Below are 112,635 nucleotides of genomic sequence, written 5' to 3' on the forward strand. Positions count from 1 at the left end.
CGCGGCGGGCTCGCACGGCGCGTGCGGGCGGCTGCGACCGTGTCCGCACGGCGCTTGCACGGCTGCGCGGCGCCCGCGTGGCGCTCGCACGCGGCTCCCGCGCGGCGGGCTCGCACGGCGCGTGCGGGCGGCTGCGACCGTGTCCGCACGGCGCTTGCACGGCTGCGCGGCGCCCGCGTGGCGCTCGCACGCGGCGTCCGCACGGCGCGGCCGCGCAGCTGCGCGGCGCCGGCGTGGCGCTCCCGCGCGGCGGGCTCGCACGGCGTTCGGGCGGCTGTGACCGTGTCCGCACGGCGCTTGCACGGCTGCGCGGCGTCCGCGTGACGCTCGCACGCGGCTCCGCGCGGCGGGCTCGCACGGCGTGCGGGCGGCTGCGACCGTGTCCGCACGGCGCTCGCATACGGCGCCCATACGCCGCTCGCACGCGGCGTCCGCACGGCGCGGCCGCACGGCTGCGCGGCGTCCGCGCGGCGCTCGCACGCGGCTCCCGCACGGCGGGCTCGCACGGCGTGCGGGCGGCTGCGACCGTGTCCGCACGGCGCTTGCACGGCTGCGCGGCGTCCGCATGGCGCTCGCGCGGCGGCCGCACGACTTGAGCGGGCCGGCGACCTCGCGCCCGCACGGCTACGCGCGCCCGCATGCGGCGGCCGCGCGACTTGAGCGTGGGCTGGCGACCGCGGGATACGTTCGGGCGCGTGGACGTCGGGGCGGGGCCTTGCGTGCTTGTCGCCTCGCGGGTCTGTGTCTGCGTTTTGCTTTGGGGATATCGGCTGGCCAGCCATTGAGCGGCGACGGGCGTCCACCGTTGCGGGGATTTCAATGTGGTCGATCCACATAGTGCAATGCGTTGGTGGTTGCTATGAGGCTTGGAATGGGCGTTGTGAATTGGTGGTGTGTCGTTAGGGCAGGTTGTTCGGGTGTCAACGGTGTTGATTTTGTCAGATGTGACGTAACGCCAGGGACAGGAGGCGGGTGGCTTCGGGTTTGTTGAGCGGGTTGTTGCCGTTGCCGCATTTTGGGGACTGGACGCAGGACGGGCAGCCGTGTTCGCAGCGGCAGGATCTGATGGCGTCCCTTGTCGCCTTCAGCCATGTTGGAGCTGTGTTGTATGCGCGTTCGGCGAAGCCGGCTCCGCCCGGGTGGCCGTCGTACACGAAGATTGTCGGCAGGCCAGTGTCGGCGTGCGCCGCGGTTGACAGGCCGCCGATGTCCCAGCGGTCGCAGGTGGCTATCAGCGGGAGCAGGCCGATTGCGGCATGTTCGGCGGCGTGCAGGGCGCCTGGCCATTCCACGTCGGGGATGGCCTCGTCGTCCAGGGCGTCCGGGTCGATCGTCCACCAGACCGCCACCGTGCGCAGGATTCGCTCCGGCAGGTCCAGCTGGACGGTGTCGATGACCTCGCCGGACATCAGTTTGCGGCGCTGGTAGCTCACGACCTGGTTGGTGACCTCGACCTCGCCCAGCGCCAGCGTGATCGGGCCGGCCGTTCTCGACTCGCGGACCTTCAGGATCACCATCGACGTCACGTCGCGGGGGTGGGTGCTCCAGTCCGGGTCCTCGGCGTGCACCAGGGCGCTGTTGTCCGCCAGGTCCAACTTGTCGACCACGTACGTAGTGCCCCGATGGAGGTACACCGCGCCGTCGTGGACCTGCTGGTGCGCCGAGCCGGTGTCGACGGTGCCCAGGAGGCGGCCGGTTGAGGACTCGACCACGGCGATCGGGCCGCCGCCGGCGCCGCGGAGGTCCACGTCGGGGCGGTTGCGCTCGGTCCAGTACCAGCCGGATGGGCGTTTCCTCAGCATGCCGGCCGCCACGAGCGCGTCCAGGACGTCTCGGGTGGTCGGGCCGAACAGGTCCAGGTCAGCTTCCGTCAGTGGGAGGTCGGCGGCCGCGCAGCACAGTTGGGGCGCCAGGACGTGCGGGTTGGTCGGGTCGAAGACCGTTGCCTCCACGGGGCGGCCGAACAGCGCCTCCGGGTGATGCACCAGGTAGGTGTCCAGGGGGTCGTCGCGGGCGATGAGAGTACAACTGGCGGATCTTCCGGCTCTTCCGGCTCGGCCGGCTTGCTGCCACAACGACGCCAGCGTGCCCGGGTAGCCGCACATGAGGACCGCGTCGAGGCCCGTCAGGTCGACACCCAGCTCCAGGGCGTTGGTCGAGGCCAGGCCGGTCAGCCGGCCCGCCATGAGGTCGCGTTCGAGGGCCCGGCGGTCCTCGCGCAGGTAGCCCGAGCGGTAGGCCGCGACCTGGGCGCCGAGGCCCGGCACGGCCAGGTCGAGGTTGTGCCTGGCCATCGTCGCGACCAGTTCGGCGCCCTTGCGGGAGCGGACGAACGCGAGCGTCGGCACGCCCTGGGCGACCTTGTCGGCCAGCAGGGCGGCGGTCTCGCTCAGGGAGGATCGGCGGGGGCCGTCCTCGGTCAGGAGCGGGGGCTCCCAGAGGCGGAAGGTGATCTCGCCGCGCGGTGAGGCGTCCTCGGCGAAGACTTGGCAGTCCAAGCCGGTCAGGCGCCGGGCCGACACGCCGGGGTCGCCCGCGGTGGCCGAGGTCAGGATGAATGACGGGGTGGTCCGGTAACGCGCCGACACGCGGCGGAGGCGGCGCAGGACGTGGGCGACGTGGGAGCCGAAGATGCCGCGGTAGGCGTGGCACTCGTCGACGACGACGTAGGCCAGGCCGCGCAGGAAGCGGGACCAGGCGCCGTGGGCCGGGAGGACGCCGTGGTGCAGCATGTCGGGGTTGGTGAGGACCACCCGTGCGTGCTGGCGGACCCAGTCGCGCTCCTCGCGGGACGTGTCGCCGTCGTAGGTGGCCGGGTAGATGCCGGGGAGGCCGAGCTCGGTCAGGGAACGGAGCTGGTCGGCGGCGAGGGCCTTGGTCGGCGCGATGTACAGCACCGTGGCCTTCGGGTCCGTCAGGAGACGGGCGAGGGCGGGCAGCTGGTAGGCGAGGGACTTGCCGGAGCCGGTGCCGGTCGCGACGACGGTGTGCGCGCCTTCGAAGGCCGCGGTGGCCGCGTCGGCCTGGTGCCGCCACGGCTGGAAACCGAAGGCGGTGCGCAGTTGCTCGGGCACCCACTCGGGCCAGGGGACGACGGTCCCGGCGCGGCGGGGGAGCGTTTCGGTGTGGAGCAGCACGTCAAAACTCTAAAACACCTGTTCGAAACATATTTCACGGTACACGCCGGGCGGATATGGGAAAGGGGGTCAAGCGTCGCCTGACGGGGGTGTCGATGGTTAGATGCCCGTGGAGGGCACGCACAATTTGGCCGCCAGAGGAGGAGGTTCGCATGGAGCTGTCGTTGTCGACGTACGACTCCGGCGACCACAAGGTGCTCGAAGTCGGCGGCGAGGTGGACGTCTACACCGCCCCGCGCCTGCGCGAGAAGCTCGTGGAGCTCGTGGAGCAGGGCGCCCGGCACGTCGTGGTCGACCTGAGCCGGGTGGAGTTTCTCGACTCGACCGGGCTGGGTGTGCTGGTGGGTGCGCTGAAGCGGCTGCGCGCGGTGAACGGGACGTTCGGTCTGGTGTGCGCGCATGAGCGGCTGTTGAAGATCTTCCGGATCACCGCTCTGGACCGCGTCTTCCAGCTGTACGACACCGTTGCCGACGCGATCGCCGCGACCGGCGCGGGCAACGACTCCCCGGCGTAGGGTCCATGCCGACAGTTCGTCTCTCATTCTCTCCCGCGCCGGCGCATGTCCGGACGGCCCGCCTGGTCGGTGTGGCCGTCGCGCGGCGCGCCGGCGTGGCCGAGGAGCTGCTCGAGGAGGTCCGGCTCGCGATCGGTGAGGCCTGCTCGCGGGCGGTCGCGCTGCACCGCTCGCACGGCCTCGACGACCTGGTCGACGTGGCGATGGCCGACGGCGACCGGTTCACCGTGCGGGTCGTGGACCGGGCCGCCAACGGCGCGATGGTCCACAAGGCGCCGCAGGATGACGCGGTCGTGCTGCTGTCCGACCCGGCCCTGCCGCTGACCACCCCGCCTGACCTGCTGGCCGAGGAGGCGGTGGCCGCCCGAATGGGATTGGCCCTGCTGGCGGGCCTCGTCGACGACCTCAACGTGTCCGAATTGGCCGAGGGTGTCGGCACCGAGGTGCGTATGTCCTGGCCACTGGAGCGGTCCAGCGACCGTCCGGCGTGAGTGGTCCGGAGCCGGCGGAGGGGTCCAGCGTGAGCAAATCGACAAAGTGCGATTTGTGAAAACGCGCAAGTCGGTGTGACCACGACCACGTCATCCGGCTAGAGTACGGCTCTTGTGTATGACGGCCCTGGTCACTGGGTACCTGGGCCCGTCAGCACGGCTCTCTTTGGAGAGAATCGCCGCCGGCCTGACCGCTCGCGGCGCTGTCATGTGTCGGTACAGGAGGACAACGAATGTCCGGATCACTCTCCGCTGCCGGAGAGATTTCCCTTTCCGGGAGCAATCTGACCTACATCGTCGTCGCGCTGGTCATCGCCCTCGTAGCGCTCGGCTTCGCCGCGGCGCTGGTCAAGGCGGTGCTCGCGACCGGGCGGGGTACCCCCAAGATGCAGGAGATCGCCGGGGCGGTGCAGGAGGGCGCGAGCGCGTACCTCGTGCGCCAGTTCAAGACCCTCGGCATCTTCGTCGTCGTCGCGGTCGTACTGCTGTTCCTGCTCCCGGTCAACGACGCCGGTGACAACGAGACCCTGATCAAGATCGGCCGGTCGGCGTTCTTCGTCGTCGGTGCGGTCTTCTCGGCCTTCATCGGTGGCGCCGGCATGGCGCTGGCCACCCGCGCCAACCTGCGCGTCGCGGCGGCGGCCGGGGAGGACGGCGGCCGGGAGAAGGCGATGCAGATCGCGTTCCGCACCGGTGGTGTCGTCGGCTTCCTCACCGTCGGCCTGGGCCTGTTCGGTGCGGCCCTGGTGGTGCTCATCTTCAAGGACCGGGCCCCGACGGTGCTCGAGGGCTTCGGCTTCGGTGCGGCGCTGCTCGCGATGTTCATGCGGGTCGGCGGCGGCATCTTCACCAAGGCCGCGGACGTCGGCGCCGACCTGGTCGGCAAGGTCGAGCAGGGCATCCCCGAGGATGACCCGCGCAACGCGGCGACCATCGCCGACAACGTGGGCGACAACGTGGGTGACTGTGCGGGCATGGCCGCGGACCTCTTCGAGTCCTACGCCGTCACGCTGGTCGCGGCGCTGATCCTGGGCCGGGCCGCCTTCGGCGAGCAGGGCCTGGTGTTCCCGCTGATCGTCTCCACCATCGGCGTGATCATCGCGATCGTCGGTGTGGCGCTGACCCGCCTGCGCAAGTCCGACCGCAACGGGCTCGTCGCGATCAACCGGGCGTTCTACATCTCCGCCGTCGTCTCGGCGATCCTGGTCAGCGCGGCCGCGCTGTTCTACCTGCCGAGCAAGTGGAGCGGCCTGACCGGCAGCACCGCCGCCCTCGACGCGCTCAAGGGCGCGACCGGCGACGACGCGCCGCCGTTCGGCCCGCACATCACGGCCATCATCGCCGTCGTCATCGGCATCGTGCTGGCCGCGATCATCCAGGCCCTCACCGGGTACTTCACCGAGACCGAGCGCCGCCCGGTCCGGGACATCGGCAAGAGCGCGCTCACCGGCCCCGCCACGGTCGTGCTCGCCGGTGTGAGCGTCGGCTTCGAGTCGGCCGTCTACTCGGCCATCGTCATCGGTGCGGGCGTCTTCGGCGCCTTCCTGCTCGGCGGCGGCTCGATCACCCTCTCGCTGTTCGCGGTCGCCATGGCCGGCACGGGTCTGCTCACCACGGTGGGCGTCATCGTGGCCATGGACACCTTCGGCCCGATCAGCGACAACGCGCAGGGCATCGCCGAGATGTCCGGCGACATCGACGAGGTCGGGGCCCGCACCCTGACCGAGCTCGACGCCGTCGGCAACACCACCAAGGCGATCACCAAGGGCATCGCGATCGCCACGGCCGTGCTGGCCGCGACCGCGCTGTTCGGCTCCTACACCGACACGATGAAGACGGCCCTGGCCGACGCCGGTGAGAAGGCCGACGACGCGGCGACCGCGATCCTGCTCAACGTGGCCAACCCGGGCAACCTGGTCGGCCTGCTGATCGGCGCGGCGGTCGTGTTCCTGTTCTCCGGCCTCGCGATCAACGCCGTGGCCCGCTCCGCGGGTTCGGTGGTGTTCGAGGTGCGGCGGCAGTTCCGCGAGTTCCCGGGCATCATGGACTACACGCAGCGGCCGGAGTACGGCAAGGTCGTCGACATCTGCACCCGGGACGCCCAGCGCGAGCTGGTCACCCCGGGTCTGCTCGCGGTGCTGGCGCCCATCGCCGTCGGTTTCGGCCTCGGTGTCGGCCCGCTGGCGGCCTATCTGGCCGGCGCGATCGGCACGGGCACGCTGATGGCGGTCTTCCTGTCCAACTCCGGTGGCGCGTGGGACAACGCGAAGAAGCTGGTCGAGGACGGCGTGCACGGCGGCAAGGGCTCGCCCGCGCACGAGGCGACGATCATCGGTGACACGGTCGGTGACCCGTTCAAGGACACCGCCGGTCCGGCCATCAACCCGCTGATCAAGGTGATGAACCTGGTCGCCCTGCTGATCGCCCCGGGTGTGGTCACCCTGACGGTCGGCGACGGCAACCAGGCCCTGCGCTACGGCATCGCGATCGCCGCGGTGCTGGTCATCGTCGTGGCGATCGTGATCAACAAGCGCAAGCCGGTCGCGGTCGACGCCGGTGACGGCAACGGTGCCGCCTCCACGGAGGCCGCGCCCGAGAAGGTCACCGCCTGACCTGTACGAATTCACCACCGCAACGCTCCGGCCGGACTTCGGCCGGAGCGTTGTGTTTTCTCGAACAGACGATCGGATCTACGCTGCATCTATGCGCGCCGCCCGGTTTCTCGCCGCCACCGTCCTGGCCTTCGGCGTGGCGGCGTGCGGCGGCCCGGACGGCGTGGAGCCGAAGCAGTGGGCCAAGCAGGTCTGCACCGCACTGACCCCCTGGCGGGCCGAGATCTCGGACCTGACCAGCAAGGCCCAGCAGCAGCTGGGCGCGGCCACGACACCGGCGCAGTCCAAGACCAACATCGTGGACCTGCTGGCCGGGGCCGAGGCCTCCAGCGAGCGGGCCCGGGCCGGGGTGAGCGGCGCCGGGGTGCCGGCGGTGGAGGACGGCCCGAAGGTGGCCGAGCAGTTCGCCGCCTCGCTGACGAAGGCCCGCGACGCCTACGGCAACGCCAAGCGGACCGTCTCCGGCCTGCCGACCGACAAGAGCTTCTACCCCGAAGTCAAGAAGGCCTTCACGACGCTCAACGACGAGTATGGCCGCAGCGCCATCGACCCGGCCCACGTCGGCCCCGAGGACCTGCAGAAGGCCTTCGACGAGGTGCCCGAGTGCCGGTGACCCCGACGACCCGCGTCCGGCAGCTGTCGCTGTTCGGGGTCGAGGCGCGCCCGCCGGCGCCGCTCGACCTGGAAGGGCTGCTGGCCGCGGCTGGGCAAGTGGGCCGGATGGGCGGCACGGGCCGGGTCTCGATCGTGGTCGACGAGGCCTGGCGGTGCGCGGTGCTGCGGGCCGAGCTGGAGCTGCGCGGCCTGGCCGTGACGTGCGAGCCGACGGGTGAGGAGGACCGGTGGCAGCTGCGGACGGCATACTCCGCGCAGCTGGCCCCCCTCGCGGCCACCTGGCTCGACGACAGCGGGGCGAAGGTGTCCCCGCGCACGCTGGCCCTGGACGGCCGCCGGCTGCGGCTGTGGGTGGCCGCCGCGGGCACCTACGAGGGTCCCCGCTCCTATCTTCTGCGCCTCGCCCCGCGCCCGGTGACCCCGCCCGAGATCCTGGAGATCGACGAGATCGTCTTCGAGCCCCTGGAGATCGACGAAACCCCCGCAAGTGCGCCCAAGCCGCGGCGGACGCGCGACGACCAGCCGAACGTCCGGAAGCGCAAGAGCGAGAGCAAAATCACAGCCTTCGATCCCGGCCCGGACGAGTACGCGGACGTCGAGGAGGTCTTCGACGCCGGCGAGTGGGTGGACGATCTACCAACGGTGGAGCTGGACCGGGTGGAGCCGGACCCGGTGGCGCCCGAGGCCCCGGCCGATCCGGAGCCGATCGACCGGCAGGTCGCCGACAACTGGATCGCCGTCGGGGACGCGCTCGTGGCGGTCGGGCTGCCGGCGGTGCTCGTCGGGGCCGACTCCGGCGACCCGGCATACCGGATCGTGGGACAACGGCGGATCAGCCGGCTCGCCGAGTTGGTCGGGGAGGCGCCGGCCGCGGCGCCGGCGGGCGTCTGGCCGACGTAGGCCCAGGTCACCCGCAGTGGACGGATCGAGCCGCTCCGTAGATGTGATTTCGGGCCGACGGGCCCGACAAAACCCCACAAACACGGCACCGGACGCGACACGTTGACAAGATCGGGCTGGTAGCGGTTGTGCATGGGTGTACCGTGGCGCCGATCGGCGTGTCGTAAGCCGACCGCCGGGACGCCCCATTGCGCAACTCGGCGCGAAGGCGAGCGTTACGTTTGACGTCTGTCCGTCCGCACCGGGGAGAACTGTGGCGAACTCCGCCAACACAAAGCGGCTGGTGATCGTGGAGTCGCCGGCCAAGGCCAAGACGATTTCGGGCTATCTCGGCCCGAATTACCTCGTCGAGGCCAGTTTCGGCCATGTCCGGGATCTGCCCGTCGGCAAGAAGGACATGCCCGACGCGCTCAAGAGCAAGCCCTGGGCATACCTCGGCGTGGACATCGACAACGATTTCACCCCGGTCTATATCATCTCGGCCGACCGGCGAAAGCAGATCTCGCGCCTCAAGGACCTGCTCAAGCAGGCCAGCGAAGTCTTCCTGGCGACAGATGAGGACCGCGAGGGCGAGGCCATCGCCTGGCACCTGCTGGAGACGCTCAAGCCCAAGGTGCCGGTCAAGCGGATGGTCTTCCACGAGATCACCCGGCCCGCCATCCAGGCCGCCGTCGCCAACCCGCGCGAGATCAACCGCTCGCTGGTCGACGCCCAGGAGGCCCGCCGCATCCTGGACCGCCTCTACGGCTACGACGTGTCCACCGTGCTGTGGAAGAAGGTCCAGCGGGGCCTCTCCGCCGGCCGCGTGCAGTCGGTGGCGACCCGGATCGTGGTCGAGCGGGAGCGGCAGCGGATGAAGTTCCGCTCGGCCGACTACTGGGACATCATCGCCCGGCTGCTGCCGGAGAACGACACCCGCACGTTCAACGCGACCCTGATCGCGATCGACGGCGACCGCGTGGCCACCGGCCGCGACTTCGACCCGGAGACGGGCAAGGTCCGGCCCGGTGCCGGCGTCATCCACCTCGACGAGACCGGGGCCCGCGGGCTCGCGGCCCGCCTGGAGGGTCGGCCCTTCACCGTCACCCGGGTCGAGGAGAAGCCGTACCGCCGCAAGCCCTATCCGCCGTTCATCACCTCGACGCTGCAGCAGGAGGCGGCCCGCAAGCTGCGGACGTCCTCGGCGCAGACGATGCGCCTCGCGCAGCGGCTGTATGAGAACGGCTACATCACTTACATGCGTACGGACTCGGTGAACCTGTCCGAGGCGGCGATCGCGGCGGCGCGCCAGCAGATTTCCGATCTTTACGGGCCCGCGGCGGTACCGTCGCAGCCCCGCCGATACACCGGCAAGGTCAAGAATGCCCAGGAAGCGCACGAGGCGATCCGTCCCGCCGGCGACAGTTTCCGGACCCCGGGCGACGTCGCGAAGGAGCTCAGCGCCGACGAGCTGCGCCTCTACGAGCTGATCTGGCAGCGCACGATCGCCTCGCAGATGAACGACGCGGTCGGCAACTCGACCTCGGTGCGGATCAACGCCGTCACCCCGGCCCAGGAGTCCGTGGACTTCGCCGCGACCGGCAAGACGATCACCGACCCCGGCTTCCTGCGGGCCTACGTCGAGTCCTCCGACGACGAGAACGCCGAGGCCGACGACGCCGAGCGGCGCCTGCCGGTGCTGGTCAAGGGCCAGCCGCTGACCGAGAAGGGGCTGACCGCGACCGGGCACACCACCCAGCCGCCGTCCCGCTACACCGAGGCCTCGCTGGTCAAGGCCATGGAGGAGCTCGGCATCGGCCGCCCGTCGACCTACGCGTCGATCATGGAGACGATCAACAACCGCGGTTACGTCTTCAAGCGCGGCCAGGCCCTGATCCCCTCGTTCCTCGCGTTCGCCGTGATCGGCCTGCTCGAGCAGCACTTCCCGCGGCTGGTCGACTACGACTTCACCGCCTCGATGGAGAACGTGCTCGACGAGATCGCCAACGGCGACGAGACCGCGGTCAACTTCCTCAACCCGTTCTACTTCGGCAGCGACACCGGCGACGAGGGCTCGGTGGCCCGCCAGGGCGGCCTGCAGCGGATGGTGACCGAGCGGCTCGGCGAGATCGACGCGCGCGGGATCAACTCCATCCCGCTGTTCCGCGACGAGGCCGGCCGCGACATCGTCGTGCGGGTCGGCCGCTACGGGCCCTACCTGCAGCGCACGCTGCCCAACCCGCCCGAGGGCGAGGAGGGCGACCGCGCGCCGGTCCCCGACGGCATCGCCCCCGACGAGCTCACCCCGGAGAAGGTCGCCGAGCTCTTCGTCGGCGGCCAGGGCAACGAGCGCAAGCTCGGCGAGCACCCCGACACCGGCGACCTGATCGTGGTCAAGGCCGGCCGCTACGGGCCCTACGTGATCAGCGGCGAGAAGACCTCCTCGCTGCTGTCCACGCAGAGCCCGGAGGAGCTGACCCTGGAGCAGGCGCTGCAGCTGCTCAAGCTGCCCCGGGTCGTCGGCAAGGACCCCGAGGGCAACGAGATCCTGGCCTCGCCCGGGCGCTACGGGCCCTACATCAAGCGCGGCACCGACACCCGGTCGCTGGAGAACGAGGACCAGCTCTTCACGCTCACCCTCGACGAGGCGCTGGCGCTGCTGGCGGCGCCGAAGGCGCGGGGGCGGGCGGCCGCCAAGCCGCCGCTGCGCGAGATGGGCGCCGACCCGGCCACCCAGAAGCCCCTCGTCATCAAGGACGGCCGGTTCGGCCCCTACGTGACCGACGGCGAGTTCAACGCCTCGCTGCGCCGCACGCAGACGGTCGACGAGCTGAGCCTGGAGGAGGCGAGCGAGATGCTCGCCGAGAAGCGCGCGAAGGGGCCGGCCCCGAAGAAGGCCCGCCCGGCCGCGAAGAAGGCCGCCCCGGAGAAGAAGGCCACCGCCGCGAAGAAGACCACGACGGCGGCCAAGAAGACCACCGCCGCGAAGAAGGCCACTCCGGCGAAGAAGGCGGCTCCGAAGAAGGCCACCTCCTCCCGGAAGAAGACCGAAGACTAGCCGAGGACCCGGTCCGTGTAGAGGTTCGCGAATACGCGGTTCGGGTCCAGCTTGTCGCGCATCGCGGTGAAGTCGGCGAAGCGTGGATAGGCCTGCGCGTATGACTCGGCATTTCGGAAGTTCATCTTGCCCCAGTGCGGCCGGCCGCCCAGTGGCGTGGTGAGCTCCTCGAAGCGGCGGAAGTACTCCTCGTAGGGCGCGCCTTTGTATTGGTGAATGGCGATGTAGGCGTTGTCCCGGCCGTAGCCGTGCGACAGCCAGATGTCGTCGGCCGCCGTGAAGCGCACCTCGACCGGGAACTGGATTTTGTACGGCAGCCCGGCCACGATCCGGCGCAGCCCGTCGAAGGCTTCCCGCAGCGCGGCCCGGGGCAGCCCGTATTCCATCTCGACGAACCGGACCCGGCGGGGCGTGCAGAAGACCTCGTGCGACGCCGCGGTGTATGTGCGGGCCGAGAGCGCGCTGGCGGAAACGCGGCTGATCGGCGGCACGGTCGCGGGAAGCACACGGCCGAGGCGGCAGGCGGCCCCGAAGACCGAATTGGAGAGGAAATCGTCGTCGAGCCAGCGCCGCCAGCCCGGCAGCGGCTGGTCGGCCTCGGCGACGATGTTGTTGCGTTTGAGCTGCACGCGGTCGGTGTAGGGGAACCAGTAGAACTCGAAATGGTCGTTGCCCGCGATGTGCTCCTCCAGGCCCGACCAGACGTCGTCGAGCGTCCCCGGCCGCTCGTCGGCGCGCAGGACGAACGCCGGCGCGCACCGCAGCGTCACGGTGCTGAGCACGCCCAGCGCGCCGATGTTCACCCGTGCCGCGGCGAAGAGGTCCGGGTTCTGCGTCGCCGAGCAGGACAGCTCCGTGCCGTCGGCGGTGACCAGGGTCAGGGCCTCGACGAAGGTCGACAGGCAGCCGTACTTCGCGCCGGTGCCGTGCGTGCCGGTCGACAGCGCGCCGGAGATGGTCTGCGCGTCGATGTCGCCCAGGTTGGGCATCGCCAGCCCGGCCGCGGCGAGGGTGGCGTTGAGGGCGGAAAGCTTCATGCCGGCCTGCACCGTGACGAGATTCTCGTCCACCCGCACGAGGGACGCCATCCGGTCGAGTTCGACCCGCACGCCGTCCGTGACGGCCGCCGGAGTGAAGCTGTGACCGCTGCCGACGGCCTTCACCCGCAGCCCTTCCGCGGCCGCCGCTCGGACGAGTTCGCCCAGCTCAGCGGCGTTGGCCGGGCGGGCGACCCGGGTGGGGGTGGCGGTCTGGTTGCCGGCCCAGTTGGTCCACGGAGAAGTCACGAAATCTGAGTACCCTTCATGTATGCCCCCCGTCAATCACAAGGGTGAAATGCCCTATCCGTCGATCGTGCCCGGTCGTTGACGTGAGTAGGTTTCAAAGGCGGGCAACTCGGCTATCGGCCAGGCCCGACGAGGTAGAGGGGGAAGACCGGGTGGCGACGCAGACTGTGGCCGGTGCCGGGACGAAGCCGTTGCGCCGGGTGCCGGTGCAGGGGCGCAGCGTGGCGCGGGTCGGGCGGATGCTCGACGCCTGCGCCGAGCTCGTCGACGAGGTGGGCTACGACGGCCTCACCACGACGCTGCTGGCGGAGCGGGCCGGGGTGGCGATCGGATCCGTCTACCAGTTCTTCCCGGACAAGCGGGCCATCGTGCAGGCCCTGACCCTGCGCAGCCTCGAGGGCTACCTGGAGCGCCTCGGCGCCCGGCTGGCCGACGAGGACATCGCGCACTGGTGGGACGCGGTGGACGCGGCCATCGACGAGTACATCGACATGCACCGGACCGTGCCGGGCTTCCGCACCCTGCACTTCGGCGACGTCGTGGACATCCACCTGCTCGACGACGAGCGGGACAACAACGACGTGATCGTCTCCCAGCTCTCCGCCCTGCTCATCGAGCGCTTCGGCATCCTCGACGCGAAGCGGCTGCAGTTTGTGCTGGCGATCGCCGTCGAGGCCGCGGACGCGCTGATCAAGCTCGCCTTCCGCAAGTCCACCGACGGCGACCCGGTCGTCCTGGGCGAGGCCAAGGCCCTGATCAAGGAGTACTTGCACCACAGGCTCTAGCGCACCACAGCGGGCGAGGCGGGCTGTTGAGAATGCCACAACAACTGTCCGCTTTGCCCGCTGCGACGCATACTCGTGATCGACCGGTACCCCCTTTTCGAGGACTGGATCGAACATGAAAGTCGGCATCATCGGTGCCGGGCGCGTTGGTGCGGTGCTTGGTGCCGCCCTGGCCCGGACCGGCCACTCCGTTGTGGCCGCCGTAGCGGTTTCCGCCGCTTCCAAGGCTCGCGCCGCTGAACTGCTGCCCGGCGCTCGCTTGCTTCCCGCCGATGCAGTGGCCGCCGCCGCTGATTTTCTGCTCCTGGCCGTGCCCGATGACGCCTTGGCTGATCTGGCGGCGGGTCTGGTGGATCTTGGGGCGATACGACCGGGACAAATCGTCGCCCACACCTCCGGAGCTCACGGGCTGGCCGTCCTCGGACCCGTCGCCCTTCCGTTGGCGCTGCATCCGGCCATGACCTTCACCGGCACGGCGGCCGACCTCGACCGGCTCGCGGCCGGCATCTCCTTCGGCGTCACCGCCCCCGACGAGCTGCGCGCCTTCGCCGCGAGCCTGGTCGGCGACCTCGGCGGGATCGTCGAATGGGTCGAGGAGGAGAAGCGGCCGCTGTACCACGCCGCCCTCGCCCACGGCGCCAACCACCTCGCCACCCTGGTCGCCGAGGCGATGGACCGGCTCCGCGACGCCGGCGTGCACCAGCCCGAGCGCGTGCTGGCCCCGTTGCTGGGGGCCGCTCTGGACAACACGCTGCGGATGGGCGACGCCGCGATCACCGGGCCGGTCTCCCGCGGGGACGCCGGGACGGTCCACAAGCACCTTCGGGCTCTCGACGCCGTCGCGCCCGGATCAGTACCCCCATATCTGGCTCTGGCTCGTCGGACCGCCGACCGTGTGATCGCCGCCGGTCGTTTGCGCCCGCAGGATGCCTCGCCCCTGCTCGACGTGTTGGCGGACGCTGAGAAGGAGCGCATCGCATGAAGGTTGTGACCGACCGCCCGGCCCTGCGTGAGGCCCGCGGCGGCCTTGACGATGTCGCCGTCGTGATGACCATGGGCGCGTTGCACGACGGGCACGCCGCGCTCCTGCGCCAGGCCCGCGCCGAGGCCAAGTCGGTGCTGATGACGCTCTTCGTCAACCCGCTGCAGTTCGGGCCCAACGAGGACTTCGACCGCTACCCGCGCACCATGGAGGCCGACCTCGAGCTGGCCCGGGCCGAGGGCGTCGACGTGGTGTTCGCGCCGACCCGCGACGTCATGTACCCGCAGGGCGAGCCCTCCGTGCGGGTCGAGCCCGGCCCGCTCGGCCTGGTCCTCGAGGGCGCCAGCCGGCCCGGGTTCTTCCACGGGGTACTGACCGTGGTCAACAAGCTCCTCCAGCTCACCCGGCCCGACTACGCGTACTTCGGGGAGAAGGACTACCAGCAGCTCACGCTCATCCGGGCGATGGTGCGCGACTTCGACCTGCCGATCGACGTGCGCGGGGTGCCGACCGTGCGGGAGGCGGACGGGCTGGCGCTGTCCAGTCGCAACCGGTACCTCTCCCCGGACGAACGGCCGGCCGCCCTGGTCCTGAGCCGGGCCCTCAACGCCACCGCCGCCACGGGCTCGATCGAGGCCGGGCTGGCCGAGTTCGCCGCGACGCCCGAGGTCAAGCTCGACTACCTGGTCCTGACCGACCCCATGCTCGGCCCGGCCCCCGACCGCGGGCCGGCCCGGGCCCTGACCGCCGCCCGCGTGGGCGGCACCCGCCTGATCGACAACGTTGGAGTGGAACTGCCGTGATCCGGACCATGCTCAAGTCGAAGATCCACCGGGCCACGGTCACGCAGGCCGATCTGCACTATGTCGGATCCGTGACAGTCGACGAGGACCTCATGGAGGCCGCGGATCTGCTCGCCGGTGAGCAGGTGGCGATCGTGGACGTCACCAACGGGGCGCGGCTGGAGACGTACGTCATCGCCGGCCCGCGCGGCTCCGGCGTGATCGGCATCAACGGCGCCGCCGCGCACCTCGTGCACCCGGGCGATTTGGTCATTTTGATTGCGTACGCGCAATTGGACGACGCCACTGCGCGCACCTATGAACCACGCATCGTGCACGTCGACGCCGACAACCGGGTCCTCGAGCTCGGCTCGGACCCCGCCGGCGCCGTGCCCGGAATGGCGGGTTCTCCCGTCCGGGGCGACCTCGTCCGGTCTTAACCGGCCTTAGCCGCGTTTATCGGCCTGTTGCCAACCGCGTCTATGGTTGGGCAGACTGCCGTGGCATTCAGCCAGGCCCGGGGGAGGACAGAGGACGATGGCGCGCAAGCTGATCGCGGCGCTGGTGCCGGTATTGGCCCTGGCCGTCCTGGCCGGCTGCGGTACGCCCGCCGGCACTGACAAGGACATCACCGACGACTGGGCGATGCTGGCCGCGCCGAAGATCCCGCCGCCGCCGGTCGGGGCGTGCTACTCGACCAACCTCGAATACTTCGCGACCGACTCGACCACCATCTTCTCGTTCAAGGCCGTCGACTCCTGCTCGTCGTCGCACGCCAGCGAGACGTTCTACGTCGGCGACCTCACCGGCTCCGCGGGCAGCGGCAGCACCCCGCCGAAGGGTGCCGCGCTCAAGGACGGCTTCGCCAAGTGCCAGAGTGAGGCCGAGAAGTTCCTGGGTGGCGACTTCCACGACGGCCGGCTCGAGCTGATCGTCCTCGTCCCGTCGTCGACCCAGTGGGGTGCCGGCGCCCGCTACCTGCGCTGCGACCTGGCCGAGGTGGTCAGCGACGGCGACAAGCCGGTCAACCGCTCGGGCAGCCTCAAGGGCACCCTGGGCGGCGACAAGTCGCTGGCGCTGGGCTGCGCCATGGAGGTGTACGACACCGACGGCAAGACGTGGCTGGACTACACGCCCACGACCTGCACGGCGACGCACAACATGGAATACGTGGGCACCTACGCCTCGACCGACCGCCCGTTCCCGAACAACTCGGACGAGCGCAAGACCGCGATGCGCCCCGGCTGCGAGGCGCTGGGCGCGAAGTACCTCGGCATGACCGCCTCCCAGCTGACCCAGCACCAGCAGGTCGGCATCGGCTTCTGGATGGTCGACGAGGAGAACTGGAACCGCGGCAACCGCACGGCCCGCTGCTACGCGATGCTCTTCGACAAGAAGACCGTGACGAAGTCCATCAAGAACATCGGCACCGGCACTATCTAGACAGTTACTTACCGGTAACGCAGACTGCTTCCTCATGAAGCGGGCTGCGGTCATCGCCGTCGTCGTGGTGCTCGTCGGCGGCGGGCTGTACTGGATGTACCAGCGCGGACAAGGGCGCGACATCCCCAGCTCGCCGTCGGCCGGCGCACCCGCGGCCGGGACCTGCTACCAGGTCGACGCCAACGGGGCGAAGGCGGCGCTGCCGTGGGATGGCGACGCGGTCGACTGCGGCGGCTCGCACACCGTCGAGCTGTACCACATCGGGCAGGTCCCTCAAGATTTGTTGCACCGCCTCGACGACGCCAAGGGCGACGACGTGAAGGTGGTCCAGGCTCTGCTGTACGCCCAGGCCCGCCGGGTCTGCGTCATCGAGGGCCCGGCCTATCTCGACGGCGACTGGCACGCCGCCCGGGTCCAGGTCGTCGCCGCCTGGATCAAGCCCGCGACCGACGGCTTCTTCGGCTGCGGCCTGGCCGAGGTGACCGGCCCCGCCGGCGACCAGTTCACGCCGCGCACCGGCACGCTGAAGGGCGCCCTCAAGAATCCCGGTGCCCTGGCCGCCGCCTGCATCGCCGATCTCCGGTACGTGCAGTGCACGGACTCCCACGACGGCGAGTACGCGGGCGTCTACACCATCACGCCGCCCGAGGCCCCGTTCGACGAAGCGGGGGTCAAGTCGGCCGCGACCCGCGGCTGCACCTCGGTCGGCCTGACCTACCTGGGCCTGCCCGCGAACGCCGACCGCGCCGACCTGAGCCCGGCCGCCGTGGGCCCGAAGACAGCGAACGACTGGCTGGGCAGCGACCAGGCCTTCGCGTGCTACCTGATGAGCGCCAAACCCTTGAAGTCCACGGTGCACAACTTGGGCACCGCGCCGCTACCGGTGGCTTAGCGCCGGATTACGACAGGGCGACGAGTATCACCACCCGCGTAACACGGGCGTGATGTTGACTGTAGTGATGACTGCAGGCTTGAACGGGCCGATCGTCCCGCGTCGACTTGCCGGGCCACCGCCCGGGTGGTCGGAGCCGACCGACGTTGTCGTCATCGGGTCGGGGGTGGCGGGTCTGACCGCCGCGCTGCATCTGCGTGAAGCCGGGCTCCACGTCACCGTGGTGACCAAGGTGAACATCGATGACGGGTCCACGCGGTGGGCCCAGGGTGGGATCGCCGCCGTGCTCGACCCGCTCGACACGCCCGAGGCCCACGCGCAGGACACGCTGGTCGCCGGGGTCGGGCTGTGCGACCCGTTCGCCGTGGACGTGCTGGTGCGGGAGGGGCCCACGCGGGTCCGGGAGTTGATTCGGTGGGGGGCCGAGTTCGACCGGAACAACGACGGTTCGCTGATGCTGACCCGTGAGGGCGGGCACCACGCCAATCGGATCATCCACGCGGGCGGGGATGCGACCGGGGCCGAGGTGCAGCGGGCGTTGCACGCGGCGGTACATCGGGACCCCTGGATTCGGCTCATCGAGCACGCGCTCGTGCTCGACCTGCTCACCGACAAGCACGGCCGGGCCTGTGGCGTCACGCTGCACGTGCTGGGCGAGGGGGCCGAGGACGGCGTCGGTGCGGTCCAGGCCCGGGCGGTCGTGCTGGCCACGGGCGGGATGGGGCAGATCTTCGCGGCCACCACGAACCCGATCGTATCGACCGGTGACGGGGTCGCGCTCGCGCTGCGGGCCGGGGCCAAGGTCACCGACCTCGAGTTCGTGCAGTTCCACCCGACGGCCCTCGCGCTGGGCCACCGGGACTCGCAGCAGCCGCTGGTCAGCGAGGCGCTGCGGGGCGAGGGGGCCTACCTCCGCGACGGCGACGGCAACCGGTTCATGGTCGGGCGGCACGAGCTGGCCGAGCTCGCCCCCCGCGACGTGGTCGCCAAGGGCATCTACCGGGTCATGCGGGCCGAGGGCGCGAACAACGTCTGGCTCGACGCCCGGCACCTGGGCCGCGAGTTCCTCGAGGCCCGCTTCCCGACGATCGTCGCCTCGTGCCGCGCCTCCGGCGTCGACCCGGCCGTCGACCTCATCCCGGTCTCGCCGGCCGCGCACTACGCCTCCGGTGGCGTGCGCACCGACCTGCACGGCCGCACGTCCATCCCGGGCCTGTACGCCTGCGGCGAGGTCGCCTGCACCGGCGTGCACGGCGCCAACCGCCTGGCCTCCAACTCGCTGCTCGAGGGGCTGGTCTTCGCCCGCCGGATCGCCGAGGACATCGCCCGCGGGCTGCCCGAGCAGGCCGAGCCGCTCACCGACGACCGGCCCGCCTGGTCGGCCGACCCCGCCATCCGGCCGCAGCTGCAGGCCGCGATGTCGGCCCACGCCTCGGTCCTGCGCAGCGCCGACTCGCTGGAGCAGGCCGAGCAGGCGCTCACCAAGCTCTCGCTCGACCGGGCCGCCGCCAACGTGGCCGCCTGGGAGGCGAGCAACCTGCTCACCGTCGCCAGTGCCCTGGTCGCGGCCGCAACGCAGCGGCAGGAGACCCGGGGCTGCCACTGGCGGGAGGACTTTCCCGACGCCAGCGACGTGTATCGGGGGCACTTCTTCGCGGCCCTCGACGACGCCGGCGCGCTCACGGAAACCTGGGAGGACGTGTGAAGCTGCAAACCGAGGCGGAACTGCGCAAGGTCGGCCTCGACCCGGCGGCCGTCAGCGACATCGTCGAACGCACGCTTACTGAGGATCTCGGGCCCGATCGCCTCGACGTCACCAGCGTCGCCACCATCCCCGAGGACCAGCTCGACGACGCCGACATCGTGGCCCGCGCGGACGGGGTCGTCGCGGGGCTCTGGGTCGCCGTCGCGGTGTTCGAGGCCACGTCGGCCGGCAGCACGGCCGAGGTCCGCAAGCGCGATGGTGAGCGGGTCGTCCGCGGTGACGTCCTGGCGACCATCCACGGGCCGACCCGGGGGCTGCTGACCGCCGAGCGCTCGGCGTTGAACCTGCTCTGCCGCATGTCCGGGGTCGCCACCCACACCCGCCGCTGGGCGGACCTGCTGGAGGGCACCAAGGCGCTCGTCCTTGACACCCGCAAGACCACGCCGGGCCTGCGGATCCTCGAGAAGTACGCGGTCCGCGCGGGTGGCGGCACCAACAAGCGCATGGGCCTCTACGACGTCGCCATGATCAAGGACAACCACAAGCTGGCCGCGGGCGGCATCACGGCCGCTTACGAGCGGGTCCGGGCCGCGTTCCCCGAGGTGCCGGTCCAGGTCGAGGTCACCACCGTGGGCGAGGCCGTCGAGGCGGTCACCGCGGGCGCCACGTTCCTGCTGCTGGACAACATGAAGCCGGACACCCTGCGCGAGGTCGTCAGCGCGGTCGGTGGCCGGGCCGAGCTCGAGGCCACGGGCAACCTGACCTTGGCGACGGCGGCCGAGTACGCCGCCACCGGCGTCGACTACCTCTCCGTCGGCGGCCTCACGCACTCGTCGCCGATCCTCGACATCGCGATGGACCTCCGCCTGCATTAGCGCGGCGGGAATGCCGTCGTCACATACTGGTCGATGCGGTGGTACTGCCAGTCGGTGGGAACGATCCGCCGGCACGGCTCCTGGCCACCCACGCAGATCACCGCATCGACCGACGTGACGTCCCCAGGCGGCTGTCCGGGCACATTGGACTGCAGTTCGACCAGTTCACGGTCACGCAGTTCGATTTGGAGGGGGTACTCCCACAGGTCCCCGTCCAGCACGAGTCCGACCCGCTGGGCGCCGGCCGCGCGCACCTCGTCGATCGCGGTGCGATACCCGGTGGCCTGGTCCGGCATCCGGGCGAAGCGCTCCTGCCAGTCGTCGAGCTCGAACACCGAACCCTGGCCGATGAGCCGGCGCGGCTGGCCGTAGAACACCGCGACGTACCCGTGCGCGGCCCCGGCCAGCATGATCACCGCCACCAGCGCGGCCAGCGACCGGCGAAGCCACGCCCGGTCGACCTGGACCGCGCGCTCCAGCACGTAACCGGCGAGCGGCGCACCGACCCCGAACGCGGGCAGGATCAGGCGGTTGCCCCAGTACTGCCACTTGACGATGGCCGCGGTCGTGAGCAGGGCGCCGAGGACCAGCAGCGCGTAGCCCCGGGTCCGCCGCCAGGCCAGCCCCAGCGCGGTGGCCAGCAGGACCAGGCCGGACTGGACGGGGTAGGGGGAGCGGTCCTCGTCGGGCTTCCACCGGTCGCCGGGGAAGATGCTGCGCCACTGGGTGATGCCCGGGTCGTTCGGGTCCACACCGACCGCGTCGGCCACCCCGACGACCGTGCGGGAGATTGCCTCGTTGACCGCCTCCACCGGGCTGAGCAGCGTCGACGCGCCGAGGCGGAGGCCGTTGACCAGGACCGCCGGCGGGTCGTGCCGGGTCGTGGAGAGGGCCTCGCGGTAGCCGGGCGGCCCGAACGGTGAACCGAACGCCTCCTGGACCCGCAGCAGCGACGGCCCGGCCATGGCGGCACAGGCGAGCGCGACGGCGACGGCGCCGTACACGAGCGGCATCGTTCGCTTTCGCCGGATCTGCTGGAAGGCCCAGTAGGCCAGGACCGGCAGCAGGGCCATGACGCCAGTGGACTTCGTCACCATGATGAGCCCCGCAGCCCCGGCCAGGGTCAGGGTGTTGGCCCAGCCGGCCGGCTGCTCGCGGGCGTCGAGGGCCAGGGTCGCGGCGCAGACCACCCAGGCGGTCACGATCAGGTCGTTCTGGGTGCTGGTCGACTCCAGCGTGATCGCGGGCGCGGTGAGGAACACGGCCGCAGCCAGCCACTGCCCGAGCCGGCCGGCCCCGAGCTGGCGCGCGCACCGGGCCACGGCGAGCGCGCCGAGCAGCCCGGCCGCCCACTGCAGGAGGTTGAAGGTCCCGTCGGTGCCGGTGAGCAGGCGCAGGTGCAGCAGGAGCAGCTCGGCCCCGGGCACCAGGATGATCTGCTGGGTCTGCACGGTGGGGAAGTTGCCGAGGTTGTGGTCGGCCACCCAGTGCTCGATTTTGGCCAGGTGGTAGCTGTTCGAGTCGAAGTTGTTCGGCGAACTGGCCACGGCGAGCACGAGTTCGCTCAGCACCAGCAGCCCGAGGACGATCGCGACTGTCCATTCGGGGACGGTGAGCCGTGGCCAGGTGGGCTTGGTCGGCCTCGCAACGATCGAGCGCCAGGCCAGGTAGCCGGAGCCGAGGGCGGCCAGGAGCCACACGAGCAGGAACGGTACCGGCGAAACCCAATCGAACAGCGAGAACAGCTCCGCGCACAGGACCGCGCACGAAGCGACGGCGACGGACGCGCGGATGACGGCCAGGGAGCGGTCGGCCGTGGCCCGCGGGCGGAGGGCGACCGCCGCGAACGCCAGCGTGACCAACGGCAGCAGCGCGAGCAGCACGCGGGCGTTCGGGATCATTGGCACGCGATCGTAATTGAACGGCCGTTGGTTAGGCTTCCGGGGTGCTGCTCTGCATCGACATCGGGAACACCAACACGGTGCTCGCCACGTTCGAGGGCGAGAAGATCGTCCACTCGTGGCGGATCAAGACGGACGCCCGGGACACCGCCGACGAGCTCGGCCTGCTCTACCGGGGGCTGCTGGCCGCCGACGCGGTGTCGCTGACGGGCATCGCGGCCTGTTCGACCGTGCCCGCCGCGCTGCGTTCGCTGCGCACGATGCTGCAGCGTTACTACGGCGACGTGCCCACCGTGGTCGTGGAGCCCGGCGTGCGCACCGGCGTCCAGCTGGCCATCGACAATCCGAAAGAGGTCGGCACCGACCGGGTGGCCAACACCCTGGCCGCCTACACGCTCTACGGCGGGCCCTCGATCGTCGTGGACTTCGGCACCTCGACCAACTTCGACGTGGTGTCGGCCCGCGGCGAGTTCCTCGGCGGTGTGCTGGCCCCGGGCATCGAGATCTCGGTCGACGCGCTCGCCGCCCGCGCGGCCCAGCTGCGCAAGATCGAGCTGGTCAAGCCGCCCCGGGTGATCGGCAAGAACACCGTCGAGTGCCTGCAGTCCGGTGTCGTCTACGGGTTCGCGGGCCAGGTCGACGGGGTGGTGCGCGGGGTGACCGCCGAGCTCGGCGGGGAGGTCAAGGCCGTGGTCGCGACCGGCGGCCTCGCCCCCATCGTGATCGGCGAGTGCCAGAGCGTCACCCATCACGAGCCGATGCTCACGCTGATCGGCCTCCGCCTGATTTTTGAACGCAACACTTAAAACTTGGCCGCTCGGTAGGTGTAGGTCACGTACGGCAGTTCGAAGCGCTCTGCAGCGCCGAAGGTCTGGCCGGCGAGTTCGCGTACGCGCTGCTCAAGGGCCACCCGCGTGTCGGCGTCGGAGACGAGATAGTAGGAGCGCGACCGGATCAGATCCACCAGAGAGTCGATCGTGTGGGGCGTGCTCCACTTGAAAAGCTTCAATTCGGCGGTACTGAACAGAGGCCCGAACTCATCAGGAGTGAGCTCCCGCTCGTCGATCGCCGAGCGGGCCCGATGGCCGTCGAAGACGTCGGACAGGGCGGCCACCCACGGCACCGACTCGTCGCGCACATTCCAGATCGGGATGAACCGGCCGCCGGGCTTGAGCACCCGCGCGATCTCGGTGTGCGCGGGCTCACCGGCGAACCAGTGGTATGCCTGCCCGGCGGTGACCGCGTCCTGACTTTCCGCGTCGACCGGAATGGCGGTCGCACTGCCGGCCCGGGCATCGCCGTCGATCTGGCGGCGCATTTCGTCGTCCGGCTCCACGGCAATGACGTGGTGGCCGAGTTCGCGCAGCTGGCGGGTCAGGATCCCGGTGCCGGCGCCCAGGTCGACAATCCGCTGCTCAGCGCCGTCGAGCGCCCAGCGCAGGGCGTCGAGTGGATAGCGCGGCCGGATTCGGTCGTAGAGGTCGGCGGCCGCTCCGAAGGAAGACGCGTGTTTGCTGAAGTCCACACCGCCAACCGTACGCCGCAGGGCATTCTCGGGCGTCGCGATGTTCGTGATCACACATAGCAATGCGCCCGACACGGATCTGTACGGATGACATTGCTTCAGAGCTATTTTTGAACTCGCACGTGCAGGTCGCACCCCCACCTGGACCTCGTGCATCGTCTCCGGAAGGGGCCGCCGATGGGCATCGGCGAATCGGCCGACGTTTGCTTCAGTGAAACGAACCCTTTGGCCTTGGTGCGAGTGGCCGGTTTTGGCGTACCGTTGACGCGGCGCGGCCTTACTACGTTATCTTTGCATTCGCACAACGCGGGGCGGGCTTCCTCGAAGGGAATACGACAGTGGCCAAGCGGACCATCCATGTGCTGGTCGACGACCTCGACGGCGGAGAAGCCGACGAGACGGTGAAGTTCGCGCTCGACGGCGTGCAGTACGAGATCGACCTGTCCAAGAAGAACGCAGCGAAGCTGCGCGATGCGTTCAAGCCCTTCCTGTCGGTCGGCACCAAGGTCGGGCGGGGTGGCGTGGTCGTCGGCGGGCGGGCCGCCAGCGCGCGCGGCCGGGGCGGCGCGGCGGCCGATCGCGAGCAGAACAAGGCGATTCGGGAATGGGCGCAGAACAAGGGCATCAAGGTGTCCGACCGCGGCCGCATCAAGCAGGAAATCGTCGACCGTTATAACGCCGAAGCGGGCCGATAGCGCGCGTTGACCGTTTCGTAGCGGATCCGGACCGCCCGCGAAGTTTGTTCGGCCGCGTACGATTCCAGAACCTTCAGACACCCACCGTAGCGGTTCAGTTACGGTGGGTGTGGTGCATCCGGGGCTCGGATTTCGCTCTTGGCGTACGCGGGGGACTGCAGGAACAGACAGCCGGATGCGACCGTTGAGGCAAAGCACCGGGTACATGACGTTCCCGGCGGGTAGTCAACGACGGACCGAGGGCACCGGCGGCCGTTTGCGAGGAGCGGCAACGCCGCACACCCCGCAATGAGTCGGCCCTCGGCGATAGAGTGATGGCACGGTCACGTTGGCGTCCGACAGAGCTTCGGCGTGGCGACCCTCTGATTCGGGGTTCCGCGAGAAGCGGCGGCGACGGACACGGCACGTGAGGAGCAGGGATGTTCGAGCGGTTCACCGACCGAGCACGAAGGGTTGTCGTCCTGGCGCAGGAAGAAGCCCGGATGCTCAACCACAACTACATCGGCACCGAGCACATCCTGCTCGGCCTCATCCACGAGGGTGAGGGCGTGGCGGCCAAGGCGCTCGAGAGCCTCGGCATCTCGCTGGAGGGTGTCCGCCAGCAGGTCGAGGAGATCATCGGCCAGGGCCAGCAGGCGCCGAGCGGGCACATCCCGTTCACGCCACGCGCCAAGAAGGTGCTGGAGCTGTCGTTGCGGGAAGCTCTGCAGCTCGGGCACAACTACATCGGCACCGAGCACATCCTCCTCGGCCTGATCCGGGAGGGTGAGGGCGTCGCCGCCCAGGTGCTGGTCAAGCTGGGCGCCGACCTCAACCGGGTCCGCCAGCAGGTCATTCAGCTGCTCTCCGGCTACCAGGGCAAGGAGCCGGCCGCGGCCGGCACCGGCGCCCCCGGCGAGGCCGCCCCGTCCACGAGCCTGGTGCTCGACCAGTTCGGTCGCAACCTCACCCAGGCCGCGCGCGAGGGCAAGCTCGACCCGGTCATCGGCCGGGAGAAGGAAATCGAGCGGGTCATGCAGGTGCTGTCCCGCCGCACCAAGAACAACCCCGTCCTCATCGGCGAGCCCGGCGTCGGCAAGACCGCCGTGGTCGAGGGCCTGTCCCAGCGGATCATCAAGGGCGAGGTGCCCGAGACCCTCAAGGACAAGCAGCTCTACACCCTCGACCTGGGCGCGCTGGTGGCCGGCTCCCGCTACCGCGGTGACTTCGAGGAGCGCCTGAAGAAGGTGCTCAAGGAGATCCGCACGCGCGGCGACATCATCCTGTTCATCGACGAGATTCACACGCTCGTCGGTGCGGGTGCGGCCGAGGGCGCGATCGACGCGGCGAGCATCCTCAAGCCGATGCTGGCCCGCGGCGAGCTGCAGACGATCGGCGCGACGACGCTCGACGAATACCGCAAGCACCTCGAGAAGGACGCCGCCCTCGAGCGGCGCTTCCAGCCGATCCAGGTGGGTGAGCCGTCGCTGGCCCACACCATCGAGATCCTCAAGGGCCTGCGGGACCGCTACGAGGCGCACCACCGGGTCACGATCACCGACGCGGCCCTGGTGGCCGCAGCGACCCTGGCCGACCGCTACATCTCCGACCGGTTCCTGCCGGACAAGGCGATCGACCTGATCGACGAGGCCGGGGCCCGGATGCGCATCCGCCGGATGACCGCGCCGCCGGACCTGCGCGACTTCGACGAGCGCATCGCCCAGGTCCGCCGGGACAAGGAGTCCGCGATCGACGCGCAGGACTTCGAGCGGGCCGCGCAGCTGCGTGACAAGGAGAAGCAGCTGCTGGGCCAGAAGGCGCAGCGGGAGAAGGAGTGGAAGGCCGGCGACCTGGACGTCGTGTCCGAGGTCGACGACGAGCAGATCGCCGAGGTCCTGGCCAACTGGACCGGCATCCCGGTCTACAAGCTGACCGAGGAGGAGACGGCCCGCCTGCTCCGCATGGAGGACGAGCTGCACAAGCGCCTCGTCGGCCAGGAGGATGCGGTCCGCGCGGTCTCCAAGGCGATCCGGCGCACCCGGGCCGGCCTGAAGGACCCGAAGCGCCCGTCCGGCTCGTTCATCTTCGCCGGCCCGTCCGGCGTCGGGAAGACGGAGCTGTCCAAGGCGCTCGCCGAGTTCCTCTTCGGCTCCGAGGACGCGCTCATCCAGCTCGACATGTCCGAGTTCCACGACCGCTACACGGTGTCCCGCCTCGTCGGTGCGCCTCCCGGCTACGTGGGCTACGACGAGGGCGGCCAGCTGACCGAGAAGGTCCGCCGGCGTCCGTTCTCGGTGGTGCTCTTCGACGAGATCGAGAAGGCCCACCCGGACGTGTTCAACACCCTCCTGCAGATCCTGGAGGACGGCCGGCTCACCGACGGTCAGGGCCGCATCGTGGACTTCAAGAACACGGTGATCATCCTGACCACCAACCTGGGCACCCGTGACGTGGCCAAGGCCGTGTCCCTGGGCTTCCAGGCGTCGGAGGACAACGAGTCCAACTACGAGCGGATGAAGCAGAAGGTCAACGACGAGCTGAAGCAGCACTTCCGCCCGGAGTTCCTCAACCGCATCGACGACACGATCGTCTTCCACCAGCTCATGCAGGACCAGATCCTGGGCATCGTCGACCTGATGATCGCCCGGATCGAGACCCAGCTGCGCAATAAGGACATGGGTCTGGAGCTCACGGACAACGCCAAGAAGTTCCTGGCCAACAAGGGCTACGACCCGGTGCTGGGCGCGCGGCCGCTGCGCCGCACGATCCAGCGCGAGATCGAGGACGCCCTGTCCGAGCGCATCCTGTTCAACGAGCTGCGCCCGGGTCAGATCGTCGTCATCGACTGCGAGGGCGACCCGGCCCAGTTCGAGAAGTCGAAGCTGGTCTTCAGCGGGGCCGAGCAGCCGGCCGCCGTGCCGGACGCCGTCCCGGCCGAGCTGGCCGGTGGCGCTTCGTCGGACGAGGCTTCGGCCTGACCGGAAGTTCGTAAGCGAGGCCGCGTGACGGGTTTCCGTCACGCGGCCTCTGCCGTTTTGACACTTTTCCGAGTCGTACTCGGGACTCGAGATGCTTCGGCCATACCTGCGGCGGGTATGTTGCGCGGCGTGAGTAAGGGGCGGGTACCGTTCGGGTCCGGACGAGTCGGGCGGCGGGCGGTTCACCGGCCCATCGCCCGCCCGGGCCTGCTGGCCCGGCTCGACGCCGCCCCCGGCATCGTCGTGCTGACCGGCGGCGCCGGAGCCGGGAAGAGCACCCTGCTGGACGCCTGGAGCGGCACCGCGGTCGACGGGGTCACCGCCGCCGACGTGGACGAGATCCTCCGCCGCCATCCGGGGCCGAAGCTGGTGCTCGCGACCGAGGAGGAGCTCGCCATCCCCGGCGCCGTCCAGGTCTCCGCCCGCGAGCTGGCGTTCGCCGAGGACGAGACCTACCAGGTCCTCGCGGCCGCGTTCGGGGACGCCGAGGCGGCCGACGTCCTCGCGCCCGACCTGCACCTGCTGACGAACGGGTGGCCGGGGCTGGTCGCCTTGGCCGCCGTCTGGCTCGCGCAGCAGCCGGCGCTCGAACGGCGCGAGCGGCTGCTCACGCTGGCCCGCGCCGAGATCGGACTGGCCGAGTACCTCGTGCCGGCCGTGGTCGCCGGGCTCTCCGACGGCGAGCGGGAACTCGTGCGGCGGCTGGTGCACCTGCCGGGCATCGACGCGCGCACCGCCGACCGCCTCGACATCACCGAGGACCTGGCCGCCGTTCCACCTTTTGTGCAGGAGCTGTTGCGGCGGCCCGGCTGGTTCGTTGTTCCGGAGGGATGGAAGGCGGCGCTCAGGGCCGAGTTGCCCTTGAGCGCCGCCGAAGTATCGCGACTACAGGCCCGCTACGACGCCGGCAGGTAGTCGACCAGCAGGGCCGGGGTCAGGCCGCCCGCGGCGATCGCCTGCAGGGCCGCGATGAAGTCGTCGACGAAGCGGTCCCGGAAGTGCATCAGGATGATGTCGCCCTTCTGCACCGTCTTGCCCTCCTGGTAACGGACGATGCCCTTGTCGACCGTCTCCTTCCAGAAGAACCCGGCCTGCAGGCCGCAGTCGTGCGCGACCTTCAGCGTCGTCGCGTCCTTGTCCCCGAACGGCGGGCGGAACAGCTTCGGGCGCTTCCCGAACATCGTGGCCAGCTGGTCGGCCGAGCCGCAGATCTCGTGCTTCTGGAAGTCGTAGGACTTGCCCTTGAGATTGGGGTGGGTCAGCGTGTGCGCCTCGATGTCGGCGCCGGCGTCCCGCAGCTGCTTGAAGTAGTCCGGGTTGTCCTTTATCGCGTTGATGGTCAGGAACAACGTGACCTTCACACCCGACTCGCGCAGCAGCTCCAGGGCCTCGGGCCGCTTGACCCAGCCGTCGTCGATGGTCAGGAACGCCACCGGTTGGTCGGTCGGGATGCGCGCGAAGTAGGGGGCGCCGGCCCCCTCGGGCAGCCCGATCCGCACCGGCGTCGGAGGCTGGCCGAATTTCGGCAGCCGGCCCGCGTAGGTGCTGCCGGCCGGGGGCGGTGCCGCGGTGGTCGCGGTCGCGCTGGGCTGACCGGCCTTCGTCGCGGTGACCACGGGCGTGGCCGTCCCGGCGTCGCCGGGCTGATCGTCGCCGGGCTCGTCCGACGCACCTGGTGCCGCCGAGACCGAAGGGGCGGGGGCGCCGTTGAACTGCGCGTGGCCGGGGCCGCTGTCTTCGTCGCACGCGGCAACCGCGAGCGTCAGCACGGTGACCGCGCTCAGCACCGCCCCGAGGCGACGGACATGAGAAAGCACAAAGCTGAGACTAGCGTCGGAGTTCCCTCGGAGAACCACCCCTTAGGGGCATCCGCTCCGGTGAATAACGCCACCCGTCCGGCCTGCAACCTAACCCGGCAGCGTGTACGTCTTCCCCCCGAACTGCCGCGGTGCGACAGAACCCGGCCGGGTCAGCCGGGCAGCGTGTAGGTCTGCTCCCGCTGGTTGACGAGGCCGTCGGTGAGCAGGCCGGCGAGGGCGCGGCGGCGCTGGTCCTCGTCGGGCCAGACCGCGTCCAGGTGCTCCGCCGGGACCGGGTCGTCGCTCGCGCGCAGGACGGCCATGAGCAGGCCGCGGACATAGCGGTCGGTGCCGTGGTAGCGCTGCGAAGGCCGCGTCGAGTCGGGCGGCGGTGCACCGGCGAGGCGCCAGGCGCACACGTCGGCCAGCGGGCACTCGGGGCAGCGCGGGGCGCGGGAGGTGCAGATCAGAGCACCGAGCTCCATGAAGGCGATCGAAGCCCGGGCCGCCTCCTCGTCGTCCTCGGGCAGCAGGGCCTCGACCGCGCGCAGGTCGGCCGGGGTGGTGTTGGCGCCGCCGTCCGCGGTGCCGGCGACGGAGCGGGCCACGACCCGGCGCACGTTCGTGTCGACGACCGGGTGGCGCTGGCGAAAGGCGAACGCGGCCACCGCGCGGGCCGTGTAGATGCCGATGCCGGGCAGGGCGAGGAGGGCCTCGACGTCGTCGGGCACCACGCCATCGTGCCGCTCGACGATCGCCGTCGCGCACGCGTGCAGCCGCAGCGCGCGCCGCGGGTAGCCGAGCCGGTCCCAGGCCCGGATGGCCTCGCCAGGCGGGTCGGCGGCCAGGTGCGCCGGCGTCGGCCAGCGCTCCATCCAGCGCTTCCAGGCCGGCTCGACCCGCGACACCTGCGTCTGCTGGAGCATGACCTCGGAGACGAGCACGCTCCACGGCGAGGCGTCGGGCTGGCGCCACGGCAGGTCGCGGGCGTTCTCCGCGTACCACCGCATCAACGTCCTCGCGATGCCGCCAGCGGCGCCCGTCGCGTCGTCGGCCCGGCTCGACGGGCTGCGGCCGGCGCCGGTGGCCGGGCCGCGGCTCGCGTCTGCGGCCGGGCGCCCGCGGCGGGCGGTGGCGGCCGAGGGCACGGGAGCGGTGGTCTGTGGGTTCCGGTGATTGGCGATACGCAAGGATATAGCCGTGAACGAGTACGCCGTCACGGTCATCGGCCACGATCGGCCCGGCATCATCGCCGACGTCGCCGAGCACCTGGCCCGCCTTGGCCTCAACCTGACCGACTCGACCATGACCCGGCTGCGCGGGCACTTCGCGATGACGCTGGTGTGCTCGGGGCCGCCGACGGCGGCCGAGGTCGAGGCGGCGCTGGAGCCGCTGACCGTCGACCGGACGCTGCTGGTGACCGTGCGCAGCGTGCTGGAGGAGTCCAGCTACGAGGTGACCGGCACCCATCACATCCTGACGGTGCACGGGGCCGACCGGCTCGGGATCGTGGCCACGCTGAGCCGGACCGTGGCCGAGGCCGGGGGCAACATCACCGACCTGACCACGCGGCTGTCCGGGCGCCTCTACGTCATCGTCGCCGAGGTCGACGTCACCGACCCTGAGCGGCTCGACGCGGCCCTGCACACCGCGGCCGAGCGGCTGGGTGTCGAGGTGTCGCTGCGGCCGGCCGACACGGACGTGCTGTGAGCGAACCGACCGGCGCGGTGCTGCCCGTCGTCCGCGCGCCGGCCGCGGTGCTCGGGACCGCCGCCGCGGCCGTCGACCCGTGCGCGCCGGAGATCGTGCGGCTGGCGGCGGATCTGGTCGCGACCATGAAGGTGTCGCCGGGGTGTGTCGGGCTGGCCGCGCCACAGGTCGGAGTCGGTGCGCAGGTGTTTGCCGTGGACGTCACGGGGCATCCGAAGGCGCGGACAGTGCACGGAGCGTTCGTGCTGTGCAACGCTCGGGTGCTCGAAGCCTCGCAGTGGCAGAAGGGGCGCGAGGGCTGCATGTCGGTGCCCGATCTGACCGGCGATGTCAAGCGGGCCAATCGGCTCGTGGTGGCCGGGTTCGCTCCGGGCAGTACCGAAGAAATCGAGATTGTGACGGACGCCTTCGAAGCGCGGGCGCTGCAGCACGAGATCGACCACTGCGCTGGCCTGTTGTTTCTGGACCGGGTGGCCGGCGCGCACGCGGTGTATGCGCGCAAAGTCTATCTCTGAGCGGTCCTCACGGCGTGCCGCCCTGACCTTGAGGCATTCCCCCGATACGGTGAGTGCATCATGAAGTTGACGGTTGGCCCACTGCCCTCCGGCGTCTACTGGCGGCGCCGGGCGATCGTCGGCGGGGTCCTCGTCGCCGCGTCGCTGATGCTGTGGGCGTCGTGCAGTGGCACCGGCGGCGCTGACCAGCAGCGGACCCCGGCGGCGGCCTCGGCCGGGGCGCCGACGTCCGTGGAGCCGGAGCCGTCGATCACGATCCAGGTGCCGACGACCGGTGGCGCACCCGCCGACGCCAACCAGACACAGAGTGTCACCTCGGCCGCTCCGCCGAGCCCGGTGGTGCCGCCCTGCGCCGACGCCGACCTGTCGCTTGTCGCCACCCCGGAGCAGGCCGTGCAGTTCCGGGGCGCGCACCTCAAGGTCACGCTGAAGATCAAGAACGTGACGGATCACGAGTGCCTGCGCGACCTCGGTCCCGACTCCATGGAGCTGTACCTCCAGGTCGCGGCCAGCAAGGTGTGGTCCTCGGACGCCTGCGACGCGGCGCACGGCAGCAAGCCGCAGCCGATGAAGCCCGGCATCGAGGTCTCGTTCACGACTACCTGGACCGGCAAGGCGACGAACAACGGCTGCGCCAACGGCGAAGTCCCGCCGGCCGGCAAGTACGAGCTCGTCGGCCGCCTGGCCACCAAGTTCAGCGCGCCGGTCCAGGTGCAGTTGACCTGAGCGCCCGGGCGGAGGGCCCGTTGCCGGGCGCTTTTCAAAGCCGATTCGCGATTTGTACTTGATCAGGCGCGAACGCGGCCAGGGCGGCCAGCTGGCCTTCGGGGCTGCCGCTGAAGTCCCGCAGGCGCACGGCCACACTGACGCCACGGGCGGCGCGCTCGTTCGCCTTCGTCAGGTCGCGCAGGACGTTCTGGTCGATCCAGCCGGGGTTGCTGCCGGTGCGGTCGAGGCCCTCGAGGAGGCGCACGGCCAGGAAGCGTTCGCCGCCGGCCTCGATCGCGGCCACCTCACCGACCCGCGACCACGGCAGCACCAGCGTGCGCACCCAGCCGGGGCGGACGGTCAGCGCGAAGTGGTTGGCCCCGACCCGCGGCCGCCGGGCCACGGCGAGCACGACCGGCACCGCGCCGACCAGCGCCAGCCCGGCCGTCCACATCGGAACGTCGGCGAGCGGGTTGTGCGCACCGGAGCTCTGGGTCTCGGGCTCGTCGCCGAAGAGGGCCCGGACGAGCAGCACGGCGAGGGTGGCCGAGACGAGGTACCACGCCAGGGTTCCGAGAGACCGGGCCGGAAAGCTCCGCCGCCACTCGATCCGCTCCGGACCGGCCATACCTTCGCTTTCGTCAAATCAACCGCTGTCCATCGACGGACGGCATCCGCCCACTCTACGGGCTGGGTCGATACCGCACCAGCACCTGGTCCGGGGGCATCCGTAGACTGTGCGGGTGCCGATTGACCGCGAGCCCGGCAGGGGCGGCGCCAACACCGGCCTCATCGGGGGCTGGGCCGCCGCGCTGCCCGGCGCCGACCCCCTGCGCGCGACCCTGGCCCTGATGGCCCCGGGCACCGCGCTGCGCGACGGCCTGGAGCGCATCCTGCGGGGCCGGACCGGCGCCCTGATCGTCCTGGGCTACGACCGGGTCGTCGAGCAGCTGTGCACCGGCGGCTTCCCCCTCGACGTCGAGTTCTCCGCGACCCGCCTGCGCGAGCTGTGCAAAATGGACGGCGCGGTCGTCCTGTCGAGTGACGGCACCAGGATCGTGCGCGCCGCCGTGCACCTGATGCCCGACCCGACGATCCCGTCGGAGGAGTCGGGCACCCGCCACCGCACCGCCGAGCGCGTCGCCAAGCAGACCGGCTACCCGGTCATCTCGGTGAGCCAGTCGATGCGGATCATCGGCCTCTACGTCAACGGCCAGCGCCACGTCCTCGACGACTCGGCCGCCATCCTGTCCAAGGCCAACCAGGCCCTGGCCACGCTGGAGCGTTACAAGCTGCGCCTCGACGAGGTCAGCGGCACCCTGTCGGCGCTGGAGATCGAGGACCTGGTCACCGTGCGCGACGCGGTGGCCGTGGTGCAGCGCCTGGAGATGGTGCGCCGGATCGCGGACGAGATCGCGGGCTACGTGGTCGAGCTCGGCACCGACGGCCGGCTCCTCGCCCTGCAGCTCGAGGAGCTGATGGCCGGCGTCGAGGCGGACCGCACCCTGGTCATCCGCGACTACCTGCCGACCGGCCGCCGGACCCGCTCGTCCGATGACGCGCTGGAGGAGCTGGACGCGCTCAGCGCCACGGAGCTGATCGACCTCGTCGCGGTGGCGAAGTCCCTGGGCTATCCGGGTGCGAGCGACGCCCTGGACGGTGCCGTGTCGCCGCGCGGGTTCCGGCTGCTGGCCAAGGTGCCGCGGCTGCCGAGCCTGGTGGTCGACCGCCTGGTCGAGCACTTCGGCAGCCTGCAGCGGTTGCTGGGGGCCACCGTCGAGGACCTGCAGGCGGTCGAGGGTGTCGGCGACGCCCGGGCCCGCGGCGTCCGCGAGGGCCTGTCCCGCCTGGCCGAAGCGTCGATCCTCGAGCGTTACGTCTGATGCTTTAGCTGTAGGCGCCGGCCAGGATGTCCTCGACGAGCGTCGGGCCGGTCGGGGTCCAGCCGAGCAGTTCGCGGGTGTGGGCGCTCGAGGCGGCCATGTCCAGGCCGAAGAACGAGCCCACGACGCCGAAGTGTGCGGCCGCGTCCTCCGCCGCGACGGCGGCTACCGGCAGCTCCAGGGCCTGACCGAGGGCCTCGGCGATGGTGCGCGTCGAGATGGCCTCCTCGGCGACGGCGTGCATCCGGGTGCCGGCCGGGGCCCGTTCGACGCCGAGGCGGATGAGCCGGGCCGCGTCGGAGCGGTGGACGGCGGACCACTGGGTGGAGCCGTCGCCGATGTACGCGGACACGCCCCGGCGCCGGGCCGCGTCGGCCAGGAACGTGACGAAGCCCCAGTCGCCGGCACCGTGGACGGTGGGCGCGAACCGGACGATGACGGAGCGGACGCCCCGGTCGGCGTACTCGAGGGCGAGGTTCTCACTGCTGCCCCGGTCCGCCTTCGGCCCGACCTCCGGCGACGGGTCGGTCTCCAGTGCCGGCCTCCCTGTGACCAGCCCGGACAGCGCGTTGGCGACCACGAACGGCCGCCCGCTGCCTTCAAGGGCGGCGGCCATCGTCTCGACCGCGGCCCGCTCGGCCCGGTCGGACTCGTCGGGGTCGGCCCAGTCGTGCTTGTTGGCCAGGTGCACCACCCCGTCGGCGGAGTCGGCCCCGCGCCGCAGCGAGCCGAGGTCGTCCAGGTCCCCGACCAGCGCGGTCGCACCCTTGGCCTCGAGCGTGGCGGCGGACTGGCGGGTGCGGGCCAGCCCGGTCACCCGATGCCCGGTGGCGAGCAGTTCGTCGACGGTGGCGGACCCGATCCACCCGGTGGCTCCGGTCACGAAGATGTGCATGTCGCTGTGCCCCCTAATTTCGATCCACGGTGTACCGAAACCATAGGGCATAACGATGCACGGTGTCTCGTAATGAGGGTCACATTTCGAGTCACGGTGCCTCGGTAGGATGGGCGGCGTGATCGAGCCGGCGGGGAAGGTCGGGCGCCCGCGCAGCGAGCAGGCCCGGGAGGCGGTGCTGCACGCCGTGGACGACCTGCTGCTGGAGGTCGGCTACGCGGCGATGACGATGAAGGGGATCGCCGAGCGCGCCGGAGTGGGTCGCCAGACGGTGTACCGCTGGTGGTCGACGAAGGCCGAGGTCCTCTTCGAGGCCAGCGTGGCCGACGCCGAGCAGGAGCTGACCGTGCCCCCGGCCCCCACGCCGCTCGCCGAGGTCACGGCCTACCTGGACGCGCTGGTGCGTTTCCTGACCCACTCACCGGCCGGCGTCGCCTACCGCACCCTGCTGGCCGCCGCCCAGCACGATCCGGCCGTCAAGACGCTGATCGCCTCGAACGACGTCCTGGTCACCAGCGCCGAGACGGTCCTGCGCCGGACAGCCCCCGCCGAGACCCCGTTGGACCAGCCCGCCGCCCGCCTGATCGGCCCCGTCTTCTTCTGGATCATGAGCGGTCGCAACCCCGCTCAGCTCGACACCCGCGACCTCGCCCGTGAGTTCCTCAGACATCCTCCGCAGTCGCCTTGACCGCGTAATGCAACGCGGTCCGCACGTCATTCACCTCGAGCACCCGCATCCCCGGCGGAGCCGAGCCCGTCGCCGCCGGTCCGCAGCCCGGCGGCACCAGCGCGAACCGGAACCCCAGCCGCGCCGCCTCCGCCAGCCGCCGCGGCACCGCACCGACCCGGCGCACCTCGCCCGTCAGCCCGACCTCGCCCAGCGCGACCAGGTCCGGTGGCATCGGCAGCTCGTGCGCGGCCGACGCCGCCGCCAACGCCAGGGCCAGGTCCGCCGCCGGCTCGGTCACGCGCAGCCCACCGACGGTCGCCGCGTAGACCTCCCGGTCGTGCAGCTGGATCCCGGCCCGCCGCTGCAGCACGGCCAGGACCATGGCCAGGCGGGCCGAGTCGAGGCCGCTGACCGTGCGCCGCGGTGAGCCCGGCATCTGCGCGCCGATCAGGGTCTGGACCTCGGTGACGAGGGCCCGGCGGCCCTCCATGGCGACGCAGACGCAGGTGCCGGAGACGGCGTTGGCGTAGCGGGTCAGGAACAGGCCGCTGGGGTCGGGGAGGCTGGTGATGCCGCCCTCGTGCATCTCGAAACAGCCGACCTCGTCGGCGGCGCCGAAGCGGTTCTTCAGGCCGCGGACCATGCGCAGCGACGAGTGCTTGTCGCCCTCGAAGTTGAGGACCACGTCGACGAGATGCTCGAGGACGCGCGGGCCGGCGACGTTGCCGTCCTTCGTGACGTGGCCGACGAGGATCGTGGCCAGGCCGCGCTCCTTGGCCACGGCGACCATCGCGGCCGTGACCGCCCGGACCTGGGTGACGCCGCCGGCCACGCCGTCGACGCCGGGGCTGGAGATGGTCTGGACGGAGTCGAGGATGAGCAGGCCGGGCTTGACCGCGTCGAGGTGGCCGAGGACGGCGGACAGGTCGCTCTCGGAGGCGAGGTAGAGCTTGTCGTGCAGGGCGCCGATCCGCTCGGCCCGCAGCCGGACCTGGCTCGTCGACTCCTCGCCGCTGACGACCAGGGATGGGCTCTCGCCCTGCACGGCCCACTGCTGGGCCACGTCGAGCAGCAGGGTGGACTTGCCGACGCCGGGCTCGCCGGCCAGCAGGACCACGCCGCCGGGGACGATGCCGCCGCCGAGGACCCGGTCGAACTCGCCGACGCCGGTCGGGCGGGCCTTGGCCGGGGCGGCGCTGATCTCGGCGATCGGGCGGGCCGGCTCCAGCGGGGCCCGGGACGGCACGGCGCGCAGGGCGGGCGTTGTGGCTGCGGCCAACGCGCCGCCGGCGAGCTCGAGGACGGCGCCCCACTCACCGCACTCCGGGCAGCGGCCCATCCACTTGGCCGGCCGATGCCCGCAGACGTCGCACTGATAGATGGAACCCCGAGCCTTCGTCACGCCCCCGAACCTAGCCCAGGGGTACGACAGTTTTTACTCTTCGCCCTCGCCACCCACGACCGAGCTCGGCTTCGGCAGTGCGGTGCCGGGCGGGGTCATCGGCAGGCTGTCCAGCTTGATCGTGGTGGTCTTGCCGTCGGCGTAGGTGAACGTGAAGACCACGTTCTCCAAGGAGCCGCCGGGCAGCAGCGGCTCGCCGGTGAGCTTGTCGACGGCGAGGTACTTGGTGCCGCCGTTGTCCCGGGACAGCAGCGTCACCCCGGCCGGCGCGACGTCGACGGCGATGGCCGAGCTGCCGGCCGACGTGGGCGTCGGGGACGGCGGGGCGACCGACGGCGAGGCCGGGGGCTGGCCCGACGGGGAGCCCGACGGGTTGCGGGTGCCCGAGGGCGTCACCAGCGACGGCGACGGGGCGGCCGAAGTCGGCGCCACCGACGGCTGCGGGCCGCCGACGAGCACGATCGTGCCGTTGTCGCTGGTCGCGCCGGTCAGCTTGACGCTCTGCTCGGCATTGTTGAAGAAGCGCACGTTGAGCGGCACGGTCGCGCCGGGCTTGTACTGGTCGGCGTAGGGAATGCCGCCGTCGCGGAGCGCGATCTTGCCGTCGGCGCTCTCCACGCTGATCCCGGGGACCGAGGCCTTCTGAGTGTCGGTCTGGGTGATCTGACCTGCTGAACAGGCGGAAAGCACGCCGAGCCCGAATGCCGCCGTGGCCATGAGCGCAGCGCCCAGCACCGTGCGGCGGCGAGCCAGCGGCGTGGCCTGAGTCGAACGCGTCACCTTGGTTCCTCCAAGTCAAGGGCAGCCGCAGTACAGCCTAGATGCCGTTGATCGGCCGATTACGCCCACCCTGGCAATGGGGACTCATTCCAGATTCAGGCCGCTGACCAGGAGAAACACGACATCGATCAGCGCGACGGCGATAACAGCGAGGAAAGGTGCGCGGGAAGTTGTGTCGCGGCTCATGCGGTACCAGCCGAATGCGAGGGCGATGAGGGCGGCGCCGAGCGCGGGCCAGAAGAGGACCGGTGGTCGTCCGGGCGGGCCGAAGGCCAGCGCCGCCGTGGCCGCGAGCAGCAACAACGCGGCGGCGGCGAGGGAACCGCGGCGGCCGAAGCGCTGAGGCAGGCCGCGCACGCCGGTGCGCCGGTCGGCGTCGAGGTCCGGCAGCGTGTTGACGAAGTGCGCACCCGCGCCGAGCAGCCCGCCGGCGGCCAGCAGCCACAGCGGGGGCGTCTTGCCCGCGCCGAGCACCACGAACGCGGGCAGGCAGGTGAACGACACCGCGTACGGCAGGACGGAGAACACCGTCGACTTCAGCGGCCAGTCGTAGAGCAGGGCCGAGCCGAGCGCGAGCGCCGACACCAGGCCCGCCGCCCAGCCGGAGAGGAAGCCCAGCGGCACGCACACGATGGCCGCGACCGCGCCGAGGACGGCGACCAGCCGCCGGGAGAGCCGCCCGGCCGCCACGGGCTTGTCGGTGCGCCCGGCCGCGGTGTCGCGCGGTGCGTCGAGGGCGTCGTTGACCCATCCGATCGAGAGCTGGCTCGCCAGTACCGTCGCGCCGGCCCCGACGACCCCCCAGACCGGTCGATGCAGCCCGACGGAGAGCAGCACCGACACCGCCGTGACACCGGCGGCCGGCTCGGGGTGGCTCGCGCGCAACAGCGAGATCGCAACCGACATCCGGCAAGTGTGGCCGCCGGGGTGGTTCTCTGTCAGGCTCGTCTCATGCCCTCGGCGCGGCGCGCACGCAACGACCCTGGTCAGTACGACGACCTGGCCGGTGAATGGTGGCGCCCCGGCAGCCCGTTCTCGATGCTCTACTGGCTGGCGCGGGCCCGGGCCCGGCTCATCCCGCCCGCCCAGCGCGACGGTGCCGTGCTCGTGGATCTCGGCTGTGGCGGCGGGCTGCTCGCACCCCACGTCGCCGACAAGGGGTACACCCATATCGGGGTTGATCTGATCGTCTCCGGCCTCGAGCAGTCGGCCGCCCACGGCATCGTCCCGGTCCTGGCCGACGTGCGGCGGCTGCCGTTCGCCGACGGCTGCGCCGACGTGGTCAGCGCGGGCGAGATCTTGGAGCATGTCCCGGATGTACCGGCCGTCGTCGCCGAAGCCTGCCGGATTCTGCGCCCAGGCGGCTGGCTGGTGCTGGACACCATCGCCGACACGGCCCTGGCGCGGCTGGTGGCGGTGCGGCTGGCCGAGGCCGTGATGCCGGCGGTGCGCGGCCTGCATGATCCGGCACTGTTAGTCGACCCACAGCGCTTGCAAGTGGAGTGCGCCCGCCACGGGGTACCGCTACAGGTGCGCGGCATCCGCCCGGCCCTACCCGCCTTCGCCCGCTGGCTGGTGACCCGGCGCAGCGCCGTGCCGATCGTGCCGACGTTCTCAACCGCGGTGCTCTATCAGGGCCGCGGCAGGAAGGTGAGCCAGTGACCGGTGCCGCCATCGCGGGTATGCACGTGACGTTTCCCGGCGACATGCGTCAGGACGAGGTGTGGGACGGTTACTTCAGGCGGCACTACGACGGGCCCCGGCGGGGGCTGGCGAAACGGATCTTCGCCAACTCCGGCGTCGTGACCCGCCACGGGGCGGTCAATCCGCTCCTGGAGGACGCGTCGTCATGGTCAACCGCCAAACGCATGAGTCGGTACCTCACTGAGGCCCTCCCGCTCGGCAAGGACGCGGTCAGCGGGGCGCTGCACGCGGCCGGACTGCGCCCGGACGAGATCGGCCTGTTCGTGGTGTGCTCGTGCACCGGTTACGCCACGCCCGGCCTCGACATCCTGCTCGCCCGCGACCTGGGCATGGCCGCCGACACGCAGCGCCTGTTCATCGGGCACATGGGCTGCTACGCGGCGCTGCCCGGGCTCGGCGCGGCCGCGGACTACGTGACCGCGCGGGGCCGCCCGGCGGTCCTGCTCTGCCTGGAGCTGACCAGCCTGCACGTCCAGCCGCCGACCGACGACCCGCAGCAGATCGTCGCGCACGCGCTGTTCTCGGACGCGGCGGCGGCGGTGGTGCTGGTCCCGGGCGGCCCGGGCGTCGCCGTCACCGACATCGCGGCGGTCACCGACACGGCGACCGCGGACCACATGACGTGGGACGTGACCGACCTGGGCTTCCGGATGGGGCTGTCGCCGCGGGTGCCCGACGTGCTGTCGATCTACGTCGAGGATCTGGTGGCGCGGCTGCTCGCCCCGCGGGGGCTGACTCCCGGCGATGTGGACGGCTGGGCGGTACACCCGGGAGGTCCTCGTATTCTGGACGTCGTCCGGGACCGGCTGGCGTTGCCGGAGTCCGCGCTCGCCGAGTCGCGCGGCACTCTGGCCGCACACGGCAACTGCTCGTCGCCGACGGTCCTGCTGATCATCGACGCGTTGCGACGCCGGACTGCTGGACCACCGCGCACGACGGTCGCCCTGGCGTTCGGGCCGGGGCTGACCTTGTATGGGGTGCTTTTACAGGTTTGAGATCTCGGTGCGGAACGCGTCGGGGGTCGTCACCGAGCGGACCGCCTTCACGAGCCGGCCGCGGTCGTTGACCAGGACCGCGGCGGTGGTGCGGTCGCCGTTGATCTCCGGCACGGAGGCGCGCAGCGAGCTGTTGGGGTCGGCCAGGGACCGCACGTCCACCTGCGCGTTGAGTGCGCTGGGCAGGGTCGGCGGGCGGGTGGCGACGACCACGACCCGGGCTCGGCTCTTCGCGGCGACAACGGCGTCGGCGGTACTGCGGATGAGCTGCTCGCAGGAGCAGCCGTCCACGATCAGCACGACGGCCGGGGTGACTTCGACGATCCCGACGGGTTTGCCGTCCGCGTCCTGCAGGCTCACGTTGGTCAGCGAGATCGCGACCGGCGCGGAGGTGTTGGAGCCGACCTTCGGGCTGGTCTTCGGCGCGCGCCCGGGCCAGGCGACGGCGAACAGGCTGACCAGGGTCGCGATGACCGCGATCGACATGATCAGCAGCGGGACGGCGAGGCCGGGCGAGTCGTCGGTGGTGCGCCGGGCCGGCTCGGCCGGCAGGTGGAAGCGGCGCCGCCAGCGGCGACGGATTGTGGCGCGGCGGAATTGCCGGCGGATCGTGGCGCCTTCGGCATCAAGCGCGCCGGGATCGTCGGGAATGATGATCGTTCCCCACTCAGGCGGGAGATCGGGGAGGCCACCACCCTCTTGTGGTCGCTCACCACCGCCGTTGTCATCCCGCAGCGCGCCCATCGCTGTTCTCCTCGCACCTGCGTCAACTTTCCCCCACGGACGGGCCCGGCGCCAGTGGTGACTCCATTGAGATGTGTGCGTATCATCTACGCTCCGCCGCTGGTCACATCACACAGCGTGTTGGTTCTGGACTCGCGGTGTACTCCGAGGGACACTTGCCGTAATCAATCGGATATGTCCGACTGCCAGGCTATTTGTGTGTGCTCCGGGTTGTTGATCCGCTACACAGCAGGTCCCACGATTCCTGTCAAGCGGGAGAAAGGGGACTCACATGTGTTCTGAGCTGCGCGAATGCTGCGCTCTGGGGTGGGCCGACAGCGCGTGACCGTGTTACCCTAGACACAGCGAAAGGGGTTTCGAACCTATGGTTTTCAGTGTCGGCGAGACCGTTGTCTACCCCCACCACGGGGCCGCACTCATCGAGGCAATCGAGACTCGCGTCATCAGGGGCGAGGAGAAGAAGTATCTCGTCCTCAGGGTCGCTCAGGGTGACCTGACGGTGCGGGTGCCCGCCGAAAACGCCGAGATCGTCGGCGTGCGCGAGGTGGTTGGCGAAGAAGGTCTGACGAAGGTCTTCGACGTCCTCCGCGCTCCGCACACCGAGGAGCCGACCAACTGGTCGCGGCGTTACAAGGCGAATCTGGAGAAGCTGGCCTCCGGCAACCCGCTCAAAGTCGCGGAGGTCGTTCGCGACCTGTGGCGTCGCGACCGTGAGCGTGGTCTGTCGGCCGGCGAGAAGCGCATGCTCGCCAAGGCGCGGGACATCCTTGTCGGCGAGGTGGCGCTCGCCGAGAAGAGCACCAAGGACGAAGCGGAGACGCTGCTCGACAAGGTGCTGACCGAGGCCTGACGATCCAGCCCGGCTATCCCTTCGATCGAGGACCGCGACGTGACGGCGCACGTGTCTGTGCGTGGTGACGTCGCGGTCCTCGTGCCGGCTGCGGGCCTGGGACTCCGACTCGGACCCGGCGGCCCCAAGGCACTCCGCCTTCTCGGCGGCGAACCACTCCTCGTGCACGCCATCCGCCGGCTGGCCCTCGCGCCAAGCGTCGGCTGCATTGTCGTCGCCGCTCCCGCCGATGCCGTTTCCTCGGTGGTTGATCTTCTCGCGCCAGTGGCGCCCGTTGTCGTCGTGCCCGGCGGGGCGACCCGGCAGGCCTCCGTCGCCGCCGCGCTGGCCGCCGTGCCGCCCGGCTTCGACATCGTGCTCGTCCACGACGCGGCGCGCGCACTGACCCCACCTGAGCTGGTAGAAGCCGTCGCCGCGGCCGTTCGTGGGGGGCACGGCGCGGTCATACCCGTTCTACCGGTCGTCGACACCATCAAGCAGGTCTCGGATTCCGGCGCGGTCGTCGCCACCGTGGATCGGTCGGCGCTGCGGGCAGTACAAACGCCGCAGGGTTTTCAGCGTTCCGTTCTTGAGAAGGCCCACGCGTCGGCCACGGATGAACACACGGATGACGCGGGGATGGCCGAGCGGATCGGTGTCAAAGTTCAGACCGTTCCCGGCTCCGAGGCGGCGTTGAAGATTACGCGGCCGTTCGACCTGGAAGTCGCGGCGCTGTTTCTTTGAGCCTTTGCGCTCGTGGCGCTCTGTGTTCGTGCCGCTGCTTTGTGTTGGCCCCTGGCGCTTTACGGAGAGCGCCGGCCTCGCCGCTTAACGGAGAGCGCCGGCTTCGCGGTTTTAGGAGGGCGTTTGCGCCGGTCAGCGCCCGGCCCTCGGTCGCTCTCAGGCCGCTGCGGGGGTGGGTTTCGCGGCCTTGCGCGGGCGTTTGCGCCAGATCAGCAGGCTGCCGACCGAGCCGCCGATGCCGAGCGTCGCGATGATGACACCGGCGATCGACATGCCGACCGCGTCGCCGCGGGCCGTCGCCGAGCCGAGCGCCGAATACGCCAGGGTGGCCGGCAGGGCGCCGACGAAGGTGCCGGCGATGAACGCGCCCATCCGCACGCTCGTCGTGCCGAAGATGTAGTTGGCGATCCCGAACGGCACCAGCGGAATCATTCGCGAGATAACGATCGCGAGAATGCCGCGCTTGGCCACCGCCTGCTCCATCTGCAGCAGCCGGCCGCTGAGGTGCCGGGCCATGAAGTCGCGGCCCAGGAAGCGGCCCACCGTGTGCGCGATCAACGCGCCGAGGGTGATGCCGAGCATGATGTACAGGACGCCGCCCATGAAGCCGAACACCAGCCCACCGACGCCGGCCAGCAGGGTCCGGGGGGCGAGGGCGGTGGTCAGCACGGCCGAGCCGCCGATCGCGATCAGCGGGGCCAGCGGATGGTTCTCGCCGACCGCGCTGGCCAGCGAGGCCTTGGTCGGGTGCTCAATGATGATCACCACGGTGAGGGTCACCACAATGAGGGCGAGCAGACCGAAGCGAATTGCGGCTCCGGTGCGCCACCACGGCTTGTGGCTCGTCGGGGTCGTCAGGTCGCTGCGCACCCATCCCAGCCTAGGCCGCTTTCGCCACCCTGCCGACCCGAGCGCCGGATCGGCAACCGAAGGTTCACGTCCCAGCACCGAACGTCGTAGCCTGCCGTGGTGATGCTGATCGGGAACGGCACCGACGTCCACGCCTTCGAAGCGGGCCGGCCCTGCTGGGTCGCCGGGCTCAAGTGGGAGGGTGTCGACGGGCTCGCCGGGCACTCCGACGGCGACGTCGCCGCGCACGCGATCTGCGACGCGCTGCTGTCCGCGGCCGGCCTGGGTGATCTCGGGGCGAACTTCGGCACGTCCCGGCCCGAGTGGGCCGGTGCCTCGGGCGTCACGCTGCTGCGGGAGACGGCTCGCATGGTCCACGCTGCTGGGTACGAGATCGGCAACGTCTCGGTTCAGGTCATCGGGGTAAAACCCAACATCAGCAAAAGGCGCGCGGAGGCCGAGCGGGTCCTGCACGACGCCATCGGGGCGATCGTGCGCCTCTCCGGCACCACCACCGACGGCCTCGGGTTCACCGGCCGCGGCGAGGGTCTGGCCGCCACGGCCGTCGCGTTGATCTATCCGGTGTCGCACTAGACGGTGCGGTTCCACGTCCAGGCGTAGCCCGTGTCTTCGATGGCGAGGGCCGGTTCGCACAGGTCGAGCGGGCGGAACGTGTCGACCATGACCGCGAGCTCGTCGAACGCCTCGATGCCGATCGCCCGCTCGACCGCGCCCGGCTGCGGGCCGTGGGTGAAGCCGCTCGGGTGCAGCGAGATCGAACCCTGCTCGATGCCGGAGCCGCGGCGGGCCTCGTAGTTGCCGCCGGTGTAGAACAGCACCTCGTCGGAGTCGACGTTGTGGTGGTTGTACGGCACCGGGATCGCCAGCGGGTGGTAGTCGACCTTGCGCGGCACGAACGAGCAGATCACGAAGTTGGGCCCCTCGAACGTCTGGTGCACCGGCGGCGGCTGGTGCACCCGCCCGGTGATCGGCTCGAAGTCGTGGATCGAGAACGCCCAGGGGTACAGGCAGCCGTCCCAGCCGACCACGTCGAACGGGTGATTGGCATACACATGCTCGGTCCAACCCCGCCTGGCCTGCACCAACACGGAAATGTCGTACCCCTCGGCGAGAATCGGTGCCGCTGGGGCACGCAGGTCCCGTTCGCAGTAGGGGGCGTGCTCCAGGAACTGTCCACGCACCGAGAGATAGCGCCGCGGGGGGCCGATGTGTCCGGTCGCTTCAATCGTCAGCAGCTTCACCGCCCCGTCCTTCGGCACCAGCCGGTGGATCACCGAGGTCGGAATGATCGCGTAGTCGCCCTCGACAAGCTCCAGCGCGCCGAACGTCGACTCCAGCGTCACCGCACCCGCCGACACATACAGGCACTCGTCGCCGACCGCGTTGCGGTAGAGCGGCGACGGCTCGGTCGCCTCGACGTAGGAGATCCGCACGTCGTCGTTGGCCAGCAGGTGCTGCCGCCCGAGCACCGGGTCGACGGTGCCGGTCGGGCCCCCGCCGAGCTTGCCGGTCTGCAGGTGCCGCGGCTTCAGAGGGTGGTTCGGCACTCGCGACCAGGCCGGCGGCTCGAATGGGACGGCCGAGGTGATCGCCGTCGGTCGATGCCGGTGATACAGCAGGGAGGAGTCGCTCGAAAAACCCTCCTGCCCCATCAGCTCTTCCGCGAACAGCGAGCCGTCCGGCTGGCGAAACTGGGTGTGGCGCTTCGGCGGCACCTCGCCGACGCGACGGTAGAACGGCATCACGGCCCTCCGGCAGCTGCTTGGAGTGTCCGAATAACGGACGAAGTTGTCCGCCCTGTAAAGCGTCCACTAGATTCGGAAGCCGTGTCAAACGCAGTGCCACCCCTGCTGACCGCACTCGTCGACGACGCCGCCGTGTTCCCGCCCGGCAGCGCCGCCCTCACCGATGCCGTGCCCGCCCACGAGGCGCACCGCCAGAGCTGGTATGCCCAGCTCGTCGGCCCCCTGCTGATCCCGGTCGCCGACCGCGACGCCGTCCCCGCCGGGATCGACCTCGGCCTGGTCGGGGAGCCGCCCGCCGACCTCTCACCGTTCGTCAACCAGGTCGAGTGCCCGGTCGCCAAGCGGGGCGAGGACCCACTGCCCGGCATCGAACGACTGGCACCGCTCATACGCAAGGGCGGAACGCTGCTGTGGTATCTCGAGCTGCCCCTCGCCTGGGGCCTGATGTCCGGCCTCGACGCGGTCGCGGCGCTGCGCGGTGAGGGACTGCCCGTGGCGGCCAAGTTCCGCACCGGGGGCCTGGCCGCGGAGCTGTTCCCGACCCCGGCCGAGCTCGCGGCCGTCATCTGCGCCTGCCGCGACCGCGACCTGCCGTTCAAGCTGACGGCCGGCCTGCACCACGCGGTCCGCCACACCGACGCCGAGACGGGCCTCGTCCACCACGGCTTCGTCAACGTCCTCGCCGCCGTGCTGGCCGCCGCCGACGGTGCGGAGCCGGGCGACCTGGCGCTGCTCCTGGCCTCCACCGAGCCTGGTGTGCTGACCGAACGGGTCCAACCGCACCTGGATCGGGAACGGCCGCTCTGGGTCGGGTTCGGCAGCTGCAGCGTCCAGGAGCCGGTCGGCGATCTCGTGACGCTCGGCCTGCTCGATCGGCCGGTGGCGGCGTGAGCGGGGCACAGTGGCTGGGGCTGGCCGACGATGACCCGTTCGGGGTGGAGAACCTGCCCTACTGCGCGTTCGGGCAGGACCGGTTCCGGTGGACGGGCGTGCGGATCGGCGATCGGATCCTCAACCTGGCCGCGGCCGAGGGTCGCGGGCTGGTCGATGCCGGCGGGGCGTTCCTCGGGCAGGCGAACCTCAACCGGTTCCTGGCCGCTGGCCGGCCCGTCTGGACCCGGGTCCGGGACCGGCTGACCGAGCTGCTGAGCGCGGCCCGGTATCGGGAGCAGGTCGAGCCGCTGCTGATCCCGATCGCCGAGGTGCGCCTGGCCATGCCGTTCGAGGTCGCCGACTACGTCGACTTCTACTCCTCGCTGGAGCACGCGACGAACCTGGGGAAGCTGTTCCGGCCGAATGCGGAGCCGCTGCTGCCCAACTGGCGGCATCTGCCGGTCGGCTATCACGGGCGGGCCGGGACCGTGGTCGTGTCCGGGACCGGGATCCCGCGGCCGTCCGGGCAGCGTTCGGCGGGGGACTTCGGGCCTTCGGCGCGGCTGGACATCGAGGCCGAGGTCGGGTTCGTGGTCGGGGTGCCGTCCGCGGGCGCGGTCGCCGTCGACGACTTCCGCGAGCACGTGTTCGGGGCCGTGCTGGTCAACGACTGGTCGGCGCGGGATCTGCAGGCGTGGGAGTACCAGCCGCTGGGGCCGTTTCTCGGGAAGTCCTTCCGGACCTCGATCTCGCCGTGGGTCGTGCCGCTCGACGCGCTCGACGCGGCTCGGGTGCCCGGGCCGGTACAGGAGCCGGCGGTGCTGCCCTATCTGCAAGCGGGGGAGCACTACGGGTATGACATCGGCCTCGAAGTCCGCTGGAACGGGACGCTGGTCTCCCGGCCGCCGTTCGGGGGCATGTATTGGACACCCGCGCAGCAGCTCGCCCACCTGACCGTCAACGGCGCGTGGGCACGGACCGGAGACCTCTACGCTTCGGGGACGGTGTCGGGTCCGGCGGCCGAGCAGACCGGTTCGTTCATCGAGCGCACCTGGAACGGGGCGCGGCCGGTCCTGCTCGACGACGGCACCACCCGGACGTTCCTGCTCGACGGCGACACGGTGGCGATCAGCGCCACGGCCACCGGCCCCGGCGGGTCGCGGATCGGGTTCGGCGAGGTCACCGGCACCATTGGGTGTGAGTCTGCTGGGGATCGACGGTCGCCGTGAGCATCGGCCGCCGTGAGGCAGGTATCGTGCGCGGCGGAGGTGGTTATGGGGACGGAGGCAACCGGGCTGCGTCGGCTGTTCTCGCCGCGTAGCTGGTCGCGGCCGGTGCGCTTCGTGCTGACCGGGCTGCTTGTCCTCGTGGTCATCGCCGCGATGGGGATCACCGCCTACCGCACGCTCAAGCCGGCCGAGACGGTGAGCCGCGCCGACAAGCCGGTCCCGTCGGCCGAGCCGATCAAGGCGATCCAATACTCGGAGCTCGCCGAGGCCCCCCTGATCGTGGAGGGGCGCCTGCGGGTCTACGCCGAGCAGTGGCGCGTCTTCGCCGACACGCCGGTGACGGCCCAGCGGATGATGACTCCGCACTGGTCATACCGCCGCTGGCCGGCCGAGGTGGTGTCGATCGTCGAGGTCGAGAAGCCCGCGAGCGGCGTCGGCATGTCCGTCGTGGTCACCAAGTGGTCCGACGGCGACATCGTGGCCCTCGACGCCGAAAAGGGCGACATCGTCTGGCAGGCGAAGATCGACCCGGCCCCCGGCGAGTCGTACCAGGGCCGCCGCACCGGCTCGAAGACCATGTGGTCGCCGGAGGACCTGTTCGTCAGCGCCTCCGTCGTCGACAAGCAGCCGATCGTCATCGCCACCGGCAAGGACGTCGCCGAGGGCATCGACCCGGTCAACGGCACGGTCAAGTGGACCAAGTCCTTCACCGCCGAGCCCGGCTGCCGCACCACCGACTGGACCGGCCCCGACACGTACTACACGAAGAACACCTGCACCAAGCCGGCCACATTGGAGATCTGGGACGCCGCGACCGGCGTGGCGGTCGGCACCTGGCGGCCACCGGGCGCGTCGATCGGCACCGACGCGGTGTCCAACTGGTTCATTGAGCCGTCCTCCTGCGACCTGGGCCGTTCCGGCTGCGTGATGTTCAAAGCGGCCGCGACCGGCGAGGGCGTCGTGACCTACACCGACGCCGTCTCCGGCCTGGGCACGATCACGGCCTCATACTGGTCCCTGGCCCCCGACCGCACCGTCAAACCGGAGCCGGTCGCCGACAAGGACACCGTCATCGCCGTCGGCGACGTGGTGGCGCAGCAGGTGACGGGCGGCTACATCTGGGCCTACAGCCGCAGCAGCGGCCAGCGCCTGTGGATGTCCGAGGTCAACGGCCGCCTCATCGGCGGCGACCCGCGCAACTTCTACCTGGTCAACAACGAATACCAACTCCTCGTCCTCAACCGCGAAACCGGCGCCGTCACCTCGAGCACAGAGCTCCGCATCCGCCCGGCCGACCGGTTCGTCTACAGCATGTACTACCTGCACGCCGGCTACCTGGTGATCGAACGCCTGCAGACGACGAAGGACTCCGAGATCGACGACAAGTACTACTTCAGCCAGGACACCGTCGTCCTGGTCGGCATCGGCTAGCCTCCCCCGGCGGTTACGCCTTCAGGGACTTCGTCATGCGGTGGTCGGGGGCGGTGAGGATGTAGCAGCGGGTGGTGCGGTCGCCGAGGGCCCACCACTCCTGATTGCCGCCAGTCGGGTAGACGCGCACGTCGGTGCGGGCGGCGAACTTCGACTCGGACTGGCCCAGGAATGCGGCCGCCTTGCCGTTGCAGGACTGGGTGACCTCGCGGATCAGCTTGTTCATGTCCGGGATGGTGGTGGCGGTGCCGGTGTACAGGCCGACGAACTCGCCGTTGTGGGGCTGGCCGCAGTCGATCGGGACGAGGCGGGTGATCTCCTGGTACCAGCCCTGCGCGTCCGGCACGCCGAGGACGTCCATGCAGCTCAGCGCCAGCGGGCGGGGGCCGCGCAGGCCGTCCTTGAGTGTGCCGGTGCGGGCCTTCGACGTGAAGCCGTCGGCGGCGAACTCGAACAGCGCGCACCGGTATTCGCGGGCGCCCTTGAGCCACTCGTCGGTCGACGGGACGACGATGGCCAGGCCGAGGCGGCCCTCGTGCCAGTCGCCGCCGACGTACTCCCGCGCGGTCGTGTCACAGTCCGCGTACACCTCGGGCGTCTTGTTCTCCGGCGGCGACGTGAGCTGCCCGACCCGGATGATCTCGGCCTGGTGCGACTCGGCGCAGTCGACGGCGTTGAGCGTGACCGCCTTGTAGTCGTACACGCTCATCGACTGTCCCGTGTGGCACATGCCGACCCCGGGCCGGGCGGCGGCCGCCGACGGTGAGGGGCTGGCGGAGGGGGTCGCCTCGACTGCGGGCGAAGCCGCCCCGTCACAGCCGGCCAAACTCAGCAGCACCATGGCCGCGATCAGCATCCGACGCACCCGCACATGATCGTGGAGGTCGGTTTCGGCCGAACGGGCGGGGTAGTGACCGGCGATGCGACCGCTTCTGTTTGCTGATGACCAGCAGTTCTGGTTCGAGACGCTGCGCAGTCTGGGGCATACCGCATACGGCGGGGCGGACTTCGGCGAGGTGGTGAGCACGGCCGAGGGGATCGCCGCCGGGGACTACGACGGGTGGCACGACCAGTGGCTGGCGACCGCGGACCGGATCGCGACCGGGGCGGACAAGGCGGCCGCGGCCGGGCATCGGATCAGTGCGCGGGACGGGTTCCTGCGGGCGTCGAACTACTACCGGTCGGCCGAGTTCTTCCTGCACGGAAGGCCCGACGATCCGCGGATCGCGCACGCCTACGAGCGCAGCGTCACCTGTTTCCGGATCGCGGCCGGGCTGGCGGTGCCGAAGGTCGAGCCGGTGGAGATCCCGTACGAGGGGACCACGCTGCCCGGGTACTTCTACCGGGGCAGCAGCTCCGGTGCGACCGTCGTGATGTGCAACGGCTTCGACGGGACCGTCGAGGAGATGCACTTCTACGGGGCCGCGGCCGCCGTCGAGCGCGAGTACAACGTGCTGAGCTTCGCCGGGCCGGGGCAGCCCGGGCCGCGGCACCGCGACAACCTGCGATTTCGGCCCGACTGGGAGCACGTCGTCGGGCCGGTCATCGACTACGCGCTGACCCGCACCGAGGTCGACCCCAACTCGATCGCGCTGCTCGGGGTCAGCATGGGCGGCGAGCTCATGCCCCGCGCCGCCGCCTTCGAGAGCCGGGTCAACGCGCTCGTCGCCCTCGACGGCGTCTACGACCTCGGCGACTTCGTCACGGCCGCGATCCCCGGCGACCGCAGCGAGATCGACGCGCGGCTGCGGACGCTCGACGATCCGGAGCTCGACGCGACGATCGAGGCGCTGATGGCCGGCGACCCGACGGTGCGCTGGATGATCGAGCAGGGCATGTGGGCGTTCCTGGCCCCGACGCCGCGGGCGTTCTGCGCGGCCTTCCTCGACTACCACCTGCGCGACGGTGTCGCGGAGCAGATCGCCTGCCCGACGCTGGTCTGCTCGGCCGAGGACGACCTGTTCTTCCGCGGCCAGCCGGAGCGGCTCTTCGAGCACCTCACGTGCAAGAAGACGCTGCTCACGTTCACGAACGCCGAAGGCGCCGGGGCCCACTGCCAGTCGGGCGCCCAGCGCCTGGCCTTCGCCCGCATCTACGACTGGCTCGACGAGGTCCTGGGGCGGCGCTAGAAAAAACTACAGTGCCCCGAGGAAGGCGTCGTTCTCCTCCGGCGTGCCCAGGGTGACCCGGACCCCGTCGCCCTGGAACGCGCGGACGATCACGCCGGCCCGCTCGCACTGGGCGGCGAAGTCGGCGGCCTGGTCGCCCAGCGGCAGCCAGAAGAAGTTGGCCTGCGTGTCGGGCACGTCCGGGTGCACCTTCCGCACCGCCTCCACGACCCGGGCCCGCTCGGCCACCACCAGGTCGACGCGGCGCTGCATCTCCTCCTCCGCGTCCAGCGCGGCGAGCGCGGCGGCCTGCGCGGCCAGGGAGGTGGAGAACGGCGTCACGACCTTGCGCACCGCGGCCGCGACCTCGGGCGACCCGACCAGGTATCCGATGCGGAGGCCGGCCAGGCCCCACGCCTTCGACAAGGTCCGCAGCACCACAACGTTGGGCCGGTCGCCGTACGCGACGAGGCCGTCGGGCACGTCGGGGTCGGTGACGAACTCGCGGTACGCCTCGTCCAGCGCCACGATCACGTTCGCCGGCACGCGATCGATGAACGCGTCCAGCTCCGCTCGGCGGACCGCGGTCCCGGTGGGGTTGTTCGGGTTGCACACGATGACGAGCCGGGTGCGGTCGGTGATCGCGGCGGCCATCGCGTCCAGGTCGTGCCCGTGCACGGCGGTGTTCGGGACGCGCACACTCTTCGCCGCGGTGGTGGCGCCGATGATCGGGTACGCCTCGAACGAACGCCACGCGTAGACGGCCTCGTCGCCGGGCATGCACGTCACCCGGAACAAGTGCTCGAACAGCGCCACCGACCCGCAGCCGGTCGCCACTCGCGCCGGATCGACGCCCAGCCGTGCGGCCAGGCGCTCCCGCAGCTCGACGACCGCCATGTCCGGGTACCGGTGCACCCCGGCGACCGCGGCCGTCACCGCCTCCACGACGCCGGGCAGCGGGCCGTACGGCACCTCGTTGCTGGCCAGCTTGATCGCGCCGGGGACGGTGCGGCCGGGGACGTAGGCGGGCAGGGCGTCGAGGTCGGGGCGGGTGAGGCTCATGACTGGTCTCCGTCGTTGGAGGCGGGCGGTTCGTAGGAGGGGTCGCGGTCGGCCATCACGACGACGGTGCCGGCCGCGCGGTCGTGGATGGCGCGGTGCAGGGGCCAGTCGATCACCGGCGACAGCGCGTCGATGAACTGCAGCACGAAGCCGACGCCGCACGTCCACAGCAGCACCCACAGCCCGAGCGGGTTCCAGCGGCGGATCGCGCGCCCGACCCCGAGCGGCTTGTCGGCGTCCAGCCCCACGACTTTGATCTTCAGCAGCCGCTTGCCGAGGGTCTGCCCGCTGCCCGCGATCGACGGCACCTCATAGGCGAACCACACTGCGGCAATCAAAATCAAAATCACGATTTGGAGGTACTGCGCGCGATCCGACGCGGCCAGATCGCCCACGGGCTCGCCGGCGAGGTAGCGGCGCTGGAACTCCGACACGACGGGCCCGACCTCCCGCACGTACTGGTAGATCAGCCAGCCGGTCGCGGCGGCGATGATGACACCGACCACGAGGATGTCGACGAGCCGGGCCAGCAGCCGTTTGCCGAGGGGCGCGAGGGCGTAGCCGTGCGGGCGGATCGCGGCCGGCATCGTGAACGCGGCCTGCGGCGGCAGCAGCACCTGGACGGCACCGGCGGGCAGCTGGCCCTGCGGCAGGAGTCCCGGGGGCAGCGGGGTCCCGGGCGGCAGGACGATCGCACCCGGCGGCAGCTGACCTGGCGGGAACCCGCCGGGCGGGATCGGTGTGCCTGGTGGCAGTACCACCGCGCCTTGTGGAAGCGGAACACCGGGCGTGGTCACGATGGGGCCACCGGCCGTTTGTGTCGCCGACGGCACCGGGCCGGCCGGACCGACCGGTGGCGTGACGGGCGGCGGCGGTGGCGGTGCGATCACCGGCGGCTCGGTCGGGGTCGGCTCCGAGGCCGGGACCGGTTCACCGATCCAGCCGTCGCCGTCCCAGTACCGCTGGACGTCCCGGTCAACCGGGTCCTTGTACCACCCAGGCGCAGTCACGCCGCCTCAACCTCCGCCACCGTGCGAGTCATCCGGCCTTCACCACGATTGTCCCCGCTGCCTTGTCGTGCAGGCACTGCTGGTACGGCTTGTCCCACAGCTGCCACAGCCCGTCGAGCCAGGAGAAGAACGGTACGACCAGGCCGACGACGTTCTGCGTGGCCCAGCGCTTGGCCAGGGTGCCGCGGTCCATCGGCCGGTTCGGGTCGTCGAGGCGGATGATGTGCAGCTTCATGGCCCGCTTACCCCACGTGACGCCGGTCTTACCGAACATCTCGACCTGGTAGACGTACTGCAGCGCGAGCACCAGCACGAAGTACCCCAGCTCGATCAGCAGTGGCACGCCGATGAGGAGGCTGACGTCGGGCTCGGCGCCACCCTCGGACGTGGGCACGCTCGCCGCGATCACCAGGAACATGCCGATGAAGGTCGGGATCGCCAGCACCAGGGCCACGCCGGTGAGCACCGCGGCGTCGATGAGCAGCGCGAGGAAGCGATCGCCGAAGCTCGCCAGGGGCATGCCGTTGGGGGCGCGCGGCACGGGCAGCGCCGGCACCGCATAGGCACCCTGTGGATAACTTGTGGGCTGTGGATAACCAGGCTGTGGATATCCCGCAGGAGCGCCGCTGACCTGTGGATAACCACTCTGCGGGTACCCGCCCTGTGGATAACCTTGTTGATAACCCTGTTGATCGCCGGGTGGCGGGCCGTAGCTCGGCGCGCCACCCGACTGCGGCTGCCCCGGATAAGTCACCCGGACAGTGTTACAGGTTTCCGCGAAGTTCCTGCTCTCGCTCGATCGCTTCGAACAGCGCCTTGAAGTTGCCCTTCCCGAACCCGAGCGACCCGTGCCGCTCGATCAGCTCGAAGAAGACCGTCGGGCGGTCCTGGACGGGCTTGGTGAAGATCTGCAGCAGGTATCCGTCCTCGTCCCGGTCGACGAGAATCCCGCGCGCCTTGAGCTCCTCGATCGGCGCCCGCACCTCACCGATGCGGGCCCGCAATTCGGCGTCCTCGTAATAGGAGTCCGGCGTCGTCAGGAACTCCACACCCGCCGCCGTCATCTCGTCGACGGTCCGCAGGATGTCATTGGTGGCGAGGGCGATGTGCTGCGCGCCGGGCCCGCCGTAGAACTCGAGGTATTCGTCGATCTGCGACTTCTTGCGCGACACGGCGGGCTCATTGAGCGGGAATTTGACTTTACGGGTACCGCTGGCGACGACCTTGCTCATGAGCGCCGAATATTCGGTCGCGATGTCGTCCCCGACGAACTCGGCCATGTTCGTGAACCCCATGACCCGCCGGTAGAACTCGACCCACTCGTCCATCCGCCCGAGCTCGACGTTCCCGACGACGTGGTCGACCGCCTGGAAGTACCGCTTGGCCGGCGCTTTCACGATCGGCGAGCGCGCGACGAATCCCGGCAGGAACGGCCCCGAATACCGCGACCGGTCGATGAGGGTGTGCCGCGTTTCGCCGTAGGTGGCGATGGCCGCCTGGCGCACAACGCCGTGCTCGTCCTCGACGTCGTGCGGCTCTTCAACCACCGCGGCCCCTTGCCGCACCGCGAACGCGAACGCGGTGTCGACGTCCGGCACCTCGAGGGCGATGTCGACGATCCCGTCCCCGTGCCGCTCGTAGTGCTGCGTCGCTTCCGCCTGCCGGTGTACCCCGCCGGCCAGCACGAACATCGCGGACCCGGACTTGAGCACGTACTCGGCGTGGTCGCGGTACCCCTGCTCCGGCCCGCGGTACGCCAGCAAGGTCATCCCGAACGCGGTCGAGTAGTAGTGCGCAGCCTGCTTGGCGTTGCCGACGTAGAACCGGACGTGGTCAAGCCCGGTGAGCGGAAACGGATCGTGGGAGACGTCGTGCTCGACGGCCCCGATGAGCTCGCTGAGGTCTTCGATGGCGCGGGTCATGTTGTGAAGCGTGGCCTGCGGTGAGTAACTTGTGCAAGGAACGCTATTCTCCGTGGTCAAGTTGCACAATCAGCCCAACGCCAGCCTGGTTGAGGTGGACAATTTGTCCAGTGAAGTCGACGCTCTCGATGCACGCTTGATCGCCTTGCTCTACGCCGAGCCGCGGATCGGCGTCCTGGAGTCCTCCCGCCGCCTGGGTGTCGCTCGCGGCACCGTCCAGGCCCGTTTGGACCGCCTGGCCGCGAGGGGAGTAATCCGAGGCCACGGCCCCGATGTCGATCCCGCCGCGCTCGGCTACGCGGTGACGGCCTTTGTCACGCTGGAGATCCGCCAACGCTTCGGCCACGACCCGGTCTCCGCCCACTTGCGCAGCATCCCGGAGGTCCTGGAGGCGCACACGATCACCGGCTCCGGCGACCTGATGTGCCGAATCGTGGCCCGCTCCAACGCCGACCTGCAACGGGTGATCGACCGGGTGATGAGCTTCGAGGGCATCACCCGCTCCTCGACCATCATCGCCCTGGCCTCCCAAATCCCGTACCGGGTCCTACCGCTCGTAGCCGCTGCCGCAACAACCACCCCGACCACTGACCCGTAAACTCCAGCCCCGGCAGAGCCGTAGCGCAGAGGTAGACGCACCCGCCTTGCCATGGGCGAAAGTACGCCGGTTCAATCCCGGCCGGCTCTGCCCCTGCGGGTTCATTCAGCCATTCGTGGCTGGCAGTCGTCAGCGAACGGGTCGCGGCCGATCGCAGTCCAGATCGCTTCCCGAAGCGACAGCATGGTGTCCGGCTTGGCATCGGCCACCCGGCTGTCGATCTCGCGTGCGATGGCTCGCAGTTCGTCCGCCGAGATGACGACCGAGGTCGCCTGGCCATCCGGTGTCGAGAGCACCATGCCGGCCAGTCCGCCCTCCATGCTGACCGTCACCATGCTCGTATTCAACGCCCGCTTGGCCGTCTCAACCTTCATCACCAGCCGTAGCGGATCGCCCTTGATCGGATGGAAGCCGCGGCGGTGGTACCACTCGGCGACCCGGCTGTTGATCGCGTCGACCACAATCAGCCGGCCGCCGGCAGCACGAGCGGCCTTGACGATGACCTCGACCGCGTCGAGCAGGAGGTCGTCACTGAGGTGCTGTCCCTGAATGGACCGGTCCAGCGCGAAGCGGGTCAGGATGTAAGCGGGAACAACACTGTAGCCACCCGCCTGGGAGCCCGTCAGACCCGCGCGCTCAACCTGGGTCGGGGCAATCGAGTAGTAGGCGATCACGTCGTCGCTGTCCTCGCGTGTCCACACGTAGGTTCGTGACGTGCCGGCGAGTTGGGCGCGGCGGGCCTGATCGGTAAGCCACAGGTTGAGCGCCGGCTCGCCGCAGTCGAACGCGGCGAGCTGATGGTGATCCTTGAGACGGCCGGAGACAAACATGATCACGTCCGCCGGAACCGTCTTGGTCGGTTCGCGATCTCGGTAAGCGCGGACGCCTCATCCGGTTCGTCGAGTGATGAGATGAGCAAGTCGAACTGCTCGGCCGGCATGATGGTGCGGTGTGCTCTGGCTAGGACCTTCTCCGCCTCCGCCCGTGCCGACCGCACAACAAAGGCCGACACGGGCTCACCAAGCAGTTCTGCCGCTTCGGTAATGCGGGACTTGCTGGTCTCGTCTGCCCGCACCTCAATACGTTCCGTCTTGGGGCTCATCTAGAACTCCAACCGTCGACCGCGCTCACAGCACCCACTGTACGGCGATTGTACGGCGGTGCCTAGTGCCCCTACCGGCTGCCGATCTGGAGGGTCAGGACTGGCTTGGTGACTTCGGCGAAGAAGTCGTTGCCCTTGTCGTCTACGACGATGAAGGCGGGGAAGTCGACGACGTCAATTTTCCAGACTGCTTCCATGCCGAGCTCGGGGTATTCGATGACCTCGACGTGTTTGATGCAGTCCTGGGCCAGGCGGGCGGCGGGGCCGCCGATTGAGCCCAGGTAGAAGCCGCCGTGGGTGTTGCAGGCGGTCGTGACCTGCTTCGAGCGGTTGCCTTTCGCCAGCATGACCAGGGAGCCGCCGGCGGCCTGGAACTTTTCCACGTAGGCGTCCATGCGGCCGGCGGTTGTCGGGCCGAAGGAGCCGGAGGCGTAGCCCTCGGGGGTTTTCGCCGGGCCGGCGTAGTAGACGGCGTGGTCGCGGAGGTACTGCGGCATCGGCTCGCCGGCGTCGAGGCGTTCGGCGATTTTCGCGTGGGCGATGTCGCGGGCCACCACGAGGGGGCCGGTCAGGGAGAGCCGGGTCTTCACCGGGAGCTGGGAGAGCTGGGCGCGGATTTCGGCCATCGGGCGGTTGAGGTCGACCTGGACCACGTCGTCGTCCAGGTGCTCGTCGGTGACATCCGGCAGGAAGCGGGCCGGGTCGCGTTCGAGTTGTTCGAGCCAGATGCCCTGCTCGTTGATTTTGCCTACGGCCTGGCGGTCGGCTGAGCAGGAGACGGCGATCGCTACCGGGCAGGAGGCGCCGTGCCGGGGGAGGCGGACGACGCGGACGTCGTGGCAGAAGTAGCGGCCGCCGAACTGGGCGCCGATGCCGAACTCCCGCGTCAGCTGCAGGACCTCGGCCTCCAGTTCGAGGTCGCGGAAGCCGTGGCCGACGGGGGTGCCGGCGACCGGGAGGGTGTCCAGATACTTCGCCGAGGCCAGCTTCGCGGTCTTCAGAGCGTGTTCACCGGACGTGCCGCCGATGACGACTGCGAGGTGGTACGGCGGGCACGCGGCAGTACCGATGAGGCGTAGTTTTTCTTCCAGGAACTGCATCATCCGCGTCGGATTCAGCAGCGCCTTCGTCTCCTGGTAGAGGTAGCTCTTGTTGGCCGAGCCGCCGCCCTTGGCCATGAACAGGAACTTGTACGCGTCGTCGCCCTCGGCGTAGAGCTCGATCTGGGCCGGCAGGTTGGAGCCGGTGTTCTTCTCGTCCCACATCGTCAGCGGGGCCAGCTGCGAGTAGCGCAGGTTGAGCCGCGTGTAGGCGTCGAACACGCCGCGGGCGATGGCCTCCTCGTCGTTGCCGTCGGTGAGGACGAAACGGCCGCGTTTGCCCATGACGATGGCGGTGCCGGTGTCCTGGCACATGGGGAGGATGCCGCCGGCGGCGATGTTGGCGTTGCGGAGCAGGTCGAGGGCCACGAAGCGGTCGTTGGGGGACGCCTCGGGGTCGTCGATGATTTTCCGGAGCTGGGCCAGGTGGGCGGGGCGCAGGAAGTGGGCGATGTCGTGCATGGCCTCGTCGGTGAGGCGGGTCAGTGCCTCCGGTGCGACCGTCAGGAACCGCCCGTCGCGGCCGATGCCGTCGCTGGTGACCAGGCGGTATTCGGTGGTGTCGGGTCCGAGCGGCAGCAGCGGCGAGAACGCGAATTCGGGCATGCCCTCGACTGTATTACTCCACTCCGGCGACCCTGAGCAGGGCGGCGGTCAGTGCTGCGGCGACCACAACGATCACGAACGGCGCCTTGCGCCAGGCCAGGATGGCGCCCACCACAACTCCGGCCGGTCGGGCTATTCCGACAAAACGCCCACCGTCCAGGAGGGCCGCGGTGGCGATCAGGGCGGCCAGCAGGGCGATCGCGGCTAGGCCGAGCAAGCGCTTGACCGAATCAGAAACGGTGATGCGATCGCGCAGGACCGGGCCGGCGAAACGGAAGGCGTAGGTGCCGACGGCGAGCACGATGATCGCGATCCAACTCATGAGCGCTTCCCTGCGAACATCAGCCCGAACAACGCCACCAGAACAGGAAGGCCGGCGGGGAGAAAAGGCGTGGCGATGAGGGCTAGGGCGGCTCCGGCGAGGCTTACCCGTACCGATGCCGCGTCTTTCAACGACGGCAGGGTCAGAGCGAGCAATGCGGCCGGGAACGCGGCGTCGATGCCGTAGACACTGGGGTCGCCGAGCGCGGATCCGGCGAGTGCGCCGGCTGCGGAGGAGGCATTCCAGACCACGTACAGGCTGATGCCGGTGAGCCAATAGGCGCGGCGGCGGCGAACCGGGTCGTCCTGGGCGATGGCGAACGCGACCGATTCATCGGTCATCAGGTGGCTGCCGATGAAACGGTGCCGGCCGAGGGTTTCGTTGCCGATCGCCAGGCCGAACGGTAGATGGCGGGCGTTGAGCAGCAGGCCGGCGACGACGATGGCGGCGGCGGTGGCCCCAGCGCCGGCCAGGCCGACGGCGAGGAACTGCGAGCCGCCGGCGAACACGAACAGGTTCATGGCCACGATCTGCACGAACGGCACCCCGTTGGCAGTGGCGATGGCGCCGAACGAGGCGCCGACGACCGCCGTGGCCGTGCACAGGGCGGCGACGTCCCGGGCGATGGGATCTGTTCGGAGAATCGAACGCATAGTTCGGTATGCTGGACCGGACTTGAGTGTTCGTCAAGCCGAATAGATCGTTCGACGTACCGAACGGACCTGCATGGACCCCACGAAGCCACCGATCGACCTCATCGCCGCCGCGCTGCGCCGCGAACGCGAGCGCGAGAAGCTGTCCCTGAGCGAGGTCGCCAAGCGCGCCGGGATCGCCAAGTCGACGCTGAGCCAGCTCGAGTCGGGCGCCGGCAACCCCAACATCGAGACGTTGTGGGCCCTGGCGGTCGCGCTCAACGTGCCGTTCAGCCGGCTGGTCGAGCCCCCGCCGACCGCACCCCGCGTGATTCGCGCCGGCGACGGTCCGACCGTGAAGTCAGAACAAGCGGATTTCGTGGGTACTCTCCTGGCGACCTCGCCCCCAGGAGTTCGCCGCGACATTTACCTGATGCGTGTCGAGCCCATTGGCGCCCGTAAAGCCGACGCGCATCTGCCCGGCACCATCGAACACGTCGTGATGATCAGCGGCCGGCTCCGGGTCGGCCCCGAGGACTCCCCGGTCGACCTCGACGTCCACGACTACGCCTCGTTCGCCGGGGACATCGCGCACGGCTACGAGGCTTTGCTGCCGCACACGTCGTTCGCGCTGGTCATGGAGCATCGCTGACCACGGGTTCACGATTGGCGGTTGTATCGCCCGGGCCGCGTTTCTAGCGTTCGTGCATGCTCATCGCGCACGTCAGCGACACGCACATCGACAACGGGCCGCGCAGTGTCGAACGGACCGAGCGCGTCGTCGACTATCTGCTCGGGCTGCCGCGACCGGTGGACGTCGTCCTGCTCACCGGGGATCTGGCCGACAATGGCCGGGCCGATGAGTACGAGCGCTTTCGGGAACTGTTCGGGCGACTGGCAGTACCACTGCTGCATCTGCCTGGAAATCACGACCGGCGCGAGCACTTCGTCGCGGCCGGGCTCGGGCCGCTGAATCGGGCCGAAACCGTCGGGGAGGCGCAGTTCGCGCTCCTGGACTCGAGCATTCCCGGCCAGAGCGAGGGGTTCATCGAGGACTCGGCCCTGGCGTGGCTGGACTCGGCCCTCGACGGGGACCGGCCGTCGTTCGTGTGTTTTCACCATCCGCCGGTGGCGCTCGGGCATTTCCACGCGGACAAGGTGCGGCAGTTCGGCGAGGAGCGCCTCGAGGCCGTCATTCGCCGGCACCCCAATGTGGTGGCGGTGCTGTGCGGGCATTTCCACACGCCGACGGTGACGACATTCGCGGGCGTGCCGCTGGTGATCGCGCCCGGCGTCGCGTCGACGCTGATCCTGCCGTGGGAGGACCCGGACGGCGACCTCGATTACGACGCTCCACCGGGGATCGCGCTGCACAATCTCGTCGATGGGCGGCTGATTACGACATTCAGGAGTATGGAAGGAAACCGATCGTTCTCCCACGGTTGATCATGAGGCCGCGGTCGCTGATGCCGATGACGTCCGACGTCGTCTTCGCCTCGAGGAGCTTGTGGCCGTCGGCGGGGGCGTAGGCGGTGAGCGTGCCGGTGCCGCTGTTGTCGCGCACGAGCACCGCATAACGGGAGATGGCGATGTCGGCCTTCGCGGGAACTTCCTGCTGCCAGAGGCGGCCGCCCTTGTCGAAGCCGACGACCGAAAGCGTTTTGCCGCCGTTGGAGCGGACCAGGCCGTACTGGCTGTCGGCGGCCACGATCTCGTCGCCCTCGGCACCGGCCCACATCTCCCGGCCGTCGCGGGGCGACAGGAAGACCTCGCGGTTGTCGCCGCGGGTCGCGATCAGGACCGTGTCGGAGCCGGCCGGGTCGTGCCGCTGCTCGCAGCCCGCCCCGGACGCGGTGTGCAGGTCGTACCCGTCCTTCTTCCACACCGTCTTGCCGGTCGTCGCGTCGCGGGCCTCGAGGCTGTATCGGCAGCTGCCGTCCTTCGACGTGGCGGTCGACGCGAGGACGCGCCCGCCGGCGACCACGATCCGCGTCGTGTTGGACTGGCCGTCCTCGCGCAGAAGCTTGCCCCGCGTGGTGTCGACGACCTTGACCTTCTGCTCGATCGGGAGGCCGAGCATCGCGGGGACGGCCCGGGGCATGGCTTCGATGGCGTCGCGGTAGGCGTCGGCCTTGAGCTCGGTACCCATCAAATCGCTGTTGATGCCGTTCAGGACGCGCGCGGCGCCCGGCAGGGTCAGCTTCCAGATCGTGGCACCGTCCTTGGGCGCCCGCGCGGCGAGGGTGCAGTCGGAGAGCGCGCCGCAGGTGAGGGTGAGAACGCTTTCCCGGTACGCCCACGCGCCGACGACCTCACTGTCCTTCCACTTCGAGGTGCCCGTCGCCGGGTCCAGGGCCTCGAGGCCGATGCCGCGCCGCCCGACGATCGCGACCACGTTTCCGCCGTCGCCGGCGACCCCGACCCAGTCGGCCTCCTTCGTCCACAGCACGGCGCCGTCACTGAGCGCGCGGGCCTCGACGGTGCCGCGCATGCTGACGATGGTGGCGGTACCGGCGATGACGGCCGACGAGGGCTGTCCACCGACCCGATCGGTCCACTTCGTCTCGGGCGTGGACAGCTTGCCGGCGCTGTCGGCGACCTTGTTCCACCAGTCGGTGACGTTGGGCAGCGGATTCCAGCCGGTGACGATGATGGCGGTGATGATGAGCGCCAGCACACCGATCGCGCCGAGCGCCGTCTCGAAGTTGCGGACCGCACCTCTTGCCACGCGCGGGAGCGTAACGCCGCCGCATGCTAATCCCCCGGATGGCCGCTTTTGCCCGTGTCGACCAGATTCACTCTTGCGTGCAGTTTCTTTCGGAGGTACTGGGTGATTCGTCTCTTTAGCCGGAAGTTATCCACAGGGCGGGGTTGACTCTTCCGCGGGCTGTGGGGGTTCGTGAAGCTGGATGCATGGCTCGCGTAGACCGTGCGAACGACGTGCCGAAGTCCGAGATCCGCTGGCTGCTGTGCTGCGCATCGGCCTGGCTGGCGTTCTTCACCACGTTCATGGTGCTGCTGTTCTGCCTGCCGTGGGTCCTCTCGTCCCCGGCTTCGCTGGACGTCCGGCTGACCTGGGGGGTCGGTCTGCTGTCGCTGCTGTTGTCCAGTGTGGCCGGGGTGGCGGTGCTCCGGACGAGCAGCCCGACACGGCGGCGGGACTTCGCGCTGGAGACGTTCGAACTGTGGTGGATCGGCACCTTCATAACCATCGTCATCCCCGCCATACCGACATGACCCCGCAACCACCACGCCGGCATGGGCAGTTCGTGACCCCGTACACCTATCCATCGGTGAGCGCCGTCGACCGGGAGAAGGCCGGCCTGTTCCGGGCCGGGAAGGTGGCGCTGTGGGTGTGGATCGGCTTGACGGCCGCCCCGATACTCCTGCTCGGCCTATGCCTGCTCAACTGCGTCACGGGCATGTTCGGCCTGGCCCACGCCGTCAACGCGACCACGTCATCGAGCCCGTGACTGGCGCATTTGTCCGGTGGTGGAGCGCTCTGCGCGGCCATCGGGTGCACCGCATCTCGGCACGGTCCTCGGGCTCGGGGCGGACCACTGAGACCGTCGCGTTGCTGCGATGGCGGTGGAGAGGAGATCGAACTTGAGCTGGAACAGGTTACGGAGCGTGGATAGCGGCGCTACGAGGCGGGACGGTACCGTGAGACGCATGACGGCGGCCATGTACGAGCTGCCCGACGACAATCCGGAGCTGCAGGAAGCAGTCGAAACGGTCGAGTCGGGCCGGATCGTGATCCTCTCCCGCGACGGCCGGCCGGCGGCTGCCCTCACCCCGCTTCAGACGGTTGTCCTCGCTCGGAAGCAGGCGGTCGACGATGCCCTCGCGGCGTCGACCAGCCAGCTCGACGCCGCCACGATGATCACTCAGGCCGCCGAGTTGATGGGGGACGCCCAGGCCCGAGGCAAGATTCTCGAGCCCCTTGAGCAACTCCTCCGGCACATCAACGACGGCCCGTCCATCGCCATCGTCAGACTCGCGCTCGCGCTGCAGCATTATGAACCGGATGCCCTCGTCACCGCGTTCGACTGGGCGAGGCATCTGCCCCAGTCCGCCCGCGCGGAGATGCTGCGTGAGCTTGAAGACGCAACCCACGCGAACAATCCGAACCCGCCGTCGATCCGGCAGGTACTTATCGAGTGGGAGCACACGGCTGAGGCGTACGCCGATCCGGACACCTACGCGGCGTTGACGGCTGAGCATGCAGACCATGGCGAGGTACCGGTACCGGGGGCTGCGTGAGCCCGAAGCGTGGCGAGCGGGTCGCCCCGCCACCGGCAACCGACGGCTTCGACATGATTTACGGCGACACCGATGCGATCAAGGGCTGGCAGGATCTGTGCACCCAAGCAACGGGCGCGACCCGCACCGCGTACTTCGCGATCACGACCAACCCGGAGCCGGCACCGCCGACAGACAAGCATCATCGGCTGAAGGCAGACCTGGCTGTCGGCCGCTACAACGGCGAGATGCTGCCGCAGTGGCAATACGAGGTGACCGGCGGCGCTCGGATCTGGTACTTGGTGGACGCAGCCCGACGGCGTGTCATCGTCACCTACGCCAGCATGCGGCACCCGAAAGCCACTGACCGGTAGGGACAGGTGACCGGCGGCCCGGTCGGGTCATCGCCCGGCATTCATCCACCCGGATTCCGCTAGGCGCGGCCGTGCTGGATGGCGGTGATCACGTCGATCACTGCCTCCGGCGTCGGCTCGCCCGTGACCCGCTGCCAGGTCTCGTGCAGCGCCGGCCACCCGACCTCGCCGGTGAGCTGGGCCAGGTTCCACGGCGCCGGGCCGGCAGCAGGGTGGGGGAACGTCGGGAAGAGCGCGGCGCAGCGGACCGTCCACTCCAATGCGGCGAGTTTGTCGTCCCGCTGCAGGGCCAGCAGGGCCGAGCTGCCCGTACGTCATCGCCAGCGGTTGTGGGTCGCCGAGCTCCTCCCGCACCTCGAGGGCGCGCCGAAGCAGCTCCTCCGCGAACGTCAGATCGCCGCGGTCCTGGGCGACCATGGCGAGGTGGAGGCAGGCGGTGGCGATGTCGGCCGGCTTGTCGTGCCGTTCGGCGTGGTTCAGGCTGGACCCGTACCACCACTCGGCGCCGTCGAGGTCGCCGCGGGCGTGCGCGACGTAGCCCAGCTGGTGGAAGCTGATCCCGATGGCGACCGGGTCCTGCTGCTCCTCGGCGATCGCCAGGGCCCGCTGATACCACTCCTGTGCGGTGTCGAAGTCGCCCCGGACCTGGGCGGTGAGGCCGAGGCGATGGCAGTCCAGGGCGCTACGCGGCCCGTCGTCGAGCGATTCGCCATCAATCATTACTCGTCGATATCACCCGTCGGACCTCGACGCCATCGGCCAAGCCGTCGTGAACCTGCCGGCCCCTCCCGCCGACTGAAGAGGCGAAAGGAGGGCCGATGAACGATGAGTTGCTGGTGATCCGCTGTCAGCTCGGCGAACGCGACGCCTTCGCCGAACTGGTGCGCGGCTGGCACCCGCGGGTCGAACGGTACGTCGGGCGCATGCTCGGCCGCCCCGACGACGACGTCGTGCAGGAAATCTGGCTGGCGGTCGTCAAAGGCCTGCCCCGGCTCCAGCGAGCCGACCGATTCACACCGTGGCTGTTCACCGTCGCCCGTCGCGCGGTGACGAACCGGCTACGCGAGGCGTACACACGCCCGGACCCGCTCGACGACGACGTACTGCCCGCCGACGACGACACCGAAGCCGTCGTCAACCGCGAACTGCTCGCCGGCGCCCTGACCGCACTGCCGGCCCGCGATCGGGAAGTACTCCTGCTCTTCTACCTCGAAGACCTGCCCCTGGAGGCGTGCGCACAAATCTGCGCGGTCCCGGTCGGCACGGTCAAGTCACGCCTTAACCGGGCCCGCCGGTTGCTGCGCCAGGAGCTGGTACGGAAGGGGTACGAGGCATGACACCCGAAGAAGTCCTGGCCCGCCTCGAGGCGCCGCTGTCGCTGCGCAAACGGGTCGGCTACCTGACCGTCGGCCTGGCCGGCCTGACCGGCAGCGGGTTGATCGCCCTGCTCTGGGCAACGGAACCGGGTCTGCCACCGCGCACGCAGGTCGCCTTCGCGGTCCTGACGGCGATCGGCCTGTGCTGGGCGGCGTTCGGCGCCTGGGCCGTGACTCGCCGGACCCCCCTGTTCGCCCGGGACCGGGTCGTCGCCGCCTGGCTCGGCGCCGCCGCCTGGCTGGTCTTCACCGTCGGTGCCCTCATCATCACCGCGCTGCGGCACCAATACGAACCGTCACTCCTGGCCGTCGTCCTAGCCTTGGGAGTCCTAGCGGCCGTGAACCTACGAATGGCCCGCCGATCGAGGGCGGCCCTGATCCGCCGCAAAACCGAACTCACCGCAGACCGATAAGCCGGCGAGGGGCAGAGCCGGCCGGAGTCGAACCGGCGTTCCCCGCCCTGAGAAGGCGGTGCGTCCACCTCTGCGCTACGGCCCTGCCCGCACGGAGTCTCTCACCTGAGCATCGCGCGCAAAAAATCGAGTTCGGGCCGGCCCGTATAACCCGCCATCGTGTGATAACCGCCGCGGTTCGTCTGCGCCCTCGGGTCGGCACCGGCCGTGAGCAGGGCCCGGACCAGCGCTTCCGAACCGTCCTGCACCGCCTCGTGCAGTGGCGTTCGGCCGGCTTCGTCCCGCGCGTTCGGGTCGAGGCCGGCCGCCAGCAGCCGGGGCAGCAGCAGCCGTTCCGCACCCCGAAGCGGCGGCAGAAGATGCAGAAACGTGCGGCCGAACGGGTCGCGTAGATGCGGGTCCAGACCCCGGTCCAAAGCCCGGACAATCGCGGCCGTGTCGCCGTGCAGCACAAGGCGCAACAATTCAAACTGCAAACGACGCATAGGACGCGGCATTGGTACTGCCGGATCGCGCCAACCGACACGAGCGGCTACACAACCTTGCACCTGGCCGCCCAGCGCGGCGAGCGTCAACTCGCGGTCGATTTCGGCTTGGGTGTGCGGGATCTCGAATTCGCCGGCGCGCATGGCGATCTCGTGGGTGGCGTGGTCGCAACGGACGCGGACGGTGGTGCGGAGTTCGGCTGGCTTCGGGGGTACCGCCGGCTTCGAGTACAGCGTCTCGTACACCGACGGATGCAGTTGCTCGGCGGTGAGCTCTTCCGGGCGGCGGACGAGTACCAATGGAATGGGCGGTATTCGCTCCAGGGTCGCGCCGAACTCGTCGATCTCCGTCAGGCGGCGGCTTTGGTCGGTGTCGTTGTACGGCACGCGGTTCACCAGTCGCGCCCGGTTGCCGTCGAGGACGATGCTGCGCCCTTTGACGTCGATTCGCGTGAGTCCCAGATGGTCGTCGAAGTCGGCGCGCGGGGGCGGCGAAATCCGGCGGGGCCGGGGCCACGGCTCGTTTTCGCGCAGGTTCTGGACGTGGGCCAGGGTCTTCCGGGCCGCATCGGCGAGCATCGTGTGCATCGGGCGCAGCCACTCCAGCGAGCGCTCGACGGCAATCCCACGAGCCTGATTCCGTACCCCCGGGTCGATCGCGAAGGCCGCCGGGTCAACGCGTTCCCGGCCGAAGCGGCGATCGAAGAGGAGCACTTTGAGGTCGTATCCGGCAACCGCCCACGCGGCGGCGTGCTTGCCTTCGTCGTCGAGCCGCATGAGCCGTTCCGCGAGCGGATCGCCGATTCCACAGTGGACGCGAATGTCGTCGAGGTGCCGGTCGTCCCACCGGTACTTGAGGTGCAGGAATGTCTCGTCGGCTTTGCCCGGCTGTTCGATGATGCGCTCGAACCGCAGCTCGACCTTCGACGCCCAGCGGGCCGGATGCACACCGAGCGCATGTCCGTCGGGAAAGAGCGCGAGCGGATACCAGACGTTCTTCAACGGCAGGCCGGTGCGATCGCGGGGAAGGTACCAACGCAGCAGGTCGGGCATGAAATGGCGCAGGAGGTCCTCGATGTGCTCGACGACCTCTTCGCCGTACTGGCGTCGAATGGCATCGAACCGAATGTTGACGACGATCCCGGCGACCTCGCAGGCGCCGCGCCAATCGCCGGCCAGCCGCCGCTCGGTGGCCTGTTCAATCATGCTCATCGGTACCGCGGAAGGGTGCAGCGGTCGCACGTCGTGACCCCTTCCGTCGGATGGTCGAGGGCAGGGCCGGCCGGAATCGAACCGGCGTCCCTCGGATCCGGAGTCCGATGCGTCGACCTCTGCGCTACAGCCCTGCCGCGCACGAGTGTAGGGATCGCGCCCTGATCCGGCGCCGTCGGATCGCGCCCTAATCCGGTGCCGTCGGTGGGGCACTCAACGCGGCCGCCAGAAACGTGACCGCCCAGCGCCGGGCCGCGTCCCCTTGGGGCTCGAGGCGATCCACGGTCGTCACCGCGAGGACCCCTTTGATGCGGAACCACAATTCTTCGATGGGCAGCTCCGGCAGCGCCCGCCGGAACGCCTCCAGATAGCGATCCCGGACCGCGTCCTCAACCGGCCCCATCCAGTTGCGCACCTCGTCGGCCGGGTCGCCGAGAATGGTTACGAGCAGCCGCGACCGGCGGACACTGCGCTCATCCCCGGCCGGCATTCCGTCGAACATCGGCCCCGTGAACGCCTCCACCAGCTCCGCGACCGTAGGCTCCGCGGTCCGCCCCAGGAGCCGATCGAGCCCCTCGCGCTGCGCGTTGTTGATCGGCTCGATCACCCGCCGGGCGACCGCGGCCAGGAGCTCGGCCTTCGACCCGAAGTGATACCCGACGGCCGCCAGGTTGGCCCCGGCCAGGTTGGTGACCGCCCGGATCGACGTGCCGTTATACCCGCGCTCCGCGAAGAGCTCCTCAGCCGCGTCGAGCAGTTGCGTTCGGGTGTCCATGGGGGCTTACTATACGTACGTATGAGTAAAACGAACGTATGAATGAGGAGTTGGCATGAAGTTGCTCGTGTACGGCGCCGGGGTCCTGGGCAGCCTGTTCGCCGTCCAGATGCAAGAGGCCGGCCACGACGTGGCACTCCTAGCTCGGGGCGCCCGCTTGGCCAGCCTGCGTGAGGACGGCGTGCAACTGGCGATCGCGGACAGCCCGGACATCAGACGCGTGCCGGTGCCGGTGGTCGAGGCGCCGTCCGACGGCTACGACCTGACCACCGTCTTCGTCCGCACCCACCAGGTCGACGAGCTCCTCCCGCCCCTGGCCAAGGTCGACGGCGACGTGCTGTTCCTGCTCAACTGGGCCGCCGGCTTCGAACCACTACGCGCCGCCCTGGGCCACGACCGCGTGCTCCTAGGCTTCGGAACGGGCGGCGGCACCATGGACGGCAACGTGATCCGCTACCGCCCGCCAAACTTCCTGACCCGCCTGATAACCATGTCGATCGACGGCACCAGCCCCCGCCTGGACCACATCATCGAGAAGTTCCGAGCCAGCGGCATCAAAGCCAAACACGAGCCCAAGATGGACGCCTGGCTGAAAACCCACGCCGCGTTCGAGGTACCACTGGGCCGGGCAGTGCACGCCGCCGGCGGCCCCGCCGCACTATCCGAAGACCCAGCCGCCGTCCGCCGCATGCTGAGCGCCATGCGCGAGAGCTTGCCGCCGCACCCGTACCCCCGCGCCTTCAATGCGCTGCGCACTCTGCCGGAAGCGCTGCTGGTCCCGGTGCTGCGCCGCTTCCTGGGAAGCCAGACAGTCCTGTACAGCGGCCTGGACAACACCTCCCCCGCAGCCGCCGCCGAATACGACCGCCTGGCCGAACAATTGCGAGCGCTTTAATGGTGCAATGCCGCCTGAGGACGAGTTCGACGACCTCCGTCGCGAGGTGGAGCGGCTACGGGCGGAGAACGCGCGATTAGCTCGCCTGCTGGATCTCCGCGGCCAGGACACGAGCCCGGCACCGGAACAGCTGTCGGCTCCGGTCGCCACGCCGGGATTGGTCACGATGGCTTCACCGGTGGCCGACAAGCTCGCGCTGTTCGCCGACCGTTTTCGGGCCCGCACTGATGTCTACGCGGTGCGTTGGGAGAACACACGGACCGGCGCCGCCGGCTGGATGCCTGCCGTCGCCGGGGGCTGGCGCAAAGGTATGGACCGGCGGGGCGCCGCCTATCTTCCGCGCACACCCGATGTCGTAGCAGCGCATCTCGTCGGCGATGTATTTATGGGCCTGTATCCGGTCCTCTCCGCCAATACATGCCATTTCGTGGTGGCCGACTTCGACGGCGCCACGGCGATGCTCGACGCCCTGGCGTACGTCAAGGCGGCGCGAGCCAGCGCCGTGCCGGCGGCATTGGAGATCTCGCAGTCGGGGCGCGGTGCCCACGCCTGGATCCTCTTCGCCCCAGCGGTGCCGGCGGCGGTGGCCAGGGCCGTCGGCACCGTACTGCTGCACGAGGCCATGGTGTTGCGCGGCACGATGGATCTGAGTTCGTATGACCGGCTCTTCCCCAACCAGGACGTACTCCCTGAAGGTGGCTTCGGCAATCTCATCGCCGCGCCGCTGCAGGGGCGGCGCCGCAAGGACGGCCTGACCACGTTCCTGGATCCCGGCACGCTCGAACCGTACGAGGACCAGTGGGCGTTTCTGTCGACGCTGGACCGGCTCAGCCCAGGCGACGCCGAACGCGTTGCCCGGCGAGCGAATCGCGCTACAACCGGCGCCGACGTCACCGCGATGACCCGCTCCGCTGCGACACGGGTCCATCCGGCGCTGCCTCCGGTGGTGCATGCGGAACTCACTGCTGGACTGAGCATCGACACCGCGCAACTCAATCCGGCCGCGCTAGCGACCTTCAAACACGCCGCCGCCATGGCCAATCCGAAGTTCTACGAGCTGCAAAGGCTGCGGAAGTCCACCTGGGACACCCCGCGGTTCGTCCGTGGATACGACCTCACGTTCGACGATCGCATCGTGCTGCCGCGCGGTCTGCGCCACACAGTCGCCTCCATTGTCGAGAGCGTCGGCTCGAGGCTGGCTATTACCGATGCCCGCACTCCGGGCCGCGAGATCGATGTCGCGTTCGCCGCCGAACTCACGACCAAACAGAGTGTCGCGGTCGCCGCGCTCCTGGCCCACGACGACGGACTGCTCGTCGCTCCACCCGGCTCCGGCAAGACGGTGATGGCGTGCGCCGTGATCGCCGAACGTGGAACCTCGACGCTGGTCCTCGTCGACCGCAAAGCCTTGGCCGACCAGTGGCGCAGCCGCATCGAACAGTTCCTGGGCTTCAAGCCCGGCCAGCTCGGCGGGGGCCGGCGCAAACTGACCGGCACGGTTGACATCGCACTGTTACCGTCCCTGGCCAGGCGCGACGACATAGCGGGCCTCACGCAGGAGTACGGACACGTCATCGTCGACGAATGCCACCACCTGGGTGCGGCTGCGTACGAGCACTCGGTCAAGCGGATCGCCGCGCAGTTCTGGCTCGGCCTGACCGCCACACCGGCCCGGCGCGACGGCCTTGGCCAACTCGTCACCTGGCAGCTTGGCCCAGTCCGGCACACCATGTCCGAGGCGGAACTAGACACGATCGTGGCCGCATTGCTCGACGAGGCGGGGCCGCAGCGAGTGCTGCACGTCCATGAGACCGAGTTCCGGGCGAGCGAAGTGGACCTGGACGCCCCCGGCGCGCTGGCGGAGGTACACCGGAAGCTGACACTCAACGAGGCCCGCAACGCCCAGATCGTCGACGACGTCGCTGCAGCCCTGGCCCGTCGACGAAACTGCCTTGTTCTCACCCGCCGAGTCGCCCACGTCGAAATCCTCGCCGGGTTGCTAGCCGCCCGCGGACACCAAGCCTTGGTGCTGCAGGGAGCGATGAGCACAACCGACCGACGGGCTGTAGTCGACCGGCTGGGGGAGGCCAAGTCCGGCGACGGTCTCCTGGTGATCGGTACGACACCGTTCATCGGCGAAGGCTTCGATGCGCCAGTGCTGGACACGCTATTCCTAGCTGGTCCCATCTCGTACGACGGGCTGCTGGTCCAATGCGCCGGCCGGGTAATCCGCCGGGCGCCTGGCAAGGACATCGCCGAGGTCCACGACTACCATGACCCGGCCACACCAATCGTTGCCGTTTCGCTACAGCGCCGCATGCCCGGCTATCGAGCTCTGGGATTCACCCGCAAGTGAACGCTGCGTAGTCAGAAATCACGTCCGGTGGCCGACTTTTACGTGAATTAGTTTCATGTATCAAGCTGAGCCTTAAAGTCCGGGACCGCGCGCCAACGCAATTCGCGTTCGTATATGGATGATGCTTGGGGCTACGGCAGTCGATCCAGTCCGGAGGACGGCACGGCGATCCACCCTTCGATCTGGGCCAGCGGCAGTTCGTCGGCGTCCGGCCGCACGGTGAACCCAAGCGCGGCGGCGCGAGCGGTCAGGGCAGCTACCAGCGCGTCAAACGCATCCCGATTGGTGGCGACGAGCGGAGCGAACGCACCAAGCTCAAGCCACCCCGAAGTGGTGTCCGCCAGCGCGGCCGCGAGGCCTTCGTGGCGCCCCTTGTACCGCCGGGTCACCCCCCACCGGTACAGCGACGCCGCCGGATGCGTTTCGACGATCGCCCCGGTGCCGCTGCGATCGACGTCCTGCCCGGCCCGGGCGAGCATGGCCTGCAGGGCCGCGCACCGCAGCGCCGCGTGGCCCTGCCGGTCGGCGGCGACGCTGGGTGGGACGACGCCGGGGACGGTGGCGCGCACGGCCTCGTCGGTCGCGCGGTACATCATCGCCCGCCGCCAGTTCGCGCCGTTCTCCTTGCTGGGCAGGCTGGCGGTGTGGCCGACCCGGTGTGCGTTGATGAGCGCGGCGAACGGCTCGGGCCAGCCGAGCGCGCAGTTGAGCCCGGTCTTGTCGGTACCGCGAACGGCCGCGACGATGCGCGCGTCGGGGACCCCGACGGCGAGCTCGCGTAGCACTGCGCGGCCGCGCGACCACGCGATGGTGGCCAGTGCGGTCCGCTCGTCGGTGGGGGCGAGATCGACACCTGCGGTAAGCACGAGATTAAACAGCGTCACTCGGCCCCGCGGTGTTACACCTGCCGTATCACTGCTGGTCCTGGCCTTGGTCGTCGTCGTCCTGGTCGCCTTGATCAGCCGCCGGCGGCGGCAGTCCCTGGCCGTTGCTGTTGCTGTTGCCCGAAACGCTGGGGCTGCGGTTCTGGCTCGTCGACGGGGCGGCCGGGCTGGACGGCGGTCTCGAGGCGGGCGCGGACGACGGCGGGGCGCTGCGCAGGAGGCGGTCGCAATACGCGTCTATGCCTGGCTCGCCGCCGGCCAGGCGTATGAGCTGCTCTTGCTCGGCGCCGGTGATCGGGCGGGCGCTGTTCGGCTCGGTGCGGCGGGCCACCCAGGCGCGGCACGAATCCTCGGCTGTCGAGCTGGCCGAGGGGGCGGGGGAGGGGGACGTTCGCGGCTCGCCCGCCGACGTGGTTGAAACGGGCGTTCTGCCGGGGTTCGCGGCGATATGGGCGTCATACCAGGTTTGTGCGGGTCCGGGCAGGCGGCCAGTGTTCGCCGCGAACGCCGTTCCGCCTACACCGGCCGCCACCAGCGCGGTTGCGACCACGGCCAGGAAACGGCGCTTGCGGCGCGGGCGTCGAACGGCGGCCGTGCGCGGGCGGTACTCCTGGCGGAAACCGGCAACCGCATTCTCCTCGTCGCGCAGCTCATGGCGGCGCCCCGGCGCGCCCGCGGCGGACAGCAGCTCACCGAGCCGGCCGTCGGGCAGCTTGTCACGCTTCATCGCCGCCCTCCTTACCGTCCCGCTCGAAGCGTGCATCGCCGCCGTCGTGTCTAGCCTGAACCTCCGGGTTTTCCGACAATTTACGTAAACCACGCATGGTCGCGATGCGCACCGCGCCGGAGCGTTTCCCCAGCACCCGGGCAGTACCGGCGACGTCAAGACCAGCGACCACGCGCAACATCACGGCCTCGGCCTGGTCGCGCGGCAGGCCCGCGATGAGCCGCAGCGCCCGATCGGTGTCGTCCAACTCGACCACTTCGGCGGCAATATCGGGCGTCGCCGCGGCCACACGCAACTGATCGATCGCCTCGTGCGGCTCCTCGTGCCGGCGCCAGGCCCGCCGGTTCTCGTCGATACCTCGGTTCCGAGCAATTCGGAAAAGCCAAACCCGGAAAGCTGTGGCGGTACCGTCGAATCCTGACAAATCCCGGGACGCCTGCAGCCACGTCTCAGAAGCGACGTCTTCGGCCGCATCCCCGCAAACGACCCTGAGGTACCGCAGCAGCGGCGGATGCAGCGACCGCCACACAATCGCGAACGCGGCCGCATCCCCGTCGATGGCGGCGGCGAGCGCGGACGCGAGGTCCTCGTCGCGGACCCGCTGCATCGACGCCGTCACCAGCACACCGTAGGCCACCTTGGCTGGGTTTTCTCGTCTCAGCCAACAGTGAACGGACACTTTGGTACGGTCGCCCGTATTGCCGCATTTGCGGTTTTATCCTTCGGGGGGATTGACGCAATGCGTGCACGAGTGCTTGTAGGCCTGACCCTGGCCGTGGCAGCGGTACCGGGATTCGCCTTCGCCGCTCCGAACGCAGACCCCACGCCAGACCCATCAGCGTCGGCGTCGGTCATGGCAACCGCCTCGGACTCGGCCAGCCCATCGGACTCGGCCAGTCCATCGGATTCGGCAAGTGCGTCGAATTCGGCTAGCCCATCGGAGAGTCCCTCCGCCAGTCCGTCCTCAAGCGTTTCGATCAGCCCAACAGCGGACGACTGGCCGGCCGGCACCTGGCCGTACTGCACGACACCGGAAATGCAGTATTGCGTCGACTCCTCGAAGGCCGTCGACAGCAACGGCAACCTGCTCCAAGAGGTCAACGGCTCCGTAACCACGCTCGGTGGATACGTGAAGTCGTTCAACTGGTCGGTGACCGGCTACAGCGGCGACGGCCTGATCCGCCTGACCGTCCGCACCGGCAAGTTCATGCCCCGATACACCATGGCCTTGGCCAGTGCTCTGCACATCACGCGGGCGACGGATACCGACACCGGCGACACAACGTTGGTCATCGAGGGCCGCAACACCCAAATCGACTGGGTGACAAGCCCGATAGACCTGTTCTCGGCGTGCGTAGCCGGCCAGAACTGCGGCGACGACACCACAAGGGCCGACGCGACCGGCACCGGACTGCGCTTCATGGGCAACACGCAGGACATGGCGACGTGGGATGACGCCGAACGCCAAGCGCTGGACGGCTTCTACCTGGCCTCCGACGCCCAGGCCCGCCCGACGACCATCATGTACGGCACCTACCCCGAGCCGTACTGGTCCCTGCCGTACCTGGGCAATCCCCACCTGGACATGGACGGCACTCCGGTGCGCGGCGAGTTCAACGCATTCATGCCGGCCGCCTACTTCACCGCCACCGGCACGACCGCCCACGACGCCGCGAAGACGGGCTTCGACGTCCAGAGCACCGACCCGGATACGCAGGAAAAGACCAGCATCCCGGTAACCGTGACCGAACGAGACGGCGGCGTGATGCTCACCGTCCCGGACCTGGGCTACTCGATCCAGCAAATCACGGTCTACAACCACAAGAGCACCGCGACAACCCCGAGCGATTCCCCGACGCCGAGCGATTCCCCGACGCCGATGCCGAGTCTTTCGCCCACCCCGAGCGCGTCCCCAACACCGACGCCCAGCAAGACCACCCAGCTGACCGCCCCAACGGGAGTCTCGGCAAAGGGCGGCCCCGGCAAGATCTCGGTGGCATGGCAATCCTCCGGTACCGCCGCCACGGGCTACACCGCGACCGCCAATCCCGGCAACCACCAGTGCACCGCGACCGCCGCCCAACTGGCCTGCGACATCACCGACCTGACCGACGGCACCGCCTACACGGTCACGGTCACCGCAACGGGCCCCGGCGGCACCACCGCAACGAGCACCGAAACAACAGCCACCCCGGCCACGCCGCAGATCCCCGCCACCGTCCCGACCGGCGACGGCCCCCTGGATCGCGGCCCAGCAACGGGCCAGTCGCGCACCATCACCGTGAGCGGCGACGGCTTCGCCCCCAACTCCCCGGTCACGATCGCGATCTACTCAACTCCGGTAGCCCTGGCCACCGGCACCGCCGACGCAAACGGCCACGCCGAGCTCACGGTCGTCGTCCCGAACAACTACTCGGGCGACCACACCCTGGCCTTGGCCGGCATCGCCCCGGGCGGCGGCCCGCGCGTGCTGACCCTGGCGGTCAAGGTGGCCGCCGTCGGCGCGGCGCTCCCGGTGACCGGCAGCCCGACAATCCCCCTGGTCACGTACGGCGCGGCCCTGATCCTGCTGGGCCTGCTCCTGTCCGCCGCGGCCCCGTACATCCCGCTCGCCACCGCCCGCCACCGTCGCTTCTGACCAACGGCGAGGAGCAACAGCCGCGGCGGCAGCACGGTCCGCCTGGACGGATAGCGCCGGTCCGTCAGAGAGAGATGTGCGAATCAACAACGCGGGCCGGGATGTGTACGCCCATCAGGGCAACGGCTCCATGAACATCTACCGGGCGGCGGAGTCGCGGCCGGACCCGGTGCCGGTTCGTGAGCGAAACCAGGTCCGGGTGCTCATGCTGGCCGCGAACCCGATGAGCACAACGCGACTTCCGATCGACGAAGAGGCCCGCCAGATCGCACAACGACTGCGGATGGCGCGCGATCGTGACGACTTCGACCTGATCCCGTGTCAGGCGGTGCGCGTGACGGACCTGCTGCAGTACCTCAACCAGCATCGCCCGCACATCGTGCACTTCAGCGGCCACGGCGACCCGACCGGCGAGATCGTCCTGGCCGCCGGCGACGGCACCGACCGGCGCGTGACGGCCGAGGGATTGGCCGGCCTGTTCCGAGCGGTGGGCGGCGGGATTCGCGTCGTCGTCCTGAACGCGTGCTACTCGGCGGTGCAGGCGGCGGAGATCAGCCGGTACGTCGACTACGTGATCGGCATGAGCGCCCCGATCCCCGACGACGCCGCGACGGTCTTCGCCGGCCAGTTCTACTCCACGCTCGGCTTCGGCCACACGATCCCGCACGCCTTCGACCAGGCCTCGGCCATGCTCACCGCCTACACCAACCCCGGCCGCGAGGTCCCCCAACTCCTGGCCCGCCCGCACGCGAACCCCCATCTGACGGGAGAACCGCGATGAACCAGTACAACTACAGAAACCGAAGCAAGCGCGACCTCTACGCCCACCAGGGCACTGGCGACATGAACATCAGCCAGACGCAGTACAACCTCGGCCAAAGCCGGAAAACGCTCAACTGGACACTGCTCGTCATGGTCGTCGTCGACGTGGCGTTCTTCTTCTACGGCATGATGGCGTACACGGGCCACAACACCAGTGCCGACACCTGGCGCGCGTTCATCTTCCTGGCCCTCGTCGTCGTAACCCTCCGCCTCTTGCGGCGGCGCCTCCGCCGGTGAGGTTCTGGCGGCGCGGGCGCTGCTCGTGCCAGCCGCACCGGCGGGCAACTGCGCGGGGGATCGATCGACGCGACGGTCCTCCGCGACCGGCGCATTGCTCGCGCTGCGTAACTTAAGGCATCGATAAGAATTGTTGACATATTCGTCGCAGAACTGTAAATAAAGCTGACAGAGAGCGCTCTCACCATGGGTCCGCCGCGGTGGGGAAGCGCGAGAAAGGTCAGCTATGCGCAGGAAGCTCCAGGTGGCCCTGCTGGCCGCCATCGTCGCGGTACCGGCGTACTACGCCGTCACAACCGTCGCCGCCAACGCCACCGTCAACCCGCCCCCGGCCGGATTCACGCTCACGTGGAGTGACGACTTCAACGGCGCCAACGGCACCGGCGTCGACACGAACGTCTGGAAGTACGACACGGGACCCGGCTCGAACTTCGGTACGGGCGAGATCGAGACCATGACGAGCAGTACCGCCAACGTGCACTATGACGGCCAAGGCAATCTGCTCCTCACCGCCCTGCACAGCGGCTCCGACCCGCGGGCCGGCTGGACGTCCGGCCGGATCGAGACGCAGTCGGCCGGCTTCGGCGCGGCCCCCGGCGGCGTCATGCGCGTGGAGTCACGCCTGCAGCAGCCGAATGTGAACACTTCGAACGGCGCCGGCTACTGGCCTGCATTCTGGATGCTCGGCGCGCCACTCCGCGCCGGCGTGTCGTGGCCCGGGTCGGGCGAAATCGACATCATGGAAGACATCAACGGCCGCAGTTCCCTGTTCAGTACGCTCCACTGTGGAGTGAATCCGGGCGGCCCGTGCAACGAAAGCACCGGCCTGGGCAGCGGCGAACGCGCCTGCGGCGGCTGCCAAACCGGCTTCCACAACTACGCGGTCGAGGTGGACCGCTCGGTTTCCCCGGAGCAGATCCGCTTCTACTTCGACGGCGGCAACTTCTTCACCATCAACGCCAACCAGGTCGACGCGACCACGTGGTCGAACGCCGTGGACCACCCATTCTTCATCATTTATGACCTGGCGATCGGCGGCGGCTTCCCCGACGCATTCGGTGGCGGCCCCTACGCCTCCACGGTCTCCGGCGCATCAATGGTCATCGACTCGGTCGCCGTCTACAACAAGGGCCCGGGCGGCAGCACCGGCGGTTCAACAACCGGCAACACCATCGTCGGCCCCGGCGGCAAATGCATCGACGTCTCGGGCGACGACACCGGCGGCAACGGTACCGCCGTGCAGTTGTGGGATTGCCAAACGGGCGCGAAGGACCAGCACTGGGTCCTGAAGAACAACGGCTCGCTGCAAACCCTCGGCCGCTGCCTCGACGTGACGGGCGGCTCAACGGCCGGCGGCGCGAAGCTGCAATTGTGGGACTGCAACGGATCCGGCGCGCAGCAATGGCGCACAACGACCAACGGCACCCTGGTGAACTCGGGTTCGGGTAAGTGCCTGGACTCCCCGTCCGGCGCCACCGCCAACGGCACGCGACTGCAAATCTGGGACTGCAACGGCTCCGGCGCTCAGTCCTTTGTCTACAACGGCGGCTCGTCGAACATCGTCGGCCCCGGCGGCAAGTGCGTCGATGTCTCGGGCGACGACAACGGCACCGACGGCGCCCCCGTGCTGCTGTGGGACTGCCAGGACACGTCCAAGGATCAGAACTGGAAATGGAACGGCTCGTCGCTCACAACGCTGGGCCGCTGCCTCGACATCGCCGGCGGCGGAACGGCGAACGGCTCGCAGTTGCAAATCCACGACTGCACGGGCAACGCGGCCCAGGTCTGGGTGGACGGCGGCAACGGCACCCTGCGCAACCCGCAATCGGGCCGCTGCGTGGACTCCCCGAACGGCAACACCGCCAACGGCACGCGACTGCAAATCTGGGACTGCAACGGCAGCGGAGCACAAACCTTCCGCAAGTCGTAAGCGCCAGAACGGAAAAGCCAAAACCGAAAAAGCGAAAGCAGAAAAGCTAGGTCAGGATTCCGGGGCCGCTTCGCTCCCGCCCCGGGCAAGGGGCTCCACGCCCCCTGCACCCCTGCCACGTTGACGAAGGGCCCGCGGCACTACGGCCGCGGGCCCTTTCACGAGGCCAAACCGTTGCGATACGCGTAAGCGACCGCCTGCGCCCGATCCCGCGCCCCGGTCTTCGCGAACAAGTGGTTGATGTGCGTCTTGACGGTCGCCTCGCTGACGGTGAGCTGCGAGGCGATGTCCGCGTTCGACAGGCCGGCCGCGACCAGCTGCAACACCTCAAGCTCCCGATCGGTGAGCCCGTCAGGCGGCGGCCCTTCCCGCAGCGGCCGATCCGGCGGCAGCATCTCCAACAGCCGATTCTGCACCTCCGGCGCGAGGTCAGCCTGCCCCGAAGCCACCCGCCGCACCGCCTGCACGACCTGCTCAGCGTCAGCATCTTTGGTCAGATATCCACGAGCACCAGCCCGCAGCGCCGCCAACATCTCGGCATTCTCAGCAAACGTCGTCAGCACAACGATCTGCGTCCGCGGATACTCCTCACGGATCCGCCGAGTAGCGGTAACTCCATCACACCGAGGCATCCGCAGATCCATGAGCACAACGTCAGGATCGTGCTCAGCCACAGCCGCGACCGCCTCATCTCCGTCGCTGGCCACGGCAACCACCTCAACGCCGTCCATCAGCGTCAGCATCAACCGCATGCCATCGCGAATCACCCGCTGGTCGTCAGCGATGACCACGCGAATGGAAGTCACCTCGGAAGCGTCAGCCACACCCGAAACCCTTCACCCATAGGACCCGCGTCAAGCTTGCCCCCGAGCAGTTCAGCCCGCTCCCGAAGCCCAGCCAGCCCATACCCGGTACCGGTGTCATGCAATGTCGGCGGCGCAGTCGACCCGCTGTCACAAACCTCAACCTCAACCTGCTCCGCCGAGTACGCGAGCCGAATCCGAACCGCAGACCCAGGCGCATGCTTCCGCACATTGGTGAGCGCCTCGCGAACAGTACGCTCAACCGCCAACCCCGCCTCGGGCGTAAGCGCCTCCGCCACTCCGTCAACGGCGACTTTCGCGTGAGCATTCTGCGCCAACGCCCGAACCGCCTCGACAGTAGGCCGAGCGTCCCCACGCAACGACAGCACAGCCTGCCGCGTGTCATCGAGGCCTTCCCGGGCCAGCTTCTGCGCCTGCTCAATCTGCTGCAGCACAGCCTCCGAAGCCGCCCCCCGCCGCAAGAGCAGCCGAGCGCTCTCCAGCCCGACAATCTGGGCCGACAACGTATGGGCCAGGATGTCGTGAATCTCCCGAGCCATCCGAGCCCGCTCCGCGTACACCTGCGTCCGCGCCTCAGCTTCCTGGGTTGCTTTCTCACTGGCCAGCAACCGCTCAGCCTGATCAGCCCGCTGCCGCGAGTTCCCGATGACAACTCCGAGCACCGCAAACCCGGTACACCCGGCCAGCAACGGCACGATAGCCGAGGGATTGCGCACCTCAGCAATCAACGCCCCGGTCCCCGCGGTAACCAATGCCAGTGGCACAGCAACGACAAGCGGCAACACAGCGAGGGCCCCCGCGATAGCCACCCCAGCCGGCAACCACCCAGGCGAAGACGGGTCAACAACGTACAGCGCATGCCCACCAGCAGCCATCACCAACAGCCCAACAACAAGCCGAACGCGCTGATCCCCCCGAGCCCGCCAACTGAACACCGCCCCGCCAACCGCAACGACGGCACACACCAACGCCACCCATCGCAAATGCGCCGGCACAACGACAACAGCCGCGACGGTGTACGCGGCAGCCCCGACAACCCGCCCAACCGCCACACTCGAAGCGGTAGGCCGAAGCCGCCGAACCCACGACATCAGACCGACTCCTTCATGCCCACCATTGTCGGGCACACGCCGTGGCGGCCCACCCCCGATGATTCCTGGGCCGCCACCGCCCCGAGCCGCCCCTCATCCTGGGAGCGTCCGACCAGCACCCCGCCGAGCAGCGACTCCGCAAGAAACGGCGCAACGGAGAGCAAACTGAAAACCGGGATGAGGCTGTGCATCGGACGTCCCTTTCCGACGGGCGAGAACTTCGACGCCCAAACGCTAAGCCGCACCACCCCGCCCGCGCGTCGGCGCCAGACTTGATCCGCCCTCTCAACCCGTGGGTGGAGAAGCCCCCATCAGGTTGACCCGGATGGGCCCGGAGCATCCACCCCGGGCCTTTCCGCTACTTCGGATTACCGCCGTCCGGGCAGGTGGAGACGGTCAGGTTGACCGCCGTCCCGCCGGGCACATTCGCGCCGCCCGCCGGGTTCTGAATCTCGACGTCGCCGGGGCTGACGCAGTCGGCGTTATGTGAGATCCGCCCGACGGTCAGTCCCGCGGCATTGATGCGCGCGACCGCGTCCGCCTGGCCCCAGCCGAGCACACTCGGCACCGTGAATGCGACGGTCCACGTCACGGTCCTCGAGGCGCGCTGCCCATTGGCGTCGGTGACGGCGAACGTGACCGAACTCGTGACCGCGTTCGACCGCACCGTCCCGCCGACCCGCCCCGCGGAATCGGCGCCGAGCCCGGCCGGAAGCCCGGTGACCGACCACACATACGGCAATGTGCCACCGCTCGCGCCGGGATTGGCGGTGACCGAGGACCCGACGATGACGGTGCGGTCGCCGACGGTACCCGCGAGAATCATCGGAACCTCGCGGACGGTCCACGTGAATGTCACGCTCGTGAACTGCGCCTGCGCATCAGTGGCCTTGGCGTTCACGGTCCACGTGCCGGTCTGTCCGAATGTGCCGGTGATCAGCCCGGCTGAGTTCGCGATCAGCCCGGTCGGAAGACCGGTGATTTTCCAGGTGTACTGTCCTGAGCCCCCGGAAGCCGCGAGTTGCAGACGGGCGGTCTGGTTGAAATACCCGACCTGGCTGCCCGGCGAGCCGATGACCGGGTCGGGAAGCATGCCGTCCAGCGCGCCGACCGACACCGGATAACTGGTCCGGGCCGCGGCCTGCGTGATGCCGACGGAATAGTCGATGCCGGTCGGCAACGGCTGCCCCGCACCGACGAAAATGGTGCCGGCGTCGCCCCGATCGCCGTTGTAGGCGGTGCAGATCAACGCCACCTCCTGCCGCCCGTTGACGACCTCACCGCGGACGCCGGAGCAGCTCGGCAACAGCCGCACGAGGTTGCTCTGGTTCGCCTGGATCAGCGTCGTCCGCAACGCCGTCGTGCCGGCGTCCTGCGGCCCGTACGCCTTCGACCGGGCGGCGAGCGCGATCGGTCCGACGATGTTGAGCGCGAAACCCATCTCGTCGATGGCGGCGCTGTCGCTGGCCTGTGGAATCTTCGCCCACGCGTCCGAAACACACTGGGTGGTGTCGGCCGCGTACTGCTGCAGCCGATCCGGATTCATCGCGTTGATGTTGTTGAACTCGATGACCGCGGTGTTGGCGCAGGCCTTGATGTCCGCCGCCGCCATCCCGTCTATCTCGGCGACGATCTTGGTCTGGGATGCGGTGATCGCGTCTTTGATCTGCGCGATCGCCGAGTCGAGCGTCGTGGGGTGGTCGAAGAGGAACTGATAGACCGAGTAGGCCGTCTTGGCGTAGCCGGCGATGTCGCCGACCGAGACGGCCGAGGCCGCGAGTGGATTGGCCACCGCGCCCCCGACCGCCGCGAGGAACGCGGCGAAGAGAGCAGTACCCGTGCGCAGTTTCATGCCCCGAGCGTGTTCCAATCAGTTCCATTATCGTCTATTTCAAATGGCGCAAATAGGCGCCTGGCCAGCGATGGAGGCGCCGGCGCGGCTCCAGCTGGAGAACGATGGCGTCCTCGCCCCCGGTTCGGCGGACCGACTTTAGAACGATTTTAGAACGCCGGAAGTTCAACGCCGTATGGGCATGAATCCCGGCCGTTCGTTCGTATCTGTCCGACTTCCGAAGCCCTAGCCTGCATTGATGAGCGCCATGGAGTTCACCTGGAAAATGGTCAGCGTCCTGATCTGGCCGCTCGTCGTTGTCGCGCTCGGCATCGTCTTCCGCCGTCCGCTCGCCGTCGGCTTCCAGAAGCTCGCGGCCGGCCTGCGCACCTTCAAGGCGGCCGGTGTCGAGCTGGCCTTCGAGATGGACAACGCCTGGCAGGACGTCACCGACGTCCTGGCCCGGGTTCCCGACCAGGAAACCGCCCCGGGTGAGGTCCCGACCAACCTCGTCGACCTGTACCCGGTAGCCGCGAAGAACCCGCGCCGCGCCGTCCGGGAAGCGTTCAGGCATGTGCGCAATGCCCTGACGAAGCGCTATCCGACAACCGCCGGCGTGTCCCTGGCCGATCTACCCGACGCGTTGGACGGCCTGGTAGCGCACGGCGAGCTGACCTCCGAGGTGGAACAGGCGGTCCGCCAGGTCGCCCGAGTGCTGGCGATGATCGACCGTGTCGGCGACCAGGACGAGGCCCGCCGCCTGGCCTTCGAGTGCATCGGACTGGCCGAAAGCGCCATCCACGTCATCCTGCGGGGGACCGAGGCCCACGGTACGCCCGCGCCCGAAGCACCGAAGATCGCGGGCCGCTGGACCGGCACCTATCTGTCGTCAAAGCCCCCGATGGACATCGAGCTGCTCATCGACAAGGTGGACGGCGACCAGATCTCCGGCGAGATGCACTACCCCTCCGGCCACGTCACCCGCTCAACGATCAAGGGCCACGTCGTGGCGACGGACCGTCCGGGCTTCGTAGACACGGCCGGCTATCCCCGGATCGAGTGGCAGGAGCACGCCCGCAACCCCGCCGCCGTGGATGTCGAAGGCACGTATCGTGCCGTCATCATCGGCAACCGCCTCATCGGCGATTGGCGTAAAGGCGAGCGCCTGGTCGGCGCCATCCACCTTGAGCGGAAACCATAAGGGCGGCCATGGGAGCGCCATGGTGCCGGAAACGCGCTGCGGTCCCCGACCATGATGGCCGGGGACCGCGGTAATGCTTTGCTACGTGCTGATCAGGCAGGGGCCTGAGGTCTAGAGGGCGCGGCGGCCGCGGCCCATGACGGCGACCGTGATGGCCACGCCGACGGCGGCGACGAGGACCTGGACGAGCAGCTCGCCCCAGTCGACGCCCGGGGTGTCGGTGGACACGCCGATGGCGTTGGCGATGGCGGTCCCGATCAGCGCGGCGACAACGCCGATGACCATGGTGAGCCAGATCGGAATGTTCTGGCGACCCGGGACGACCAGCCGCCCCAGCGCGCCGATGATCAGACCGACGATCAGCGCGGTGATGATTCCGGTGACGGTCACGAGTTCCTCCTGAAGTCCATCCAGCAGCGTGGTTCCGCCGCCACTTCAGGTCTGCCCGACTCGGCCGTCCGTCAAACGCTCTCTTTTGCGCAGTCTGTTCGGCGGTCTGCCGCGATCAGTGCGGATTGGCCATGCCGAGCAGGTCGAGGGCCTCGTCCAGCTGCTGTTCGGTGAGGGTCCCGCGCTCCACGTGGCCGCGGGAGAGGACGACCTCGCGAATGGTGCGGTCCTCCTTCAGGGCCTGCTTGGCGACCGCGGCGGCCTCCTCATAGCCGAGGTACCGGTTCAGCGGCGTCACGATCGACGGCGAGCCGGCCGCGTACCCCTGCAAGACCTCCCGATTCGCCGCGAGGTTCACGACACACCGCTCCTCGAACAGCCGCGACACGTTGGCCAGCAGCCGGATCGACTCCAGCAGATTGCGGGAGATCACCGGGAGCATCACGTTGAGCTCGAAGTCCCCCTGCGACCCCGAGAACGCCACCGCCGCGTCATTCCCGATGACCTGGGCGACGACCTGCCGAATGGCCTCGGGAATGACCGGGTTCACCTTCCCCGGCATGATCGACGACCCCGGCTGCAGGTCGGGAATGGCGAGCTCCCGGAGCCCGGCCCGAGGCCCGGACCCCATCCACCGAATGTCATTGGCGATCTTGTACAGCCCGACGGCGATCGTCCGGATGACTCCAGAAGCCTCGACGAGGGAGTCGCGGGCCCCTTGAGCCTCGAAGTGATTACGAGCCTCGGTCAACGGCAGCGACGTCGTCTCCGCCAGCAGCGCGATCACCCGAGACGCGAACCCGGCCGGCGTGTTCAGCCCCGTCCCGACCGCGGTCCCACCCAACGGCAGCTCAGCCACCCGAGGCAGAACCGCCGAGATCCGTTCCACCCCATACCGAACCTGAGCCGCATACCCGGAGAACTCCTGTCCGAGCGTGACGGGCGTCGCGTCCATGAGATGCGTGCGCCCGGACTTCACGAACGACGCGAACTCCGAGGCCTTGCGATCGAGCGCCGCGGCCAGCGACGAAAGCGCCGGCGTGAGCGTATGCGCAAGCTCGGATGCGACGGCGATGTGGATGGCGGACGGGAAGACGTCGTTCGACGACTGCGACGCGTTCACATGGTCGTTCGGATGCACGTCCGCAGACAGGGCGCGCGAAGCGAGCGTCGCGATGACCTCGTTGACGTTCATGTTGGACGACGTGCCGGAGCCGGTCTGGAAGACGTCGATCGGGAACTGGTCGGCGTGCTCCCCGTCCGCGACCGTACGAGCGGCGTCCGCAATCGCCTCCGAAATGTCCGATTCAATCACACCGAGCGACCCATTCACCGCCGCCGCCGCGGCCTTGATCGAGGCCAGCGAACGGATCAGCGAGGCCTCGAGACGCAGGCCGGAGATAGGAAAGTTCTCCACCGCGCGCTGCGTCTGCGCCCGCCACAGGGCGGCGGCGGGGACGCGAACCTCGCCCATGGTGTCGTGCTCGATGCGGTACTCCATAAATCCACTATTCAACGAGAGAGCGCTGTCAGGTCCTGTGCGCCGAGAGATGTGAACAGCGCAACAGCCTCGTCCGCCCGCCCGAGCCCGAAGAGCGCGCGCGCCTGCTCGTACCGATCACCGATCCGCGAAGCCTTCGCGAACGCCTCTTTGTTGAGCCAGTCCGCCTCCTGCGCACGCCCGAGCGCGCGCAGCGTCAACGCGAGGTCGTTCGCGGCCAAACACTGCCCGGAAACGTCCGCCACCCGCTCCATCTGATCGCGCGCGACCCGCTGACACGTCTCAGCATCGGCCAGCCGCCCCTGAAGCCGATAAGCGGTCCCCAGCTTGCTCAACGTCTCCGCGGCCCCGTACTGATTCACCGAGTCCCGCTTCAGCACCAACGCCCGCTGCAACAAAGCCGTGGCCACCGAAAGATGCCCAAGGTGCAGGTGCACAAGGCCCAGCTCGCCAAGGCTGATCGAGAACGGCCGAATCCCGCCGATCCGCCGAGCGACAGCCAGCGCCCGCCGATTAGCCCCCAAGGCCTGCACGTAGTTACCGGCCTGTGTATGCACCAGCGCGACCGTGCTCTCGAGCTTGAACTCCAGGCTGGGCGGCATCTCCGGCAACCGAACCAGCGCCGCCGCCTCAGCCGAAGCAATCGCCTCCGGATACTGCCCGAGCCGGCTGTGCAGCATCGCGAGGTTCGTAAGCGCCGTACCAACCAGCCGCGGCAGATTCTCCCGCTCAGCGATGCGAATCACCGTCTGCAGCGTGGCCAGAGCGTCCGTGAGCCGCCCCATCCGGAAGTACACCGCGGCCAGATAATTTCGCGATTCGGCTTCAAGTTCGGCGTCCGCCAACACGATGGCCGCCGCAATCGCCCGCTCGTACAGGTCGAGCTGGTGCTCACCAAACCCGAACCCGAACAGGAACGGCGACACGGCACGAGTGAGCATGCACGTGTGCCGATGGTGCCCGGCCTCGGCGGCGAGACGAGACACGCTGAGCACGTTCGGCAGCTCCCGCTCCAGCCACCGCCGCGCCTCCGGCGGAGCCGCGAAATCAAGCGCCGTCGGCGGCGGATTGTCCAGCCGCAGCAACGACTTCGCGTCCGACAACTCCATGAACTTCGTCGCGCTCACCACGGAGTACAAATAATGGTCGAGCAATCGAAGCAACGACTGACTGTCGTCCTGCGAAAGCTGCGCGGCGTAATCCCGCAACAGGTCATGCAGCCGATACCGCCCAGCCGCCGGCGCCTCGACCAAATGCACATCGACCAGGTCCTCCAGCAGCGCCTCCGCCTCCGGCACCTTCAACCCGGCCAACGCGGCCGCCGCAGCCGGCTCGAAATCCCCCGAGGGATGCAAACCCAAAACCGCAAAAAGCTGCTGCAGTGGTACTGCCAATTGCTGATACGACAACGAAAACGCCGCCGCCACCGTCCGCCCATCGACCGCGAGCTCCGGCAGCCGCCGGTCAGCGGTGCGCAGCCGCAAAGCCAGATCCGACACACTCCACCCAGGCCGATGCTGCAACCGGGCCCCGGCCAGGCGAACCGCCAGCGGCAACCGCCCACACAGTTCGGCAACTTCCTCCGTGCACGCCGGATCGGCATATGCGCGTTCGCCCACGGTCCGCCGCAGCAGCTCGACCGCATCCTCGAGCGGCAAGACATCAAGCGACACCGTCTGCGCACCATCAAGCCCGGCCAGCCGACGGCGACTGGTGATAACGACACCGGTGTGCGCAGTACCCGGCAGCATCGGCAAAACCTGCGCAGTGTCCAGCGCGTTGTCGAGCAACACGAGCACCTGACGATCGGCCAGCTCCGTGCGCCACAGCACGGCGCGATCATCAAGCCCCGGCGGCACCCGCTCCGCCGGCACCCCCAACTGCCGCAGCAGTGCCCCGAGCGCCTCACCCGGGTCCAGCGGCGACCGATCGCTGTGACCGCGCAGATCGAGGTACAGCTGCCCGTCCGGGTACCGCTCGCTCGCCGCGTGCGCGACCCGCACCGCGAGCGACGTCTTCCCCGTCCCGGCCATCCCGTCGATCGCGATCACCTCGGGCCGCTCCGCCCGCAGCGTCCCGACGAGCCGCTGCACGAGGTCGGCCCGCCCGGAGAAGTCGGCGACATCGCGGGGCAGGCACCGGGCCGCCCGCCGCCCGAGGGTCCGCGGGGCCTGGGGGAGCAGCAGTGCGGCGTCACCGTTGAGGATGCGCCGGTGCAGGTCGGCGAGCTCGGCCCCCGGCTCGATGCCCAGCTCCTCGGCCAGCAGCGCCCGCCCGCGGCGGAACACGGCGAGCGCGTCCGCGCGCCGGCCCGTGCGAGCAAGGGCGGTCATGAGATGGCCGCGGAACTGCTCGTGGTGCGGGAACCGTTCGACCAGGTCCGCGACCTCGGCCAGGATCTCCTCGGCCAGGTCCAGCTGCAGTTCGAGATCGAGACAGAGCGCCATCGCGGCCGTCCACTGCTCGTCCAAGTGCGCAGCCGCAGCCCGAACCACGTCGGAGTCGACATCAGTGAGCGGCCGCCCGCGCCACAATGCGAGCGCTTCACGCAGGTCGTCGCGGCCCCCGGCGAGATCACCGTCCGCGGCGGCGGCCCGCCCCCGCTCGACCAGGGTCGCGAAGAGCGCGGCGTCGAGATCTTCCGCCCCGACCTTGATCCGGTACCCGGCCGGCTCGGTCACCACCAGGTCCTCCGGCAGGCCGGCCCGCCGCAGCACCTGCCGCAGCCGCGACACGCAGCTGTGCACCTGGGCCCGCGCGGTCAGTGGCGGGTTGGTGTCCCAGAGCGCGGTGATGACCTGCTGTACCGGTACGAGCTGCCCCTCCCGCAGGAGCAGCAGCGCCAGCAGGACCCGCTCCCGCGGGGCCGCGACCGTGATCGCCGCGTCCGGTGTGTGGATCTGCACCGGACCAAGGATCGAAAAACGGGTCGTATCGCGCATCATCACCCTCTGTGCGTCGCCGCCTCCCCCTCGAAGACGCAAGCCAATATCTCCTTGATGGTAGTCAGATGAGAGCGACGAAAGAGTGGGGGCGGCGACCCTTTTTCACTGGAGCGCATGCGCGTGCCGGAATGCGCCCAGGTCCGGCCTTACTCAGTCAAGGCCGGTGCACTGGGCGAACGGGGATATTCCGGACCGAGCAGGCGAATCATTTGATGCGGGGCTGCGCCCAATGACGTGTGTAGCCCCCAAATCACCAGTTAAGCGGGAGCACTTCGTGCCGCCGACTTAACGGACTTGTCGCCCGACGGGGTATAGGCCAAGTTTGGGCGATTCAAGAGCTTTCTCCGGGCATCTGCGGCGTCGAGGGGGCGTCGCAGATGCCGTACGTTCACCCAGGTGCGACCCTTGCATCCGTCCGCCGTCCCGCCCGAGATGATCGAGCGCGCCACCGAGCGCCGCGAGTCGGGCGACTGGCGCGGAGCCTGCGCGGCCGCCTATGTGAGCCCGATCGTCGACCTGAAGGACCTGCGCCGCGTTCACGGCACCACCTTCGCCGAAACGGTCGAGTTGGATTTACGCCACTTAATACCAGACCTGCTGCGTTGGTACCTCCCCAGGAATCCGGTCACCGGACTGTTGCACCCGCACATGTGGTACCCGCTGTCGCGCATCAACGAGCACTACGCGCTGCACGCCTACACCCCACCACTGCACGAACCCCAGCGCATTCAGGTGCGGGTCGAGCAACTGGGCGCCCCACGCCCGAACCGGGACGACACCCTCCTGCTGTTGCCCGATCGTTGGGATTCCAGGTGTACAGCCAATCTGCTCACCCGCTGCGGAGGCCCCAACTTCCTGACGTCGGAGCCGCTCCTGCTGGACGAAACCGGCCGTCACACGGACGCGTGGCAGGCCGCCGGCTACAACCTGCAAGTCGAGCTCTTCGACACCCGCCGCCCCCAAGACCAAATCGACCCGGCCGCGTTCACGGACCCGACCCGCCGCCGCCGGGCCGTGGAGCAGTCCCTGTCCTGGCTACGCCCGGCCTTCGCCTACCTCCCCGAAGCCGCCGCCCAATACGGGGGCCTGGTCCGCATAGACGTACGCGGCCGCCGCCTGATCCTGGACACCAACCAACGAACTGTCCGCCTGCTGCCGCGCCCCCGTACTACCGCGAAGACGACCTCTCCCAACTCCCGCAGCTGCCCCTGATCCAGGCCAGACGCCCAGCCGAGCTCACATCGCTGCTACGCGGCGACCTCTCGCCGGACGACCTCCACCCGGTGACCTACCAAACCCTGTTCCCGGGCCGCTCAGGCCCACACCGCCCACCCCGCAAACCATTGCGCGCCAAGGTCAAAATCCGCTGCGGCACGACAACCCACATCGTCGAGATGCGCGACAACCAGATCGTCATCCCGCACACCGAAGACGAGATCGCCCGCGAACGCCTCCTGATCCTCATGGGCGGCGCCCGCATCGGCTGCCTGTCCGCCGTGGACGGCTGGACCGACCACCGAGTCCCGCTACCCGCCCCCATGCGCCGCCTACGCGACGAGGTAGCCCTCCTGGCCACACACGGCGACACCTGGGCGTTGGACGAGGCCATCAGCAACGGCCTGGACCCGAACCTCCGCAACTTCCGCGGCAGGACCCTCCGCACCCTCCTAGAGTGGGCCCGCCCGTCCGAGCCGTTCTGACTCCAAGGAGGTCCCCGCCCGTGGACCGAGACCCGGCGAACCTGACCGAGCTGGTCGACGCTCTGCGCACGGCCGGCCGCAACGGCGAGGCGATCGACTGGGCGCGGCGAGCCCTCAAAGCCAAGGCCGGCAGGCCGCACACGGAGCAGCTGCGCCAACGCGTCGCCGACCAGCCCGCGTACGTCCCCGAGCTGGTCGACGTCCTGACCGCGACCGGCGCCCACGACGAGGCCTGGCAAGCCGCCACCACGGCCCCGAACCACCTCGGCCGTCCCGGCTGGATCGCCCTGCTCGAAAAGCGCCGGACCACCAACCCAGCCGACGTGATCGAGCCCTACCAGCAGCTGATCGAGACGCAGGTGAACGACAACGGCGACAAACACCGCTACCGCCGCGCAGTACTGCTCCTAGCGTCCCTGCAAGAGGCCTGCCAGGCCGCCGGCCAGCAGAACCGCTTCACCGCCTACCTGACCGACTTCCGCGACCGCCACCGCCGCCGCCCAACCTTGATCAAAACCCTCGACAGCGCCGGCTTCCACCCGTAGAGGTCAGGCGCGGCGGGACCTTCTGGCCTGGACCCGGGCGGTGGCGGGGGTGCCGTGGGAGATCGCGGCGCGCAGGATCAGTTGCAGGCGGCGCGGTGGGCGGACGGGTAATTCCTCCAGTTGGGGGATGCGAATGAACTCGGACGGCAGGGTGGGCAGGGCGTTGCCGACCAGCCGGGCGACCATCGCGCCGGCCCCGTTGGGCGCGTCCGGGTTGAGCCAGCGCAACGTGCGCAGCGGCTCGCGGGTGCGGCGGCCCGGGGGTTCTTCGGCGTCGGTCAGGAGTAGGCAGCGCTCGCCGGCCGGGATGAGTTCGCCGTCCAGCAGCACCGACTGGGTTGTGGTGCGCAGCCAGCCGATCACGCCGGGGCCGTTGGCCAGCGCCGTCTCCACGAGCTGAGCGCGGTCCGGGCCCGGGTCGTCGAGCGAGGCGTCGAGCAGAGCCGGCAGCAGCATCGTCGTCGCGTCCCACACCGCCGCGGTCAGCGCGGTGACCAGGGACGCTACGGACTCGAGGGAGACGCGGCCCTGCCCGAGTCCGCGCCAGAACAGGAGCTCGTCCAGCACGGTCTCTGGCCTGGCCAACGAGCGCTTATGAACAAGGCCGAGGATCAGGGAGTACAACTGCGGCAATGGCTCTTGGGGCTTGATCTTGCGTAGTGCTGGCGCCGGGAGGCCGATCACGTCGGCGATGACCTCGGGGATGAGCGCGTCGATCGGATGTTGACGGGCCTGGGTGGCGATTCGTGCGCCCCACATCAGGTGGGCCTGCGCGGGTGTGCTCGGCCAGACGAGGCGGAGGAGTTCGCGGACGCGGGCGTCGAGGTCGGAGCCGGGCGGGCCGGCGAAGGTCAGCGGGTCGCAGAAGGCCTGGCCCACCGCGGCGTCGCCGGCGATGATGCGCAGGTCAGCGGCGCCGCTCACGTTCGCGACCGGGTTGAACAGCACTGGCGAAACCTCCCGCGACGGTTCTGAGCCGACTCCCCAACCCTACCCGTTTTCGAACGCCTGTACGAACAAAATTCGGCATGGATTCATGCGTTCATGCATCTGTTCAGGTCTATGGCATGGGGTAACACGCGTGTGACGCTGGGTGTTCGTGACTGAAACTGAAGGTCGGTGATGCAGCGTGGCTACCGGTCGTCACAACGACAGTTGCTCGAACGGGCAAAGACATGCCTGCCACTGCGGCAGCTGCGGCGGATCCTTGCACGGATGGCGCGCATGGCTCGATCTGGCCATCGGGCCGAACGCCGAACGGACGCAGCGGTGGAACCGGCGGGACCGGGTGCTCGAACGAGTGCCTGCACAGCGGTCCTTGCGGCGCAATCAGCGCAACCGCGAGATCGTCGGTGACTTGGCAAGAATTGACATCAGCGGCTGGCTCTCCGTCGAGGGCCGCCGGACCCGCCTGGCCAACGTTGCCGAGCCCGCGGTGGCCCGGCCGACGGTGACGGAGCAGGTGGAGGCCCTGGCCGAGGGGCTGGCCCGGGCGCCGTGGGAGCGGATCACGGCCGAGCTGGCGGACCCGGCCGGCATCGGCCGCGAGTTCGCCGACCACGGCTGGTGCGACCTGCTGGTGGGCTTGGTGCGTGGCGCCGAGGCGACCGGGCGCCTGGACGACGGTGTGCGCAAATGGATGCAGAGTGCGCTGGTCTGTTCGTCGCGGGCGCAGTACCGCCCAAAAGTCGACAAGGCGATCGCCGACCTCGTCGCCGCACACGTGTGGAAAGCCCTTGCCTCCGCCTTGCCGGAGCGCTATCCGTGGCTCACCGGTCGTACCGGCGAGCGCGAACTGCGGTCCCTGCGCGTGCTCGCGGTGTTCATGTGCCCCGCGCCCGAGGCACATGTCGAAGTCCGCGAGCACGCACTGGGCCCCGCGATCGGCATGGTGAGCGAGCCGACAAGGGAGCGGCTCAACCAGGTCCTGGGCTTTTAGACGCCGATTTGGTACGCCCTGAGGACCGTCTGCCGCACAGCGTTCCCGGCTTCATCGGAGGCCGTCGCGCGCAATGACGCGTAGCCGCGCGCCGGATGCTGCACCGTGACCAGCCATCCGGCGCCGGCGCGCGCGATGTTCGCGGCCTTCCATGTGCGCCCGTCGTCGTACGAGATGTCCACCTGCACGTTCGTGCACCGCGGCGCAACGAACACCGGAAACGTGAACGTGCGCCCGCCGGGTGCGCGGTTGTGCAGGTCGAGCTTCGGATCGAAACGCGCAGTGAGCAGCGGTAGGGTTTTACCTTCGTCCGCTGCGCTCGAACGGAACGTCCACTCGGCGCTCACCGACGTCGACAGCGGCCACCAGTCGGCGGCGCGGTGCACGTCGGCGGTCAGGCGATACTGCGCGATCTCGTCCGGTACCGCGATCCGGGCCGCGTTCGGTGCGTCGACGGTGTCCACGAGTGTTCCGTTGCGGTAGAGACTGATCGTTCCGCTGTCCACACCGGGCACCGGCGTGCGCGGGCGGCCGGCGGAGTCGCCGAACATCGGCAGGACGACGTCCATCGCGCCGTTCTTGCGCCAGGCCCACGGTCGCTCGCCGTCTTCTCTGGTCCTGGTCGTGCCGCGGAAGGTCGGGCCGATCACCGCCTTGTCCCAGTCGACGCGCGGATTGGTGCCGGCCTGGAGCGTGCGGACCTCCTGAAGGGCACCGCTGGGGTTGCCGTAGCCACTCGACGTCAGCGTCCAAGTACCCGGGGTGAAGTACTCCACCCGCTCCTGCGGGACCGCGGTACCGTTGCTGAAGACCACGCGGAGCGTCGTGCCGAAGAACGGGACGGACGCGCTCAGGAACCGGGCCGCGTTCGGGGCGTTGTCGTAGTACGCCGTCGGGACCGCGGCCAGGTCGGCGATGCGCGGCTTGAAGACTTGATCGCCGGAGATCTGCTTCGTGGTGCCGTATGCCAGCTCGTAGCGCGTGGAGGTGGTCGGACGGCTGGAGTACCAAAGCGGCATCCGGCTCTTCTTGACGCTCTCGACGAACCGCTCGGCTGTCGGCCCGCTCGCGACCATCGTCGGCAGTGCCGGCTCTTCCGCGAGCTCGTCCTCGCCGTTGATCACGACAAGCCGTGCCCCCGCGGCTTTGGCGGCGGCCAGGCTCGCGACCGGCGACTCCAGCACCACAGCCTTGTCCCGGACGTCGACCTTGGCCAGCTCCTCGGCGGTGCCGTGTCCGCCATAGACCGCGGTGAGCTTCCCTTCCCCGGCCGGCGGTTGCGAGTTGGTGAGCCAGTCGACCCGCACCTCGGCGCCACCGGCGAAGAGCTCGAGCTTCGGCTCCGAGGCCGAGCGCGCCTGCCCGAACGCGTAGCTGTCGGCCGCGACACCGGGCACCGTCGCCGCGAAGACCTGGTTGAACCGGGGGTCGACCTCCTGGAAGTCCGCGAACGTGTACGGCGCGCCTTTGACCTGCGTGAACACCAGCACGTTCCAGCCGCCGCCACGGGCCCGCGGGTCCGGCGCGGTGATCGACACCGGCCGCCCGATCCGCGCGTCCAACGTCTGCGCTCGGTCACGGTCGAGCCGCAGCTCAGGATTCGAGATGAAGCTGTAGCTGTCCTCCAGCCCGGCGCGTTTGGTCTGGATGCTGGCGTGCACGGCGTATCGCCCGGCCGGCAACCGAACGGTCCCGGCGTCGCCCCAGTACTGGATGTCGGCGTTGTCGAGGTTGTAGATCCGCAGGCTGGGAGAGTCCCCGGCCGCCGCCGGCCGCCCGTCCCGATCGATCAACGTGACGGTCAGGTCGTACTGGGCTTCGGCGGCAAGGGCTGCGGGCATGGCCCCGACGAGCAGGGCGAGACACACGGCCGCAAATAGCAGTCTTCGCATATCTAGATCTCTGCGCGCACCTCGATTCGCGTTCGCGCGACGACCGGCAGATGATCACTCCCGGTGGCCCGCAGCGCCCAGAGAGCGGTGACTTCCCCACCCCGAACCATGACCTGATCGATCCGCCCGACGGGAAACTTCGCCGGAAAACTCCAGGCAAACCCGGTGCGCGCGGTCGACATCAGCCGCGTGATCGGCCCCAGCCCATGATCGTCAACGGTCCCGTTGAAGTCCCCGATGAGCACCACCGCCCCCCGCTCCCGGCGAAGCATCTCCCCAAGCTGTGCCGCACTATCATCCCGCCAAACGGTGTCGAATCCACTCAGCTTCAAGCGAACAGACGGTAGGTGTACAACGTAGATCACCACCCCCCGGACAACCGCCCGAAGCCCCCGCCGCCACTCCGCCTCCAGCCCTCGAGGCTTGATGTCCACGGCCGAAGCCTCCTCGATCGGGTACCGCGACCAAAGCCCAACCGTCCCGAACACCGCCCGATACCGAAGCGGAACATCAATCTCTCGGGTGACCTCTTCAAGCCCGACGAGATCCGGCTCAGCCTCCATGAGCACCCGCACGGTCCCAGCCGGGTCAGCATTCTCATCGCTGAAGTTGTGCTGCACCACCACAAAATCCGCCGCCCGCGAGTCGGCCGGCAGTAGGCCCCCACCAAAGGCGTGCAGCCAGAAGCCACCGCTCAAGGCAAAAGCCAAGAAGGCTGCTTTGGTACGGGTCCAAACCGCGATTCCGAACAGGACCACGACACCGAGCCAGGTCCACGGCAGGAAGTTCTGCATCAAGCTGACCACAGCCCAACAGACGCGCGACCCTACCCAGCCGTTGACAACGCCGCCGCCAGCCCCTGAATCTGCTGCCGCAGCTCACCAATCGACGCACCGAGGTTCAGCCCGTGCGCGACAACGCGGACGCCACCGACGATTTCGTACGCCTGCCAGGGCCGATGAGCCGTCGCGTAGACAAGATGCCCTTCGGACAGGCCGAGGGCGGTGCAATAGGCCAGCATCTGGTACACGTCCGCATTCGGCGGCGATCCGTTGTCGGTCCGCTTGTACTTCGCATCCGCCACCGCCAGGCAACGCCGCTCCCGCCACCAGGAGATGTCGGGGCTCATGCGGATATGACCACCGGCGTCGAGATGCACGGGCCGTTCCGCAACGACTTCCCCGGCGGCCAGTTCGTGGCGCAGTACCGCGGTCAGCCAGTCCTGGAAGGCGAGGTTGAGGTCGAACGCGAAGCCACTCGCCCGCGTATCACCGCCGGCGTGCTCAACACCGTGACCGGACAGCACCAGCCGGGCGAGGCGCAGGGCCGGGCCGTACCGGGCGGTGAGCCGGTTCGAGGTGACCGGCGGCAGCGGAGCGCCGGTCGGGAGCCGCGACACGTCGGCGAGCGCCTGGGCCAGGCGATGGAGGCCGCGCCGGGCCGTGGCCGGCACGCCGGGCGTCCGCTGGAGCCGCTCGATGGCGGCCCGCAGGATCTGGTTCTCCGCGATGTCGATCGAGTAGTCGTCGTACCGGACCTCGAGGGGCAACGCGCGCCCGAGCCGGCTCCGCAGCTGGTCACCCTCGCGGAGCCGCCCCCGCAGCTGCGGCAGCGCCTCTTCGACGACGCGGTACCCCTGCAGCACCCCCGGCGCGAGGGCCCGCGACGTCGCCGCGGTGAACGCGACCGCGATCGCCGGCACGAACTCGTCCTCGGCGGCGAGGTCGGCGGGGTCGTCGCGCCAGCCCCGGTCGTCGCGGGCATGGCTGAGCAGCCAGAGCAGGCGGCGGATCGGCAGCTTGGGCCGCACCACCAGTTCAACCGGTCCGGCCGCGGTGGGCACCTGGAGCCGGCCCACGATCGAGCGCGAAGTCAGTCGAAGCCGCTCGCCGAGGTCGAGCGTGGCGTCGACGAGTCCGGTCGCGGCCAGAGCCGGACCCAGCCCGGCGTCCTCCCGGCCGAACACGGCGGTCGCGTACTCGCCGAGCTCGAACCGCCTCACCCCGCGTCGCCGCCCGCGTTCAGCCGCCGGCGGAGCGCTTCGATTCCATAGTGAGCGCGGACATCCACGCCGTCGCCGAGGTGGCGCTCTTCCAGAAGCGGCTCAATGGCAGTACGCCAAATCCGGGCCAAACCACGCTCGTCAGCGACCCGCAGGTTCATCAGATATGACGGGCCGACGGCGGCGTCCCGATCGCCGATGGCCCGGTTGAGTTCGTCGAGCAGATCGGCGCGATCCTCCGGCAACTGGTGCGCGCGCAACCAGCGGCGCAACATGTCGCGCAGCGGCGGCTCACCCGGGAACAGCCCCTGGAACAGGAACCGCCGCCGCATGGCCGCATCGACGAGCGCGATGCTGCGATCGGCCGTGTTCATCGTGCCGATGATGTACACGTTCGGGGGAAGCTCGAAGTCCTCGTCCGGCGAGTATTGCAGCTGAATACGCCGGTCACGGTACTCCAACAGGAAGTACAACTCCCCGAAGACCTTGGCGAGATTGGCCCGATTGATCTCGTCGATGATGAGGATGAACGGCTGCGCCGGCTCCTCCTTGGCGTCGAGCACGAGCCGCTTGAGCGGCCCGGGTTCGAGCGAGAACGCGATGCCGCCGGACTGATCGCCACGCGTCGGCCGGAAGCCCTCGAAGAAGTCCTCGTAGGCGTACGAGGGATGAAACTGCACCAGCCGATAGGCGTTGTCGGCCTCGCCGGTCAGGAACTGCGCCAGCTCATACGCCAGATACGTCTTTCCGGTTCCCGGCGGCCCGTACAGGATGATCTGCTTCTTCTCCCGGAGCAGGTCGACGGTCTCGGCCAGCCACTCCAGGTCGAGGAGCAGCCGCTCGGCCAACGCGGGCGTGGGCTCGCGCAGTTCCACCTCGTCCACGGGCTCCGCTTCGCGATCCAGGTCGCCGGCGACCAGCGCCTCGAATTCACCGGTCGCGATGCCCAAATCCGTAATCGTCAGCTGGCCGGCCAGCTTATTGCGAGCGGCCGCGGACAGCTTGTCGCGGGGGATCGGCGCGTCCGGATTGGCCCAAACGACCGTCCGGCGCCGGTTCGAGACGCGTCCAGGGGAGTCGAACCAGGTGACGGGCCCGGTCACGGTACCCACGTAAAAGCCCTTCCAATCGACCGTTACGACCAGATCTCCTTCGCGGATGCGGTTGAGGAATCGGTCGAGCACACCCACCCGCCCACCCCGCTGCGCCGCCGACAGTCCCGGCGTCGCCGCCTGCAGCCGCTCGTCCAGCTCGGCCCTGGTCAGGCCCGGCTCAACCGCCGGCAGCTCCGGGAACGCGATCGAGCAGAAGCCTTCGCGCAGCCACTGGCCGATGAGGTTCTGTCCGTGGACCTTGGCCCCGCGCACGAGCCAGCCCGACCGGGGTGCTTCGTCCTTTTCAACAGCGTCGGGGGTATCGCGCCATTGCCCGACATATGGCGGCGCGTAGAACCGCACCGGCGTGCCGTCGCGTTCGCTGAGCACGTGCCAAATGTCAGCGAGGTCGCGCTCCTGGTCTCCGCTCGACTGCGGCAGCTCATTGGCGAACGCGGCCACGATCTGCGCCTTGTGCCGCCGCGACACGATCGCCGGAAAGGTCTCCGGAAACGCGAGGTTGAGCAGGATGTTGCGCTGGCTGTAGGCACTGCCCACGGCGACCGATTCGGCGATCTGGCGGAACTCCCACGGGTCGGCAAGCGCCGCGGCCGGCCGGTCGGCCGGCAAATGCTTCCAGTGATGGACGAACCGCACCAAGTAGGCGATCTGCCGGGCCCGCTGGGTCATATACGCCGCGCCGGCTCGAACGAGGCCCGAGTCCAGCACTACGTCGAGGTCGGCGGGCACTTTGACTGGCAATGGCAGCATGTCGAGCGCGCTTGCGACCAACGCTCGCTTGGCCGCGCCGCCGATGTCGCGGGGCAGCAGCAGATGAAGGTAGAACAGTTCGGCCATGAGCTGGATCGCGTCCGGGCCAAGACCGTAGAGCTGGGCTTTCAGCTTTGTTTCGAAGCTGCCGTGCGCGGTGTCGGGCTGTCCGGCCAGGGCGGTGTGGAGCGCGTCGGCCGCGGCTGCGGTCCATACAGGCTGGCCCGGTGTGAAGGCGGAGCCGTCGGCGGCCAGACCGGCCTGCAGCACCTTGCGGGCGGCGGCGTATACCGGTTCCTCGTCCAAGGTCGCTCCGTTCGGGTTGATCAGGACAGGGCGCGCGCGATCGCACTCGCCGCCGTGGTCACCTCGGCGGGAATGGCGGTGGCGTCGAGTTCCGACAAGGCAATCACGCCGACGCTCGCTTCGAGGCCTTCCACGCCGGGAATCGCGGCGGCAACACCGTGAGCGCCCGGCTGCAGTTCACCTGTGGTCGTCACCGCGCTGAAATCGCCGCGGCGGCCGGCCAGAATCGCCTTACCGGCGGCGCCCTGCTCCAACGGGTGACGTGACCCAGTCCGATACGCCACGTGGAACTGCGTCCACGAGGGCTCGACAACGGCCAGTGCATATGCCTCACCGCCGTCCGCAATGGTGAGATGAGCGGTAGCGCCAACGGTTTCGGCCAGGCGGCGCAATGCGGGAAGGGCGGCGTCGGCCACCAAAGGCTGAGCCCGGCGAGCGAGATGCAGTAATCCGGCGCCCAAGCGGAGGCGGCCCGCGCGGTCGCGGCGGACCATGCCGTGCTCGGTCAGCGTGGCGACCAGGCGGTAGACGACGGCGCGGCCCACGCCCAAGGCGGTCGCGGCCTCGGTCATCGTCAGGCCGGCCGGGGTGTCGGCGACCAAGTGGAGGAGGCGTAACCCGCGGTCCAGGGTCTGCGCCGTCTCGGTTGCCACCGTCACAGGTTATAGGCCGGTCTCCGTTACCCTTGACCGCGTGACCCTGCGCCTGTATGACACCGCCAGCCGATCGGTCCGGGACTTTGTCCCGTTGACGCCCGGGCAGGTCGGCATCTACCTGTGTGGGCTCACGGTGCAGGCGGGGCCGCACATCGGGCATCTTCGGTCCGGTGTGAACTATGACGTGCTACGGCGATGGTTCCTCAAGTCCGGCTATTCGGTGACATTCATCCGCAATATCACCGACATCGACGACAAAGTCATCGCCAAGGCGACCGAGGCCGGCGTGCCGTTCTGGGCGATCGCCTACGCCAACGAGCGGCTGCTTTCCTCGACCTACCTCCGTCTGGGAGTACTGCCGCCGACCTATGAACCGCGGGCGACCGGGCACATTCCGGAGATGCACGAGCTGATCAAGCAGTTGATCGCGGACGGGCACGCCTACGAGGCGATCGACGGCAGTGGCGACGTGTATTTCGACGTTCGGTCGTATGCCGATTACGGTGCGCTTTCCGGGCAGCGGCCCGATGCCATGGAGGCGGCGGCGGACGGGCCGGCCCGGGCCAAGCGGGACCCGCTCGACTTCGCGCTCTGGAAAGGGCAGAAGGCCGATGAGCCGGCCGACGCCAACTGGCCCTCGCCGTGGGGGCCCGGTCGGCCCGGGTGGCACATTGAGTGCTCGGCCATGTGCTGGCGATACCTCGGGACCGAGTTCGACATTCACGGTGGCGGGCTCGATCTGCAGTTCCCCCACCACGAGAACGAGATCGCGCAGTCGAAGGCGGCCGGGCACGGGTTCGCGCGGTTCTGGGTGCATCACGCACTGCTGAACCTGGGCGACAAGAAAATGTCCAAATCCCTCGGCAACGTCGTGTCGCTCGAGTCGCTGGTGGATTCGGGGGTACGGCCGGTCGAAGTCCGGTACTACCTGCTCTCGCCGCATTACCGGTCCGTCATCGACTTCACCCCCGAAGCGTTGGCGGAGTCGGCAGTCGCCTACCGGCGGCTGGAGAATTTTGTGCTCCGGGCCGCGGAACAGTTCGGCGAGGGCGAGGTCGGAGAGATTCCGGCCGAGTTCGCCGAGGCCATGGACGACGATCTGAACACCTCCCGGGCCCTGGCCGTCGTGCACGACGCGGTGCGCGACGCCAATGCGGCTCTGACATCGGCCGATGAAAATGCGGTGCAGACGGCGCTGGCGGCAGTACGAGCGATGCTTGATGTCCTTGGCATTGATCCCCTGCACCCGCAGTGGCGGTCGACCGACAGCGGTGATTTGACGAAAGTCGTAGACTCACTGGTCGCACTCGCGCTGGAGCAGCGCGCCGCGGCCCGCACACGCAAGGACTGGGCCGCCGCGGACGCGGTCCGCGACCAGCTCAAGACGGCCGGCGTCGTGGTGGAAGACACCGCGGCCGGTCCACGATGGACGTTGGAGCACTGAGACTCATGCCAGGAAACTCCGAACGCCGCGGCAAGCGCGTCGTTTCGAAGAAGGGCGCCGCGAAAGGCTCCGGTGGCAAAAACCGGCAGTCCCTCGCTGGGCGCGGCCGCACGCTGCCGGCGGACGAGCGTCCGTGGCACAAGGGGTATTCGGGGGACGAACCACTGCCCTCGAAGACCGCATGGAAGCAGGACAAGGAGCGGCGCGCGGCGGCTTCCGAAGGCCGCGCACCAAAGATCGGCCAGCCGGGGACGAAGCGGACCGCCGGCAAGGGGCCGTTCGGCACGTCGAAGAAGGCCGTGGCCACGTCGCGCAATCCGCGCGTCTCGCCCGGCCGCAAGTCGGTGCAGCCCAAGGACGGCCCGGAGCTGCTGGTCGGCCGCAACCCGGTCGTCGAGGCCCTACGTACGCAGGTCCCCGCGACTGCGCTCTACGTCGCACTAGGTATCGACATGGACGAGCGCGTGAAGGAGGCCGTGCGCACGGCCGCCGAGCGGGGCGTCGCGATCCTGGAGATCACCCGCAACGAGCTCGACCGCATGACCGGCGGTGTTCTGCACCAGGGCATCGGCCTGCAGGTCCCGCCATATGCGTACGAGTCGTTCGACGACCTCGTGGCGGCCGCCCGGGAGTCCACGGCGCCGCTGCTCATCGCGCTGGACGGGATCACCGACCCGCGCAACCTCGGTGCGATCATCCGCTCCGCGGCCGCGTTCGGCGCGCAGGGCGTCTTCCTCACCGAGCGCCGCTCGGCCGCGATCACCGCGACCGCCTGGCGCACCAGCGCCGGTGCGGCCGCCCGGGTCAAGGTTTCGCAGGTCACTAACCTGACGCGGGCGCTGAAGCGGTGCCAGGAGGAGGGCTTCATCGTCGCCGGCCTCGACGCCGACGGTGCGACGTCGCTCTACGATCTTGAGGCCGCGAGCGGTCCGCTGGTCGTGGTTGTCGGCTCCGAGGGCCGCGGTCTGTCCCGTCTAGTTGGTCAGACCTGCGACCTACGCGTAGGCATACCTATGGTCTCCGACGTCGAGTCGCTGAACGCATCGGTCGCCGCCGCCGTTACGTTGGCCGAAGTCAGCCGTCGTCGCCGACTGTAGATCTTTACCCACGCACCTAATATGGGCCGGTGACTCAGCCTCAGCAGGGCTTCGCCATCGGGGTCGACCTTGGCACGTCCAACACCGTCGCGGTGATCCGCCACCCTGACGGCCGCACGCGCCCGCTGCTCGTCGACGGCGCACCGATCATGCCTTCCGGTGTGTACGTCGACGAGCACGGCCGCATCCACGTGGGCCGGGACGCGCAGCGGATGGCCGGCCTCGACCCGTCCCGCTTCGAGCCCAACCCGAAGCGGCGCATCGACGAGCCGACCGTCCTGCTGGGCGACCGCGAGATCAACACTGTCGACCTCCTCGCGGCGATCCTGGCCTCCGTCGCCCGGGCCGCCGTCGAGGCGGTCGGCTTCCTGCCGCCGGCGATCCTGACGTACCCCGCGGCCTGGGGAAACCGCCGCCGCGACACCCTGGCCGAGGCCGCCCGCCGGGCCGGCTGGCCCCCGGTCCGCCTGACTCCGGAGCCGGTCGCCGCGGCCCGCTACTTCGCCGACGTCCTGCGCCGCCCGGTTGCGGTCGGATCGTCACTCGCCGTGTTCGACTTCGGCGGCGGCACCCTCGACATCGCGATTGTGCGCAACGAGAACGGCCGATTCGCGGTCATCGGCTCCGGCGGCCTCGAGGACCTCGGCGGCCTGGACGTCGACGCGGCGATCGTCGAGCACCTCGGCAACGTGATCGCCCATACGGCACCGGCCGCGTGGGCCGCGTTACAAAACCCGCAGTCGACTACGCAGCGTCGCGATCGGCGGCTGTTCTGGGACGACATTCGCGGCGCCAAGGAAATGCTGTCGCGGTCCACCAATGCGCCGATCACCGTGCCGGGGCAGGACCAGGCGCTGCATCTCACCCGCGAAGAATTGGAGCGGGTCACCGATCCGCTCATTCGGCGGGCGGTGTGGGAGACCGGGAAGGTCATTCACAGCGCCGGCCTGCGGCCGGATCAGCTCGCGGGGTTGTTCCTCGTCGGCGGTTCGTCGCGACTGCCACTGGCCGCGCGGCTTCTGCATGCTGAATTGGGGATTGCGCCGACGGTACTGGAACAGCCCGAGCTTCCCGTCGCTGAGGGCGCAATAGCCGAGTTGGTACCGGTTGCAGCTGGCTACCAGACCGAAAGCGTTCCCGTTTCTTCGGCTCCCGTCTCAGCTCCTCCGCCGTTCTCGGCGCCCCCGGCCGCGCCCGTTTCTCCGGTCGCTCCGGTTTCGGCCGGCTTCGGCGGCGCTCCGGTTTCGGCCCCGCCAACGGCACCTTTCGCCGGCCCTCCGCCGGTCGCTCCCATGCCTCGTCCTCCGGCTCCTCGAGGCCGGACCGGGCTGCTGGTCGGTGCGGTCGCGGCCGTTGTCGTGCTCGCGTTGGTGGCGGCCGGCGGCTACTGGTTCTTCGTCCGCGACAAAATCAACTCCGTCGATTTCAAGACGGTTTCCGCGGCCGGATCGCTGCCGCTGGCCGACAAAATCAGCTATCCGGTGACGGCGACGCTGGGCTCGCGAACCTACGCGCTGTACATCACCGACAAGAACCAGGTGCACCTGGTGGCGTACGACCTGGACGACAAGAAGAAGGCCTGGCAGTACGACATCACCGACGACAACTACAACTGGGACGTGTATCCGAACCCGGGCGGCGTCATGCTCATCGGCGGCAGCGGCACGAACCCGATCCTCATCCTGGTCGGCACCGACGGCAAGGAAAAGCAGAAGCAGCCGTACAGCAGCAGCGACAACGTGTACTTCCTCGGTGACGTGTGGATCCAGCACTCGGCGAAGACGAAGAAGACCAACGCCTACAACTGGAACGGGAAGTACCAATGGACGCTTGACGACAACGAGCAGGGCACAACCGTCCTCGGCCCCGTCGTCTCCGGCGATCAGAAAGGCCCGTCCGACCTCTCCGGTGCCCCGACCAACCGGGAACTGAAGTCGCGCACCCAGTTCGTCACCATCGAAGACGGCAAAATCAACCTGCGCAACGCGTCGAAGAACATCGTGCGCTCGTGGAACACCACCGGGGACAGCTACACGAAGTACGCCATGTACGACGATCGGCTCTTCGCCTGGGGGAGCAGTTCGAAGTACACCCTCAAGGCTTATGACCTGAGCAAAGAGGGCGAGCCCGAGCAGCTCTACAGCGCGCCCGACGAGAAGCGCACCATCCAGGACCTCGCGGTCTGCGGCGCCGACCGCCTGTGCGTGCTCGATTCGACCTCCAGCTCGGCCGGCGACACCACGCTGCGGGCTATCTCGGTTTCGGAGAAGAAGCAGCTGTGGCAGCAGGATGCGAAAGGCACGGCTTCACTGGTACCGGTCGGGAAGGCAATTCTGGCCACGACGTTGAAGGGCAGCACAGGCTCGTCGCGCCTGTTCGATGAGGACGGCAAGCAGCTGCTGAAGCCGGAGGATCAGGCCGGCTTCGGGGTGCGGGTGACGAATGGCAGCCTGCTGTTCTTCGCCAAAGCCCCCGGCGCCTACGACGAGGACGTGACACTCGTCGGTGTCACCGCTTCCTCGGGCGATCGGGTCGCGCTCGGCACGCTGCCGAATGTCGCGGGGCAGAGCTGCTCGTGGAACGCTTCGAAGATTGCCTGTGTCGGCGGTGGGAAGCTGCAGGTCTGGTCGTTCGCATAAAGTTTGGGGGCGGCCGATTGGCCGCCCCCATTCCTGGTCTCTTTTGGTGCTTGGTGCTTGGGCGTTAGATCCGGCGACCGGTGGCCGAGTTGAACGCGTGGTGGGTGTTCGCGTGCGGGCGAACGTGCACGATCTCGGTCAGGCGCGGCGTGCGACGCGGGTCGGCGCGAACGACGAACCGCTCGTCCTGGCCCTCGAGCGCGACGGTGCCGTGCACGTAGGCGTCCGAGCCGAGCTCCTCAACGAGGTCGACGGTGATCGGGATGCCACCGTCGTTCGGCCCGACCAGGTCCGTGTCCTCGGGCCGGAACCCGACGGTGACGCGCCCGTTGGCCCCGTCCGACTGCGCCGCGGCGATCTGCTCGCGGGACAGCGGGAGGATGACGTCGCCGAAGCGGCCACCCTGGTCGGTCAGCGGCACGGTCTTGATGTTCATGGCCGGCGAGCCCATGAAGCCGGCGACGAACACGTTGGCCGGCCGGTCGTACAGCGCCCGCGGCGAGTCGACCTGCTGCAGCACACCGTCGAGCAGCACGGCGACCCGGTGGCCCATGGTCATGGCCTCGACCTGGTCGTGCGTGACGTAGACGGTGGTAATGCCGAGCTTGGCCTGCAGCGTGGCGATCTGCGAACGGGTCTGCACACGGAGCTTCGCGTCGAGGTTCGACAGCGGCTCATCCATGAGGAAGACCTGCGGCTCACGAACGATGGCCCGGCCCATGGCGACACGCTGCCGCTGACCACCGGAGAGCGCCTTCGGCTTACGCCCGAGGTAGTCCTCGAGCTGCAGCATCGCGGCCGCTTCCTTCACGCGCCGGTCAATCTCGGTCTTCGGCGTCTTACGCAGCTTGAGCGCGAACGCCATGTTCTCGTAGACCGTCATGTGCGGGTACAGCGCGTAGTTCTGGAACACCATCGCGATGTCCCGAGCCTTCGGCGGCAGATGCGTAACGTTACGCTCGTTGATCAGAATGTCACCGGAGTCAACATCCTCGAGCCCCGCCAGCATGCGGAGCGAGGTCGACTTGCCACAACCCGAAGGCCCGACGAGCACGAGGAACTCCCCGTCGCCGATCTCAAGGTCAAGCTGGTCAACCGCCGGGCGAGGCGTGCCCGGGTAGATCCGGGACGCTTTCGCGTACGTGACCGTAGCCATAGGAGTAGCCACCTTCCACCGGCAGGAACGTGCCGGACGATCCGAGTAGAAGTTCCCTCCGTCCCGCCACGATGCAGGACACGGAGTGTTGCTCACCTTAAGCGCTGAACTACCCGTTGCCAAGGTCAGCGCCGCCCTTGGTCCCACTTTGACCGAGTTCGTCCCCCGGTATGTGCCGCGCGAGGTCCGGGGGTGACCAAGTACGATCGTGGGTCTAGGCCGACGTGGCGCAATTGGTAGCGCACCCGACTTGTAATCGGAAGGTTGCGGGTTCAAGTCCCGCCGTCGGCTCTCTCGATCAGCCTCTGACCTGTTCGTTTCGGTTTGTGGGGTTGTTGTCCGCCGAATGCGCCGCGCTCTTTCGGTGCTCGATGAGCTGGATTCATGCGGCAGACTGTGTGGTCGTGAAGGCCTATGTCGGGGTGACAGACGGCAACTGGTACCAGTTCCTGGCCGACCGGCCGCAACTGCTGGAGGTCAACTTCTGGCGGCCGGCGAGCGCGCAGGGCTTTCGCGCGCTCCAGATCGGGGAGCCGTTCTTCTTCAAGTCCCACCATCCGCACAACCGCGTCGTCGGCGGTGGCTTCTTCAGTGGGTTCGCGCGTCTGCCGATCTCGGAGGCCTGGGAGCTACTGGGGGAGGGCAACGGTGCAGCCAGTGAGCACCAAATGCGTGAGGCGATCGGCCGCTACCGGAACGAGCCGATCTCGCCGCGTGACGATCCGGTCATCGGGTGCGTCTTCATCCGGGATACGCGTTTCTTCGCGCCTGAGCTGGTTGCCGCGCCGCCGCCGGACTTCGCCTCGAACATCGTGCAGGGCAAAGGTTATGACTTGGCCGAGCACGCCTACGCGGGCTACTTTCTCGACCTCTTCCACCGGCTGACCGGAGCTGAAGTCGAGATCGACCTCGGCGCGCCGTGGCACCGTGCCGGTCCCGTGTACGGCGACCCGCGGCTGCAGCCCCAGCGCCTCGGCCAGCAGGCCTTCAAAGGTGTGGTGCTCGATGCCTACCGGCATCGTTGCGCGATCACGGGCGCGAAGATCCGCCCCGTACTACAGGCGGCGCACATCCTGCCGTTGCCGAACGGCGGCGAGCACCGGCTCGACAACGGCCTGCTGCTGCGCTCCGATGTCCACATCATGTTCGACCGCGGTTATCTCAGCGTCGACCCGTCATACCGGCTATTGGTCAGTCCCCGGCTCCGCGAGGATTTTGGCAACGGCGAGGAGTTCTACTCCCGAAGCGGGCAGCTGATTGCGCTACCGGAGCGAAGGCCCGATCGGCCGCACCGGGAGTTCCTGGAATGGCACGCCGACACGGTGTTCCAAGCGGCCTGACCACGCACTCACCGTCGTCCTGCGCAGGCAGGCGCCGATGAGCGGACACCAGGCAGATCCCGTCGGCCAGATCCCGCTGACTCACCGTCGAGCGCTCGCTGCTTGCCTTTGCACGAAGGTCAAGTCGTCAGCCGAGTCGCGTGACTAGGGCCGCGATGAGCGTTGCGAGGCGCGCCGTGGGCACCGCGAGGGTTGAGCTACGCCGGCTGTGCCGGGCCAGTGCATGCAGGTGTACCGCAGCGTCACGTCGCGAACCCCGCATGGACGGCGTGTTCAGACTCCAACCGCCGATCGCATCAGGCGGGTAGCGGTCGACGATCTCCAGAAGCCGGTAGATGTCCTCGACGTCCCGGGCCTGCAGGCGCGAACCGTAGGCGAGCGCCTTGATCACGAGCGCGATTTCCACTGTGGGCACGCGGACGGTGAACTCCAGCGTGCCGCCGTCCAGCATCCGTGCCGCCGCGTCGATCGTGATCGGGTCGGCGGCCAGGGCGGGGGCGAGGCCGGGCGCCGCGTCGAACGCGCGGCCGCCGTGTTGCTGGGGCTGGAAGCGCCCGTCGAGGGACGGTACGAGCAGGTCGACCGTGAGCTCGGGGACGGGCCCGCCGGCCACGGCGAGGTCCGGAACCGGCCGCGTGTAGCTGTTGCCGCTGCTGGCGGTGTACCCGTGCTCGAGGAGGCGCTGGTGGATGACGCCGGAGCCGGCCAGTTCGGTGGTGATGGCGGCGTCGGCATCGCGGGTGCGGCGGGCCTCGATCCCTGGGACTGGAAAGGCGGTCAGCAGCAGCGATGCCATCTGGCCGCCGATGACCCGCACGTTCTGGTCGGCGGTGATCTGAGTGATATCCGCGAGAGACCGTATCGACAGCTCGTCGGCGTACGCGGTGGCGATGAGTTCGACGTGCCGCCTTATCTCCACAGTCGCTCCCGCAGCGCCCGCTCCCGTAGCTGGTCGACCGCTGTATCGACGTCGCCGCCCGGCGACCGGCTGAGGTCCCATGCCGCGATCAACGGATCGGTGTACCGTCGCCGCTTTCCATCGCTGAGCGCCGGCAGTTCGCGGGACATGGTCAGCACGGTCGGATCGCGAGGCGTACGCAGCTCGACCGTCACATCCGCCGGCCGTACGACAGCGAAACCGTGCTCTTCCAGCGCAAGCTGGTCGGCGACGTAGGCGACGATGCGACTGGGACGTCGCCATGGGGCATACAGGTCGGCGGCGAAGTCGCCGGACACGGCCAGCATGGCGTCGCTGCGGTCCCGGGCGACGTGTTCGATGCGCTCGAGCTGGGCTGCGAGGTCACCGGTCGCCGCCCAGTACGTCGTCAAGCCACGCGGTCCTGGATAGTTCGCCATGAATTGGTCCCAGCATGCCGCCCGGTCTAAGACCCGCCAGCCGTTCGAGGTACGGGTAGCAAGGTCGTCGGGCAGCGGCAGTTGCTTGCCGACCGCGACATGCGACACGCCAAGCCGGCGCGCGATCTCCGACTGCGACAGTGGCTCGTCCGGACTCAGCGCGAGCAGCCGGAGCATGGCGAGCCGGGTCCAGCTCGTGCGACCTGAATGCGCCGGGCCGACCGGCCGTTGCTCACCGGCTCGGTACGTCTGGCCCTGGAAGGAGACGACCGCCTCATCCACCGCCGCGTAGGCGACGCGGTGATCCCGCTCGGCGGCGATTCTTAAGGCCCGCCCCGCTCGCGGTACTACGAAGAGCAGCCCAGCAAAGTTCGGCCGGAGCGCCGTCACGGCACGATCGATCGCGTGCGGGCTCGGCGAATGCCGGAGCAGCATGACCTGGCGGCGTGACCACCGTCCATCGCCGCCGCTGATCTCGACCTCCGCGCTCCCCGTGACGCGTCGCTCCAGGCCGGCGTCGAGCAACAGCTCGACGCCCTCTACGGTCTCCACCGGTTGAATGTAACCTACCTAGAGATTTTCTAGGTAGGTTACAAGCCAGGATCCTCGGGTACAGCGAGCGCGTCATACACGGCCACGGGCCAGGGGCACAGGTGGACGAGCTCGGCGGCCAGCGGCTCGGCGGCCAGCTGTTCAGGCTGGCTCCGCGCCGGTTTGACGCCGTGCTGGACACAGTTCGAGTTCCAGACGTCGTCTTCGACGACGTCGAGTTGATCGCGCAGAATGTGGCTCGACAGTATCGGGCCGTACGTGCTGCGATCGACCGGATGTGAGATCCGGGTGCGCAGGATTCGGCCGTCCGGTAGGGGAAGGTCGGAGGTCACGTGATGCGTACCGGTGCGGCCCCGTGCTGTTCGAACGGCTCCCAGCCCTCCACCTCGCAGAATTGTTGTGGTCCTGCCGTGTCGCTAGCGGTCGGTTCATCGCGCGTAACCGGTCAGCCAGTCGCGGAGCTGTTCGTCGCTGCTGAGCGCTACCACCTGCACCAGGGCCCAGTTGTTGCGGTGGTTCGGCGCGTCCAGCAGTCGCTCCTGCCAATCGTCGGCGTACTCGCGCAGCGCCATGAGGAGCTCGTCGACGGCTTCTTCGAACCCAGTACCGTCGGCCGCGACAGGTACACCGGGCAGCATGATTGACCATCCGCCGTCCTCCGCCACGGCCTGTGGCGCGGGCAGCGTGGCCATCAGGCTGACGCGCAATCGGTCGGCATCGACGACCGCAGCGCGACCGGTCTCTCGCTGCACGGTGGCGACGCGGCCCCGGCGCGCCGCATCGAGCAGCTCTTTGAAGTGGGCGCGAGCGCTCGTGTAGCTGTCGAAGTGCGCGGCGATCGACATCGGGACCTCCTGAAGGTTCGCTTTCAGCTTCGCCCGTAGACCAAGTACGTCAAGTACTCCACGTACTTATGGGTATGCGACGAACCGCTGGCAGTCCGCCTCGCGCAGCCGCCGTCTGCTGTACCAGCCCGCGCCGACCGCAGGCACAGTGACCACGATGAAAGTCCGGCTATTTCCTTCTCGGCAAGGCGTGGAACTCGGCACTGCCGAAGCTCGTCGGTGCCTGGAAGAACGTCAGCTGCGCATAGCCTTGTCCGTGTCCCGTTCGCCGACCTTCCGGGCGGGGCTGCCGGCCCAAATCTCCCACGCCGGAATCGAGCGGGTGATGACCGTGTTGGCCCCGACGACCGCGCCCCGGCCGATTCGGACTTCATCTCGGCCAGCGACCACGGTCGCGTTCGCGCAGAGGATCGCCTCGTCTTCGACGATCGGAGCAGACCAGTCAGGGTCGGCGGCACGCCACATGTCGGCCCGTCCAACCGTCACTCCCTGAAAGAGCGTTACGTTCTGGCCGATCCTGGCTTTGGAGTGCACAACAACGCCGATGCCGCTGTGTGGCAGCACCAGCCCACGGGCGGTGAGTGCTGACGGGGCGATGTCGGTGCCGCGCAGCATCAACGCTACGGCGATGAGACGGCCGGCAACCGGTAGCTGCTGGGCGTATACGAGCCGGACCAAGAGTCGGTCAACGGACGTCTGATGGGCATGCCACATGGCTGGCGACCGTAGGCCACGCATCCGTTCCTCCGGGCGCCAACCGGTCGGACGGGTACCTTCGTCGTTTCATCTGGCCCGTTGGGGCGACCCTGAGATGCCCACGAACGCGGCGCACCGAGCGCTACGAGTTCCTTGCCGCAACCGGGAGCGACCTGGTGGCCGTCATCAACGAATTGCCCGACCGTGGCCAGGTGGAGCTCCCCGAACCTGGCCGACCGCCGCCAGAACGTCGTCACGCTCACCACCATCAGCTCCTGACGCTCGACGCCTCTTAACCGCTGGCGAGCAGGAGATGACTTTCCCCGTTGACGCCCACCGAACACACCCCCGTTGGTCGACCTCCTGACCAAGCTCGTGCAGCACCCCAAGCTCGGGCCGCGGGCGATCACCCGGCGCCGCGCCGTCGCCGTCCGGGACTTCGGAACGACGCGACGCCGGTTCAGCGTCCGCTTACAGCCCGTAGACCGACAGTCTCGTGCCGTCGGTGGTGTAGACCCGGCCATAGGTGACGACGAGCTGATCGACGGTGCCGGTGAAGGAGGGTGCGTTCAGCGGGGTGCCGTCGATCGGGTTCAAGGTGTGCACCCGGTCGCCCGTGGCCGTGACGTACAGGACGCCGCCCGCGATGATTGCCCGCTGGTTTTCGCTGCCCGGGATGCTGCGGCTCCAGATCGTCGCGCCCGTGGTCCGGTTCACCGCGGTGACCACGCCCGAGAAGGATGTCACGTACAGCCTGGTCGGGCTCAGCACCACGTACTTCGGCGAGAGGTTCGACGCGAGCCAGGTCAGTTTGCCGGTCGTCGCGTCGAGGATCTGCAGGCTGTGGCCCCAGGCGACGTAGAACTTGCTCCCGGACTCGTCCGCGGCGAGCGGCCGGTACTCCTGCCAGTCGGGGCTGGTGCTGAGGACCGTGCCGGTGAGGAGGTCCACGACGCTGCTCTTCGGGTTGGTGCCCGCGTTTGCCTGGTAGCCGGAGACCAGGACCCGCCCGCCGGCCGAGACCGCCTGTTTCATGTGCATCGCGTTCTTCCACAGCAGTTGCCCGTCGGCGAGCCGGAAAGCGCGAGTGTGCGCGTAGTACCGGCTCAGGCTGGAAACCACGAGCACACCCTTGTCGAGCAGGGTCTCGGTGGTGAAGCCGCCTTCGCTGTCGAAGTCCCGGATCACGGCGCCGGTCGCGGCGTTGAGCACGAAGATTCTCGACCCTTCCGAGCCGCCCGACTGGGGAACGATGTTCATCACCACGATGAGCTGGCCGGCCTCGTGGATGAGCGGTGCCGGTGTCTCGTACAACGCCGGGTCCGGCGCGAAGCGCCACTTCACCGCGCCGGTGGCCTCGTCGGTGGCCGTGACGCCAGCGTCGTCCGGTGTATACACCAGCCCGGCGGCGACGACCGGCGCATGCTGGCCGGTCCGGGCCGGGCTGCCGGTGTACTTGAGCTTCAGGTTCGGCACGTTCGGCACCGTCAGGTTCGGCTCATTGGGATTGAAACTGCTGTTGGTCACCAGATACCCGGACGTGGCCCACCACCCCGTCCCGGCCGCGGCAGCCGGCGCCGCCGGCACGGCCACCACCGCCGCGAGCACCGCGCCGACGGCCACGAATTGCAAACCCCGCACGCGCATCACTGCCACGCCCATACTGCCCTCCGAAAGTCCCCGTCACCGCGATCGCCGAACGATAACAAGAAGGCATGCGACCCCCTCGATGGTTGCCGCCGATGTTCAAGATCGCGCGCAGCAGCGGACGTGATCGCCGGTCACCGTGCGGGAGCTAGCGTCCAGCCGCTGGTCAGGTCTCGATCCGCAGGCAATGTCGAAGTGGCCGTGGCCTCACTCCGTGAGTGCATGGAGCAGCGCTCGGCGAGATGGCTTTAGCGTTTTTAGCGTTTAGAGCTATGATCCCTACGTGGGTTCCGCACCGTCCAACCTGCTGACGACGACGGAGGCTGCTGCGTTGCTGCACTGCTCGCGGCAGCACGTGGTCAATCTGTGCGAAAACGGGACACTGTCGTTTGTGCGTGCCGGCGCCCACCGGCGGATTCGGCGGGACGACGTCGAGCGGCTCCTGCGGCCGCCTTTCCGCCGCGAGGTGGAGAAGTCGCTGTGGTTGCATCGCGCGGTGGCCGGCAAGCTCGTCGCCGACCCGCAGCGGGGGATGGCGCTGGCGTACCGCAACCTGGCGCATCGCCGAGAGGTTCACTCGGACGGCAGCGCCGACACCTGGTTCGACGCCTGGGAGCGGCTCCTCGACGATGGTGTGGACGCGGTGGTTGACATGATCACGGCACGGACCGAGGTGGCGGCGGAGT

108 protein-coding genes, 4 tRNA genes and 1 pseudogene (1 of these 113 only partly in view) are annotated in these 112,635 nt (G+C 69.3%); 60 read left to right on the top strand and 53 right to left on the bottom strand.

Going from position 1 to position 112,635, the window contains the following annotated elements; translation table 11 throughout:
• Nucleotides 1-938: 938 nt before the first annotated feature.
• Nucleotides 939-3,137, bottom strand: a complete 2,199-nt coding sequence (locus ACIA8L_RS00005; protein ID WP_395898739.1) for a DEAD/DEAH box helicase — start codon at nucleotides 3,135-3,137, stop codon at nucleotides 939-941.
• Between the two features lie 152 nt (nucleotides 3,138-3,289).
• Here ACIA8L_RS00005 and ACIA8L_RS00010 point away from each other — a divergent pair, with 152 nt between their 5' ends.
• The 6 genes from ACIA8L_RS00010 (at nucleotide 3,290) to topA (ending at nucleotide 11,307) form a co-directional block, all read left to right on the top strand.
• Nucleotides 3,290-3,652 (top strand): STAS domain-containing protein, encoded by a 363-nt coding sequence (locus ACIA8L_RS00010; protein WP_395898741.1) that lies wholly within the window; start codon nucleotides 3,290-3,292, stop codon nucleotides 3,650-3,652.
• Between the two features lie 5 nt (nucleotides 3,653-3,657).
• Nucleotides 3,658-4,143: an ATP-binding protein gene (locus ACIA8L_RS00015; RefSeq protein ID WP_395898743.1), complete on the top strand. Its 486-nt coding sequence runs from the start codon at nucleotides 3,658-3,660 to the stop codon at nucleotides 4,141-4,143.
• Between the two features lie 233 nt (nucleotides 4,144-4,376).
• Entirely contained in the window at nucleotides 4,377-6,755 is a 2,379-nt protein-coding gene (locus tag ACIA8L_RS00020; protein WP_395898745.1) for a sodium-translocating pyrophosphatase, read from the top strand.
• Between the two features lie 91 nt (nucleotides 6,756-6,846).
• Nucleotides 6,847-7,368: a hypothetical protein gene (locus tag ACIA8L_RS00025; protein WP_395898747.1), complete on the top strand. Its 522-nt coding sequence runs from the start codon at nucleotides 6,847-6,849 to the stop codon at nucleotides 7,366-7,368.
• A complete protein-coding gene (locus ACIA8L_RS00030; protein ID WP_395898749.1) occupies nucleotides 7,365-8,270 on the top strand; it encodes a hypothetical protein in 906 nt (301 codons plus the stop codon). The genes ACIA8L_RS00025 and ACIA8L_RS00030 overlap by 4 nt, the downstream gene beginning before the upstream one ends.
• A 283-nt stretch (nucleotides 8,271-8,553) precedes the next feature.
• On the top strand, nucleotides 8,554-11,307 hold the full coding sequence (topA, locus tag ACIA8L_RS00035; protein ID WP_395898751.1) for a type I DNA topoisomerase: 2,754 nt from the start codon (nucleotides 8,554-8,556) through the stop codon (nucleotides 11,305-11,307).
• On the opposite strand, the gene ACIA8L_RS00040 is transcribed toward topA, so the two are convergent.
• Nucleotides 11,304-12,593 carry a D-arabinono-1,4-lactone oxidase gene (locus tag ACIA8L_RS00040; RefSeq protein WP_395898753.1) on the bottom strand — a complete coding sequence of 430 codons (1,290 nt, stop codon included), beginning with the start codon at nucleotides 12,591-12,593 and terminating at the stop codon, nucleotides 11,304-11,306. The two genes, topA and ACIA8L_RS00040, sit on opposite strands and share 4 nt — an antisense overlap.
• Nucleotides 12,594-12,832: 239 nt before the next feature.
• Between ACIA8L_RS00040 and ACIA8L_RS00045 the strand changes: the two genes are divergently transcribed.
• The 8 genes from ACIA8L_RS00045 to nadC all read left to right on the top strand — a co-directional run bounded on the left by ACIA8L_RS00045 (nucleotide 12,833) and on the right by nadC (nucleotide 20,057).
• Nucleotides 12,833-13,378, top strand: coding sequence for a TetR/AcrR family transcriptional regulator (locus ACIA8L_RS00045; RefSeq protein ID WP_395901640.1), 546 nt, complete (start codon nucleotides 12,833-12,835; stop codon nucleotides 13,376-13,378).
• Nucleotides 13,379-13,493: 115 nt separating this feature from the next.
• On the top strand, nucleotides 13,494-14,360 hold the full coding sequence (locus ACIA8L_RS00050) for a Rossmann-like and DUF2520 domain-containing protein (protein WP_395898755.1): 867 nt from the start codon (nucleotides 13,494-13,496) through the stop codon (nucleotides 14,358-14,360).
• Nucleotides 14,357-15,163: a pantoate--beta-alanine ligase gene (gene panC / locus ACIA8L_RS00055; RefSeq protein WP_395898757.1), complete on the top strand. Its 807-nt coding sequence runs from the start codon at nucleotides 14,357-14,359 to the stop codon at nucleotides 15,161-15,163. Before ACIA8L_RS00050 ends, panC begins: the two co-directional genes overlap by 4 nt.
• Entirely contained in the window at nucleotides 15,160-15,582 is a 423-nt protein-coding gene (panD, locus tag ACIA8L_RS00060; protein ID WP_395898759.1) for an aspartate 1-decarboxylase, read from the top strand. The genes panC and panD overlap by 4 nt, the downstream gene beginning before the upstream one ends.
• A gap of 97 nt (nucleotides 15,583-15,679) precedes the next feature.
• Nucleotides 15,680-16,585, top strand: a complete 906-nt coding sequence (locus ACIA8L_RS00065) for a septum formation family protein (protein WP_395898760.1) — start codon at nucleotides 15,680-15,682, stop codon at nucleotides 16,583-16,585.
• A gap of 34 nt (nucleotides 16,586-16,619) precedes the next feature.
• Nucleotides 16,620-17,477 (top strand): septum formation family protein, encoded by an 858-nt coding sequence (locus tag ACIA8L_RS00070; protein WP_395898761.1) that lies wholly within the window; start codon nucleotides 16,620-16,622, stop codon nucleotides 17,475-17,477.
• Nucleotides 17,478-17,544: 67 nt separating this feature from the next.
• Nucleotides 17,545-19,182: an L-aspartate oxidase gene (locus ACIA8L_RS00075; RefSeq protein WP_395898762.1), complete on the top strand. Its 1,638-nt coding sequence runs from the start codon at nucleotides 17,545-17,547 to the stop codon at nucleotides 19,180-19,182.
• Nucleotides 19,179-20,057, top strand: a complete 879-nt coding sequence (gene nadC, locus ACIA8L_RS00080) for a carboxylating nicotinate-nucleotide diphosphorylase (protein ID WP_395898763.1) — start codon at nucleotides 19,179-19,181, stop codon at nucleotides 20,055-20,057. The genes ACIA8L_RS00075 and nadC overlap by 4 nt, the downstream gene beginning before the upstream one ends.
• On the opposite strand, the gene ACIA8L_RS00085 is transcribed toward nadC, so the two are convergent.
• Nucleotides 20,054-21,958, bottom strand: a complete 1,905-nt coding sequence (locus tag ACIA8L_RS00085; protein WP_395898764.1) for a hypothetical protein — start codon at nucleotides 21,956-21,958, stop codon at nucleotides 20,054-20,056. The two genes, nadC and ACIA8L_RS00085, sit on opposite strands and share 4 nt — an antisense overlap.
• A gap of 44 nt (nucleotides 21,959-22,002) precedes the next feature.
• Between ACIA8L_RS00085 and ACIA8L_RS00090 the strand changes: the two genes are divergently transcribed.
• A complete protein-coding gene (locus ACIA8L_RS00090) occupies nucleotides 22,003-22,764 on the top strand; it encodes a type III pantothenate kinase (protein ID WP_395898765.1) in 762 nt (253 codons plus the stop codon).
• On the opposite strand, the gene ACIA8L_RS00095 is transcribed toward ACIA8L_RS00090, so the two are convergent.
• The gene (locus tag ACIA8L_RS00095) at nucleotides 22,761-23,558 is read right to left on the bottom strand and encodes a class I SAM-dependent methyltransferase (RefSeq protein ID WP_395898767.1); all 798 of its coding nucleotides are present in this window, start codon (nucleotides 23,556-23,558) and stop codon (nucleotides 22,761-22,763) included. The two genes, ACIA8L_RS00090 and ACIA8L_RS00095, sit on opposite strands and share 4 nt — an antisense overlap.
• Nucleotides 23,559-23,821: 263 nt before the next feature.
• Here ACIA8L_RS00095 and ACIA8L_RS00100 point away from each other — a divergent pair, with 263 nt between their 5' ends.
• From ACIA8L_RS00100 to ACIA8L_RS00110, 3 genes are all read left to right on the top strand, one after another.
• The gene (locus tag ACIA8L_RS00100) at nucleotides 23,822-24,178 is read left to right on the top strand and encodes an Lsr2 family protein (RefSeq protein WP_395898769.1); all 357 of its coding nucleotides are present in this window, start codon (nucleotides 23,822-23,824) and stop codon (nucleotides 24,176-24,178) included.
• A 419-nt stretch (nucleotides 24,179-24,597) separates the two neighbouring features.
• On the top strand, nucleotides 24,598-27,135 hold the full coding sequence (locus ACIA8L_RS00105) for an ATP-dependent Clp protease ATP-binding subunit (protein WP_395898771.1): 2,538 nt from the start codon (nucleotides 24,598-24,600) through the stop codon (nucleotides 27,133-27,135).
• A gap of 129 nt (nucleotides 27,136-27,264) precedes the next feature.
• On the top strand, nucleotides 27,265-28,050 hold the full coding sequence (locus ACIA8L_RS00110; protein WP_395898773.1) for a hypothetical protein: 786 nt from the start codon (nucleotides 27,265-27,267) through the stop codon (nucleotides 28,048-28,050).
• On the opposite strand, the gene ACIA8L_RS00115 is transcribed toward ACIA8L_RS00110, so the two are convergent.
• Together ACIA8L_RS00115 and ACIA8L_RS00120 are read right to left on the bottom strand one after the other, a co-directional pair.
• The gene (locus ACIA8L_RS00115; protein ID WP_395898775.1) at nucleotides 28,032-28,952 is read right to left on the bottom strand and encodes a polysaccharide deacetylase family protein; all 921 of its coding nucleotides are present in this window, start codon (nucleotides 28,950-28,952) and stop codon (nucleotides 28,032-28,034) included. The two genes, ACIA8L_RS00110 and ACIA8L_RS00115, sit on opposite strands and share 19 nt — an antisense overlap.
• A 152-nt stretch (nucleotides 28,953-29,104) precedes the next feature.
• Nucleotides 29,105-29,944, bottom strand: coding sequence for an A/G-specific adenine glycosylase (locus ACIA8L_RS00120; protein ID WP_395901642.1), 840 nt, complete (start codon nucleotides 29,942-29,944; stop codon nucleotides 29,105-29,107).
• Between the two features lie 190 nt (nucleotides 29,945-30,134).
• Between ACIA8L_RS00120 and ACIA8L_RS00125 the strand changes: the two genes are divergently transcribed.
• From ACIA8L_RS00125 to ACIA8L_RS00135, 3 genes are read left to right on the top strand one after another with little or no spacing between them, the layout of a single operon-like run.
• Nucleotides 30,135-30,644: a glycine cleavage system protein R gene (locus tag ACIA8L_RS00125; RefSeq protein ID WP_395898777.1), complete on the top strand. Its 510-nt coding sequence runs from the start codon at nucleotides 30,135-30,137 to the stop codon at nucleotides 30,642-30,644.
• On the top strand, nucleotides 30,641-31,159 hold the full coding sequence (locus tag ACIA8L_RS00130) for a peptide deformylase (RefSeq protein WP_395898779.1): 519 nt from the start codon (nucleotides 30,641-30,643) through the stop codon (nucleotides 31,157-31,159). Before ACIA8L_RS00125 ends, ACIA8L_RS00130 begins: the two co-directional genes overlap by 4 nt.
• Nucleotides 31,160-31,219: 60 nt before the next feature.
• On the top strand, nucleotides 31,220-31,885 hold the full coding sequence (locus ACIA8L_RS00135) for a hypothetical protein (RefSeq protein WP_395898781.1): 666 nt from the start codon (nucleotides 31,220-31,222) through the stop codon (nucleotides 31,883-31,885).
• Nucleotides 31,886-31,919: 34 nt separating this feature from the next.
• Here the strand turns inward: ACIA8L_RS00135 and ACIA8L_RS00140 are convergent, their stop codons facing one another.
• Nucleotides 31,920-32,495, bottom strand: coding sequence for a hypothetical protein (locus ACIA8L_RS00140; RefSeq protein WP_395898783.1), 576 nt, complete (start codon nucleotides 32,493-32,495; stop codon nucleotides 31,920-31,922).
• Between the two features lie 115 nt (nucleotides 32,496-32,610).
• Between ACIA8L_RS00140 and disA the strand changes: the two genes are divergently transcribed.
• Nucleotides 32,611-33,750 carry a DNA integrity scanning diadenylate cyclase DisA gene (disA, locus tag ACIA8L_RS00145; RefSeq protein WP_395898785.1) on the top strand — a complete coding sequence of 380 codons (1,140 nt, stop codon included), beginning with the start codon at nucleotides 32,611-32,613 and terminating at the stop codon, nucleotides 33,748-33,750.
• A 4-nt stretch (nucleotides 33,751-33,754) separates the two neighbouring features.
• Here disA and ACIA8L_RS00150 read toward each other — a convergent pair whose 3' ends face one another.
• Entirely contained in the window at nucleotides 33,755-34,645 is an 891-nt protein-coding gene (locus tag ACIA8L_RS00150) for an SDR family oxidoreductase (RefSeq protein ID WP_395898786.1), read from the bottom strand.
• 118 nt (nucleotides 34,646-34,763) lie between these two features.
• On the opposite strand from ACIA8L_RS00150, the gene ACIA8L_RS00155 reads away from it, so the two are divergent.
• The gene (locus ACIA8L_RS00155) at nucleotides 34,764-35,333 is read left to right on the top strand and encodes a TetR/AcrR family transcriptional regulator (protein WP_395898788.1); all 570 of its coding nucleotides are present in this window, start codon (nucleotides 34,764-34,766) and stop codon (nucleotides 35,331-35,333) included.
• On the opposite strand, the gene radA is transcribed toward ACIA8L_RS00155, so the two are convergent.
• From radA to ACIA8L_RS00170, 3 genes are all read right to left on the bottom strand, one after another.
• Entirely contained in the window at nucleotides 35,308-36,747 is a 1,440-nt protein-coding gene (radA, locus tag ACIA8L_RS00160) for a DNA repair protein RadA (protein ID WP_395901644.1), read from the bottom strand. The genes ACIA8L_RS00155 and radA overlap by 26 nt on opposite strands.
• Nucleotides 36,748-36,750: 3 nt before the next feature.
• On the bottom strand, nucleotides 36,751-37,497 hold the full coding sequence (locus ACIA8L_RS00165) for a hypothetical protein (RefSeq protein WP_395898790.1): 747 nt from the start codon (nucleotides 37,495-37,497) through the stop codon (nucleotides 36,751-36,753).
• Between the two features lie 84 nt (nucleotides 37,498-37,581).
• A complete protein-coding gene (locus ACIA8L_RS00170; protein ID WP_395898791.1) occupies nucleotides 37,582-38,403 on the bottom strand; it encodes a UbiA family prenyltransferase in 822 nt (273 codons plus the stop codon).
• Between the two features lie 45 nt (nucleotides 38,404-38,448).
• Between ACIA8L_RS00170 and ACIA8L_RS00175 the strand changes: the two genes are divergently transcribed.
• A complete protein-coding gene (locus ACIA8L_RS00175; protein WP_395898793.1) occupies nucleotides 38,449-39,159 on the top strand; it encodes a methyltransferase domain-containing protein in 711 nt (236 codons plus the stop codon).
• A 20-nt stretch (nucleotides 39,160-39,179) separates the two neighbouring features.
• Nucleotides 39,180-40,196, top strand: coding sequence for a type III polyketide synthase (locus ACIA8L_RS00180; protein ID WP_395901646.1), 1,017 nt, complete (start codon nucleotides 39,180-39,182; stop codon nucleotides 40,194-40,196).
• Here ACIA8L_RS00180 and ACIA8L_RS00185 read toward each other — a convergent pair.
• Entirely contained in the window at nucleotides 40,185-40,940 is a 756-nt protein-coding gene (locus ACIA8L_RS00185) for a hypothetical protein (RefSeq protein ID WP_395898795.1), read from the bottom strand. The two genes, ACIA8L_RS00180 and ACIA8L_RS00185, sit on opposite strands and share 12 nt — an antisense overlap.
• Before the next feature lie 364 nt (nucleotides 40,941-41,304).
• Between ACIA8L_RS00185 and ACIA8L_RS00190 the strand changes: the two genes are divergently transcribed.
• Together ACIA8L_RS00190 and ispD are read left to right on the top strand one after the other, a co-directional pair.
• The gene (locus ACIA8L_RS00190) at nucleotides 41,305-41,790 is read left to right on the top strand and encodes a CarD family transcriptional regulator (RefSeq protein WP_395898796.1); all 486 of its coding nucleotides are present in this window, start codon (nucleotides 41,305-41,307) and stop codon (nucleotides 41,788-41,790) included.
• A 39-nt stretch (nucleotides 41,791-41,829) separates the two neighbouring features.
• Nucleotides 41,830-42,513, top strand: a complete 684-nt coding sequence (gene ispD, locus ACIA8L_RS00195; RefSeq protein ID WP_395898798.1) for a 2-C-methyl-D-erythritol 4-phosphate cytidylyltransferase — start codon at nucleotides 41,830-41,832, stop codon at nucleotides 42,511-42,513.
• A 156-nt stretch (nucleotides 42,514-42,669) separates the two neighbouring features.
• Here the strand turns inward: ispD and ACIA8L_RS00200 are convergent, their stop codons facing one another.
• A complete protein-coding gene (locus ACIA8L_RS00200) occupies nucleotides 42,670-43,515 on the bottom strand; it encodes a TVP38/TMEM64 family protein (protein WP_395898800.1) in 846 nt (281 codons plus the stop codon).
• Between ACIA8L_RS00200 and ispF the strand changes: the two genes are divergently transcribed.
• Nucleotides 43,486-43,956: a 2-C-methyl-D-erythritol 2,4-cyclodiphosphate synthase gene (gene ispF, locus ACIA8L_RS00205; protein WP_395901648.1), complete on the top strand. Its 471-nt coding sequence runs from the start codon at nucleotides 43,486-43,488 to the stop codon at nucleotides 43,954-43,956. The genes ACIA8L_RS00200 and ispF overlap by 30 nt on opposite strands.
• Here ispF and ACIA8L_RS00210 read toward each other — a convergent pair.
• A complete protein-coding gene (locus tag ACIA8L_RS00210) occupies nucleotides 43,953-45,125 on the bottom strand; it encodes a homogentisate 1,2-dioxygenase (protein WP_395898802.1) in 1,173 nt (390 codons plus the stop codon). The genes ispF and ACIA8L_RS00210 overlap by 4 nt on opposite strands.
• Nucleotides 45,126-45,209: 84 nt before the next feature.
• On the opposite strand from ACIA8L_RS00210, the gene ACIA8L_RS00215 reads away from it, so the two are divergent.
• The 3 genes from ACIA8L_RS00215 to ACIA8L_RS00225 are packed head-to-tail and all read left to right on the top strand — an operon-like array spanning nucleotide 45,210 to nucleotide 48,661.
• A complete protein-coding gene (locus ACIA8L_RS00215; protein ID WP_395898804.1) occupies nucleotides 45,210-46,019 on the top strand; it encodes a hypothetical protein in 810 nt (269 codons plus the stop codon).
• Complete coding sequence (fahA, locus tag ACIA8L_RS00220) at nucleotides 46,016-47,230, top strand: fumarylacetoacetase (RefSeq protein ID WP_395898806.1); 1,215 nt, start codon at nucleotides 46,016-46,018, stop codon at nucleotides 47,228-47,230. Before ACIA8L_RS00215 ends, fahA begins: the two co-directional genes overlap by 4 nt.
• A 45-nt stretch (nucleotides 47,231-47,275) precedes the next feature.
• On the top strand, nucleotides 47,276-48,661 hold the full coding sequence (locus ACIA8L_RS00225) for a PQQ-binding-like beta-propeller repeat protein (RefSeq protein WP_395898808.1): 1,386 nt from the start codon (nucleotides 47,276-47,278) through the stop codon (nucleotides 48,659-48,661).
• Between the two features lie 13 nt (nucleotides 48,662-48,674).
• Here the strand turns inward: ACIA8L_RS00225 and ACIA8L_RS00230 are convergent, their stop codons facing one another.
• On the bottom strand, nucleotides 48,675-49,517 hold the full coding sequence (locus tag ACIA8L_RS00230; RefSeq protein WP_395901650.1) for a septum formation family protein: 843 nt from the start codon (nucleotides 49,515-49,517) through the stop codon (nucleotides 48,675-48,677).
• Nucleotides 49,518-49,581: 64 nt separating this feature from the next.
• Here ACIA8L_RS00230 and ACIA8L_RS00235 point away from each other — a divergent pair, with 64 nt between their 5' ends.
• Nucleotides 49,582-50,790, top strand: a complete 1,209-nt coding sequence (locus tag ACIA8L_RS00235; protein WP_395898810.1) for an alpha/beta hydrolase family protein — start codon at nucleotides 49,582-49,584, stop codon at nucleotides 50,788-50,790.
• A 6-nt stretch (nucleotides 50,791-50,796) separates the two neighbouring features.
• Here ACIA8L_RS00235 and hisC read toward each other — a convergent pair whose 3' ends face one another.
• From hisC to hppD, 4 genes are all read right to left on the bottom strand, one after another.
• Nucleotides 50,797-51,831 carry a histidinol-phosphate transaminase gene (gene hisC, locus ACIA8L_RS00240; protein WP_395898811.1) on the bottom strand — a complete coding sequence of 345 codons (1,035 nt, stop codon included), beginning with the start codon at nucleotides 51,829-51,831 and terminating at the stop codon, nucleotides 50,797-50,799.
• Complete coding sequence (locus ACIA8L_RS00245) at nucleotides 51,828-52,841, bottom strand: RDD family protein (protein ID WP_395898813.1); 1,014 nt, start codon at nucleotides 52,839-52,841, stop codon at nucleotides 51,828-51,830. The genes hisC and ACIA8L_RS00245 overlap by 4 nt, the downstream gene beginning before the upstream one ends.
• Before the next feature lie 28 nt (nucleotides 52,842-52,869).
• Complete coding sequence (locus ACIA8L_RS00250; protein ID WP_395898815.1) at nucleotides 52,870-53,397, bottom strand: RDD family protein; 528 nt, start codon at nucleotides 53,395-53,397, stop codon at nucleotides 52,870-52,872.
• A 208-nt stretch (nucleotides 53,398-53,605) separates the two neighbouring features.
• Nucleotides 53,606-54,763 (bottom strand): 4-hydroxyphenylpyruvate dioxygenase, encoded by a 1,158-nt coding sequence (hppD, locus tag ACIA8L_RS00255; protein ID WP_395898817.1) that lies wholly within the window; start codon nucleotides 54,761-54,763, stop codon nucleotides 53,606-53,608.
• A gap of 94 nt (nucleotides 54,764-54,857) precedes the next feature.
• On the opposite strand from hppD, the gene ACIA8L_RS00260 reads away from it, so the two are divergent.
• Together ACIA8L_RS00260 and ACIA8L_RS00265 are read left to right on the top strand one after the other, a co-directional pair.
• Nucleotides 54,858-55,361, top strand: a complete 504-nt coding sequence (locus ACIA8L_RS00260; RefSeq protein WP_395901652.1) for an Lrp/AsnC family transcriptional regulator — start codon at nucleotides 54,858-54,860, stop codon at nucleotides 55,359-55,361.
• A gap of 14 nt (nucleotides 55,362-55,375) precedes the next feature.
• Nucleotides 55,376-55,451: transfer RNA gene (locus ACIA8L_RS00265), tRNA-Gly, on the top strand.
• Between the two features lie 11 nt (nucleotides 55,452-55,462).
• Here ACIA8L_RS00265 and ACIA8L_RS00270 read toward each other — a convergent pair.
• From ACIA8L_RS00270 to ACIA8L_RS00290, 5 genes are all read right to left on the bottom strand, one after another.
• Nucleotides 55,463-56,197 carry a hypothetical protein gene (locus ACIA8L_RS00270; protein WP_395898819.1) on the bottom strand — a complete coding sequence of 245 codons (735 nt, stop codon included), beginning with the start codon at nucleotides 56,195-56,197 and terminating at the stop codon, nucleotides 55,463-55,465.
• On the bottom strand, nucleotides 56,194-56,463 hold the full coding sequence (locus ACIA8L_RS00275) for a DUF1778 domain-containing protein (protein WP_395898821.1): 270 nt from the start codon (nucleotides 56,461-56,463) through the stop codon (nucleotides 56,194-56,196). The genes ACIA8L_RS00270 and ACIA8L_RS00275 overlap by 4 nt, the downstream gene beginning before the upstream one ends.
• Before the next feature lie 71 nt (nucleotides 56,464-56,534).
• On the bottom strand, nucleotides 56,535-58,169 hold the full coding sequence (locus ACIA8L_RS00280; RefSeq protein ID WP_395898823.1) for a fumarate hydratase: 1,635 nt from the start codon (nucleotides 58,167-58,169) through the stop codon (nucleotides 56,535-56,537).
• A gap of 13 nt (nucleotides 58,170-58,182) precedes the next feature.
• Entirely contained in the window at nucleotides 58,183-58,491 is a 309-nt protein-coding gene (locus tag ACIA8L_RS00285; RefSeq protein ID WP_395898824.1) for an AzlD domain-containing protein, read from the bottom strand.
• Nucleotides 58,488-59,144 carry an AzlC family ABC transporter permease gene (locus tag ACIA8L_RS00290; protein WP_395898826.1) on the bottom strand — a complete coding sequence of 219 codons (657 nt, stop codon included), beginning with the start codon at nucleotides 59,142-59,144 and terminating at the stop codon, nucleotides 58,488-58,490. Before ACIA8L_RS00290 ends, ACIA8L_RS00285 begins: the two co-directional genes overlap by 4 nt.
• 73 nt (nucleotides 59,145-59,217) lie before the next feature.
• Here ACIA8L_RS00290 and ACIA8L_RS00295 point away from each other — a divergent pair, with 73 nt between their 5' ends.
• Together ACIA8L_RS00295 and ACIA8L_RS00300 are read left to right on the top strand one after the other, a co-directional pair.
• The gene (locus ACIA8L_RS00295) at nucleotides 59,218-59,775 is read left to right on the top strand and encodes a helix-turn-helix domain-containing protein (protein WP_395898828.1); all 558 of its coding nucleotides are present in this window, start codon (nucleotides 59,218-59,220) and stop codon (nucleotides 59,773-59,775) included.
• Between the two features lie 56 nt (nucleotides 59,776-59,831).
• The gene (locus ACIA8L_RS00300) at nucleotides 59,832-60,569 is read left to right on the top strand and encodes a phosphodiesterase (protein ID WP_395898830.1); all 738 of its coding nucleotides are present in this window, start codon (nucleotides 59,832-59,834) and stop codon (nucleotides 60,567-60,569) included.
• On the opposite strand, the gene ACIA8L_RS00305 is transcribed toward ACIA8L_RS00300, so the two are convergent.
• Nucleotides 60,529-61,851 carry a PQQ-binding-like beta-propeller repeat protein gene (locus ACIA8L_RS00305; RefSeq protein ID WP_395898832.1) on the bottom strand — a complete coding sequence of 441 codons (1,323 nt, stop codon included), beginning with the start codon at nucleotides 61,849-61,851 and terminating at the stop codon, nucleotides 60,529-60,531. The two genes, ACIA8L_RS00300 and ACIA8L_RS00305, sit on opposite strands and share 41 nt — an antisense overlap.
• Nucleotides 61,852-62,036: 185 nt before the next feature.
• Here ACIA8L_RS00305 and ACIA8L_RS00310 point away from each other — a divergent pair, with 185 nt between their 5' ends.
• The 4 genes from ACIA8L_RS00310 to ACIA8L_RS00325 all read left to right on the top strand — a co-directional run bounded on the left by ACIA8L_RS00310 (nucleotide 62,037) and on the right by ACIA8L_RS00325 (nucleotide 63,739).
• A complete protein-coding gene (locus tag ACIA8L_RS00310; RefSeq protein ID WP_395898834.1) occupies nucleotides 62,037-62,360 on the top strand; it encodes a hypothetical protein in 324 nt (107 codons plus the stop codon).
• Complete coding sequence (locus ACIA8L_RS00315; RefSeq protein WP_395898836.1) at nucleotides 62,357-62,596, top strand: hypothetical protein; 240 nt, start codon at nucleotides 62,357-62,359, stop codon at nucleotides 62,594-62,596. Before ACIA8L_RS00310 ends, ACIA8L_RS00315 begins: the two co-directional genes overlap by 4 nt.
• 199 nt (nucleotides 62,597-62,795) lie before the next feature.
• Nucleotides 62,796-63,386 carry a hypothetical protein gene (locus ACIA8L_RS00320; RefSeq protein WP_395898838.1) on the top strand — a complete coding sequence of 197 codons (591 nt, stop codon included), beginning with the start codon at nucleotides 62,796-62,798 and terminating at the stop codon, nucleotides 63,384-63,386.
• Nucleotides 63,383-63,739, top strand: coding sequence for a hypothetical protein (locus tag ACIA8L_RS00325; RefSeq protein ID WP_395898840.1), 357 nt, complete (start codon nucleotides 63,383-63,385; stop codon nucleotides 63,737-63,739). The genes ACIA8L_RS00320 and ACIA8L_RS00325 overlap by 4 nt, the downstream gene beginning before the upstream one ends.
• Before the next feature lie 59 nt (nucleotides 63,740-63,798).
• On the opposite strand, the gene ACIA8L_RS00330 is transcribed toward ACIA8L_RS00325, so the two are convergent.
• Nucleotides 63,799-63,999: a hypothetical protein gene (locus tag ACIA8L_RS00330; RefSeq protein ID WP_395901795.1), complete on the bottom strand. Its 201-nt coding sequence runs from the start codon at nucleotides 63,997-63,999 to the stop codon at nucleotides 63,799-63,801.
• A gap of 118 nt (nucleotides 64,000-64,117) precedes the next feature.
• Nucleotides 64,118-64,459: pseudogene (locus tag ACIA8L_RS00335) on the bottom strand (tetratricopeptide repeat protein); the annotation flags it as partial.
• A gap of 98 nt (nucleotides 64,460-64,557) precedes the next feature.
• On the opposite strand from ACIA8L_RS00335, the gene ACIA8L_RS00340 reads away from it, so the two are divergent.
• A complete protein-coding gene (locus ACIA8L_RS00340; RefSeq protein WP_395898842.1) occupies nucleotides 64,558-65,076 on the top strand; it encodes an RNA polymerase sigma factor in 519 nt (172 codons plus the stop codon).
• On the top strand, nucleotides 65,073-65,528 hold the full coding sequence (locus tag ACIA8L_RS00345) for a hypothetical protein (RefSeq protein WP_395898844.1): 456 nt from the start codon (nucleotides 65,073-65,075) through the stop codon (nucleotides 65,526-65,528). Before ACIA8L_RS00340 ends, ACIA8L_RS00345 begins: the two co-directional genes overlap by 4 nt.
• 12 nt (nucleotides 65,529-65,540) lie before the next feature.
• On the opposite strand, the gene ACIA8L_RS00350 is transcribed toward ACIA8L_RS00345, so the two are convergent.
• The 4 genes from ACIA8L_RS00350 to ACIA8L_RS00365 all read right to left on the bottom strand — a co-directional run bounded on the left by ACIA8L_RS00350 (nucleotide 65,541) and on the right by ACIA8L_RS00365 (nucleotide 68,000).
• A tRNA-Glu gene (locus ACIA8L_RS00350) sits at nucleotides 65,541-65,613 on the bottom strand.
• A gap of 16 nt (nucleotides 65,614-65,629) precedes the next feature.
• Nucleotides 65,630-67,225 (bottom strand): ankyrin repeat domain-containing protein, encoded by a 1,596-nt coding sequence (locus ACIA8L_RS00355; RefSeq protein WP_395898845.1) that lies wholly within the window; start codon nucleotides 67,223-67,225, stop codon nucleotides 65,630-65,632.
• Nucleotides 67,226-67,286: 61 nt separating this feature from the next.
• A tRNA-Arg gene (locus ACIA8L_RS00360) sits at nucleotides 67,287-67,359 on the bottom strand.
• Nucleotides 67,360-67,412: 53 nt separating this feature from the next.
• The gene (locus ACIA8L_RS00365; protein WP_395898847.1) at nucleotides 67,413-68,000 is read right to left on the bottom strand and encodes a TetR/AcrR family transcriptional regulator; all 588 of its coding nucleotides are present in this window, start codon (nucleotides 67,998-68,000) and stop codon (nucleotides 67,413-67,415) included.
• 55 nt (nucleotides 68,001-68,055) lie between these two features.
• Here ACIA8L_RS00365 and ACIA8L_RS00370 point away from each other — a divergent pair, with 55 nt between their 5' ends.
• Nucleotides 68,056-68,895 carry a ketopantoate reductase family protein gene (locus tag ACIA8L_RS00370; RefSeq protein WP_395898849.1) on the top strand — a complete coding sequence of 280 codons (840 nt, stop codon included), beginning with the start codon at nucleotides 68,056-68,058 and terminating at the stop codon, nucleotides 68,893-68,895.
• A 7-nt stretch (nucleotides 68,896-68,902) separates the two neighbouring features.
• The gene (locus ACIA8L_RS00375; protein WP_395898851.1) at nucleotides 68,903-71,251 is read left to right on the top strand and encodes a TOTE conflict system archaeo-eukaryotic primase domain-containing protein; all 2,349 of its coding nucleotides are present in this window, start codon (nucleotides 68,903-68,905) and stop codon (nucleotides 71,249-71,251) included.
• A 131-nt stretch (nucleotides 71,252-71,382) separates the two neighbouring features.
• On the opposite strand, the gene ACIA8L_RS00380 is transcribed toward ACIA8L_RS00375, so the two are convergent.
• Genes ACIA8L_RS00380 through ACIA8L_RS00390 form a run of 3 tightly spaced genes read right to left on the bottom strand, consistent with a single transcriptional unit; the run spans nucleotide 71,383 to nucleotide 73,481 of the window.
• Nucleotides 71,383-72,117 carry a DUF429 domain-containing protein gene (locus ACIA8L_RS00380; RefSeq protein ID WP_395898853.1) on the bottom strand — a complete coding sequence of 245 codons (735 nt, stop codon included), beginning with the start codon at nucleotides 72,115-72,117 and terminating at the stop codon, nucleotides 71,383-71,385.
• A gap of 46 nt (nucleotides 72,118-72,163) precedes the next feature.
• Nucleotides 72,164-72,862, bottom strand: coding sequence for a hypothetical protein (locus ACIA8L_RS00385; protein WP_395898854.1), 699 nt, complete (start codon nucleotides 72,860-72,862; stop codon nucleotides 72,164-72,166).
• On the bottom strand, nucleotides 72,852-73,481 hold the full coding sequence (locus tag ACIA8L_RS00390; RefSeq protein ID WP_395898856.1) for an RNA polymerase sigma factor: 630 nt from the start codon (nucleotides 73,479-73,481) through the stop codon (nucleotides 72,852-72,854). Before ACIA8L_RS00390 ends, ACIA8L_RS00385 begins: the two co-directional genes overlap by 11 nt.
• A 417-nt stretch (nucleotides 73,482-73,898) precedes the next feature.
• Here ACIA8L_RS00390 and ACIA8L_RS00395 point away from each other — a divergent pair, with 417 nt between their 5' ends.
• From ACIA8L_RS00395 to ACIA8L_RS00410, 4 genes are all read left to right on the top strand, one after another.
• Complete coding sequence (locus tag ACIA8L_RS00395) at nucleotides 73,899-75,500, top strand: fibronectin type III domain-containing protein (RefSeq protein ID WP_395898858.1); 1,602 nt, start codon at nucleotides 73,899-73,901, stop codon at nucleotides 75,498-75,500.
• A gap of 76 nt (nucleotides 75,501-75,576) precedes the next feature.
• Entirely contained in the window at nucleotides 75,577-76,281 is a 705-nt protein-coding gene (locus ACIA8L_RS00400) for a CHAT domain-containing protein (RefSeq protein ID WP_395898860.1), read from the top strand.
• Nucleotides 76,278-76,559 (top strand): hypothetical protein, encoded by a 282-nt coding sequence (locus ACIA8L_RS00405; RefSeq protein ID WP_395898862.1) that lies wholly within the window; start codon nucleotides 76,278-76,280, stop codon nucleotides 76,557-76,559. The genes ACIA8L_RS00400 and ACIA8L_RS00405 overlap by 4 nt, the downstream gene beginning before the upstream one ends.
• 226 nt (nucleotides 76,560-76,785) lie before the next feature.
• Nucleotides 76,786-78,489, top strand: coding sequence for a ricin-type beta-trefoil lectin domain protein (locus ACIA8L_RS00410; protein WP_395898864.1), 1,704 nt, complete (start codon nucleotides 76,786-76,788; stop codon nucleotides 78,487-78,489).
• A 158-nt stretch (nucleotides 78,490-78,647) separates the two neighbouring features.
• On the opposite strand, the gene ACIA8L_RS00415 is transcribed toward ACIA8L_RS00410, so the two are convergent.
• The 4 genes from ACIA8L_RS00415 to ACIA8L_RS00430 all read right to left on the bottom strand — a co-directional run bounded on the left by ACIA8L_RS00415 (nucleotide 78,648) and on the right by ACIA8L_RS00430 (nucleotide 82,256).
• Nucleotides 78,648-79,313 (bottom strand): response regulator, encoded by a 666-nt coding sequence (locus tag ACIA8L_RS00415; RefSeq protein WP_395898866.1) that lies wholly within the window; start codon nucleotides 79,311-79,313, stop codon nucleotides 78,648-78,650.
• The gene (locus ACIA8L_RS00420; RefSeq protein WP_395898868.1) at nucleotides 79,292-80,041 is read right to left on the bottom strand and encodes a sensor histidine kinase; all 750 of its coding nucleotides are present in this window, start codon (nucleotides 80,039-80,041) and stop codon (nucleotides 79,292-79,294) included. Before ACIA8L_RS00420 ends, ACIA8L_RS00415 begins: the two co-directional genes overlap by 22 nt.
• Before the next feature lie 362 nt (nucleotides 80,042-80,403).
• Entirely contained in the window at nucleotides 80,404-80,595 is a 192-nt protein-coding gene (locus ACIA8L_RS00425; protein ID WP_395898870.1) for a hypothetical protein, read from the bottom strand.
• Nucleotides 80,596-80,762: 167 nt separating this feature from the next.
• Nucleotides 80,763-82,256 (bottom strand): putative Ig domain-containing protein, encoded by a 1,494-nt coding sequence (locus tag ACIA8L_RS00430; protein ID WP_395898872.1) that lies wholly within the window; start codon nucleotides 82,254-82,256, stop codon nucleotides 80,763-80,765.
• A 238-nt stretch (nucleotides 82,257-82,494) separates the two neighbouring features.
• Between ACIA8L_RS00430 and ACIA8L_RS00435 the strand changes: the two genes are divergently transcribed.
• The gene (locus tag ACIA8L_RS00435) at nucleotides 82,495-83,436 is read left to right on the top strand and encodes a hypothetical protein (protein WP_395898873.1); all 942 of its coding nucleotides are present in this window, start codon (nucleotides 82,495-82,497) and stop codon (nucleotides 83,434-83,436) included.
• Nucleotides 83,437-83,547: 111 nt separating this feature from the next.
• On the opposite strand, the gene ACIA8L_RS00440 is transcribed toward ACIA8L_RS00435, so the two are convergent.
• From ACIA8L_RS00440 to ACIA8L_RS00450, 3 genes are all read right to left on the bottom strand, one after another.
• Nucleotides 83,548-83,826, bottom strand: a complete 279-nt coding sequence (locus ACIA8L_RS00440; RefSeq protein ID WP_395898875.1) for a GlsB/YeaQ/YmgE family stress response membrane protein — start codon at nucleotides 83,824-83,826, stop codon at nucleotides 83,548-83,550.
• Nucleotides 83,827-83,941: 115 nt separating this feature from the next.
• Complete coding sequence (locus ACIA8L_RS00445) at nucleotides 83,942-85,327, bottom strand: class II fumarate hydratase (protein WP_395898877.1); 1,386 nt, start codon at nucleotides 85,325-85,327, stop codon at nucleotides 83,942-83,944.
• Between the two features lie 11 nt (nucleotides 85,328-85,338).
• A complete protein-coding gene (locus tag ACIA8L_RS00450) occupies nucleotides 85,339-88,269 on the bottom strand; it encodes a BTAD domain-containing putative transcriptional regulator (protein ID WP_395898879.1) in 2,931 nt (976 codons plus the stop codon).
• Between the two features lie 399 nt (nucleotides 88,270-88,668).
• Between ACIA8L_RS00450 and ACIA8L_RS00455 the strand changes: the two genes are divergently transcribed.
• From ACIA8L_RS00455 to ACIA8L_RS00465, 3 genes are all read left to right on the top strand, one after another.
• Nucleotides 88,669-89,484, top strand: a complete 816-nt coding sequence (locus tag ACIA8L_RS00455) for a hypothetical protein (RefSeq protein WP_395898881.1) — start codon at nucleotides 88,669-88,671, stop codon at nucleotides 89,482-89,484.
• Nucleotides 89,485-89,555: 71 nt separating this feature from the next.
• Nucleotides 89,556-89,972, top strand: a complete 417-nt coding sequence (locus tag ACIA8L_RS00460; RefSeq protein ID WP_395898883.1) for a hypothetical protein — start codon at nucleotides 89,556-89,558, stop codon at nucleotides 89,970-89,972.
• 20 nt (nucleotides 89,973-89,992) lie between these two features.
• Nucleotides 89,993-90,517: a hypothetical protein gene (locus ACIA8L_RS00465; protein WP_395898885.1), complete on the top strand. Its 525-nt coding sequence runs from the start codon at nucleotides 89,993-89,995 to the stop codon at nucleotides 90,515-90,517.
• Between the two features lie 3 nt (nucleotides 90,518-90,520).
• Here the strand turns inward: ACIA8L_RS00465 and ACIA8L_RS00470 are convergent, their stop codons facing one another.
• Nucleotides 90,521-91,465 (bottom strand): hypothetical protein, encoded by a 945-nt coding sequence (locus ACIA8L_RS00470; RefSeq protein ID WP_395898887.1) that lies wholly within the window; start codon nucleotides 91,463-91,465, stop codon nucleotides 90,521-90,523.
• Between the two features lie 181 nt (nucleotides 91,466-91,646).
• On the opposite strand from ACIA8L_RS00470, the gene ACIA8L_RS00475 reads away from it, so the two are divergent.
• The gene (locus ACIA8L_RS00475) at nucleotides 91,647-92,456 is read left to right on the top strand and encodes a hypothetical protein (RefSeq protein ID WP_395898889.1); all 810 of its coding nucleotides are present in this window, start codon (nucleotides 91,647-91,649) and stop codon (nucleotides 92,454-92,456) included.
• Here the strand turns inward: ACIA8L_RS00475 and ACIA8L_RS00480 are convergent.
• The 5 genes from ACIA8L_RS00480 to ACIA8L_RS00500 are packed head-to-tail and all read right to left on the bottom strand — an operon-like array spanning nucleotide 92,453 to nucleotide 99,174.
• Nucleotides 92,453-94,348: a hypothetical protein gene (locus ACIA8L_RS00480; protein ID WP_395898891.1), complete on the bottom strand. Its 1,896-nt coding sequence runs from the start codon at nucleotides 94,346-94,348 to the stop codon at nucleotides 92,453-92,455. The two genes, ACIA8L_RS00475 and ACIA8L_RS00480, sit on opposite strands and share 4 nt — an antisense overlap.
• 2 nt (nucleotides 94,349-94,350) lie before the next feature.
• On the bottom strand, nucleotides 94,351-95,142 hold the full coding sequence (locus tag ACIA8L_RS00485) for an endonuclease/exonuclease/phosphatase family protein (RefSeq protein ID WP_395898893.1): 792 nt from the start codon (nucleotides 95,140-95,142) through the stop codon (nucleotides 94,351-94,353).
• Nucleotides 95,143-95,174: 32 nt separating this feature from the next.
• A complete protein-coding gene (locus ACIA8L_RS00490) occupies nucleotides 95,175-96,350 on the bottom strand; it encodes an McrC family protein (RefSeq protein ID WP_395898895.1) in 1,176 nt (391 codons plus the stop codon).
• Nucleotides 96,347-98,521 (bottom strand): McrB family protein, encoded by a 2,175-nt coding sequence (locus tag ACIA8L_RS00495; RefSeq protein ID WP_395898897.1) that lies wholly within the window; start codon nucleotides 98,519-98,521, stop codon nucleotides 96,347-96,349. The genes ACIA8L_RS00490 and ACIA8L_RS00495 overlap by 4 nt, the downstream gene beginning before the upstream one ends.
• Before the next feature lie 20 nt (nucleotides 98,522-98,541).
• Entirely contained in the window at nucleotides 98,542-99,174 is a 633-nt protein-coding gene (locus ACIA8L_RS00500) for an IclR family transcriptional regulator (protein ID WP_395898899.1), read from the bottom strand.
• 40 nt (nucleotides 99,175-99,214) lie between these two features.
• Here ACIA8L_RS00500 and cysS point away from each other — a divergent pair, with 40 nt between their 5' ends.
• From cysS to ACIA8L_RS00515, 3 genes are read left to right on the top strand one after another with little or no spacing between them, the layout of a single operon-like run.
• Nucleotides 99,215-100,621: a cysteine--tRNA ligase gene (gene cysS / locus ACIA8L_RS00505; RefSeq protein ID WP_395898901.1), complete on the top strand. Its 1,407-nt coding sequence runs from the start codon at nucleotides 99,215-99,217 to the stop codon at nucleotides 100,619-100,621.
• 5 nt (nucleotides 100,622-100,626) lie between these two features.
• Nucleotides 100,627-101,718, top strand: a complete 1,092-nt coding sequence (rlmB, locus tag ACIA8L_RS00510) for a 23S rRNA (guanosine(2251)-2'-O)-methyltransferase RlmB (protein WP_395898902.1) — start codon at nucleotides 100,627-100,629, stop codon at nucleotides 101,716-101,718.
• A gap of 29 nt (nucleotides 101,719-101,747) precedes the next feature.
• A complete protein-coding gene (locus tag ACIA8L_RS00515; protein WP_395898904.1) occupies nucleotides 101,748-104,357 on the top strand; it encodes an Hsp70 family protein in 2,610 nt (869 codons plus the stop codon).
• Between the two features lie 64 nt (nucleotides 104,358-104,421).
• On the opposite strand, the gene ACIA8L_RS00520 is transcribed toward ACIA8L_RS00515, so the two are convergent.
• On the bottom strand, nucleotides 104,422-105,513 hold the full coding sequence (locus ACIA8L_RS00520; protein ID WP_395898905.1) for an ABC transporter ATP-binding protein: 1,092 nt from the start codon (nucleotides 105,511-105,513) through the stop codon (nucleotides 104,422-104,424).
• A 218-nt stretch (nucleotides 105,514-105,731) separates the two neighbouring features.
• On the opposite strand from ACIA8L_RS00520, the gene ACIA8L_RS00525 reads away from it, so the two are divergent.
• Both ACIA8L_RS00525 and ACIA8L_RS00530 read left to right on the top strand, forming a co-directional pair.
• Nucleotides 105,732-105,804 (top strand) — tRNA-Thr (locus tag ACIA8L_RS00525).
• Between the two features lie 113 nt (nucleotides 105,805-105,917).
• Nucleotides 105,918-106,853, top strand: a complete 936-nt coding sequence (locus ACIA8L_RS00530; RefSeq protein WP_395898907.1) for an HNH endonuclease — start codon at nucleotides 105,918-105,920, stop codon at nucleotides 106,851-106,853.
• Between the two features lie 127 nt (nucleotides 106,854-106,980).
• Here the strand turns inward: ACIA8L_RS00530 and ACIA8L_RS00535 are convergent, their stop codons facing one another.
• A complete protein-coding gene (locus ACIA8L_RS00535; RefSeq protein WP_395898909.1) occupies nucleotides 106,981-107,772 on the bottom strand; it encodes a hypothetical protein in 792 nt (263 codons plus the stop codon).
• Nucleotides 107,763-108,761 (bottom strand): hypothetical protein, encoded by a 999-nt coding sequence (locus tag ACIA8L_RS00540; RefSeq protein ID WP_395898911.1) that lies wholly within the window; start codon nucleotides 108,759-108,761, stop codon nucleotides 107,763-107,765. Before ACIA8L_RS00540 ends, ACIA8L_RS00535 begins: the two co-directional genes overlap by 10 nt.
• A 101-nt stretch (nucleotides 108,762-108,862) precedes the next feature.
• Here ACIA8L_RS00540 and ACIA8L_RS00545 point away from each other — a divergent pair, with 101 nt between their 5' ends.
• Nucleotides 108,863-109,042: a hypothetical protein gene (locus tag ACIA8L_RS00545; RefSeq protein WP_395898913.1), complete on the top strand. Its 180-nt coding sequence runs from the start codon at nucleotides 108,863-108,865 to the stop codon at nucleotides 109,040-109,042.
• Between the two features lie 147 nt (nucleotides 109,043-109,189).
• Here the strand turns inward: ACIA8L_RS00545 and ACIA8L_RS00550 are convergent, their stop codons facing one another.
• The 3 genes from ACIA8L_RS00550 to ACIA8L_RS00560 all read right to left on the bottom strand — a co-directional run bounded on the left by ACIA8L_RS00550 (nucleotide 109,190) and on the right by ACIA8L_RS00560 (nucleotide 111,964).
• Nucleotides 109,190-109,606 (bottom strand): hypothetical protein, encoded by a 417-nt coding sequence (locus ACIA8L_RS00550; RefSeq protein ID WP_395898914.1) that lies wholly within the window; start codon nucleotides 109,604-109,606, stop codon nucleotides 109,190-109,192.
• Between the two features lie 234 nt (nucleotides 109,607-109,840).
• Nucleotides 109,841-110,320, bottom strand: a complete 480-nt coding sequence (locus tag ACIA8L_RS00555) for a hypothetical protein (protein WP_395898916.1) — start codon at nucleotides 110,318-110,320, stop codon at nucleotides 109,841-109,843.
• A gap of 453 nt (nucleotides 110,321-110,773) precedes the next feature.
• The gene (locus ACIA8L_RS00560) at nucleotides 110,774-111,964 is read right to left on the bottom strand and encodes a PQQ-binding-like beta-propeller repeat protein (RefSeq protein ID WP_395898918.1); all 1,191 of its coding nucleotides are present in this window, start codon (nucleotides 111,962-111,964) and stop codon (nucleotides 110,774-110,776) included.
• Between the two features lie 268 nt (nucleotides 111,965-112,232).
• Here ACIA8L_RS00560 and ACIA8L_RS00565 point away from each other — a divergent pair, with 268 nt between their 5' ends.
• Nucleotides 112,233-112,635: the 5' portion of a helix-turn-helix domain-containing protein gene (locus tag ACIA8L_RS00565; RefSeq protein WP_395898920.1), read on the top strand. It continues 104 nt past the right edge of the window; 403 of the gene's 507 nt are visible here — the first part of the coding sequence; the start codon lies at nucleotides 112,233-112,235; its stop codon lies beyond the right edge, outside the window.

The organism is Dactylosporangium sp. NPDC051541 (assembly GCF_044454505.1).
GTDB lineage: Bacteria > Actinomycetota > Actinomycetes > Mycobacteriales > Micromonosporaceae > Dactylosporangium.

Coding starts and splice junctions, on each gene's coding strand:
- ACIA8L_RS00340 (WP_395898842.1), top strand. CDS start 64,558: ATGAACGATGAGTTGCTGGTGATCCGCTGTCAGCTCGGCGAACGCGAC.
- ACIA8L_RS00315 (WP_395898836.1), top strand. CDS start 62,357: ATGACCCCGCAACCACCACGCCGGCATGGGCAGTTCGTGACCCCGTAC.
- ACIA8L_RS00275 (WP_395898821.1), bottom strand. CDS start 56,463: ATGAGCCCCAAGACGGAACGTATTGAGGTGCGGGCAGACGAGACCAGC.
- ACIA8L_RS00105 (WP_395898771.1), top strand. CDS start 24,598: ATGTTCGAGCGGTTCACCGACCGAGCACGAAGGGTTGTCGTCCTGGCG.
- ACIA8L_RS00230 (WP_395901650.1), bottom strand. CDS start 49,517: ATGCTGATCGCGGCCATGGTGCTGCTGAGTTTGGCCGGCTGTGACGGG.
- ACIA8L_RS00285 (WP_395898824.1), bottom strand. CDS start 58,491: ATGAGTTGGATCGCGATCATCGTGCTCGCCGTCGGCACCTACGCCTTC.
- ACIA8L_RS00135 (WP_395898781.1), top strand. CDS start 31,220: ATGAAGTTGACGGTTGGCCCACTGCCCTCCGGCGTCTACTGGCGGCGC.
- ACIA8L_RS00025 (WP_395898747.1), top strand. CDS start 6,847: ATGCGCGCCGCCCGGTTTCTCGCCGCCACCGTCCTGGCCTTCGGCGTG.
- ispF (WP_395901648.1), top strand. CDS start 43,486: ATGCTGATCGGGAACGGCACCGACGTCCACGCCTTCGAAGCGGGCCGG.
- ACIA8L_RS00365 (WP_395898847.1), bottom strand. CDS start 68,000: ATGGACACCCGAACGCAACTGCTCGACGCGGCTGAGGAGCTCTTCGCG.
- ACIA8L_RS00485 (WP_395898893.1), bottom strand. CDS start 95,142: ATGCAGAACTTCCTGCCGTGGACCTGGCTCGGTGTCGTGGTCCTGTTC.
- hppD (WP_395898817.1), bottom strand. CDS start 54,763: ATGACCCGCGCCATCGAAGACCTCAGCGAGCTCATCGGGGCCGTCGAG.
- ACIA8L_RS00280 (WP_395898823.1), bottom strand. CDS start 58,169: ATGCCCGAATTCGCGTTCTCGCCGCTGCTGCCGCTCGGACCCGACACC.
- ACIA8L_RS00075 (WP_395898762.1), top strand. CDS start 17,545: ATGACTGCAGGCTTGAACGGGCCGATCGTCCCGCGTCGACTTGCCGGG.
- ACIA8L_RS00290 (WP_395898826.1), bottom strand. CDS start 59,144: ATGCGTTCGATTCTCCGAACAGATCCCATCGCCCGGGACGTCGCCGCC.
- ACIA8L_RS00450 (WP_395898879.1), bottom strand. CDS start 88,269: ATGCGCGATACGACCCGTTTTTCGATCCTTGGTCCGGTGCAGATCCAC.
- ACIA8L_RS00065 (WP_395898760.1), top strand. CDS start 15,680: ATGGCGCGCAAGCTGATCGCGGCGCTGGTGCCGGTATTGGCCCTGGCC.
- ACIA8L_RS00295 (WP_395898828.1), top strand. CDS start 59,218: ATGGACCCCACGAAGCCACCGATCGACCTCATCGCCGCCGCGCTGCGC.
- hisC (WP_395898811.1), bottom strand. CDS start 51,831: ATGAGCCTCACCCGCCCCGACCTCGACGCCCTGCCCGCCTACGTCCCC.
- ACIA8L_RS00210 (WP_395898802.1), bottom strand. CDS start 45,125: ATGCCGTTCTACCGTCGCGTCGGCGAGGTGCCGCCGAAGCGCCACACC.
- ACIA8L_RS00050 (WP_395898755.1), top strand. CDS start 13,494: ATGAAAGTCGGCATCATCGGTGCCGGGCGCGTTGGTGCGGTGCTTGGT.
- ACIA8L_RS00180 (WP_395901646.1), top strand. CDS start 39,180: ATGCACGTGACGTTTCCCGGCGACATGCGTCAGGACGAGGTGTGGGAC.
- ACIA8L_RS00190 (WP_395898796.1), top strand. CDS start 41,305: ATGGTTTTCAGTGTCGGCGAGACCGTTGTCTACCCCCACCACGGGGCC.
- ACIA8L_RS00520 (WP_395898905.1), bottom strand. CDS start 105,513: ATGGCTACGGTCACGTACGCGAAAGCGTCCCGGATCTACCCGGGCACG.
- ACIA8L_RS00175 (WP_395898793.1), top strand. CDS start 38,449: ATGCCCTCGGCGCGGCGCGCACGCAACGACCCTGGTCAGTACGACGAC.
- rlmB (WP_395898902.1), top strand. CDS start 100,627: ATGCCAGGAAACTCCGAACGCCGCGGCAAGCGCGTCGTTTCGAAGAAG.
- ACIA8L_RS00045 (WP_395901640.1), top strand. CDS start 12,833: ATGCTCGACGCCTGCGCCGAGCTCGTCGACGAGGTGGGCTACGACGGC.
- ACIA8L_RS00430 (WP_395898872.1), bottom strand. CDS start 82,256: ATGAAACTGCGCACGGGTACTGCTCTCTTCGCCGCGTTCCTCGCGGCG.
- ACIA8L_RS00320 (WP_395898838.1), top strand. CDS start 62,796: ATGACGGCGGCCATGTACGAGCTGCCCGACGACAATCCGGAGCTGCAG.
- ACIA8L_RS00425 (WP_395898870.1), bottom strand. CDS start 80,595: ATGCACAGCCTCATCCCGGTTTTCAGTTTGCTCTCCGTTGCGCCGTTT.
- ACIA8L_RS00310 (WP_395898834.1), top strand. CDS start 62,037: ATGGCTCGCGTAGACCGTGCGAACGACGTGCCGAAGTCCGAGATCCGC.
- ACIA8L_RS00235 (WP_395898810.1), top strand. CDS start 49,582: ATGCGACCGCTTCTGTTTGCTGATGACCAGCAGTTCTGGTTCGAGACG.
- ACIA8L_RS00140 (WP_395898783.1), bottom strand. CDS start 32,495: ATGGCCGGTCCGGAGCGGATCGAGTGGCGGCGGAGCTTTCCGGCCCGG.
- ACIA8L_RS00225 (WP_395898808.1), top strand. CDS start 47,276: ATGGGGACGGAGGCAACCGGGCTGCGTCGGCTGTTCTCGCCGCGTAGC.
- ACIA8L_RS00555 (WP_395898916.1), bottom strand. CDS start 110,320: ATGTGGCATGCCCATCAGACGTCCGTTGACCGACTCTTGGTCCGGCTC.
- ACIA8L_RS00550 (WP_395898914.1), bottom strand. CDS start 109,606: ATGTCGATCGCCGCGCACTTCGACAGCTACACGAGCGCTCGCGCCCAC.
- ACIA8L_RS00480 (WP_395898891.1), bottom strand. CDS start 94,348: ATGCGAAGACTGCTATTTGCGGCCGTGTGTCTCGCCCTGCTCGTCGGG.
- ACIA8L_RS00015 (WP_395898743.1), top strand. CDS start 3,658: ATGCCGACAGTTCGTCTCTCATTCTCTCCCGCGCCGGCGCATGTCCGG.
- ACIA8L_RS00300 (WP_395898830.1), top strand. CDS start 59,832: ATGCTCATCGCGCACGTCAGCGACACGCACATCGACAACGGGCCGCGC.
- ACIA8L_RS00070 (WP_395898761.1), top strand. CDS start 16,620: ATGAAGCGGGCTGCGGTCATCGCCGTCGTCGTGGTGCTCGTCGGCGGC.
- ACIA8L_RS00120 (WP_395901642.1), bottom strand. CDS start 29,944: ATGCGGTGGTACGCGGAGAACGCCCGCGACCTGCCGTGGCGCCAGCCC.
- ACIA8L_RS00020 (WP_395898745.1), top strand. CDS start 4,377: ATGTCCGGATCACTCTCCGCTGCCGGAGAGATTTCCCTTTCCGGGAGC.
- ACIA8L_RS00370 (WP_395898849.1), top strand. CDS start 68,056: ATGAAGTTGCTCGTGTACGGCGCCGGGGTCCTGGGCAGCCTGTTCGCC.
- ACIA8L_RS00150 (WP_395898786.1), bottom strand. CDS start 34,645: ATGCACATCTTCGTGACCGGAGCCACCGGGTGGATCGGGTCCGCCACC.
- ACIA8L_RS00395 (WP_395898858.1), top strand. CDS start 73,899: ATGCAGTATTGCGTCGACTCCTCGAAGGCCGTCGACAGCAACGGCAAC.
- ACIA8L_RS00010 (WP_395898741.1), top strand. CDS start 3,290: ATGGAGCTGTCGTTGTCGACGTACGACTCCGGCGACCACAAGGTGCTC.
- ACIA8L_RS00410 (WP_395898864.1), top strand. CDS start 76,786: ATGCGCAGGAAGCTCCAGGTGGCCCTGCTGGCCGCCATCGTCGCGGTA.
- ACIA8L_RS00185 (WP_395898795.1), bottom strand. CDS start 40,940: ATGGGCGCGCTGCGGGATGACAACGGCGGTGGTGAGCGACCACAAGAG.
- panC (WP_395898757.1), top strand. CDS start 14,357: ATGAAGGTTGTGACCGACCGCCCGGCCCTGCGTGAGGCCCGCGGCGGC.
- ACIA8L_RS00375 (WP_395898851.1), top strand. CDS start 68,903: ATGCCGCCTGAGGACGAGTTCGACGACCTCCGTCGCGAGGTGGAGCGG.
- ACIA8L_RS00170 (WP_395898791.1), bottom strand. CDS start 38,403: ATGTCGGTTGCGATCTCGCTGTTGCGCGCGAGCCACCCCGAGCCGGCC.
- ACIA8L_RS00345 (WP_395898844.1), top strand. CDS start 65,073: ATGACACCCGAAGAAGTCCTGGCCCGCCTCGAGGCGCCGCTGTCGCTG.
- ACIA8L_RS00435 (WP_395898873.1), top strand. CDS start 82,495: ATGAGCGCCATGGAGTTCACCTGGAAAATGGTCAGCGTCCTGATCTGG.
- ACIA8L_RS00560 (WP_395898918.1), bottom strand. CDS start 111,964: ATGGGCGTGGCAGTGATGCGCGTGCGGGGTTTGCAATTCGTGGCCGTC.
- ACIA8L_RS00445 (WP_395898877.1), bottom strand. CDS start 85,327: ATGGAGTACCGCATCGAGCACGACACCATGGGCGAGGTTCGCGTCCCC.
- ACIA8L_RS00405 (WP_395898862.1), top strand. CDS start 76,278: ATGAACCAGTACAACTACAGAAACCGAAGCAAGCGCGACCTCTACGCC.
- ACIA8L_RS00355 (WP_395898845.1), bottom strand. CDS start 67,225: ATGAGCATGATTGAACAGGCCACCGAGCGGCGGCTGGCCGGCGATTGG.
- ACIA8L_RS00385 (WP_395898854.1), bottom strand. CDS start 72,862: ATGAAGCGTGACAAGCTGCCCGACGGCCGGCTCGGTGAGCTGCTGTCC.
- ACIA8L_RS00085 (WP_395898764.1), bottom strand. CDS start 21,958: ATGATCCCGAACGCCCGCGTGCTGCTCGCGCTGCTGCCGTTGGTCACG.